The 99,718-nt window shown below is 72.6% G+C and carries 86 protein-coding genes, 5 tRNA genes and 2 pseudogenes; 76 read left to right on the forward strand and 17 right to left on the reverse strand.

The annotated features are described in order from the left end of the window. Positions 1-91, reverse strand: a pseudogene (locus tag ACFVTF_RS31995) (roadblock/LC7 domain-containing protein); the annotation flags it as partial. Between the two features lie 10 nt (positions 92-101). After that, positions 102-3,914, reverse strand: coding sequence for a nitrate- and nitrite sensing domain-containing protein (locus ACFVTF_RS32000; RefSeq protein ID WP_387817693.1), 3,813 nt, complete (start codon positions 3,912-3,914; stop codon positions 102-104). 590 nt (positions 3,915-4,504) lie between these two features. Between ACFVTF_RS32000 and ACFVTF_RS32005 the strand changes: the two genes are divergently transcribed. The 8 genes from ACFVTF_RS32005 to ACFVTF_RS32040 all read left to right on the forward strand — a co-directional run bounded on the left by ACFVTF_RS32005 (position 4,505) and on the right by ACFVTF_RS32040 (position 8,082). Beyond that, positions 4,505-4,777 carry a hypothetical protein gene (locus ACFVTF_RS32005; protein ID WP_387817694.1) on the forward strand — a complete coding sequence of 91 codons (273 nt, stop codon included), beginning with the start codon at positions 4,505-4,507 and terminating at the stop codon, positions 4,775-4,777. Positions 4,778-5,022: 245 nt separating this feature from the next. Next, positions 5,023-5,823 (forward strand): fumarylacetoacetate hydrolase family protein, encoded by an 801-nt coding sequence (locus ACFVTF_RS32010; protein ID WP_063347716.1) that lies wholly within the window; start codon positions 5,023-5,025, stop codon positions 5,821-5,823. Further along, positions 5,816-7,339 (forward strand): glutamate--tRNA ligase, encoded by a 1,524-nt coding sequence (gltX, locus tag ACFVTF_RS32015; RefSeq protein ID WP_371517047.1) that lies wholly within the window; start codon positions 5,816-5,818, stop codon positions 7,337-7,339. The genes ACFVTF_RS32010 and gltX overlap by 8 nt, the downstream gene beginning before the upstream one ends. Before the next feature lie 238 nt (positions 7,340-7,577). After that, a tRNA-Gln gene (locus ACFVTF_RS32020) sits at positions 7,578-7,649 on the forward strand. A 37-nt stretch (positions 7,650-7,686) separates the two neighbouring features. After that, a tRNA-Glu gene (locus tag ACFVTF_RS32025) sits at positions 7,687-7,759 on the forward strand. 27 nt (positions 7,760-7,786) lie between these two features. Continuing rightward, positions 7,787-7,859: transfer RNA gene (locus ACFVTF_RS32030), tRNA-Glu, on the forward strand. A gap of 26 nt (positions 7,860-7,885) precedes the next feature. After that, a tRNA-Glu gene (locus ACFVTF_RS32035) sits at positions 7,886-7,958 on the forward strand. 49 nt (positions 7,959-8,007) lie between these two features. Beyond that, positions 8,008-8,082 (forward strand) — tRNA-Gln (locus ACFVTF_RS32040). Between the two features lie 104 nt (positions 8,083-8,186). On the opposite strand, the gene ACFVTF_RS32045 is transcribed toward ACFVTF_RS32040, so the two are convergent. Continuing rightward, positions 8,187-8,900 carry an IclR family transcriptional regulator gene (locus ACFVTF_RS32045; RefSeq protein ID WP_063347714.1) on the reverse strand — a complete coding sequence of 238 codons (714 nt, stop codon included), beginning with the start codon at positions 8,898-8,900 and terminating at the stop codon, positions 8,187-8,189. Between the two features lie 232 nt (positions 8,901-9,132). On the opposite strand from ACFVTF_RS32045, the gene leuC reads away from it, so the two are divergent. The 4 genes from leuC to ACFVTF_RS32065 all read left to right on the forward strand — a co-directional run bounded on the left by leuC (position 9,133) and on the right by ACFVTF_RS32065 (position 12,547). After that, a complete protein-coding gene (leuC, locus tag ACFVTF_RS32050) occupies positions 9,133-10,569 on the forward strand; it encodes a 3-isopropylmalate dehydratase large subunit (protein WP_371517046.1) in 1,437 nt (478 codons plus the stop codon). A gap of 5 nt (positions 10,570-10,574) precedes the next feature. Beyond that, positions 10,575-11,171, forward strand: coding sequence for a 3-isopropylmalate dehydratase small subunit (leuD, locus tag ACFVTF_RS32055; protein ID WP_363585716.1), 597 nt, complete (start codon positions 10,575-10,577; stop codon positions 11,169-11,171). Positions 11,172-11,352: 181 nt separating this feature from the next. Further along, positions 11,353-11,700 (forward strand): hypothetical protein, encoded by a 348-nt coding sequence (locus ACFVTF_RS32060; RefSeq protein WP_371517045.1) that lies wholly within the window; start codon positions 11,353-11,355, stop codon positions 11,698-11,700. Between the two features lie 133 nt (positions 11,701-11,833). Continuing rightward, positions 11,834-12,547, forward strand: coding sequence for an HU family DNA-binding protein (locus ACFVTF_RS32065; RefSeq protein WP_350882962.1), 714 nt, complete (start codon positions 11,834-11,836; stop codon positions 12,545-12,547). A gap of 204 nt (positions 12,548-12,751) precedes the next feature. On the opposite strand, the gene ACFVTF_RS32070 is transcribed toward ACFVTF_RS32065, so the two are convergent. Together ACFVTF_RS32070 and cofC are read right to left on the reverse strand one after the other, a co-directional pair. Beyond that, the gene (locus tag ACFVTF_RS32070; protein ID WP_387817695.1) at positions 12,752-12,973 is read right to left on the reverse strand and encodes a hypothetical protein; all 222 of its coding nucleotides are present in this window, start codon (positions 12,971-12,973) and stop codon (positions 12,752-12,754) included. Positions 12,974-13,029: 56 nt separating this feature from the next. Then, on the reverse strand, positions 13,030-13,713 hold the full coding sequence (gene cofC / locus ACFVTF_RS32075) for a 2-phospho-L-lactate guanylyltransferase (RefSeq protein WP_387817696.1): 684 nt from the start codon (positions 13,711-13,713) through the stop codon (positions 13,030-13,032). A 232-nt stretch (positions 13,714-13,945) separates the two neighbouring features. Between cofC and ACFVTF_RS32080 the strand changes: the two genes are divergently transcribed. From ACFVTF_RS32080 to ACFVTF_RS32090, 3 genes are all read left to right on the forward strand, one after another. Then, positions 13,946-14,770, forward strand: a complete 825-nt coding sequence (locus ACFVTF_RS32080) for a lysophospholipid acyltransferase family protein (RefSeq protein WP_350882958.1) — start codon at positions 13,946-13,948, stop codon at positions 14,768-14,770. Positions 14,771-14,784: 14 nt separating this feature from the next. Beyond that, complete coding sequence (locus tag ACFVTF_RS32085; protein ID WP_079135606.1) at positions 14,785-15,768, forward strand: NAD(P)H-dependent glycerol-3-phosphate dehydrogenase; 984 nt, start codon at positions 14,785-14,787, stop codon at positions 15,766-15,768. A gap of 140 nt (positions 15,769-15,908) precedes the next feature. Further along, positions 15,909-17,054, forward strand: coding sequence for a D-alanine--D-alanine ligase family protein (locus ACFVTF_RS32090; protein ID WP_350882957.1), 1,146 nt, complete (start codon positions 15,909-15,911; stop codon positions 17,052-17,054). 67 nt (positions 17,055-17,121) lie between these two features. Here ACFVTF_RS32090 and ACFVTF_RS32095 read toward each other — a convergent pair whose 3' ends face one another. Both ACFVTF_RS32095 and ACFVTF_RS32100 read right to left on the reverse strand, forming a co-directional pair. After that, positions 17,122-17,640 (reverse strand): DUF3515 domain-containing protein, encoded by a 519-nt coding sequence (locus tag ACFVTF_RS32095; protein WP_387817697.1) that lies wholly within the window; start codon positions 17,638-17,640, stop codon positions 17,122-17,124. A 20-nt stretch (positions 17,641-17,660) separates the two neighbouring features. Next, complete coding sequence (locus ACFVTF_RS32100) at positions 17,661-17,894, reverse strand: Lrp/AsnC ligand binding domain-containing protein (protein ID WP_363375953.1); 234 nt, start codon at positions 17,892-17,894, stop codon at positions 17,661-17,663. A gap of 205 nt (positions 17,895-18,099) precedes the next feature. Here ACFVTF_RS32100 and ACFVTF_RS32105 point away from each other — a divergent pair, with 205 nt between their 5' ends. From ACFVTF_RS32105 to thiD, 3 genes are all read left to right on the forward strand, one after another. Further along, positions 18,100-19,065 (forward strand): thiamine-phosphate kinase, encoded by a 966-nt coding sequence (locus ACFVTF_RS32105; RefSeq protein WP_387817698.1) that lies wholly within the window; start codon positions 18,100-18,102, stop codon positions 19,063-19,065. Positions 19,066-19,261: 196 nt separating this feature from the next. After that, positions 19,262-20,287, forward strand: coding sequence for a 6-phosphofructokinase (locus tag ACFVTF_RS32110; protein ID WP_063347703.1), 1,026 nt, complete (start codon positions 19,262-19,264; stop codon positions 20,285-20,287). A gap of 23 nt (positions 20,288-20,310) precedes the next feature. Next, positions 20,311-21,108, forward strand: coding sequence for a bifunctional hydroxymethylpyrimidine kinase/phosphomethylpyrimidine kinase (gene thiD / locus ACFVTF_RS32115; RefSeq protein WP_387817699.1), 798 nt, complete (start codon positions 20,311-20,313; stop codon positions 21,106-21,108). A gap of 177 nt (positions 21,109-21,285) precedes the next feature. On the opposite strand, the gene rpmB is transcribed toward thiD, so the two are convergent. Beyond that, positions 21,286-21,471, reverse strand: coding sequence for a 50S ribosomal protein L28 (rpmB, locus tag ACFVTF_RS32120; RefSeq protein WP_014138233.1), 186 nt, complete (start codon positions 21,469-21,471; stop codon positions 21,286-21,288). A 299-nt stretch (positions 21,472-21,770) separates the two neighbouring features. Here rpmB and ACFVTF_RS32125 point away from each other — a divergent pair, with 299 nt between their 5' ends. The 10 genes from ACFVTF_RS32125 (at position 21,771) to mutM (ending at position 31,691) form a co-directional block, all read left to right on the forward strand. Beyond that, positions 21,771-23,402: a DAK2 domain-containing protein gene (locus ACFVTF_RS32125; RefSeq protein WP_380340661.1), complete on the forward strand. Its 1,632-nt coding sequence runs from the start codon at positions 21,771-21,773 to the stop codon at positions 23,400-23,402. A 51-nt stretch (positions 23,403-23,453) separates the two neighbouring features. Next, positions 23,454-25,670, forward strand: a complete 2,217-nt coding sequence (gene recG, locus ACFVTF_RS32130) for an ATP-dependent DNA helicase RecG (protein ID WP_387817700.1) — start codon at positions 23,454-23,456, stop codon at positions 25,668-25,670. 126 nt (positions 25,671-25,796) lie between these two features. Further along, positions 25,797-26,330 (forward strand): hypothetical protein, encoded by a 534-nt coding sequence (locus ACFVTF_RS32135; RefSeq protein ID WP_387817701.1) that lies wholly within the window; start codon positions 25,797-25,799, stop codon positions 26,328-26,330. Between the two features lie 88 nt (positions 26,331-26,418). Next, entirely contained in the window at positions 26,419-27,003 is a 585-nt protein-coding gene (gene rsmD / locus ACFVTF_RS32140) for a 16S rRNA (guanine(966)-N(2))-methyltransferase RsmD (RefSeq protein ID WP_387817702.1), read from the forward strand. Positions 27,004-27,052: 49 nt separating this feature from the next. Then, entirely contained in the window at positions 27,053-27,544 is a 492-nt protein-coding gene (gene coaD / locus ACFVTF_RS32145) for a pantetheine-phosphate adenylyltransferase (protein WP_371517034.1), read from the forward strand. A 206-nt stretch (positions 27,545-27,750) separates the two neighbouring features. Beyond that, the gene (locus tag ACFVTF_RS32150; protein WP_387817703.1) at positions 27,751-28,956 is read left to right on the forward strand and encodes a cell division initiation protein; all 1,206 of its coding nucleotides are present in this window, start codon (positions 27,751-27,753) and stop codon (positions 28,954-28,956) included. Between the two features lie 172 nt (positions 28,957-29,128). Then, positions 29,129-29,773, forward strand: a complete 645-nt coding sequence (locus ACFVTF_RS32155) for a DUF177 domain-containing protein (protein WP_063347695.1) — start codon at positions 29,129-29,131, stop codon at positions 29,771-29,773. Between the two features lie 2 nt (positions 29,774-29,775). Next, positions 29,776-29,949, forward strand: a complete 174-nt coding sequence (gene rpmF / locus ACFVTF_RS32160) for a 50S ribosomal protein L32 (RefSeq protein ID WP_030056747.1) — start codon at positions 29,776-29,778, stop codon at positions 29,947-29,949. Positions 29,950-29,969: 20 nt separating this feature from the next. After that, positions 29,970-30,761: a ribonuclease III gene (rnc, locus tag ACFVTF_RS32165; RefSeq protein ID WP_350882931.1), complete on the forward strand. Its 792-nt coding sequence runs from the start codon at positions 29,970-29,972 to the stop codon at positions 30,759-30,761. A gap of 51 nt (positions 30,762-30,812) precedes the next feature. Continuing rightward, positions 30,813-31,691: a bifunctional DNA-formamidopyrimidine glycosylase/DNA-(apurinic or apyrimidinic site) lyase gene (gene mutM / locus ACFVTF_RS32170; RefSeq protein WP_387817704.1), complete on the forward strand. Its 879-nt coding sequence runs from the start codon at positions 30,813-30,815 to the stop codon at positions 31,689-31,691. Between the two features lie 32 nt (positions 31,692-31,723). On the opposite strand, the gene ACFVTF_RS32175 is transcribed toward mutM, so the two are convergent. After that, positions 31,724-32,644, reverse strand: coding sequence for a hypothetical protein (locus tag ACFVTF_RS32175; RefSeq protein ID WP_350882927.1), 921 nt, complete (start codon positions 32,642-32,644; stop codon positions 31,724-31,726). A 293-nt stretch (positions 32,645-32,937) separates the two neighbouring features. On the opposite strand from ACFVTF_RS32175, the gene ACFVTF_RS32180 reads away from it, so the two are divergent. From ACFVTF_RS32180 to ftsY, 5 genes are all read left to right on the forward strand, one after another. Further along, positions 32,938-34,296, forward strand: a complete 1,359-nt coding sequence (locus ACFVTF_RS32180; protein ID WP_387817705.1) for a hypothetical protein — start codon at positions 32,938-32,940, stop codon at positions 34,294-34,296. 122 nt (positions 34,297-34,418) lie between these two features. Next, a complete protein-coding gene (locus ACFVTF_RS32185; RefSeq protein ID WP_350882923.1) occupies positions 34,419-34,718 on the forward strand; it encodes an acylphosphatase in 300 nt (99 codons plus the stop codon). A gap of 402 nt (positions 34,719-35,120) precedes the next feature. Next, the gene (locus ACFVTF_RS32190; RefSeq protein ID WP_063347689.1) at positions 35,121-35,324 is read left to right on the forward strand and encodes a hypothetical protein; all 204 of its coding nucleotides are present in this window, start codon (positions 35,121-35,123) and stop codon (positions 35,322-35,324) included. A gap of 190 nt (positions 35,325-35,514) precedes the next feature. After that, positions 35,515-39,192, forward strand: a complete 3,678-nt coding sequence (gene smc, locus ACFVTF_RS32195; protein WP_387817706.1) for a chromosome segregation protein SMC — start codon at positions 35,515-35,517, stop codon at positions 39,190-39,192. Between the two features lie 47 nt (positions 39,193-39,239). Continuing rightward, positions 39,240-40,490, forward strand: coding sequence for a signal recognition particle-docking protein FtsY (ftsY, locus tag ACFVTF_RS32200; protein ID WP_371517028.1), 1,251 nt, complete (start codon positions 39,240-39,242; stop codon positions 40,488-40,490). A gap of 159 nt (positions 40,491-40,649) precedes the next feature. Here the strand turns inward: ftsY and ACFVTF_RS32205 are convergent, their stop codons facing one another. Then, complete coding sequence (locus ACFVTF_RS32205; RefSeq protein WP_387817707.1) at positions 40,650-41,327, reverse strand: bifunctional DNA primase/polymerase; 678 nt, start codon at positions 41,325-41,327, stop codon at positions 40,650-40,652. Positions 41,328-41,931: 604 nt separating this feature from the next. Here ACFVTF_RS32205 and ACFVTF_RS32210 point away from each other — a divergent pair. From ACFVTF_RS32210 to ftsH, 7 genes are all read left to right on the forward strand, one after another. Further along, positions 41,932-43,386, forward strand: a complete 1,455-nt coding sequence (locus ACFVTF_RS32210; protein ID WP_350882914.1) for a hypothetical protein — start codon at positions 41,932-41,934, stop codon at positions 43,384-43,386. A 309-nt stretch (positions 43,387-43,695) separates the two neighbouring features. Further along, positions 43,696-45,105, forward strand: a complete 1,410-nt coding sequence (locus ACFVTF_RS32215; RefSeq protein WP_387817708.1) for an ammonium transporter — start codon at positions 43,696-43,698, stop codon at positions 45,103-45,105. After that, a complete protein-coding gene (locus ACFVTF_RS32220) occupies positions 45,102-45,440 on the forward strand; it encodes a P-II family nitrogen regulator (RefSeq protein WP_063347683.1) in 339 nt (112 codons plus the stop codon). The genes ACFVTF_RS32215 and ACFVTF_RS32220 overlap by 4 nt, the downstream gene beginning before the upstream one ends. Before the next feature lie 205 nt (positions 45,441-45,645). Next, the gene (locus ACFVTF_RS32225) at positions 45,646-48,069 is read left to right on the forward strand and encodes a [protein-PII] uridylyltransferase (protein ID WP_387817709.1); all 2,424 of its coding nucleotides are present in this window, start codon (positions 45,646-45,648) and stop codon (positions 48,067-48,069) included. A gap of 166 nt (positions 48,070-48,235) precedes the next feature. Next, the gene (gene ffh, locus ACFVTF_RS32230; protein WP_350882982.1) at positions 48,236-49,801 is read left to right on the forward strand and encodes a signal recognition particle protein; all 1,566 of its coding nucleotides are present in this window, start codon (positions 48,236-48,238) and stop codon (positions 49,799-49,801) included. 59 nt (positions 49,802-49,860) lie between these two features. Next, a complete protein-coding gene (locus ACFVTF_RS32235; RefSeq protein WP_363375916.1) occupies positions 49,861-50,403 on the forward strand; it encodes a GNAT family protein in 543 nt (180 codons plus the stop codon). A gap of 195 nt (positions 50,404-50,598) precedes the next feature. After that, complete coding sequence (gene ftsH, locus ACFVTF_RS32240) at positions 50,599-52,542, forward strand: ATP-dependent zinc metalloprotease FtsH (RefSeq protein ID WP_387817710.1); 1,944 nt, start codon at positions 50,599-50,601, stop codon at positions 52,540-52,542. A 188-nt stretch (positions 52,543-52,730) separates the two neighbouring features. On the opposite strand, the gene ACFVTF_RS32245 is transcribed toward ftsH, so the two are convergent. Further along, on the reverse strand, positions 52,731-53,555 hold the full coding sequence (locus tag ACFVTF_RS32245; RefSeq protein ID WP_387817711.1) for a class I SAM-dependent methyltransferase: 825 nt from the start codon (positions 53,553-53,555) through the stop codon (positions 52,731-52,733). A gap of 274 nt (positions 53,556-53,829) precedes the next feature. On the opposite strand from ACFVTF_RS32245, the gene proS reads away from it, so the two are divergent. The 18 genes and pseudogenes from proS (at position 53,830) to ACFVTF_RS32335 (ending at position 70,664) form a co-directional block, all read left to right on the forward strand. Beyond that, the gene (proS, locus tag ACFVTF_RS32250; RefSeq protein ID WP_371517022.1) at positions 53,830-55,242 is read left to right on the forward strand and encodes a proline--tRNA ligase; all 1,413 of its coding nucleotides are present in this window, start codon (positions 53,830-53,832) and stop codon (positions 55,240-55,242) included. A gap of 398 nt (positions 55,243-55,640) precedes the next feature. Continuing rightward, positions 55,641-56,219, forward strand: a complete 579-nt coding sequence (locus tag ACFVTF_RS32255) for a hypothetical protein (protein WP_063347677.1) — start codon at positions 55,641-55,643, stop codon at positions 56,217-56,219. A gap of 571 nt (positions 56,220-56,790) precedes the next feature. Further along, positions 56,791-57,219, forward strand: a complete 429-nt coding sequence (rpsP, locus tag ACFVTF_RS32260; RefSeq protein ID WP_063347676.1) for a 30S ribosomal protein S16 — start codon at positions 56,791-56,793, stop codon at positions 57,217-57,219. A 2-nt stretch (positions 57,220-57,221) separates the two neighbouring features. Further along, positions 57,222-57,461: an RNA-binding protein gene (locus tag ACFVTF_RS32265; protein WP_030056773.1), complete on the forward strand. Its 240-nt coding sequence runs from the start codon at positions 57,222-57,224 to the stop codon at positions 57,459-57,461. A gap of 130 nt (positions 57,462-57,591) precedes the next feature. Then, complete coding sequence (gene rimM, locus ACFVTF_RS32270; RefSeq protein ID WP_387817712.1) at positions 57,592-58,224, forward strand: ribosome maturation factor RimM; 633 nt, start codon at positions 57,592-57,594, stop codon at positions 58,222-58,224. 35 nt (positions 58,225-58,259) lie between these two features. After that, positions 58,260-59,078: a tRNA (guanosine(37)-N1)-methyltransferase TrmD gene (gene trmD / locus ACFVTF_RS32275; protein ID WP_063351119.1), complete on the forward strand. Its 819-nt coding sequence runs from the start codon at positions 58,260-58,262 to the stop codon at positions 59,076-59,078. 154 nt (positions 59,079-59,232) lie between these two features. Next, the gene (gene rplS, locus ACFVTF_RS32280) at positions 59,233-59,583 is read left to right on the forward strand and encodes a 50S ribosomal protein L19 (protein WP_063347674.1); all 351 of its coding nucleotides are present in this window, start codon (positions 59,233-59,235) and stop codon (positions 59,581-59,583) included. A 362-nt stretch (positions 59,584-59,945) separates the two neighbouring features. Next, positions 59,946-60,599, forward strand: coding sequence for a signal peptidase I (lepB, locus tag ACFVTF_RS32285; protein ID WP_371517020.1), 654 nt, complete (start codon positions 59,946-59,948; stop codon positions 60,597-60,599). A gap of 133 nt (positions 60,600-60,732) precedes the next feature. Next, the gene (gene lepB / locus ACFVTF_RS32290) at positions 60,733-61,590 is read left to right on the forward strand and encodes a signal peptidase I (protein WP_387817713.1); all 858 of its coding nucleotides are present in this window, start codon (positions 60,733-60,735) and stop codon (positions 61,588-61,590) included. A gap of 240 nt (positions 61,591-61,830) precedes the next feature. After that, positions 61,831-62,847 carry a signal peptidase I gene (gene lepB / locus ACFVTF_RS32295; protein WP_387817714.1) on the forward strand — a complete coding sequence of 339 codons (1,017 nt, stop codon included), beginning with the start codon at positions 61,831-61,833 and terminating at the stop codon, positions 62,845-62,847. Between the two features lie 145 nt (positions 62,848-62,992). Continuing rightward, positions 62,993-63,748, forward strand: a complete 756-nt coding sequence (gene lepB / locus ACFVTF_RS32300) for a signal peptidase I (protein WP_371517016.1) — start codon at positions 62,993-62,995, stop codon at positions 63,746-63,748. 112 nt (positions 63,749-63,860) lie between these two features. Next, positions 63,861-64,334, forward strand: a complete 474-nt coding sequence (locus tag ACFVTF_RS32305; protein WP_371517015.1) for an NUDIX hydrolase — start codon at positions 63,861-63,863, stop codon at positions 64,332-64,334. Between the two features lie 55 nt (positions 64,335-64,389). After that, positions 64,390-64,716 (forward strand): DUF2469 domain-containing protein, encoded by a 327-nt coding sequence (locus tag ACFVTF_RS32310; protein ID WP_030056781.1) that lies wholly within the window; start codon positions 64,390-64,392, stop codon positions 64,714-64,716. A 252-nt stretch (positions 64,717-64,968) separates the two neighbouring features. Continuing rightward, positions 64,969-65,463: a YraN family protein gene (locus ACFVTF_RS32315; protein ID WP_387817724.1), complete on the forward strand. Its 495-nt coding sequence runs from the start codon at positions 64,969-64,971 to the stop codon at positions 65,461-65,463. Between the two features lies 1 nt (position 65,464). Beyond that, a pseudogene (locus ACFVTF_RS32320) lies at positions 65,465-67,057 on the forward strand (YifB family Mg chelatase-like AAA ATPase); the annotation flags it as partial. Between the two features lie 296 nt (positions 67,058-67,353). Continuing rightward, positions 67,354-68,523, forward strand: coding sequence for a DNA-processing protein DprA (gene dprA / locus ACFVTF_RS32325; RefSeq protein WP_387817715.1), 1,170 nt, complete (start codon positions 67,354-67,356; stop codon positions 68,521-68,523). A gap of 339 nt (positions 68,524-68,862) precedes the next feature. Continuing rightward, complete coding sequence (whiG, locus tag ACFVTF_RS32330) at positions 68,863-69,807, forward strand: RNA polymerase sigma factor WhiG (protein ID WP_371522662.1); 945 nt, start codon at positions 68,863-68,865, stop codon at positions 69,805-69,807. Between the two features lie 272 nt (positions 69,808-70,079). Further along, entirely contained in the window at positions 70,080-70,664 is a 585-nt protein-coding gene (locus tag ACFVTF_RS32335) for a TetR/AcrR family transcriptional regulator (RefSeq protein ID WP_387817725.1), read from the forward strand. 48 nt (positions 70,665-70,712) lie between these two features. Here ACFVTF_RS32335 and ACFVTF_RS32340 read toward each other — a convergent pair whose 3' ends face one another. Continuing rightward, positions 70,713-71,426, reverse strand: a complete 714-nt coding sequence (locus tag ACFVTF_RS32340) for a murein hydrolase activator EnvC family protein (RefSeq protein ID WP_387817716.1) — start codon at positions 71,424-71,426, stop codon at positions 70,713-70,715. Positions 71,427-72,003: 577 nt separating this feature from the next. On the opposite strand from ACFVTF_RS32340, the gene rpsB reads away from it, so the two are divergent. From rpsB to rlmN, 6 genes are all read left to right on the forward strand, one after another. Then, entirely contained in the window at positions 72,004-72,906 is a 903-nt protein-coding gene (rpsB, locus tag ACFVTF_RS32345; protein ID WP_371517012.1) for a 30S ribosomal protein S2, read from the forward strand. A gap of 129 nt (positions 72,907-73,035) precedes the next feature. Further along, on the forward strand, positions 73,036-73,875 hold the full coding sequence (tsf, locus tag ACFVTF_RS32350; RefSeq protein WP_371517011.1) for a translation elongation factor Ts: 840 nt from the start codon (positions 73,036-73,038) through the stop codon (positions 73,873-73,875). A 261-nt stretch (positions 73,876-74,136) separates the two neighbouring features. Then, the gene (gene pyrH, locus ACFVTF_RS32355) at positions 74,137-74,901 is read left to right on the forward strand and encodes a UMP kinase (protein ID WP_030056790.1); all 765 of its coding nucleotides are present in this window, start codon (positions 74,137-74,139) and stop codon (positions 74,899-74,901) included. Positions 74,902-74,999: 98 nt separating this feature from the next. Continuing rightward, positions 75,000-75,557, forward strand: a complete 558-nt coding sequence (frr, locus tag ACFVTF_RS32360; RefSeq protein WP_063347665.1) for a ribosome recycling factor — start codon at positions 75,000-75,002, stop codon at positions 75,555-75,557. Continuing rightward, positions 75,557-77,032 carry a phosphatidate cytidylyltransferase gene (locus tag ACFVTF_RS32365; protein ID WP_387817717.1) on the forward strand — a complete coding sequence of 492 codons (1,476 nt, stop codon included), beginning with the start codon at positions 75,557-75,559 and terminating at the stop codon, positions 77,030-77,032. Before frr ends, ACFVTF_RS32365 begins: the two co-directional genes overlap by 1 nt. Before the next feature lie 133 nt (positions 77,033-77,165). Further along, positions 77,166-78,266 (forward strand): 23S rRNA (adenine(2503)-C(2))-methyltransferase RlmN, encoded by a 1,101-nt coding sequence (rlmN, locus tag ACFVTF_RS32370; protein ID WP_371517009.1) that lies wholly within the window; start codon positions 77,166-77,168, stop codon positions 78,264-78,266. A gap of 27 nt (positions 78,267-78,293) precedes the next feature. Here rlmN and ACFVTF_RS32375 read toward each other — a convergent pair whose 3' ends face one another. From ACFVTF_RS32375 to ACFVTF_RS32390, 4 genes are all read right to left on the reverse strand, one after another. Next, positions 78,294-79,445: a hypothetical protein gene (locus ACFVTF_RS32375; protein WP_387817718.1), complete on the reverse strand. Its 1,152-nt coding sequence runs from the start codon at positions 79,443-79,445 to the stop codon at positions 78,294-78,296. A 27-nt stretch (positions 79,446-79,472) separates the two neighbouring features. After that, positions 79,473-80,228 carry an ATP-binding cassette domain-containing protein gene (locus tag ACFVTF_RS32380; protein ID WP_363631467.1) on the reverse strand — a complete coding sequence of 252 codons (756 nt, stop codon included), beginning with the start codon at positions 80,226-80,228 and terminating at the stop codon, positions 79,473-79,475. A gap of 212 nt (positions 80,229-80,440) precedes the next feature. Beyond that, complete coding sequence (locus ACFVTF_RS32385) at positions 80,441-81,835, reverse strand: aspartate aminotransferase family protein (RefSeq protein ID WP_350882875.1); 1,395 nt, start codon at positions 81,833-81,835, stop codon at positions 80,441-80,443. Then, a complete protein-coding gene (locus tag ACFVTF_RS32390; RefSeq protein WP_030243538.1) occupies positions 81,832-82,305 on the reverse strand; it encodes an Lrp/AsnC family transcriptional regulator in 474 nt (157 codons plus the stop codon). The genes ACFVTF_RS32385 and ACFVTF_RS32390 overlap by 4 nt, the downstream gene beginning before the upstream one ends. A 301-nt stretch (positions 82,306-82,606) precedes the next feature. Here ACFVTF_RS32390 and ACFVTF_RS32395 point away from each other — a divergent pair, with 301 nt between their 5' ends. From ACFVTF_RS32395 to ACFVTF_RS32405, 3 genes are all read left to right on the forward strand, one after another. Beyond that, the gene (locus ACFVTF_RS32395; RefSeq protein WP_387817719.1) at positions 82,607-84,052 is read left to right on the forward strand and encodes a gamma-aminobutyraldehyde dehydrogenase; all 1,446 of its coding nucleotides are present in this window, start codon (positions 82,607-82,609) and stop codon (positions 84,050-84,052) included. Positions 84,053-84,234: 182 nt separating this feature from the next. Beyond that, positions 84,235-85,593, forward strand: coding sequence for an aspartate aminotransferase family protein (locus ACFVTF_RS32400; RefSeq protein WP_363585753.1), 1,359 nt, complete (start codon positions 84,235-84,237; stop codon positions 85,591-85,593). Between the two features lie 68 nt (positions 85,594-85,661). Further along, positions 85,662-86,861 carry a spermidine/putrescine ABC transporter substrate-binding protein gene (locus ACFVTF_RS32405; protein WP_063347658.1) on the forward strand — a complete coding sequence of 400 codons (1,200 nt, stop codon included), beginning with the start codon at positions 85,662-85,664 and terminating at the stop codon, positions 86,859-86,861. 18 nt (positions 86,862-86,879) lie between these two features. Here ACFVTF_RS32405 and ACFVTF_RS32410 read toward each other — a convergent pair whose 3' ends face one another. Continuing rightward, a complete protein-coding gene (locus ACFVTF_RS32410) occupies positions 86,880-88,535 on the reverse strand; it encodes a PucR family transcriptional regulator (protein WP_371517005.1) in 1,656 nt (551 codons plus the stop codon). Between the two features lie 356 nt (positions 88,536-88,891). On the opposite strand from ACFVTF_RS32410, the gene ACFVTF_RS32415 reads away from it, so the two are divergent. From ACFVTF_RS32415 to ACFVTF_RS32455, 9 genes are all read left to right on the forward strand, one after another. Beyond that, entirely contained in the window at positions 88,892-90,403 is a 1,512-nt protein-coding gene (locus ACFVTF_RS32415; RefSeq protein ID WP_387817720.1) for a gamma-aminobutyraldehyde dehydrogenase, read from the forward strand. Positions 90,404-90,470: 67 nt separating this feature from the next. Further along, on the forward strand, positions 90,471-91,721 hold the full coding sequence (locus tag ACFVTF_RS32420) for a PotD/PotF family extracellular solute-binding protein (protein ID WP_371517003.1): 1,251 nt from the start codon (positions 90,471-90,473) through the stop codon (positions 91,719-91,721). Between the two features lie 46 nt (positions 91,722-91,767). Next, the gene (locus ACFVTF_RS32425; protein WP_371517002.1) at positions 91,768-92,910 is read left to right on the forward strand and encodes an ABC transporter ATP-binding protein; all 1,143 of its coding nucleotides are present in this window, start codon (positions 91,768-91,770) and stop codon (positions 92,908-92,910) included. After that, a complete protein-coding gene (locus ACFVTF_RS32430) occupies positions 92,907-93,836 on the forward strand; it encodes an ABC transporter permease (RefSeq protein WP_350882859.1) in 930 nt (309 codons plus the stop codon). Before ACFVTF_RS32425 ends, ACFVTF_RS32430 begins: the two co-directional genes overlap by 4 nt. Further along, entirely contained in the window at positions 93,836-94,639 is an 804-nt protein-coding gene (locus tag ACFVTF_RS32435; RefSeq protein ID WP_387817721.1) for an ABC transporter permease, read from the forward strand. The genes ACFVTF_RS32430 and ACFVTF_RS32435 overlap by 1 nt, the downstream gene beginning before the upstream one ends. Positions 94,640-94,702: 63 nt before the next feature. Beyond that, positions 94,703-96,097: an NAD(P)/FAD-dependent oxidoreductase gene (locus ACFVTF_RS32440; RefSeq protein WP_371516999.1), complete on the forward strand. Its 1,395-nt coding sequence runs from the start codon at positions 94,703-94,705 to the stop codon at positions 96,095-96,097. A gap of 188 nt (positions 96,098-96,285) precedes the next feature. Next, positions 96,286-96,717 carry a hypothetical protein gene (locus ACFVTF_RS32445; protein ID WP_363585759.1) on the forward strand — a complete coding sequence of 144 codons (432 nt, stop codon included), beginning with the start codon at positions 96,286-96,288 and terminating at the stop codon, positions 96,715-96,717. 70 nt (positions 96,718-96,787) lie between these two features. Further along, a complete protein-coding gene (locus ACFVTF_RS32450; protein WP_387817723.1) occupies positions 96,788-97,612 on the forward strand; it encodes a nucleotidyl transferase AbiEii/AbiGii toxin family protein in 825 nt (274 codons plus the stop codon). 277 nt (positions 97,613-97,889) lie between these two features. Continuing rightward, positions 97,890-99,413, forward strand: coding sequence for a CoA-acylating methylmalonate-semialdehyde dehydrogenase (locus tag ACFVTF_RS32455; RefSeq protein WP_371516996.1), 1,524 nt, complete (start codon positions 97,890-97,892; stop codon positions 99,411-99,413). Positions 99,414-99,718 lie beyond the last annotated feature (305 nt).

A 99,718-nucleotide genomic window follows, 5' to 3' on the forward strand; every position in this document is an offset into this window, starting at 1 on the left:
CGGCGGAGACCACCACGGTGTGGGACACCCCGGGGGTGTTGTCCACGAAATTGGTGATCAGCCAGTTCAGGTTCTGTGCGGCCTGGCTCATCTGATTCAACTCAACGCTCCTGGTGATCTGCGCCGTTGCCGTCGGTCCGGCCACCGAAACTATCGAATCCGGGCTGCTGGGCACCATGCTGGGAGCCCGGCTGGTTGGCCTGTTCGGCTCCGGCCCGGCGGCCCTGCTGGATGCCGCGGCGCAGGTTGGTCAGCCGGCCGCGGACCTCCTCGGGGGCCCGGGAGACCTGCGGACCGGTCAGCGGCGAGGCCTCGGCGGTGCCGGAGACCAGGTTGGCCTGCGGGGTCCGCCGGGGGAGACCGGACATCGTGACGCCGTTGGTCGAGGGCTCGCGGACCTGCTCGGCACGGCGCCAGCGCTCGTCGTTCGCGGACGGGCGCCACGGGGCGTCCCCGGTGCCGGGCTGCGGCTGCTGGCCCTGCTGCGGCTGCTGCTGCGGCTGCTGCTGACCCTGCTGGGGGGCCTGGGGCTGAGGGGCCTGGGGGGCCTGAGCCTGCGCGGCCTGCTGCGGAGCCTGGGGCTGCGGGGCCTGGGCCGGTCGGCCCTGTCGGCCCTGCGGGTCGGACGGCTGGAACTCCGGCGCCGAAGTGCCGGGCCGGCGCGGCTGGTACGTCCGCGGCCGGGTCTCCTGCCCGCCCTCCTGCGGGTACCACGGCTGCTCGGCCGCACCCCCGGACGGGCCGGTCGGCAGCGCCATCGGCTCCGGCCGGGCCTGCTCCTGGCGCACCGGCTCGGGCCGGGCCTGCTCCTGACGGACCGGCTCCGGACGCGCCGGGTTCGGCACGCTCGGCAGCACCGGCTCCACCAGACCGAGGCCCAGCGGGTCACGCGGGTCGATCTGGCTGGCCTCGAAGCGCGGCCGGGCGAACTGCTGGGTGCTCTCCATCGGCGCCGGCTCGGCCGACGGCAGCGGCTGGGCCTGCTGCTGCGGCGGCAGTTGCGGCTGGCGGTCGCGCTGCGGCGCGTCCGGGCCGGGGCGCTGCGGACGGCGCTGGCCCTGCGGACCGGGCTGGCCCTGCGGGCCGCCCTGACCGGGGCCGCCCTGGCCCTGCGGGGCCGGCCGGCGCTGCGGCAGGCCCTCCTGCGGGCGGTTGCCCGGGCGGGCGCCGCCCTGCTGCTGCGGAGCGCCACCCGGCCGGCCCGGCCGACCGTGCTGCGGCTGCTCGCCGGTCCGGGGGCCCGGACCGCCGTCGAACTCGCCACCCGGGCGCGGCCGTTCCTGGCCGGGGCGGCCCTGAGCGGGCTGCTGCTGACCGGGGCGGCCCTGGTCGGGCTGCTGCTGGCCGCGGCGGGGCAGGCCACCGAGGCCGCCCTGCGCCGGGCCCGGCCGGTTCGGGGCGCGCTGCGGCAGGCCGCCCTGCGGCGACTGCTGGGGCTGCGGGGACTGCGGGGACTGCGGGGCCTGCTGGGCCGGCTTCTGGCCCTGGGGCTGGGGGGCCTGTCGGCCCGGTCCCTGGGGTCCCTGGGGCTGCTGGCCCGGCTGGACGGGGTTCTCGCGCAGCGACTTGCCGACCTGGCGGGTCGGCAGGCCGCCGGCCCGGCCGCCGGGCGCGGCAGGGGCACCCGGAGCGCCCGGAGCGTTCGGTCCGGCCGGAGCACCGGGGCCGGTCGGGCCGCCCTGGCCGAGCTGCGGGCGGCCGCCCTGCGGGGCACCGCCGGCCGGGCCCTGGCCGAGCGCGGCCGGGCCGCCCTGGCCGGGCGGCACCTGGCGCTGCTGGCGCGGCGTCGGGGCGACCCCGCGCTGCTGCTTGGCCTGGGCGGGGCCGGGCCGGGCCGGGCCGCGGCGGTCGGCGGAGTTGGTGACGTCCACCGGGAGCATGACCAGCGCGGTGGTGCCGCCGGAGTCGCTGGGGCGCAGCTGGATGCGGATGCCGTGTCGCAGGGACAGGCGGCCGACCACGAAGAGGCCCATGCGGCGGGAGACCGAGACGTCCACCGTCGGCGGGTTGGCGAGGCGCTCGTTGATCTCGGCGAGGTCGTCGGGGCTCAGGCCGATGCCGGTGTCGTGGATCTCGACCAGGACGCGGCCGTCGGGCAGCGCGTGGCCGGTGACCCGGACGCGGGTCTGCGGGCTGGAGAACGAGGTGGCGTTCTCCAGCAGCTCGGCGAGCAGGTGGACGAGGTCGTTGACGACGCGGCCGGCGACCTCGGCCGACGGCACGGCGGCGAGTTCGATGCGCTCGTACTGCTCCACCTCGGAGGCGGCGGCGCGGAGCACGTCGACCAGCGGGACGGGCCTGGTCCAGCGGCGGCCCGGGTCCTCACCGGCGAGGACGAGGAGGTTCTCGCCGTTGCGGCGCATGCGGGTCGCGAGGTGGTCCAGCTTGAAGAGGTTGGCCAGCTGGTCCGGGTCGGCCTCGCGGCTCTCCAGTTCGGAGATGAGCGACAGCTGGCGCTGGATGAGGCCCTGGCTGCGGCGCGAGAGGTTGGTGAACATCGCGTTGATGTTGCCGCGCAGGAGGGCCTGCTCGGCGGCGAGGCGGACGGCCTCGCTGTGCACCATGTCGAAGGCGTGCGCCACGTGGCCGATCTCGTCGGTGGAGTCGACGGCCACCGGTTCGACCGTCGTGTCGACGTCGTGCGGGTCGCTCTCGGAGAGGGTCTTGACCAGCTCGGGCAGGCGGCGCTCGGCGACGTCCTCGGCCGCGGCCTGCAGACGGGTCAGCGAGCGCACCATCGAGCGGGCGATCAGACCGGCGCCACCGAGGGCGACGAGCAGCACCAGGGCGATGGCGGCACCGATGATGATGGCCTCGGTGTCGGCCTGGGACTGGAGGTCCTGGGCCTTGCCGTCGAGGTCCTCGATGAGCTTGGACTCGATCCGGCGCTCGGCGGTGATCTTGGCGCTGGCCTTCTCGTACCAGTCCTTGTAGGTCACCGGGTCGGTCTGGTGGATGCCGCTCGGCTGGAGGATCGAGCGCGCGTACCGGTCGGCGTCGGCGATCACCGAGTTGTAGCTGAGCTGGCCGCGCAGGTTGTCCAGGTCGTGCGCGGTGTAGATGTTGTTGAAGCTGGTGAGCGAGTTGTCGTACGAGGTGCGCAGGCGGATGCCGAAGGACTCGTCGCTGGGGCTGAGGTCGGGGCCCTTGGGGTTGGCGAGTGCGGCGCCGATCAGGGCGCGCTGCTGCGAGGTGGCGTTCTTGGCCAGCGAGAACTGCTGCAGCGAGCGGGTCGCGACGAGCAGGTCCTTGTTGTTCGACGCGAGCGCGATGTCCTGGGTGATGGCCAGCAGGTCGCGGATGATCACGTCGTAGGCGGTGATCGTCGACTGGATGTTCTGGTTGTTCTGGTACGGCGTGTTGCGCGCGTCCGAGATCGAGTTCAGGTCCCTGCGGATCTGGAACAGCAGCGCCTTCCCGCCCGAGAGTTCGAGGTTCTCGAACTTGTCCGAGGACGCGGTGAAGGTGCGGCTCAGGTCGTCGGTGGCCCTGCGGGCGGTGACGATGTCGTCGTCGAGCGGGTCGTTGGGGCGCGCGGTGATGTAGCCGGCGCTGATGTCGCGCTCGGTCTGCAGGGCGTCCGCGAGGTTGGTCGCCTTCTTGGCCAGGTCGGACAGGTTGGCCATCTGGGAGAGCTGCTGCGAGTTCTGCATCGAGGCCTGGATCCGCAGGCCACCGAGGACCAGGGAGACCAGGACGGGCAGGGCGAGCAGGGCGATCAGTCGGGTCCGGATGCGCCAGTTGCGCATCGCGAGCCGGCTCAGACCGGTGGCCCGCCGCCTGGTCAGGGTGGTCCGGAGCTTGTCCCGGGTGGACTTCCGTTCCTGGCCGTCGTCCTCCGCGTGGCCGGGGGCCTCGGGGATCACCGGCTCGGGCGGGCCGCCGGGGGCCGCCGCCTGCTGGGGGGCTGCCACGGGCTCGTGCGACTCCGGGTTACCCGCGGCGCCGCTACCCCTTTTGAAACGTCCCTGCACTGGCGTCGCAACCTCTGGACCGGGCGTCCCGCCGCGTCGCCGCGGACCGGACGGTGTCGAGTTTCCTTCCGCTCCCCGGCTGGTCCGGGTGAGCGCGTCGCCGGGGTGGACTTCTCCCTACCCACGGTCCGTGGCATTCCAGCACAGCCGGGGAATCCCAACAAGGGCCGCCAGGACACGCCGCGCGGCGCTACCGAACGCGTGCGTGACTTCACTGACTGTGCCGTAACAGGACCGGAATACCGCATTTTTCGGACACTCGCCGGATACATGCCAACCCGGCCCGAGATCGAGAAGAGTCACAGACCTTCCGGAATGACCGTTATCGGAGATATGCCGGAAAATCCCGTTGCGGCGATATGTCGGATATCTGCAATTCGCTCATGAATTTGTGAGCAAAATCACAGTCTAATGTGTAGCTTTGGTCACGGTCCCTGTGGAATGAGATCTCGTAACCTGGCTGTCTCCGGAGCACGGCCCCGATCAGCCTGCCCAGAACCCCTCCGAATCATTCGGAATCACTCAGGTCGGTGACGATCCGCCGCGATCCGCCCGGCCGCGACCACGAGGTGCTCTCGATGTCCCAGGCGAAGAAGGCCGCCACCAAGTCCACGCTGCCCTGCCGCTCCACGGCGAACCCGCGCCGGACGACGCTGGCCTCGGTCGCGGACTTCAGCGCGATCCCGGGTGCCCGCAAGCCCGAGGAGGCCGTCACCTACGGCACCGAGCTGCCGGCCAGCACCGCCAACCCGCGCCGCACCCAGCTGATGGTCGCCCCGGTGCCCGTCGTCGTGCAGGACTGACCCGACCCCCGCTCCGACAGGGCGTCGCGGCCGCGCCACCGAGGGCGGCCGCGGCGCCCTGCGGCGTTCCCGGGCGGTTGCCGGGGCTCGCGGCCCAACCGCGCTGAACAGGGGCAAAGCGGTCAGCCGGGGCCCCACGCGATAGCCTGGACGACGATTGACGGGGCCGCGCCCACCGTGGGCGAGGCGCCCACCAGCGCCCGGGCGCGCCCCGGGCGGTCGACGAAGCGAGGGGTATCCCAGCCGTGCGCATTGCCAGGTTTTCCGTCCGGGAAGGGAGCCCTGCCGCCGGCAGCGTCTCCTTCGGCGTGGTGGAGGGCGACCCTTCCCAGCCCGACTCGCTGGTCGTCCACGCGCTGGCCGGCCACCCGTTCGGCCAGCCCCAGCCGACCGGCGAGAGTTACCGCTTCCAGGACGTCCGGCTGCTCAGCCCGATGCTCCCCAACAAGATCGTGGCGGTCGGCCGCAACTTCGCGGCGCACGCCGCCGAGCTGGGCAACGACGTCCCGGACGTGCCGCTCACCTTCTTCAAGCCGTCCACCTCGGTGATCGGCCCGACCGAGAACATCGCGTACCCGCCGTTCTCCTCGGACGTCCAGCACGAGGCCGAACTCGCCGTGGTGATCGGCCGGATGTGCCGCGAGGTGCCGCTGGACCGGGTGCCCGAGGTGATCCTCGGCTACACCTGCGCCAACGACGTCACCGCCCGGGACGTGCAGAAGCGCGAGGGCCAGTGGGCCCGGGCCAAGGGCTTCGACACCTCCTGCCCGCTGGGCCCGTGGATCGAGACCGACCTGGACCCGGCCGACCTCGCCGTCACCTGCACGGTCAACGGCGAGCTCCGGCAGGCCGGCCGCACCTCCCAGATGGTCCGCTCGGTCGCCGAGCTGATCGTCCACATCTCCGAGGCCATGACGCTGCTGCCCGGCGACGTCATCCTCACCGGCACGCCCGCAGGGGTGGGCCCGCTCAACGTCGGCGACGAGGTCGCCGTCTCCATCGAAGGCATCGGCACTCTCACCAACAAGGTGATCAAGCGTGGCTAGTGAAAAGCTCAGCGGCTCCGCCGCGGGCAACCCGGCCGTCCGGGTTCGTTTCTGTCCGTCCCCGACCGGGAACCCGCACGTGGGCCTGGTCCGCACGGCCCTCTTCAACTGGGCCTACGCCCGCCACAACGGCGGCACGCTGGTCTTCCGGATCGAGGACACCGACTCGGCCCGCGACTCCGAGGAGTCGTACGACCAGCTGCTCGACGCGATGCGCTGGCTCGGCTTCGACTGGGACGAGGGCCCGGAGGTCGGCGGCCCGCACGAGCCGTACCGCCAGTCCCAGCGGATGGACATCTACGCCGACGTCGCCCGCCGCCTGCACGAGGCCGGCCACGCCTACCACTGCTACTGCAGCACCGAGGAGCTGGACGCCCGCCGCGAGGCCGCCCGCGCGGCCGGCAAGCCCTCCGGCTACGACGGCCACTGCCGCGAGCTGACGGACGAGCAGGTCGCCGTCTACAAGCTGGAGAAGCGCGAGCCGATCCTGCGCTTCCGGATGCCCGACCGCACCCTCAGCTTCGACGACCTGGTGCGCGGCACGCTCACCTTCGAGCCGGAGAACGTGCCGGACTACGGCATCGTCCGGGCCAACGGCGCCCCGCTGTACACCCTGGTCAACCCGGTGGACGACGCCCTGATGGGCATCACCCACGTGCTGCGCGGCGAGGACCTGCTCTCCTCCACCCCGCGGCAGATCGCGCTGTACGCCGCGCTCGCCGAGATCGGCGTCGGCGACGGCACCACCCCGCGCTTCGGCCACCTGCCGTACGTGATGGGCGAGGGCAACAAGAAGCTCTCCAAGCGCGACCCGCAGGCCTCGCTCAACCTGTACCGCGAGCGCGGCTTCATCCCCGAGGGCCTGCTCAACTACCTGTCCCTGCTGGGCTGGTCGCTGGCCGACGACCGCGACCTGTTCGGCATCGACGAGATGGTCGCCGCCTTCGACATCGCGAAGGTGAACGCCAACCCGGCCCGCTTCGACCTGAAGAAGTGCGAGGCGATCAACGCCGAGCACGTCCGCAAGCTGGCCCCGGAGGACTTCGTCCGCCGCCTGGTGCCGTACCTCCAGGCCCCCGGGCTGCTGCCGGCCGAGCCGACCGCCGAGCAGCTGGACCTGCTCGCGAAGATCGCGCCGCTCACCCAGGAGCGGATGGTCGTGCTGAGCGAGATCGTGAACATGGCCGGCTTCCTGTTCGTCGACCCGGCCGACTTCACCGTCGACCCGGACGACGCCGCCAAGGCGCTGACCGCCGACTCCCGCCCGGTGCTGGAGGCCAGCGTCAAGGCGCTGGAGGCGCTCGCGGACTTCAGCCCGGAGCCGATCCAGGCCGCGCTGCGCGAGGCGCTGGTGGACGGTCTTGGCATCAAGCCCAAGTTCGCGTTCACGCCGCTGCGGGTGGCCGTCACCGGCCGCCGGGTCTCGCCGCCGCTGTTCGAGTCGATGGAGCTGCTCGGGCGCCCCGAGACGCTGCGCCGGCTGAACTCCGCCCTGGAGGCCCTGCCGGCCGCCTGAACGGGCCGCTGAGCGGACTGCGGGCCCGGCCTCGTGCCGGGCCCGCGGCGCGCCCGGACGTCACCGCCAGGTCGCCCGGCCGCTGCCTGGGGTTATCGATTTTGGAGCCGGGGCCGGCGTCGGGTAATGTTCTTTCTGCGCCGCCCGGGAGGGAACGGACGAGGGAGCGAAACCCTCCGCCCGGTCCCGAACGAGAGGCGCAACGCCTGAGAAGGCCCCGACAGGGGTTCAACTCTGGTGGGGTATGGTGTAATTGGCAGCACGAGTGATTCTGGTTCATTTAGTCTAGGTTCGAGTCCTGGTACCCCAGCGCAGTACGCAAGTCCAGCAGTACAAGTGAAGAACAAGCCCCCGTTGTGTAGCGGCCTAGCACGCTGCCCTCTCACGGCAGTAGCGCCGGTTCGAATCCGGTCGGGGGTACTGATCCCGCAAGGGATCACCTGGAAAGCCCCCGTTGTGTAGCGGCCTAGCACGCTGCCCTCTCACGGCAGTAGCGCCGGTTCGAATCCGGTCGGGGGTACTGATCCCGCAAGGGATCGCCAGGAAGCCCCCGTTGTGTAGCGGCCTAGCACGCTGCCCTCTCACGGCAGTAGCGCCGGTTCGAATCCGGTCGGGGGTACTCCAGAGCATGAAGCCGGTGGGTTATCCCACCGGCGCTTGCTTTGTGTTGGGGTATGGTGTAATTGGCAGCACGAGTGATTCTGGTTCATTTAGTCTAGGTTCGAGTCCTGGTACCCCAGCCAGAAATTCAAGGCCCCGGTTTCCGGGGTCTTTTTTTGCATTCCCGGAGCATTCCGAAGGGCCCCGCGCGGTGGTGCTGCGCGGGGCCCTTTCCGGATGGCGGCGGTCAGCCGCGGCGGAGTGCCTCGGTGAGCCGGTTCGCGGCCTCGATGATGGCCTGGGCGTGCAGGCGGCCCGGGTGGCGGGTCAGCCGCTCGATCGGGCCGGAGACGGAGACGGAGGCCACCACGCGGTTGGAGGGGCCGCGCACGGGAGCGGAGACGGACGCGACGCCCGGCTCGCGCTCGCCGATCGACTGGGCCCAGCCGCGGCGGCGGACGCCGCTGAGCGCGGTGGCGGTGAAACGGGCGCCCTGCAGGCCTCGGTGGAGCCGCTCGGGCTCCTCCCAGGCCAGTAGGACCTGGGCCGCCGAGCCGGCCTTCATCGGCAGGGTGCTGCCGACCGGGACGGTGTCCCGCAGACCGGAGAGCCGCTCGGCGGCGGCTACGCAGATCCGCATCTCGCCCTGGCGGCGGTAGAGCTGTGCGCTCTCGCCGGTGACGTCGCGCAGGTGGGTCAGGACCGGGCCCGCGGTGGCGAGCAGCCGGTCCTCGCCCGCCGCGGCGGAGAGTTCGGAGAGACGGGGGCCGAGGATGAATCGCCCCTGCATGTCCCTGGTGACCAGACGGTGGTGTTCGAGTGCGACGGCGAGCCGGTGGGCCGTGGGGCGCGCCAGACCGGTGGCGGCGACCAGCCCCGCCAACGTGGCGGGGCCCGACTCCAGTGCGCTCAGCACCAGAGCGGCCTTGTCGAGAACGCCGACGCCGCTAGAGTTGTCCATGCGCTAAGACTGCAGTCTCAGTCCGCGAGACGCAAGTTCAATCTTCCGGGAAAAGCGCCACTCTGGATGCAGCAGCCCGGGAGACATCCAGGATGCGACCTCACCAGAGTGTCCGCATCGTGGACAGCGATCCGGCGTGCAGGTCGCGCGAACGCGCCCGCCCCAGGGCGGCGGGAGCTCCGACCTCGACGACACGAGAAGGCCGGCAACGCGGCCGGCTGGAGGGAATCCGATGGGACGGACACTCGCAGAGAAGGTCTGGGACGACCACGTCGTGCGGCGCGCGGAGGGAGAGCCCGACCTGCTCTTCATCGACCTCCACCTGCTCCACGAGGTGACCAGCCCGCAGGCCTTCGACGGGCTGCGGCTGGCCGGCCGGACGGTCCGCCGCACCGATCTGACGATCGCCACCGAGGACCACAACACCCCCACCGTGGACATCGACAAGCCGATCGCCGACCCGGTGTCCAAGGTGCAGTTGGAGACGCTGCGCCGCAACGCCGCCGAGTTCGGCGTCCGGATCCACTCGCTCGGCGACATCGAGCAGGGCGTCGTGCACGTGGTCGGCCCGCAGCTGGGCCTGACCCAGCCCGGCATGACCGTGGTCTGCGGCGACTCCCACACCTCGACCCACGGCGCCTTCGGCGCACTGGCGTTCGGCATCGGCACCAGCCAGGTCGAGCACGTGCTGGCCACCCAGACGCTGCCGCTGGCGCCGTTCCGGACCATGGCCGTCACGGTCGAGGGCGAGCTGCCCGAGGGCGTCACCGCCAAGGACCTGATCCTGGCCGTGATCACCAAGATCGGCACCGGCGGCGGCCAGGGCTACGTCCTGGAGTACCGCGGTTCGGCGATCCGGGGCCTGTCCATGGAGGCCCGGATGACCATCTGCAACATGTCCATCGAGGCCGGCGCCCGGGCGGGCATGATCGCCCCGGACGAGACCACCTTCGACTACCTCAAGGGCCGTCCGCACGCCCCGCAGGGCGAGGACTGGGACGCCGCCGTCGCGTACTGGTCGACCCTGGGCACCGACGAGGACGCGGTCTTCGACCACGAGATCTTCATCGACGCGACCGCGCTGACCCCGTTCGTCACCTGGGGCACCAACCCCGGCCAGGGCGCCCCGCTGGGCTCCGACGTGCCGGACCCGGCCTCCTTCGCCGACCCGCAGGAGCGCGCGGCCGCCGAGAACGCCCTCGCCTACATGGGCCTGGAGGCCGGCACCCCGCTGCGCGAGGTCACCGTCGACGCCGTCTTCGTCGGCTCCTGCACCAACGGCCGGATCGAGGACCTGCGCGCGGCCGCCGCCGTCGTGGAGGGCCGCCGGATCGCCGACGGCGTACGGATGCTGGTCGTCCCCGGCTCCGTCCGGGTCGCCCTGCAGGCCGTGGAGGAGGGCCTGGACAAGGTGTTCACCGCGGCCGGCGCCGAGTGGCGCCACGCGGGCTGCTCGATGTGCCTGGGCATGAACCCCGACCAGCTCGCCCCCGGGGAGCGCTGCGCCTCCACCTCGAACCGCAACTTCGAGGGCCGGCAGGGCAAGGGTGGCCGGACCCACCTGGTGTCCCCGCAGGTCGCCGCCGCGACCGCCGTCCTGGGCCGTCTGGCCGCACCGTCCGATCTGCCCTCCGACCTGGCGGACACCAACGTGGCTGTGGAGGCCTGAGAACCATGGAGAAGTTCACCACCCACACCGGCCGGGCCGTTCCGCTGCGGCGCTCGAACGTGGACACCGACCAGATCATCCCGGCCCACTGGCTCAAGAAGGTCACCCGTTCCGGTTTCGAGGGCGGCCTTTTCGAGGCCTGGCGCAAGGACGAGTCGTTCATCCTCAACCAGCCCGAGCGGCAGGGTGCCACGGTCCTGGTGGCCGGCCCGGAGTTCGGCACCGGCTCCTCCCGCGAGCACGCCGTCTGGGCGCTGCAGAACTACGGCTTCCACGCGGTCATCTCGTCGCGCTTCGCGGACATCTTCCGTGGGAATTCCCTGAAGAACGGGCTGCTGACGGTCGTCCTGCCGCAAGAGACCGTGGAACAGCTCTGGGCGCTCACCGAGAGTAACCCTTCGGCCGAGATCACCGTTGATCTGGAAGCCCGCGAAGTCCGGGCCGAGGGCGTCACCGCGTCTTTCGAACTGGACGACAACGTCCGGTGGCGGCTGCTCAACGGGCTGGACGACATCAGCATCACCCTGCGGAACGAGGCCGACATCGCGGCCTTCGAAGCGACCCGTCCGACCTTCAAGCCCCGTACTCTGCCGGTTGCCTGAGATCCCCTCAGAACAAGCATTCTGGCGATCCACCGGATGGCCCGCCTCCCCTTCGGGGGGGCGGGCCATCCGCCGTTCCGGAGCACGAGTTAGCGCCGCGGCCCACCCCGGATTGCCCATTTGGCTTTGCCGGAGAGGGCCCCGCGCAAGTACAACTGCGGGTAGATGGCACAATCAGTACATGCACCGGCACCATGAACCTCCGTACGCGGGCGGCGAACCCGCGGCTCCGGAGTCCGTGGGCCGGGGATCCGAACGCCGAATTGACGATCGGCCGGACGTCGCCTCCGCACCAGCTGAGGGGCCGGACGACCAGGAAGTCGCAGCGCTCTACGCGCTTGTGGCCGAGCGGTTGAAGCAAGCTCACGCCCGCGTGCATGCGCTGAACGTGTCTGCCGATGCAAAGACCGCTCTCTCCCGTCAACTCCTCATCGTCACCGAGACCGCCAAGCGCGATCTTCCGGAGGCGGCAAGGCGGTTGAGTCGCTTTGTACATGACCTCGACGAGGGGCGCCCGCCCGTCGCCTGAGGTCGCCGACGCGCAAATCCATTGCGACACTAGGGTGATTCGCGCGTTTGGTAATTGAAAGTCCGCAGATACATACCTAACGTGCGAAAAGAACGGATGGAATCATCCGGCGCCCGTTTCCGAAGGGGAAGACGTGAACAAGGCTCAGCTTGTCGAAGCGGTGGCCGAGCAGCTGGGCGGTCGCAAGGCTGCCGCAGAGGCCGTCGACGCAGTGCTCGACACCATGGTCCGTGCCGTTGTGGCCGGTGACCGGGTTTCGGTCACTGGTTTCGGCACCTTCGAGAAGGTGGAGCGCTCCGCGCGCTTCGCCCGCAACCCGCAGACCGGCGAGAAGGTCAAGGTCAAGAAGACCTCGGTGCCCCGCTTCCGTCCCGGCCAGGGCTTCAAGGACCTGGTCAGCGGCAGCAAGAAGCTGCCGAAGGAAGGCCCCTCGGTGAAGAAGGCCCCCAAGGGCTCCCTCACCCCGGGCAAGAGCGGCGTCGCCGCCACCCCGGCCGCCAAGCGCGCCGCCACCAAGCGTGCCGCCACGGCCGCCGCCGCCGCTCCGGCCAAGAAGGCCGCCGCCAAGAAGACGGCGACCACGGCCGCGGCCAAGAAGGCGACCACCACCGCCGCCGCGAAGAAGGCGACCGCCACCAAGAAGGCGACCACCACCGCCGCCGCGAAGAAGACCACCGCGACCGCGACCAAGAAGACGGCCGCCGCCGCCAAGAAGGCGACCACCACCGCCGCCGCCAAGAAGACCACCGCGACCGCCAAGAAGGCGACCGCGACGGCCAAGAAGACGGCTCCGGCGAAGAAGACCGCCACCCGCAAGACCACCGCGCGCAAGACCTCTGCCAAGTAGTCCCGCGCAGCGGTCCTCGGACGGCCTTCGGCAGAGAGCCGCGGCACCCCCCTCCGTGAATTGCGGAGACCGGGTCGCCGCGGCTCTTTCGATTTCCGGGCGCTTAGTCAGGATTCCGCGACCGACGGTGACCAGGCACGGAACGCGGCGGCGGGCACGCCGACGGCGGGGGAGGACCGGCGGCGGGTGGTCGGCGCGGGGCGGTCAGCCCGCGGCCGGGTCGGGGAAGGTCTGCAGCGTCAGGAAGACCACCCGGCGGGCCTCGCCGGCGCCCTCGGTGCGGATCCGCACCCGCTGGCCCGGTCGCAGCAGCCGCAGGCCGCCGGCGTCGAAGGCGGCCGCGTCGAACGGCACCGGGGTCCCGTCGTCGAGCAGCACGGAGCCGGCCCGGGTGGCGGGGTCGAAGGTGAACGCGGTGGCCTGCATGGCAGCAGCATAGCGAGCGGCCCCGGTCGGCCGGGCGGCGTCCCGCTGGGCGCCGGTCAGGCCCGCGCCAGCCGGGCGAACAGGGCGCCGGTGTACGGGCCGAGGCCGAGCGCCGCGGCCTCGCCGAGGTCCGCGCCGGTGTCGACGTCCCGGCGCACCGACTCCACGTCCGCCAGGCGAAGTTCGAGTGCTCCGCCGGCCGCGTGCCGGGCCCGCGAGCCGTCCCCGAAGGCGGGCGAGAGCGGGCGGCCGGGGGTACAGGCGAGCAGTGTGGTGCCGAGGCCGGGGGAGTCCGGCAGGAAGGCCCGGCCGTCCGGTGGCACGGCGCCCAGCACCTGGGCCAGTTCGACCGGGCGCAGGGCCGGCAGGTCCGCCGAGAGGGCGGCCAGCGGCGAGCGCGGGGCGAGCGCCAGGGCGGCCGCCGCGCCGTGCACCAGCGCCTCGTTGAGGCCCTCCCCGGGTTCGTCGGCGACCACCACCGCGCCCAGTGCCGCCAGCCGGGCGCCGGCCGCCGCGTCCCGGGTGACCACCAGGACCCGGGCGACGCCCGGGGTGGCCAGTGCGGCGGTGGCGGTGTCGAGCGCGAAGGCCAGCGCGAGGTCCGCCCGGTGCGGCCCGGCGTACGGGGCCAGTCGGCTCTTCGCGAGGGCGAGCGGCTTGAGCGGGAGCACCAGCGACCAGTCGGTGGTGGGTGCGGGGGGCGCGACGGGCCCGTTGGGGCGTACGGTGTCCTGGGTCATCGGCGTCATTGTGACGCCGGTCCCGGAGCCCTCGCCAGGCCGTCCGATCTGTGCGGACGTGCGTTTGATCACGCCTGCCGGGCGGGTTGGCGCGGTCGCTCGACAGCCGGTGAGCAGCCGGGCGAGACTGTTCCGCGCCCGTCACCCGGGCACCGGTCCCGTACCGGTGCGCGGCACCGGGAGGTTATGACCGCGGCACCCCACGTGCCGCTTCGGATGAGGAGGACCTGGGGTGGCCCGCCGCTCGTACGCCAAGTTCGGCAACGCCGACTACGGCATCTGGTACCGCTTCGCGGCCGTGCTGGTGAAGCCGGTGACGACCGCGCTGGTGAAGCCCGACTGGCGGGGCTGGGAGCACCTTCCGAAGGAAGGCGGCTTCATCGCCGCGGTGAACCACAATTCGATCATCGACCCGGTGATCTACGCGCACTGGCAGTACAACAGCGGCCGTCCGCCGCGCATTCTCGGCAAGTCCTCGCTGTTCTCGATTCCCTTCATCGGATTCATGCTGCGCAAGACCGGCCAGATTCCGGTGTTCCGCGAGTCCACCGATGCCGCGCAGGCTTTCCGGGCCGCTATCGACGCCGTCAACGGCGGCCAGTGCGTGCAGTTCTACCCGGAGGGCACGCTCACCCGGGACCCGGACCTGTGGCCGATGACCGGCAAGAGCGGCGTCGCCCGGGTCGCGCTGATGACCGGCGCGCCGGTCATCCCGGTCGCGCACTGGGGAGCGCACGAGATCATCCCGCCGTACGGCCGTCCGGGCTTCGGGAAGGGCAAGTTCAACCTCTTCCCGCGCCACCGGGTCACCGTGGCGGCGGGGCCCGCGGTGGACCTCAGCAAGTACCGGGGCCAGGAGCTCACCGCCCAGGTGCTCAACGACGCCACCGAGGACATCATGACGGCGATCACCGCCGTGCTGGCCGACGTCCGCGGCGAGGAGCCGCCGGCCGAGCGCTACGACATGCGCAAGGCGGCCCGCAACCGCGCCGCCGCGGCCGCGGCCGAACGCCGGCGCGCCAAGGGCGGCAACGACGACGAGGAGGGCGGCCGGTGACCCGCTGCGCAGTGATGGGGACGGGCTCGTGGGGCACCGCCTTCGCGATGGTGCTGGCCGACGCGGGCAGTGACGTCGTCCTGTGGGCCCGCCGCCAGGAACTCGTCGACGCCATCAACACCACGCACGAGAACCCGGACTACCTGCCGGGCGTGCCGCTGCCGGGCTCCGTCCGGGCCACCACCGACGCCGCCGAGGCGCTGGCCGGCGCCGACTTCGCCGTCCTGGTGGTGCCCTCGCAGACGCTGCGCGACAACCTGGCCGCCTGGACGCCGCTGATCGAGCCGCAGACCGTGCTGGTGAGCCTGATGAAGGGCATCGAACTCGGCACCGCCAAGCGGATGAGCGAGGTGATCGACGAGGTCACCAAGGTCGGCCCGGAGCGCGTCGCGGTGGTCAGCGGGCCCAACCTGGCCCGGGAGATCGCCAACCGGCAGCCCGCCGCCAGCGTCGTCGCCTGCGCGGACGAGGCGGTCGCCAAGCGGCTCCAGGCGGCCTGCCACACGCCGTACTTCCGCCCGTACACCAACACCGACGTGCTGGGCTGCGAGCTCGGCGGCGCGGTCAAGAACGTGATCGGCCTGGCGGTCGGCATGGCGGCCGGCATGGGGCTCGGCGACAACACCAAGGCGACGCTGATCACCCGCGGGCTGGCCGAGACCACCCGGCTCGGCGAGGTGCTCGGCGCCGACCCGCACACCTTCGCCGGGCTCGCCGGGATGGGCGACCTGGTCGCCACCTGCTCCTCGCCGCTGTCGCGCAACAACACCTTCGGCATGAACCTGGGCCGGGGCATGTCGCTCGCGGAGACCATCGCGGCGACCCGGCAGACCGCGGAGGGCGTCAAGTCCTGCGAGTCGGTGCTCGACCTGGCCCGGCGCAACGGCGTCGACATGCCGATCGTCGAGGCGGTGGTGGACGTCGTGCACAACGGGCGGCCCACCCAGGAGGCGCTCCAGGCCCTGATGTCCCGTTCGGCGAAGGCCGAGCGGCGCTGAGCAGGCGCTGAGCGGTGCTGACGGCGGAGCGGCGGTCGGGGGCGGCGGTCAGGAGCGGTGGGCCGGGGCGGCGGTCAGGAGCGGTGGGCCGGGGCGGCTGACGCCCCGGAAACCCTTCGCACGGTAGTCTCAAACCCGATATGAGCATCGAACAGTCCTCCCCGAACCCGTCCGCTGCGAAGCCGCGCGTCGCGCTGGTCTTCGGCGGACGCAGCTCCGAGCACGGCGTCTCGGTGGTCACCGCCGGCAGCGTGCTCAAGGCGATCGACCGCGAGAAGTACGAGGTGCTCCCGATCGGGATCACCCCCGAGGGCCGCTGGGCGCTGGTCAGCGACGAGCCCGCCCGGATGGCCATCACCGACGGCCGGATGCCGGACGTCCCGGGCGTCGCCGAGTCCGTGGACGGGCAGGTCGCGCTGCCGATCGCCCCGGGCGACCGGGAGGTCGTCCTGAGCGAGCCGGGAAGCACCCCCAAGGCCCTCGGCGAGGTCGACGTGGTGTTCCCGCTGCTGCACGGCCCCTGGGGCGAGGACGGCACCCTGCAAGGCCTGCTGGAGCTGTCCGGCGTGCCCTACGTCGGCAACGGCGTGCTGTCCAGCGCGGTCGGCATGGACAAGGAGTTCACCAAGCGGATCCTGGCCTCGCACGGCCTGGGCGTCGGCCGGTACACCATCGTGCGGCCGCGCGACTGGGAGAGCGAGGCCGGCCGCGCCGCGGTGCGCGAGCGGGCCGCCGAGCTCGGCCTGCCGCTGTTCGTGAAGCCCTGCCGGGCCGGCTCCAGCATGGGCATCACCAAGGTCAAGGACCTCGCCGACCTCGACGCCGCGATCGAGGAGGCCCGCCGGCACGACCCCAAGCTGATCATCGAGGCCGGCGTGAGCGGCCGCGAGATCGAGTGCGGCGTGCTGGAGACCGAGGACGGCCCGAAGGCCAGCCTCCCGGCCGAGGTGCTGGTCGGCGACGGCTTCGACTTCTACGACTTCGAGGCCAAGTACATCGACTCGTCCGAGGTGCAGATCCCGGCGAAGCTCGACGACGAGCAGACCGCCGAGATCCGCCGCCAGGCGGTGGCCGCGTTCGACGCGCTCGGCTGCGAGGGCCTGGCCCGGGTGGACTTCTTCCTGCTGGAGGACGGCACCTGGATGGTCAACGAGATCAACACCATGCCCGGCTTCACCCCGATCTCGGCCTACCCGAAGATGTGGGAGGCCACCGGGCTGTCCTACCCGGAGCTGATCGACCGGCTGCTCCAGGCGGCGCTGCGCCGCTCGACCGGCCTGCGGTAGCCGCACGCGAACGACGGAGGGCGGGCCGGGAAGCTCCCGGCCCGCCCTCCTCGACGCCCTCGCGGGCTCAGCCCGGGATGGTGGCCTTCACCGCGCCGGTGAGGGCGGCGGCCGGGTCCAGCGGGCTCGCGTAGACGCCGGCCGGGGAGGTCACCTCGACGTACGCCGCACGCATGGTCGCGACGAAGCGGTAGCCGCCGTCGTCCAGCTTCTGCGACCACCACGTGAGGTCGTCGACCGTCGGCGACATGTCCGCGGCGTGCGGGCCGTTCAGCTCCTCCGGGCGGTCGATCCCGCAGCGCAGCACCGTCCGGGGTTTGGTGTCCCACGCGGCCACGTACGGCGAGGCGGGCGACGGGTCCTTGCGGGCGTGGCCGAGCAGCTCCTGCGGCAGGGCCGCGGCCAGCGCGCGGCAGTACTCGGCCGCCTTGCCGCCCGGTCGGGGGGCCGCCACCGATTCCTCGGCGGAGCCCCAACTGCCGAGCAGCACGACGACCGTGCAGGTCAGGGCGAGCGGCAGGGCGAGCCAGCGGACGGGCGCCGGCAGTGCCGTCAGCGCCCGGGGGATTCGGAGTTCTCTGGCCACCCGCCGATGGTAGCCGGGTCTTACAGGTGCACCACGGGACAGGTGAGGGTGCGGGTGATGCCCTCGACCTGTTGGACCTTGGCCACCACCAGGCGGCCCAGGTCGTCCACGGTGTCGGCCTCGGCCCGGACGATGACGTCGTACGGGCCGGTGACGTCCTCGGCCTGGAGGACGCCGGGAATCTCGGAGATCGACTGGGCCACGGCGGTGGCCTTGCCGACCTCGGTCTGGATCAGGATGTATGCCTGTACCACGGGGACCTCCGGCGGCCGGTTACGGGGATCGCCGCCGTGATCGCCCGGACGGTCGTCGGGGTGGGAACGGGCTCACCGGCAGTCTGATCACCACGCTACCGCGCGGTGGGCCGGGGAGGGGAGACCCCGACACCCCGGAAGGGCGTACGCTGCGCGCGGGGGCGCGACGGGGACGAGTTCAGATGGACATGCGAGAGGACGGCAGATGCAGGGGACCGTGGGCGAGCTCGGCGAGTTCGGTCTCATCAGGGAGCTGACCGCCCGGGTGCCGCTCACCGACGTGGTGGACCTCGGCCCCGGTGACGACGCCGCGGTGGTGAAGGCCCCGGACGGCCGGGTGGTGGCCACCACGGACGTCCTGATCGAGAACCGGCACTTCCGCCGGGACTGGTCCACCGCCTACGACGTGGGCCGCAAGGCCGCCGCCCAGAACCTCGCCGACGTGGCCGCCATGGGAGCGGTGCCCACCGCGATACTGCTCGGCCTGGTCGCCCCCGCCGACCTGCCCACCACCTGGGCCACCGAGCTGATGGACGGGCTGCGCGACGAGTGCCAGGTGGCCGGGGCGACGGTGGTCGGCGGCGACGTGGTGCGCGGCGACACCGTCACGCTGGCCATCACGGCGCTCGGGGACCTCCAGGGGCGCGCACCGGTGACGCGCGCCGGTGCGCAGGTCGGCGACGTGGTCGCGGTGACCGGCTGGCTCGGCTGGTCGGCCGCCGGACTCACCGTGCTGCAACGCGGCTTCCGCTCCCCGCGCGCCTTCGTCGAGGCGCACCGCCGGCCCGAGCCGCCGTACCACGCGGGCCCGGCCGGCGCCGAGTTGGGCGCGACCTCGATGATCGACGTGAGCGACGGCCTGGTCGCCGACCTCGGCCACGTGGCCCGGGCCAGCGCGGTGGACATCGACCTCAAGGCCGCCGACTTCGACGTCCCGGCGCAGATGGCCGACATCGGACAGGCGGTCGGGGTGGACCCGTTGGTCTGGGTGCTGTCCGGCGGCGAGGACCACGCGATCGTGGCGACCTTCCCGCGCGGTGTCCAACTCCCGGCCCGCTGGCGGGTGGTGGGCGAGGTGGCCGGCCGCCCCCGGGGCAGTCGCAGCGGCCGGGTGACGGTGGACGGCGCGCCCTGGGACCGGGTCGGCGGCTGGGACCACTTCGCCGAGTGACGGGCGGCCGCGCCGATTGTCGTACGGCACACGGCGGGTGACCCCCGGACACCGGCGCGCGGCGGACGGCGCGTGACCCCAGGACTCGCGGCGCACGGGCTTCGCGGGTCCGTTTTGCGTAGGCTGGCGACAACCGAGCCCGCCCGCCGTCTGGTGTGGGTGGTCTGAACCACTGCGAGCGGGAGCGCACCCAGTCATGCGTATCGGTGTACTGACCAGCGGCGGCGACTGCCCCGGCCTCAACGCGGTGATCCGCTCCGTCGTGCACCGGGGCACGGACGTGCACGGCGACGAGATCGTCGGCATCCTGGACGGCTTCCTCGGCCTGATCGAGGGCCGCACCAGGCCGGTCTCGCACGACGACGTCACCGGCCTGCTCACCCTCGGCGGCACCGTCCTGGGCTCCGCCCGGGTGCAGCGCGAGCGGATCTCCTGGGCGGTGGAGAACGCGAAGACGCTGGCCCGGGACATCGGCATCGACGCGCTCATCGCGATCGGCGGCGAGGGCACGCTGACCGCCGCCAGGCTGTTCAGCGACGCCGGACTGCCGGTCGTCGGGGTGCCCAAGACCATCGACAACGACATCAACGCCACCGACGCCACCTTCGGCTTCGACACCGCGGTGCACGTCGCGACCGAGGCGATCGACCGGCTCAAGACCACCGCGGAATCCCACCAGCGCGTCATGGTCGTCGAGTTGATGGGCCGTCACACCGGCTGGATCACGCTCACCGCGGGCATGGCCGGCGGCGCGCACGGCATCCTCATCCCGGAGAAGCCCTTCGACATCGAGGCGGTGGCCCGGATGGTCGACGACCGCTTCGACCGCGGCAAGAAGTTCGCCATCATCGCCGTCGCGGAGGGCGCCGCCCCGATGCCCGGCACCATGCGCTTCGACCACGGCGAGGTCGACCAGTACGGCCACCGGACCTTCGGCGGGATCGGCAACCGGCTCGCCCACGAACTGGAGAACCTGCTCGGCAAGGAGGCCCGTCCGGTCATCCTCGGGCACACCCAGCGCGGCGGCACCCCGACCGCCCGGGACCGGGTGCTCGCCACCCGCTTCGGCTGGCACGCCGTCGAGGCCGTCCACCAGGGCGCGTTCGGCCACTTCACCGCGCTGCGCCGGACCGGGATCGAGCTGGTGCCGATCGCCGACGCGGTGACCAGGCTGAAGACGGTGCCGGAGGACCGCTGGGTGGAGTCCGAGGCCGTGCTCTGAACGCACGCGGGTAGGTTGACCTCATGGTTTCGACTGCCCCCCCTCGCGTGCTCACCGTCGCCGGCTCCGACTCCGGCGGTGGCGCCGGCATCCAGGCCGACCTCAAGGCGATGCTCGCCCTCGGCGTCCACGGCATGAGCGTGATCACCGCCGTCACCGCGCAGAACTCGCTCGGCGTCCAGGGCTACTGGGAACTGCCCGCCGAGGCCGTCCGGGCGCAGTTCCGCAGCGTGGTCGACGACATCGGGGTGCAGGCCGTGAAGACCGGCATGCTCGCCTCGATCGAACTGGTCGAGACCGTCTCCGAACTGCTGGCCGGGGTGGACGCCCCGGTGGTCGTCGACCCGGTCGGCGTCTCCAAGCACGGGGACGCCCTGCTGGCCGCCGAGGCCGTCGCCACCGTCCGTGAGCGGCTGCTGCCGGTCGCCACCCTGGCCACCCCCAACCTGCACGAAGTGACCCAGCTCACCGGCCGGACGGTCGAGGGCGAGGGGCAGATGCTGGACGCCGCCAAGGCGTTGGTCGACCTCGGGCCGCGCTGGGCGCTGGTCAAGGGCGGCCACCTGGAGGGCGAGGCCGCGGACCTGCTCTACGGCGGGCCCGGCGAGGTGCACTGGTACCGGGCGCCGCGCTACGACAACCGGCACACCCACGGCACCGGTTGCACCCTGGCCAGCGCGATCGCGGCCGGGCTGGCCAAGGGCGAGTCGCTGCCGGAGGCGGTCGGCTCGGCCAAGGAGTACATCACCGGCGCGATCGCCGGCGGATTCGCGCTCGGCTCCGGGATCGGCCCGGTCGACCACGCCTGGCGCTGGCGCTGACCCGGCCGGTGGGCGGGCCCCCGGGCCCGCCCACCACCTCGGGTGTGGCGGGGAACACGGGTGCGGCGGGCGGTCGGCGGGAAACCAGCGGCCGGAAAGCGCGGTGGAAAAACAGTGAAGCCGGTTCATCCGAGGATGAACCGGCTTCACTGGAGGACCGGCATGCCGGTCTGCGCGTCAGCGCGAGACCTTACCGGCCTTGATGCACGAGGTGCAGACGTTGAGCCGCTTCGGCGTCCGCCCAATCACAGCGCGCACCGTCTGAATGTTGGGGTTCCAACGACGGGGGGTACGGCGGTGCGAGTGGGAGATGCTGTTGCCGAAGCCCGGCCCCTTGCCGCAGACGTCGCAGTTGGCAGCCACAGGAGTCACTCCAAGACTTCAGATCATTTACGTTCGAAAACCCCGCTGGACCAGCGGAGCACTCGCGTGAACCTGACCGGACCGAGGGGTGAGCCTGGATTGTTCCAGGCAACCGGAAGAGCATACAACGCCTCTCCCGGTTCAACGAAACTACCATGTCCGGCAGGGTGATCGCTCCGGTCGCCGGTCCGGGCGACCCTCCCCGGCCCCCGATAACCTGCCGGTATCACCCCTCGCCGCGGCCTTGGCCGTGCTGCTGCCCCGCAGGCCGTCGCGGCGTCCCACCCGGAGGAGACCTGGTGCTGCACACGCTCGACGCCCCGGCCGTGCGCACCTGGTGCCAGCTCGCCCTGCGTGCGCTCGGCCAGGCCCGCGAGGAGATCGACGCGCTCAACGTCTATCCCGTCCCGGACGGCGACACCGGCACCAACCTCTACCTGACCGTCGAGTCCGCCGCCGCCGAGGTGGAGAGCCGCTTCGCCGACCCCGCCGCCGACCCGGCCCCCGGCCTGGCCGACACCGCGCGGGCGATGGCCCGCGGCGCGCTGGTCGGCGCCCGCGGCAACTCCGGGGTGATCCTCGCCCAGTGGCTGCGCGGCACCGCCGAGACGCTCGCCGAGGGCGGCGGCGCCGACCAGCTGCGGGCCGCCCTGCAACGGGCCGCCGACTCCGCCTACCAGGCCGTAGCGGAGCCCGTCGAGGGCACTCTGCTGACGGTCGCCCGGGTCGCCGCCCGGGAGGCCGTCCGGGCCGGGGACGGGCTCGCGCAGGTCGCCGACACCGCCTACCGGGCCGCCCGGGACGCGCTGCGGCACACTCCCGAACAGCTCGCCGTGCTGGCCGAGAACGGGGTCGTGGACGCCGGCGGGCGCGGCCTGGTCGCCGTGCTCGGGGCGCTCGCCGACGCCGTCGCCGGGCAGCAGCCGATGGGCCCGGTCGCGCTGCGCGGGGACGTCCGGGAGGTCGAGAGCTGCGCGGTGCACCTGAGGCCGCCGGGCCCCGGCCACCCCGCGTTCGAGGTGATCTACCTGCTCGACGCGCCCGACGAGGCCCTGCCCGCGCTGCGCGAGCGGCTCGGCGCGCTCGGCGACTCCCTGGTGGTCGGCGGCGGCGACGGCCTGTGGAACGTGCACGTCCACGTGGACGACGCGGGCGCCGCCGTCGAGGCCGGGGTCGAGGCCGGGCGGCCGCACCAGATCCGGATCACGCACTTCGCCGAGGCCGCCGCCCGGGCCGGCAGTGCCGCCGAGCGCGGCGAACGCCGGGAACGGGCCCGCGCGGTGCTCTGCGTGGTGTCCGGCGGGGGGCTGGCCGAGTTGTGCGAGCAGGCCGGCGCCGTCGCCCTGCACGCCGACCCGGACCGCCCGCCGGCCAGTGCCGAACTCGCCGCCGCCGTGCGCCGCTCGGCCGCCCGCGAGGTGGTCCTGCTGCTCAACGACCCCGAACTGCGCGCCGCCGCCGGGGCCGCCGCCGACCAGCTGCGCGAGGAGGGCGTGCGGATCGCCGTGCTGCCGACCCGCTCGCCGGTGCAGGGCCTGGCGGCGCTCGCGGTGCACGAGGGCGGCCGCCGCTTCGACGAGGACGTGGTCGCCATGACCTCCGCGGCCGGCGCCACCCGGTACGCCGAACTCGCCGTGGCCGAGGGGGAGTCCTGGACGATGGCCGGGGTCTGCCAGGCCGGGGACGTGCTCGGCCTGATCGACGGCGACGTCGCGGTGATCGGCACCGGGCTGGCCGAGGTCGGGGCGAGCGTGCTGGACCGGATGCTCGGCGCGGGCGGCGAACTCGTCACCCTGGTCCTCGGCGAGGGCGCCGACGAGGCGCTCGCCGACCGCCTGGTGGCGCACGCCCGGCACCGGCGGCCCGAGGTCGACGCGGTGGTCTTCCACGGCGGCCAGGAGTCCGCGCCGCTGCTCATCGGGGTGGAGTAGGGCACGCCGCGGAGCCCGGAATGTCGGCCCCGTGGTGTAAACAGGGGCCTGATGGGCGCTCTCGATGAACCACTGACCAAACTCGTCGGCGACCGCACCGCGAAGGTGCTCGCCGACAGCCTCAAGCTGCGCACGGTCGGGGACCTGCTGCACCACTATCCGCGCCGCTACGTCGAACGCGGCCAGCTCACCAGCCTGGACGAGCTGGAGATCGACGAGCACGTCACCGTGCTGGCGCGGATCGAGAAGGTCACCCTGATCCCGTTCCGCGGCCGCAAGGGCGACCGGCTGGAGGTCGTCGTCACCGACGGCCGCAGCCGGCTCTCGCTGGTCTTCTTCAACCAGGGCTGGCGGCAGAAGGAGCTCAAGTCCGGCGCCCAGGGCCTGTTCGCGGGCAAGGTCGGCGTCTTCAACCGCAGCCGCCAGCTGGTCTCGCCGGACTACCAGCTGCTCGACGAGGAGGCCGGGACGGACGCCGCCCGGCAGTTCGCCGGCCGGCTGATCCCGGTCTACGGCGCCAGCGCGCAGATGCCCAGCTGGAAGCTGTCGATCTGCATCGAGACGGCCCTCACCAAGCACCTGGGCGACGTCGGCGAGCCACTGCCCGCCGAACTGCGCGAGCGGCACGGGCTGATCCCGCTGCCCGAGGCGCTGGAGCTGATCCACCGCCCGCGCGGCCAGGCCGACCGCGAGCTCGCCCAGAGCCGGCTGCGCTGGGACGAGGCCTTCGTCCTCCAGGTCGCCCTGGCCCAGCGCCGGGCCGCCGAGTCCGCGCTGCCCGCCGTCCCGCGCAGGGCCCGCGCGGGCGGCCTGCTGGACGCCTTCGACGCCCGGCTGCCGTTCACCCTCACCGAGGGCCAGCAGAAGGTGTCCGCCGAGATCGCCGCCGACCTCGCGAGCGAGCACCCGATGCACCGGCTGCTCCAGGGCGAGGTCGGCTCCGGCAAGACCCTGGTCGCGCTGCGCGCCATGCTCGCCGTGGTCGACGCGGGCGGCCAGGCCGTGCTGCTCGCGCCCACCGAGGTGCTGGCCCAGCAGCACCACCGCTCGATCGTCGAGATGATGGGCGACCTGGCGCAGGGCGGCATGCTCGGCGGCTCCGACCTCGGCACCCGGGTGGTGCTGCTGACCGGCTCCATGGGCGTCCCGGCCCGCCGCCAGGCGCTGCTCGACATGGCCTGCGGCGACGCGGGCATCGCCATCGGCACCCACGCGCTGATCGAGGACAAGGTCCAGTTCCAGGACCTCGGCCTGGTTGTGGTCGACGAGCAGCACCGCTTCGGCGTCGAACAGCGGGACGCCCTGCGCGCCAAGGGCGAACAGCCGCCGCACCTGCTGGTGATGACCGCCACCCCGATCCCGCGCACCGTCGCGATGACCGTCTTCGGGGACTTGGAGACCTCCGTCCTCGACCAGCTGCCGGCCGGCCGCTCGCCGATCTCCACCCACGTCGTCCCCGCGCTGGAGAAGCCCAACTTCCTCACCCGGGCCTGGGAGCGCGTGCGCGAGGAGGTCGCCAAGGGCCACCAGGCGTACGTGGTCTGCCCCCGGATCGGGGACGAGGAGCCCGCCGCGGAGCCGAAGAAGAAGCGGAAGGCGGCCGAGGAGGACCTGGAGGACGTCGCCGACGCCGGTGCCGGGAGCGACGAACGGCGGCCCCCGCTCTCGGTGGTGGAGACCGCCGGGAAGCTGGTCGGGGGGCCGTTGCAGGGCCTGCGGGTGGAGATCCTGCACGGCCGGCTGGCCCCGGAGGCCAAGGACGAGGTGATGCGCCGGTTCACGGCCGGCGAGGTGGACGTGCTGGTCGCCACCACCGTCATCGAGGTCGGCGTCAACGTCCCCAACTCCACCGCGATGGTCATCATGGACGCCGACCGCTTCGGCGTCTCCCAGCTGCACCAGTTGCGCGGCCGGGTCGGCCGGGGCAGCGCCGCGGGCCTGTGCCTGCTGGTCAGCGACATGCCCGCGGGCAGCGCCGCCCGGGCCCGGCTGGACGCGGTGGCCGGCACCCTGGACGGCTTCGAGCTGTCCCGGATCGACCTCGAACAGCGCCGCGAGGGCGACGTGCTGGGCCAGGCGCAGTCCGGGGTGAAGTCCTCGCTCAAGGTGCTCTCGGTACTGGAGGACGAGGAGGTCATCCTCACCGCCCGGACGGAGGCGACCAGGCTGGTCGCCGAGGACCGCGAGCTGGCGGCCCACCCGGAGCTGCGCACCGCGCTGGAGAGCCTGCTCGACGAGGACCGCGCGGCCTACATGGAGAAGGGCTGAGCGACATGGAGAAGGGGCTGAGCGGCCGCCGCCGGCCCCGGAATTGTCAGACCCCCGCGAGAGAATGAAGGTGTTCAGGGCGCACCCCCAAGGTGCGCACCTGGCACGACATTTGGGGGTCCTGCCATGGCATTCCGTCATCTCAACGAGCTCCCGCTGGGCGACAAGGTCTTCCGGATCGAACTCGCCAGCGACGACGACCGCGAGGTCACCCTCACCCTGACCGGCTGGCGCGAGGGGGCGGCCGCCCAGCCGCTCGCCTCGGGCAAGCTCCGCCTGCCGGTCGAGGACGTCGCCTCGCTGCGGATCGCGCTCAACCGCGCGCTGCGGGCGCTGGCGATCGTCGCCGACGTCTCCGAGCCCATCCCCGACCGCGACGTGCTGCGCGAGCTGTACCCCGGCCACGGCGCCCCCTGGGTCCCGCAGCACGAGGAGGAGCTGGTCCGGCGCTTCCACGACGGCGAGACCGTCGCCCGGATCGCCGCCCGCTTCGGCCGCACCCCCGACTCCGTCCGCACCAAGCTGCGCGAGCTCGGGCACGACCCGCGCCGCCCCGAGTTCTGCCCGCCCGACGGCTGCCTGTCCTGGTCCCGTTACGCCTCGCCGGCGCTGCTCGGCGCGGCCGCCCCGGCCCCGCCGGCGGGCTCCGGGGCGGTCTGAGCCGTGACCCGGAGGCCCCACCGATCCGTCGGTGGGGCCTCGACCCGTATAGCGTGGTCGGGCAGCGACGAAAGGACCTTTCCCCACCATGACCCGCGTGATCGCCGGGCTGGCCGGCGGCCGCCGGCTGGCCGTACCGCCAGGCCGGGGCACCCGCCCGACCTCCGACAAGGCCCGTGAGGCGATGTTCTCCACCCTGGAGGCGCTGCGCGGCACCCTGCACGGGGCCCGGATGCTCGACCTGTTCGGCGGATCGGGCGCGGTCGGCCTGGAGGCGCTGTCGCGCGGCGCCGAGCACGTCCTGCTGGTCGAGTCGGACGGCCAGGCGGCCCGGGTGATCCGGGAGAACGTCCGCACGATCGGCCTGCCGGGCGTGGAGGTGAAGGCCGCCAGGGCCGAGCAGGTGCTCGCGGGCCCGCCCCCGCAGACCCCGTACGACCTGGTCTTCCTCGACCCGCCGTACGCCGTGACGGACGACGAGCTGCGCGAGATGCTGATCACACTCCTGGCTGGGGGCTGGCTCGGGGAGGACGCACTCGTCACCGTGGAGCGCAGCACCCGTGGCGGCGAGTTCGGCTGGCCCGAGGGCTTCGAGGTGCTGCGCTCGCGCCGCTACGGCGAGGGCACGCTCTGGTACGGTCGCGCCGCCGCCGAGACCAGCCAGCACGAGTAGCGGGCCGAGGCCCGCAGCAGCCGTCACCCCACGAGGGAGCACCCACGCCATGCGCCGCGCCGTCTGTCCCGGTTCGTTCGACCCGATCACCAACGGTCATCTCGACATCATCGGGCGGGCCTCGAAGCTGTACGACGTCGTGCACGTCACGGTCCTGATCAACCGCAACAAGCAGGGCATGTTCAGCGTCGAGGAGCGGATGGCCCTGATCGAGGAGGTCACCGCGGACTTCGGGAACGTGGTGGTCGAGTCGTACCACGGCCTGCTGGTGGACTTCTGCCGGGAGCGCGGGATCCCCGCGATCATCAAGGGCCTGCGCGCGGTCAGCGACTTCGACTACGAGTTGCAGATGGCCCAGATGAACCACGGCCTGTCCGGGGTGGAGACGCTGTTCGTGCCGACCTCGCCGACGTACAGCTTCCTCTCCTCGACGCTGGTCAAGGAGGTCGCCTCGTACGGCGGGGACGTCTCCCACCTGCTGCCGGAGACGGTGCACCGGCGGCTGGTCGAGCGGATCGCGGAGCGCAGGGCCCAGCAGTAGGCGGGAGCGTCGGCGTCGCGGGGCGGGCGTCCTTTTCTGCCGGTTCGTCATGACTTGTCCGATGCCCGGTCGACCGGTTCGGCTCGGGCGTTGTGACCTCGCCGTGCGGTGGCCGTACAGTCTGTATTCCTGCCCCTGCGGTGAGGTTCACCGCGTCGGGCCTGCCTCCGCCGGACCGTCGGCGGCACACGGAAAGACGAAGCCCCGTGGACGTGCAGAACAAGGTCGACGAGATCGTCGCGGCGGTCGAGAACGCCCGCTCGATGCCGATGTCGGCCTCCTGCGTGGTGAACCGGGCCGAACTGATCGGCCTGCTCAACGCCCTCAAGGCGGAGCTGCCCGCCGAACTCGCCCAGGCCCAGTCGATGATGGCCGACCACGAGCAGGTGGTCGCCGGGGCCCAGGCCGAGGCCGACCGGATCATCCAGGGAGCGCACGCCGAGCGCGGCTCGCTGATCTCGGACACCGAGGTGGTCCGCCGGGCCCAGGCCGAGGCCGACCGGATCCTCGCCGAAGCCCGTGGCGAGATCGAGGCCAAGCGTGCCGAGGCCGACGACTACGTGGACAGCAAGCTCGCCAACTTCGAGGTCGTGCTGACCAAGACGCTCGGCGCCGTCGGCCGCGGCCGGACCAAGCTGCGCGGTGACTCCAGCGTCTTCGAGACCGAGTTCGACGGCGAGACGGACGGCGAGGAGTTCCAGCCGCAGCGGATCACCCCCAGCCCCGAGGTCGACGAGTACGTCGACGTGAAGCTCGCCACGCTGGAGAACGTCCTCAGCGCCACCCTGGAGGCCGTCGGCAAGGGCCGCGACAAGCTGCTCGGCAAGCGGCCGATCGACGAGCTGGGCGCCTACCTGGCCGCCGCCGACGAGGCGCAGCAGGCCAAGGAGCGTGCCGAGGCGGTGGCCGCCGGCTTCGCCACCGACGGTGAGGCCAACGGCGACGACATCGCCTGGTACCGCGAGGACGTCCCGCAGCAGCAGACCTGGCCGGAGCAGACCCCGGCCGCGGCGGGCTGGCAGGCCCCCGGCGTCGACCAGTACGCGGCCGCCCAGCACCAGGGCGGGCAGCAGCAGGGGCAGTACGCCGAGGTGTACGCCGGCGGCTACGACCCGGCCGGCCAGGGCGACCCGTACGGTGCCCAGTGGGGGCACCAGCAGCAGGGCGCCGCGGACGGCTACCCGCAGCAGCACCAGGACTACGCGGCCCAGCAGCAGCACGGGGACTACGGCTATCCGCAGCAGCAGCAGCCGGGTTACGGCGCGCAGCAGTACGACGCCTACACCTACCCGCAGCAGCCCGCCGCCCCGCCGGCCGTGCCGCAACAGCAGCAGCCGGGCCTGGACGAGACCAGCTTCTTCGACACCAGCATGATCGACATGACCCGGCTCCGGGAGCTGGGCGGCCGCTGAGCCGGCCCCGCGCGGGCCCGGCGGAAGCTCCTGACGGGAGCGAAGTTGGGCCTGGCGGGAGACTCCGGTAGGCTGACCACTCCGGCCTTTTCGTGTCGGACTGTCGGCTTGCCCGCGCACCGTTGGTGCGGTGGCACCGCGATCGAAGATTCCCCATGGAAGTCAGGACACCTTGAACCGCCTCGACCACCGCGACCCCCTCGTGTTCGACACGCACGAGCTGGGACGTCGCCCGGGCTCGCTGCGCAAGGTGTCCCGCACCCTGGAGGCCCCCGCGGGCCTGGGGATCATCGACGTGATCGGCGTCCCCGAGAAGAGCGAGCTCCGGCTGGAGCTCCGCCTGGAGTCCGTGGTCGAGGGCGTGCTGGTCACCGGCACCGCCGAGGCCCAGGTCGAGGGCGAGTGCGCCCGGTGCCTGGAGCCCGTCGAGGACGACCTCGACGTCGACTTCCAGGAGCTGTACTACTACCCGGAGTCCGACGAGCGTCACCGCGCCCGGACCGCCGGGGCCGAGGACCTCGACGAGGACTCGGAAGAAGATACTTACCGCCTGGAGGGCGACTTCTTCGACCTCCAGCCGGTGCTGCGTGACGCGGTGGTGCTCGCACTGCCGCTGCAGCCGGTGTGCCAGGAAGACTGCCTGGGTCTGTGCTCCGAGTGCGGAGCGCGCCTGAGCGACGACCCGACGCACCACCACGACGCCGCCGACCCCCGGTGGGCGGCTCTGCAGGGACTCTCCGCCGCCCCCGGCGACGAGGGTGACGGGATCAAGAACAGCGACACCCGTGAGGGTCTCGCCGAGAACCAGGAGAAGTAGCCGTGGCTGTTCCGAAGCGGAAGATGTCGCGCAGCAACACGCGCCACCGTCGGTCCAACTGGAAGGCCGTTGTTCCGGCCCTCGTGGCGTGCGACCGCTGCCACGAGCCGAAGCTGGGTCACATCGCGTGCCCGAGCTGCGGCACGTACAACCGTCGCCAGGTCCTCTCGGTCTGATCGGCGGGGTGCACGGATCGATGTCGGACGGTAACTCCACCCGCAAGGCGTCCTCCGCCCCGAAGGGTTCCTCTTCGGGCGGTGGCAAGGCCGGTGGGCCGGCTTCGACCGAATACGACGTCCTGGAAGGGCGCCTCGGGTACACGCTCGAGCGCGCCCTTCTGGTGCGTGCCCTGACCCACCGCTCGTACGCGTACGAGAACGGGGGTCTGCCCACCAACGAGCGCCTGGAGTTCCTCGGCGACTCGGTGCTGGGCCTCGTGGTGACCGACACCCTCTACCGCGTCCACCCGGACGTGCCCGAGGGCACGCTCGCCAAGCTGCGCGCCGCGGTGGTGAACTCCCGCGCGCTCGCGGACGTCGGCCGGGGCCTGGAACTCGGCACGTTCATCCGGCTCGGCAAGGGCGAGGAGGGCACCGGCGGCCGCGACAAGTCGTCGATCCTCGCCGACACGGTCGAGGCCGTGATCGGAGCCGTCTACCTGGACCAGGGTCTGGACGCGGCCACCGAGTTCGTCCACCGGCTGTTCGACCCGCTGATCGAGGAGTCCTCGCAGCTGGGCGCCGGCCTGGACTGGAAGACCAGCCTCCAGGAGCTCACCGCCTCGGTGGGCATCGGGGTGCCCGAGTACGTGGTCATGGAGTCCGGTCCGGACCACGAGAAGACCTTCACCGCGGCGGCCCGGGTGGCCGGCGAGGACTTCGGCAGCGGCGTCGGCCGCTCGAAGAAGGAGGCCGAGCAGAAGGCCGCCGAGAGCGCCTGGCGGGCGATCAAGGAGAAGTACGCCGACCGGCTGCCCGCCGGGGCGTGAGGGAGCAGTAGCCTTCCTCCTGCTGATCCCTTCCGCAGGAGGCGTGTTCCCGTGCCCGAACTTCCCGAGGTCGAGGTCGTCCGCCGCGGTCTGGCGAACTGGGTCGCCGGGCGGACTGTCGCCGACGTCCAGGTGCTGCACCCGCGCGCGGTGCGCCGCCAGACCGCCGGCGCCGCCGACTTCGCCGCCCGGCTGACCGGCACCACCCTCGGCACCGCGCAGCGGCGCGGCAAGTACCTGTGGGTGCCGCTGGCCGGGTCCGGCGCGGGCTTCTCGCTGATCGGCCACCTCGGCATGAGCGGCCAACTCCTCGTCCAGGACCCGTCCGTGCCCGACGAGACGCACCTGCGGGTGCGGCTGCGGTTCACCGACGGCGGGCGCGAACTGCGCTTCGTCGACCAGCGGACCTTCGGCGGCCTCGCGGTCGAGGAGGCCGAGGACGGCGACCCGGAGGGCACGCCGCTCTCCATCGCGCACATCGCCCGCGACCCGCTCGACCCGCGCTTCGACGACGCCGCCTTCGCGGCCGCGCTGCGGGCCAAGCGCACCACCGTGAAGCGGGCGCTGCTCGACCAGACGCTGATCAGCGGGGTCGGCAACATCTACGCCGACGAGGCGCTCTGGCGCTCCCGGCTGCACTACGACCGCCCGACCGCGACGCTCACCCGCCCGCAGGCCGCCGAACTGCTGGCGAACGCCCGCGAGGTGATGACGGCGGCGCTCGCCGTCGGCGGCACCAGCTTCGACAGCCTGTACGTCAACGTGAACGGCGAGAGCGGCTACTTCTCCCGCGACCTCGACGCGTACGGCCGCGAGCACGAGCCCTGCCGCCGCTGCGGCACCCCGATCCGGCGGGCCGCCTGGATGAACCGCTCCAGCTACTTCTGCCCCCGCTGTCAGCGCGTGCCGCGGGCCCGCGGCGCGGGCTGACGGCGAGGGCCGGGAGCGGGGGCAGAAGTAGCTCAGTGCTTGGCGAGTTCCGGCTGGTCGGCGGCCGCCTCGCCCGGGGAGCCGTGGGTGTCCTGGCCGAAGTAGGCGACCCCGACCGCGGACACCACCGCGAGCAGGAAGCCGACCACGCCGAGCCAGCCCAGGCCGGACTTGGAGGAGTCGCCGAGCCAGAGCACGCCGATCGCGCCGGGCAGCACCGTCTCGCCGACCACCAGCGCCGCCGTCGCACCGTTCACCGAGCCGATCTGCAGCGCCACGGTGTGCACGTACATGCCGCCGAGGCCGCCGACCAGGATCGCGTACAGCGCCGGGTCGGAGAGCAGCTTGGCGACGTCGAACGGGTCGATGCCGTTCAGGATGCGCACGCCGACGCCCAGCGCGCCGAAGCCCAGGCCGGAGAGCAGACCGGCGACGATCGCGCCCTTGGAGCCCATCCGCCGCACCAGCAGGCTGCCGCCGACCAGCAGCACGGTGGTGACCAGCAGCAGGCCCCAGTGGAAGGACATCGACGCGTGGTGGCCGCCCTCAGGGCCGGCCGAGACGGCCAGCAGCACCAGCGCCGAGCAGAGCACGCCGATCGAGGCCCACTCCAGCTGCTTGAGCCGGATGCCGAGCAGCTTGATGCTCAGCACCGCGGTGATCACCAGGTTGGCGCTGATGATGGTCTGCGAGAGGAACAGCGGCAGCAGCCGCGCGGCCAGCGCGCCGAGCCCGAAGCCGATCAGGTCGAGCACCGTGCCGACGATGAACTCCCAGGTGACGGCAGCCTTCGCGGTGGAGGACAGGCTCGGCCCGCCGTGCTCGGTGGTGGCACCGGCGGCGCCCTTGGCGGCCTCCTCGCGCGCGGAACGGCGGGATCCGACGGCCTGCAGGACTGAGCCGGTGCCGTAGCAGGCGGATGCCGCCACGGCGGTGACGAGGCCGATGATCACCGGGTGCTCCGATCGGGAGATGGGTCAAGAACAGGTAATGGGACCAGTGGTCCGGGACCACTATGCCCGTCCGCGCGGTACGGTCGGCACACCGCCCGGAACACCCTGGGCCCGCCGGGACGTACGTCCGGGCGTCGGCCGCAGTTCCCGCGCACCGCCCGCATCAGGGGCGAGTGGGGGAAACATCATCCCCGAGGAGGGGTGCGGCCCCGGCGGTCGGCGGGGAATCTTGTCACCACCAGTATGCGAAGGGTATGCCGTGCCTTGACGCCCGTCGGGGTAGCGTCGAGGGCATGAGAACCCTTGCACGACGTTCCCGGGGCGCCGGGCCGCTTGCCCTGGTGGCGGCGCTGCTGGGGCTGCTGCTCCTGCTCGCACCGGCGGCCTCGGCCGCGGGCGGGCTGGACGACGCGGCCTCCACCCTGAAGCAGGGTCGGGTCTACGTCGACCCGGCGATGACCAGCCGATTCAGCCAGAGCCAGGCCGACGCCCTGACCGAGAAGATCAAGAAGGCCGACAAGCCGATCTTCGTCGCGGTCGTCCCGGCCAGCGCCCCCTACGGCGAGCGGACCGTCTTCAACGACCTGCGCACCAAGGTCGGCATCGACGGCGCCTACGCGATCTGGCGCGGTGACCAGTTCGCGGCCAGGGCCGACCGCGGCGCGATGTCGCAGGGCAGCGCCGAGCGGATCGCCGGCGCCGCCTTCCGCTCCCACAACGGCGACATCGACGCCACCCTGAACGAGTTCGTCGACAGCGCCGCCCCGCAGGCCAAGGGCACCGGGGTGAACCACAGCACCTCGATCGCCTGGGTGGTCATCCCGGTCGTGCTGCTCGCGCTGGCCGGCGCCGGCGTCTTCCTCCTCTTCCGCCGCGCCAAGACGCGCAAGGAGGAGCAGGCCCGGGCCGAGCTGGAGCAGCTGCGCCGGGTGGTCGACGAGGACATCACCGCCTTCGGCGAGGAACTGGACCGGCTCGACTTCAACCCGGCCGCGACCGACGCCGACGACACCCAGCGCACCGACTACACCCACGCCCTGGACTCGTACGAGAAGGCCAAGCGGCTGATGGACGAGGCCAAGCGGCCGGACGACGTCAAGCCGGTCACCGAGGCGCTGGAGGACGGCCGCTTCGCGCTGGCCACCCTGGCCGCCCGGCGGGAGAAGCGCCCGGTGCCCGAGCGCCGTCCCCCGTGCTTCTTCGACCCGCGCCACGGCCCCTCGGTCAAGGACGTCGACTGGGCCCCGGCCGACGGCGCCGCCCGCACCGTCCCGGTCTGCCGGTCCGACGCGGACCGGCTGGCCTCCGGCCTCGACCCGGCCATCCGCACCGTCGAGACCGAGCACGGCCCGCAGCCGTACTGGAACGCCGGCCCGGCCTACGCCCCCTGGGCGGGCGGCTACTTCGGCGGGTTCGGCGGCGGCCTGCTGCCGGGCCTGCTGGTCGGCACCATGCTCGGCTCGATGATCAGCAGCCCGGCCTACGCCGCGGCGCCGATGATGGACCAGGGCTACCAGGACCAGCACGAGGGCGGCGACTTCACCGGCGCCGACTTCAACTCCTCCGACTTCAGCGGCGGCTTCGGCGACGGCGGCGGATTCGGTGGCGGGGACTTCGGTGGCGGCGGCGACTTCGGCGGCGGCGACTGGTGACCCGCTGAGCCCCACCGCGACACCCCTTGCGGCCCCGCCGGACCTCCTCCGGCGGGGCCGCTCCGCGTGGTCGACGGCCCCGTGGAGCTGTGACCGTCCGCCGCGTTCGTTAGGGTCGGGGCATGCACGGTCGCGACGCCCACAGTGAGGAACCGGTCCGGGTGACCGCCTGGGTCCGGGGAAAGGTCCAGCAGGTCGGGTTCCGCTGGTGGACCAGGGCACGGGCGCTGGAGACCGGCCTGACCGGCTACGCGAGCAACCTCGGGGACGGCCGGGTGCAGGTGGTCGCCGAGGGCCTGGCCGCCGACTGCGAACTGCTGCTGGACCTGCTGCGCGGCCCGGACACCCCGGGCGAGGTCAGCGGCGTCACCGAGATCTGGACGGCCGTGGGCCCCGGCTACGAGGGCTTCGAGATCCGCTGAGCCCGGCCACACCCGTACGGGCCGGAACTGATCCGCAACTGCCGGTGTCATGCGGTTGCCATTCGGGCAGACTCGTGGTTGACTCCGCATCGAACGATGATCCACGAGCAGCTGGTGGACCCGGCCCGAAGCCCCCAGGCGTGACGACACCGCCAGGCAGGTGACAGGGTCGCGGTAGCGTGCGGTGATCGTGTTGACCCTTTCCGTCTTTGGTGAGACGCTGGAAACCCGCGCACACGACCGCGTTTTCCCGGCAGGCGCCTGCCCTCGTGAGCCCAGCTCACGATGGTTGTGCCGTAAGTGCCCAGCCAGCACTACCGGTGACGCGCCGCGCGTGCGTCCCCCTTCCCCCTAGACCTGTACCGTTCCGGTTCGGTCACTCAGCGTGGAGGACCATTCATCATGGCAAAGGCGCTTCTCGGGTACGTCGGCGGCCCCGACCCGCGAATGCTCTCCGAGATGCGACGGCTTCAGCAGCGCGTCCAGGACCTTGAATCCGAGCTCCTTCGGATGCAGGCCGAGAACGACGCGCTCGCCGCTGTCGCTGACGGGCACTCGCTGCTCAACAGCATCGATCTGGATCAGCGGGAGCCGGCTCTCACCTGAGTCCCGCCCGGTCCTCGCAGATCGACGCCGCTGTGCACTGAGCCGCTCCGAAAGGGACGCAGCTTGCAAGGGACGCCCGGTTGTGGCGTCCCTTCGTCGTGTCCGGGCCCGGGACGCATGGCCCGCCGGGGATACAGTCGCCGTTGACGACAGGCCCCGGGCCCTGGCGAGCGACGAGGAGACCGGCCGCGTGCACCTGAAGAGTCTGACGCTGCGCGGGTTCAAGTCCTTCGCCTCCAGCACCACCCTGCGCTTCGAGCCCGGCATCACCTGCGTGGTCGGCCCCAACGGCTCCGGCAAGTCGAACGTCGTCGACGCGCTGTCCTGGGTGATGGGGGAGCAGGGCGCCAAGTCGCTGCGCGGCGGCAAGATGGAGGACGTCATCTTCGCCGGGACCAGCGGGCGCGCCCCGCTCGGCCGGGCCGAGGTCAGCCTCACCATCGACAACGCCGACGGCGCCCTGCCGATCGACTACTCCGAGGTGACCATCACCCGGACCATGTTCCGCAACGGCGGCAGCGAGTACGCGCTCAACGGCGAGACCTGCCGCCTGCTGGACATCCAGGAGCTCCTCTCCGACTCCGGCATCGGCCGCGAGATGCACGTCATCGTCGGCCAGGGCCAGCTGGACTCCGTCCTGCACGCCGACCCGATGGGCCGCCGCGCCTTCATCGAGGAGGCGGCCGGCGTCCTCAAGCACCGCAAGCGCAAGGAGAAGGCGCTGCGGAAACTGGACGCGATGCAGGTCAACCTCAACCGCGTCCAGGACCTGGTGGCCGAACTGCGCCGCCAGCTGGGACCGCTCGGCCGACAGGCCAGGATCGCCCGCCGCGCCGCCGGCATCCAGGCCGACCTGCGCGACGCCCGGCTGCGGCTGCTCGCCGACGACCTGCTGACCCTCCGGCAGGCCGTCGAGGCCGAGATTGCCGACGAGCTGGCACTGCGGCTGCGCCGCACCACCGTCGAGCAGGAACTGGCCGGTGTCCTCCAGCGCGAGGCCGTGCTGGAGGCCCAGGTCCAGCAGCTCGGCCCGAGCCTGGAGGCCGCCCGGCAGACCTGGTACCGGCTCTCCGCACTCGCCGAACGCACCCGCGGCACCATCGGGCTGGCCGAGGCCCGCGCCCGGCACGCCGCCGCGGGCGGCCAGACCGAGGAGCGGCGCGGCCGCGATCCCGAGGAACTGGAGCGGGAGGCCGCGCGGGTCCGCGAGGACGAGGCCGCGCTGGCCGAGGCACTGGAGGAGGCGCAGTACGCGCTGGCCGAGGCGGTCGAACGCAGGAGTGAACTGGAGCGCGGGCTGGCCACCGAGGAGCGTCGGCTGCGGGATGCCGCCCGGGCCATCGCGGACCGCCGGGAGGGCCTGGCCCGGTTGCAGGGGCAGGCCGCCGCCGCCCGCTCCAAGGCGGCCTCCGCCGAAGCCGAGATCGGCCGGCTGACCGAGGCCGGCGGGGAGGCGCTGCTGCGGGCCGAGGCCGCCCAGGCCGAGTACGAGGAGCTCCAGCGGCAGGTCGGCGGCCCCGCCGGGGACGACGAGCGGGCCGAGGTCGCCCACCAGGAGGCCCGGGAGCGGCTCGCCGCCGTCGAACGCGACCTCGCCGCCGCCCGGGAGGCGGCCGGCGCCGCCGAGCGCGAACGCGCCGGGCTCGTCGCGCGGCACGAGGCGCTCTCCCTCGGACTGCGCCGCAAGGACGGCACCGGCGCCCTGCTCGACGCGGGGGAGCGGCTGAGCGGACTGCGCGGCCCCGCGGCCGCGCTGTTGCGGATCGCCCCCGGGTACGAGGTGCCGGTGGCGGCGGCGCTCGGTGCGGCCGCCGACGCGGTCGCCGTCGACTCGCCCGGCACCGCCGCCGAGGCGCTGCGGCTGCTGCGCGCCGAGGACGCCGGCCGGGCCGCGCTGCTGATCGAGGGTGCCGGCGGGGCCGTGTTGCCGGCCGGGGGTGTCGGCGGGGCCGCGCTGTCGGCCGGGGGTGCCGCCGAACCGCTCGCCGGCGTCGGGGAGTTGCCGGACGGAGCCCGCTGGGCCGCCGAACTCGTCGACGGGCCGGCCGGATTGGTCGGCGCCGTGCGGCGCCTGCTGGCCCGGGTGGCGGTCGTCGACACCCTCGACGAGGCGTTGCGGCTGGTCGCCGACCACCCCGGGCTGACCGCCGTCACCGCCGCCGGGGACCGGCTCGGCGCCGACTTCGCGCAGGGCGGTTCCGACGGTGTGCCGAGCCTGCTGGAGACCCGGGCGGCGGTCGAGGAGACCGCCCGGGCGATCGCCGAACTCGACCTCCGTTGCGCCGAGTCGGCCGGACGCCTGGCCGAACTCGCCGACCAGCGGCGGGAGTCGGCCGCCGCGGTGGAGCAACTCGCCGAACAGCGAAGGCGGCAGGAGAAGGAGCGCGCCCAGGTGGCGGGCGCGCTCGGCCGCCTCGGCGGGCAGGCCAGGGCCGCCGCCGGCGAGGCCGAGCGGCTGTCCGCCGCCGCCGCGCGGGCCGACCAGGGCCTGGTGGAACTCCTCGCCACCGCGGAGGAGTTGGCCGAACGCCTGGCGGCGGCCGAGGACTCGCAGGACGCCGGAGAGGACGAGCCGGACACCGCCGAGCAGCAGCGGCTGGCCGAGGCCGCCACCGGATCCCGGCAGGCCGAGCTGGAGGCCAGGCTCGCGGTGCGCACCCACGAGGAGCGGGTCCGCGCGCTCGCCGGCCGGGCGGACCAGCTGGACCGGGCCGCCCGCGCCGAGCGCGAGGCGCGCGCCCGGGCCGCCGAGCGCCGCCGACGCGCCGAGCACGACGCCGGCGTGGCGAACGCCGTCGCGGCGGGCGCCCGGCAGCTGCTCGCCTGTCTGGAGGTGTCGCTGTCCCGCGCGGACGCCGGGCGGGCGGCGGTCGAGCAGGCGCGCGCCGAGCGCGAGACCGAACTGCGGGCGCACCGCGAGCACGGCCGCGGCCTCAAGGAGGAACTGGACAAGCTGGTCGACGCGGGCCACCGGGACGAGGTGCTGCGGGCCGAGAAGCGGCTGCGGATCGAGCAGCTGGAGGCCCGGGCGCTGGAGGAGTTCGGCATCGACGGCGGCGAACTGCTCGCCGCCTACGGGCCGGACCAGCCCGTCCCGCCGTCGGCCCCGGAAGAAGGACAGGAGCCGGGCGAGCCGCGCCCGTACGACCGGGCCGAGCAGGAGAAGCGGCTGAGGGCGGCCGAGAAGGCGTACCAGCAACTGGGCAAGGTCAACCCGCTGGCGCTGGAGGAGTTCGCGGCACTGGAGGAGCGCCACCAGTTCCTCGGGGAGCAACTGGACGACCTCAAGCGCAGCCGGCGCGACCTGCTGGACATCGTCCGGGAGGTGGACGAGCGGGTCGAGCAGCTGTTCGCCTCGGCGTACCACGACACCGCCGCCCAGTTCGAGGGCGTCTTCGCCCGGCTGTTCCCCGGCGGCGAGGGGCGGCTGGTGCTGACCGACCCCGACCACATGCTCACCACCGGCGTCGAGGTGGAGGCCCGCCCGCCGGGCAAGAAGGTCAAGCGGCTGTCGCTGCTGTCCGGCGGCGAGCGCTCGCTGACCGCCGTGGCCCTGCTGGTGGCGATCTTCAAGGCCAGACCCAGCCCGTTCTACGTGATGGACGAGGTGGAGGCGGCGCTCGACGAGACCAACCTGCGCCGGCTGGTCGGGATCATGGAGGAGCTGCGGGAGAGCTCCCAGCTGATCGTGATCACCCACCAGAAGCTGACCATGGAGTCCGCGGACGCGCTCTACGGCGTGACCATGAAGGGCGACGGCATCTCGCAGGTGATCAGCCAGCGGCTGCGCGAGGGGGCACCTCCCGGCCGCCGGGCCGGGGGAGGGCACCGGGAGCGGCCGGGGGCCGTCCGTACCGCATCGGCGTAGGGCGGCTGCGGTCCATCCGGGCTCCGGTCGCGGATACTGGAGCGGTTATGGAATACGTGATCCTTGCCGTAGTCATCGCCGTGGTCGCCATCGGCGCGATCGCCGGCCTCGTCGTTTCCGGCAGACGACGCCAGCAACTGCCCCCGAAGTCGCAGTCGCCGGTCATCACGGCGCCGCCGACCACCCCGCGGGAGCCCCAGGTCGGCGAGGAGGCCGCGCCGCCGACCGAGGAGCCCCGCCGCACCGTCGAGGAGGTGCAGCTCCCCGAGACCGAGGCACCGACCGAAGCCTCGACCGGAGCCCCGGCCACGGCTCCGACCGAGGTCGAGGTCGAGGCCGCCGAGGCCGAGACGGCACCCGCCGTCGAGGTCCCCGAGCCCACCGCGGGCCGGCTGGTCCGGCTGCGCTCCCGGCTCTCCCGCTCGCAGAACTCGCTCGGCAAGGGCCTGCTCTCGCTGCTCTCCCGCGAGCACCTGGACGAGGACACCTGGGAGGAGATCGAGGAGACCCTGCTGACCGCCGACGTCGGCGTGGCCCCCACCCAGGAGCTGGTCGAGCGGCTGCGCACCCGGGTGAAGGTGCTCGGCACCCGGACGCCCGACGAACTGCGCGCGCTGCTGCGCGAGGAGCTCGTCGAGCTGATCGGCAAGGACACCGACCGCACCGTCCGCTCCACCAAGCACGCGGAGGGGCCGGCCGTGGTCCTGGTGGTCGGCGTCAACGGCGTCGGCAAGACCACCACCACCGGCAAGCTCGCCCGCGTCCTGGTCGCCGACGGCCGCAAGGTGGTGCTCGGCGCCGCCGACACCTTCCGCGCCGCCGCCGCCGACCAGCTGCAGACCTGGGGCGAGCGGGTCGGTGCGCGCACCGTGCGCGGCCCGGAGGGCGGTGACCCGGCCTCGATCGCGTTCGACGCGGTCAAGGAGGGCATCGCCGAGGGCGCCGACACCGTGCTGGTGGACACCGCCGGCCGGCTGCACACCAAGACCGGCCTGATGGACGAGCTGGGCAAGGTCAAGCGGGTCGTCGAGAAGCACGGCCCGGTGGACGAGGTGCTGCTGGTGCTGGACGCCACCACCGGGCAGAACGGCCTGATCCAGGCCCGGGTGTTCGCCGAGGTTGTCGACATCACCGGCATCGTGCTGACCAAGCTGGACGGCACCGCCAAGGGCGGCATCGTGGTCGCAGTCCAGCGCGACCTGGGCGTACCGGTCAAGCTCGTCGGCCTGGGCGAGGGTGCGGACGACCTGGCGCCGTTCGAGCCGGGCGCGTTCGTGGACGCGCTGATCGGGGACTGAGGCCCCGTACGCAGGAAGGGTCCGCTCCGCGAGGGGCGGGCCCTTTCGCGTTGCCGCCCGGGAGCCGACGGGGTGCCCGAGGCCGGAAGGGTGCCCGGGACCGGAGGGGCGTGCCGAGGCGGAGGGGCGCACGCCGAGGCGTGCGGGGCGCGCGGAGGCCTACGAGGCGAGCCAGGCCGGTTCGGCGGTGCGCTCGCGGCCGCGGTGGCAGGCGTAGGCGAGGGTGCCGAGCAGCAGCCGGGCCTCGGGCGGGCAGCCGGCGTTGTCGCGGGTGGGGCGGCGCAGCCAGCGGACCGGGCCGAGCGCGCCGAGCGCGGTGGGCGGGGCGGCGACGTAGCTGCCCTCGCCGTGGCAGGTGAGGTCGAGCGCGGCGTCGTCCCAGCCCATCCGGTAGAGCAGGTCGGGCAGTCGGCGGGCGGCGCCGGCGGCGACCAGGAACTGCAGCCGGCCGGTGGGCGGGGCGAGCACCGGGCCGACCTGGGTGCCCATCCGCTCCAGCCGGACCAGCGCCTGCAGTCCGGCCTGCTCGGGGACGTCCAGGACGTCGAAGGCGCGGCCGGTGGGGAACAGCACCGAGCCCCCGGCACCCGTTTCCCGGGACCGGTCCTCGCCGCCCGGTACGGGATGCAGGCCGGGCGCGGCGCAGCGGTCGGAGCCGCAGGGACAGCGGGTCGGGGCGGTGGCGGAGCCGGCCGGGGCGCCGGTGGCGACCGTCCAGCCCCAGCGGCCGGTGTACTCCGCGGCGGCTTGGGACGCGGTGACCTTGGTGCGGCGGCGCGCGCCCAGCGGTGTCAACCGCAGGTGTCCCAGTCGAAGTTCGCCGAACAGGTTGTCCATGCCTCCCCCAACAGGTTCCCGTCGCCGATGGTTACGGGATGGTGACTGTGTGTTGATTGTCCGTTGCGTGGTGCGTTGTGCGGTGGCGGCGTGCAGCGCCCGGTGTGCGCCTGTCGTGGTGGTGCGCCTCGTGCGCCGCCTTGTGGCTGGCGGCACCGGTGCCGGATGGTGGGGTGGGCGAGGCGGCCGCCGATCAGGGTGGGCGTCGAACTCGCCTGTGACTGCGGTGGGTTGCCGGGGCTGCCGGGTTTCGCCGGAGGCCTTGGCGGCCCGCATATGCCGGGCCGTCGGACTTCCTAGTGAAGCGCGTGGGCCGTGGCTTCGGTTCACTCGTGGGGGTGGCGAAAGGTGGCGTTTCGCCAGGGCCGCTCCCGTGGGCGCCGCGCGGGGCATTACGTTCAGCACACGGACGTCATCGTGGAATCGACTCCGGTCCGCCGGGGCGCGGGAGTTGGGAATCTGACGGTCCGTCCGTAACGATGGCACACCAGTGCGAGAGCGTGGTACCGCAACACCTCAGGCACGGTACGTCTGGCAAGGGCCCGAAACCGTCGGGCGTCACGATCGGGGCCCCGAGGGGGCCGGGCGGGATGGGGACGTTCCCATGGCAGAGAAGCAACCCAACGAGAAGCTGACCACCTGGTTCGCCCGCAGCGGCTGGTCCAAGGGCGAGCTGGCCCGTCAGGTCAACCGCCGGGCCCGCCAGATCGGCGCCCACCACGTGTCCACCGACACCTCGCGGGTGCGCCGATGGCTCGACGGCGAACAGCCCCGCGAGCCGATTCCCAAGATCATGTCGGAGCTCTTCTCCGAGCGCTTCGGCTCGGTGGTCTCGATCGAGGACCTCGGCCTGCGCGCCGCGATCCCGGTCTCCACCGTGGGCGGCGGCGTCGACCTGCCGTGGAGCGCGCCGCAGACCGTCCAGCTGATCAGTGACTACTCCCGCAGCGACCTGATGCTCAACCGCCGGGGCTTCCTCGGCACCTCGCTCGCGCTGACCGCCGGCGCCGCGCTGATCGAGCCGATGCAGCGCTGGCTCACCCCCGGTCCGACCGGCGCCCCCACCCCGATCCTCGCCGCGGCCAACGGCGGCGACCCGTTCACCGGCCGGCTGTCCGAGCCCGAGCTCGAACTGCTGGAGCAGACCACGGTCATGTTCCGGCAGTGGGACGCGCAGAACGGCGGCGGGCTGCGCCGCAAGGCCGTCGTCGGCCAGCTCCACGAGGTCACCGACCTGCTCCAGGAGACGTACAACGAGAACACCACCCGGCGGCTGTTCCGGCTGACCGCCGAACTCGCCCACCTGGCCGGGTGGATGTCGTACGACGTCGGGATGCACCCGAGCGCGCAGAAGTACTACGTGCTGGCCCTGCACGCCGCCAAGGAGGCCGGGGACCGCCCGTTCGGCGCACTCATCCTCACCGACATGAGCCGCCAGATGATCCACCTCAACCGGGGCGAGGACGCCCTGGAGCTGATCCACCTGGCGCAGTACGGCAGCCGGGACACCGCCAGCGCGCGCCAGCAGTCCCTGCTGTACGCGATGGAGGCGCGCGCCTACGCCACCATCGGCGAGGTGAACCGCTGCGCCCGGGCCGTCCGGCTGGCCGAGGACACCTTCACCGACATCCGCGAGGGGGAGGAGGAGCCGGACTGGCTGAAGTTCTTCTCGCCGGCCGAGCTGAACGCCGAGAACGCGCACTCCTTCCGCGACCTCGCGTACCACTCCGACAACGCCCAGCTGTACGCCTCGATGTCCGCGCCGGTGATGGAGCGCGCGGTCGACCTGTTCCGCCAGGACGGCGACCACGTGCGCTCGTACGCCTTCAACCTGATCGGCATGGCCAGCGTCCACCTGTTGCAGCGGGAGGCCGAGCAGGCCGCGGTGATGGCCGAGCAGGCGGTGGACATCGCCACCAAGGTGCGTTCGGAGCGGCTGAACTCCCGGGTCCGCAAGACCACCGAGGCCGCGGCCGCCCGGTTCAAGGGCGTGGACGCGGTGAGCCGGCTCAAGGAGCGCGTCGTCCAGGACATCCCCGAGTACGTCTCGGTGGTCTGAGCACCCCGAGACCGTGGGCCGCGGACCCGGCCCGAGGACCCCGCCGACCGTGACGGCCGCCGCCGCCACGGTCGGTGGCCGTCGTGCCACCGACCGTCCCGTTCGGCGGCACGGTAACCCGTTCGGCCCTGCGGCACGGCCGTCGTTCACGCAGGTGTAACCCGTGCGTCGTACGCGTCACGGCCGCGAAACAACGGGCCGCACCGGCCGAAACCAGCCTTCGGCACTCTCCTCTTCATCGCCGACACCCCGGGTGGCACGGGACGGGTAATCCGGGTTTGGATCGGCTTCCACGCAGAGGAGACGCCGATGCCGGACGGCTTCAGCGCGGGCGACACCGCCTTCGTGCTCATCAGTGCGGCCCTGGTCATGGTGATGACCCCGGGCCTGGCCTTCTTCTACGGGGGCATGGTCAGGGCCAAGAGCACCCTGAACATGCTGGCGATGAGCTTCCTCTCGCTCGGCATCGTCAGCGTGCTCTGGGTCCTCTACGGGTACTCGCTCAGCTTCGGACCAGACTCCTTCGCCGGCCTCATCGGCAACCTGGACTTCCTCGGGATGCGCGGCATCGGCCTGAACGACCTCACCGGGACCATCCCGGTCACCGCGTTCGCCACCTTCCAGCTGATGTTCGCGATCATCACCCCGGCGCTGATCAGCGGCGCGATCGCGGACCGGGCCAAGTTCGGCGCCTGGGGCCTGTTCATCGCGCTCTGGGTGACCGTCGTCTACTTCCCGGTCGCGCACTGGGTGTTCTTCTTCGACGGCGGCCACGGCGGCTGGCTGGGCGACCGCAACGGCGTGATCGACTTCGCCGGCGGCACGGCCGTGCACATCAACGCGGGCGTGGCCGGCCTCGCGCTCTGCCTGGTGCTGGGCAAGCGGGTCGGCTTCAAGAAGGACCCGATGCGCCCGCACAGCCTGCCGCTGGTGATGCTCGGCTCCGGGCTGCTGTGGTTCGGCTGGTTCGGCTTCAACGCGGGCTCGGCGCTGGCCGCCAACGGCGTCGCCGCGATGGCGATGGTCAACACCCAGGTCGCCACCGGTGCGGCGCTGGTCGGCTGGCTGGTCTACGAGAAGCTCAGGCACGGCGCGTTCACCACGCTGGGCGCCGCCTCCGGCGCGGTGGCCGGCCTGGTCGCGATCACCCCGGCCTGCGGCTCGGTCAGCCCGCTGGGCGCGGTGGCGATCGGCCTGATCGCCGGCGCGGTCTGCTCCGCCGCGGTCAGCCTCAAGTACCGCCTCGGCTTCGACGACTCGCTCGACGTGGTCGGCGTGCACGCGGTGGGCGGCGCGATCGGCTCGCTGCTGATCGGCCTGTTCGCCACCGGCGGGGTCGGCCAGACCGCCAAGGGCCTGTTCTACGGCGGCGGGCCTGCGCAGCTCGGCAAGCAGGCGATGGGCGTGGCCGTGGTCGCCGCGTACTCCTTCGTCCTCTCCTGGCTGCTGGCGAAGGCGATCGACAGGACGGTCGGCTTCCGGGTCGCCGAGGAGGTCGAGGTGGCCGGCATCGACCAGGCCGAACACGCCGAGTCCGCCTACGATTTCAGCGCGGTGGGCGCGGGCCTGGCGCGGGCCCTGCCGGGCCTGGTCGGCGCCGCGGCGGCCGCGAAGTCCGCGGAGCGGCCCGCCGCCGAGCCCGCTGCCACGGCTGCCGGGAAGGCCGCCGACAGGACCACCGCCGAGCCCGCCGAGAAGACCGAGGTCGACGCCCGATGAAGCTCATCACCGCAGTGATCAAGCCGTACCGCCTGGACGAGGTGAAGGCCGCCCTACAGGCCTTCGGGGTGCACGGCCTGACCGTCACCGAGGCCAGCGGCTACGGCCGCCAGCGCGGCCACACCGAGGTCTACCGGGGCGCCGAGTACACCGTGGACCTGGTCCCCAAGGTCAGGATCGAGGTGCTGGTCGAGGACGAGGACGCCGACGAGCTGATCGAGGTCCTGGTGAAGGCCGCCCGGACCGGCAAGATCGGCGACGGCAAGGTCTGGAGCGTCCCGGTCGACACCGCCGTCCGGGTCCGCACCGGAGAGCGCGGGCCGGACGCCCTCTGAGGGCCCTCCTCCGAGGACCCTTCTTCGAGGGACCTTCGTCGAGGCCCCCGAACCGTAGGACGCGCCGCAGGCGGGCCCGCCGTCCCCGAGGGGTCGCGGGTCCGCCGACGGCGCATCGGTGCCGGGCCGCCCGCGGACCTTCCAGTGGCCGCCCGCAGGCCGTCCGGCGCCGCCCGCTCAACCGCACGACGGACGGGACCACGCCATGACCACCGAGACCAGCCCTCCCGACTACGGCGCCGCCCGGGCCGCGCTGCTCGCCGGCCCCGGCCCGGCCGGGCGGCCCCGCCGCGCGGCTCTCGCCCGGCTCACCGACGACTGGCTGGCCGGTCTGCTCGCCGCCGCCGGCGGCCCGCCAGGCGTCGCGCTGGTCGCGGTCGGCGGCTACGGGCGCGGCGAGCTGTCCCCGCGCAGCGACCTCGACGTCCTGCTGCTGCACGACGGCCGGCTCGACCCCGACCTGCCCGAGCGGATCTGGTACCCGGTCTGGGACGCGGGCGCCGCGCTCGACCACTCGGTGCGCACCGTCGCCGAGGCCCGGTCCGTCGCCGCCGCCGACCTCAAGGCCCAGCTCGGCCTGCTGGACGCCCGCCACCTCGCCGGGGACCAGGCGCTCACCGCCGCCCTGCGCTCCGTCGTGCTCACCGACTGGCGCGCGAGCGCCCCCGCGCGCCTGCCGGAACTGCGCGACCTCGGGCGGGAGCGGGCCGAGCGGCACGGCGAGCTGTCGTTCCTGCTGGAGCCCGACCTCAAGGAGGCCCGCGGCGGCCTGCGCGACGCCGTCGCGCTCAACGCCGTCGCCGCCACCTGGCTCGCCGACGCCCCCCGGGACGGCCTGGACGCCGCCGCCCTGCGGCTCGCCGACGTCCGCGACGCGCTGCACCTGACCACCGGCCGGGCCACCGAGCGGCTCGGCCTCCAGGACCAGGACCAGGTCGCCGAACGGCTCGGCGTGCTGGACGCCGACACCCTGCTGCGCCAGGTCTACGAGGCCGCCCGCACCGTCGCCTACGCGAGCGACGTCACCTGGCGGGCGGTGGAGCGGGTGCTCGCCGCCCGGTCCGGCCGGGGCCGCCGGTCCGCCCGGCTGGCCTTCCCGTTCACCGGCGCCGGGCGCGGCGCGGGCGCGGTGGCCCGGGGCACGGTCGCGCGCCGGCCGCTCGCCGAGGGCGTGGTCGAGCAGGACGGCGAGGCGGTGCTCGCCCAGGGCGCCCGCCCGGCCGCCGACCCGGTGCTGCCGCTGCGCGCCGCGGCCGCCGCAGCGCAGAACGGGCTCACCGTCTCGTACGCGACGGTGCGCCGGCTGGCCGCCGAGTGCCGCCCGCTGCCGGTGCCCTGGCCGGACGAGGCGCGCGAGCAACTGGTCACCCTGCTGGGCGCGGGCGAGGCGGCCGTCCCGGTGTGGGAGGCGCTGGAGGCGGAGGGACTGGTCACCCGGCTGCTGCCGGACTGGGAGCGGGTGCGCTGCCGTCCGCAGCGCAACGCCGTGCACCGCTGGACGGTCGACCGGCACCTGGTGGAGACGGCGGTGCGGGCCGCGGCGATGACCCGCCGGGTGGCCCGGCCGGACCTCCTGCTGGTCGCCGCGCTGCTGCACGACATCGGCAAGGGCTGGCCCGGCGACCACAGCGAGGCCGGCGAGGTCATCGTCCGGGACGTCGCCGCCCGGATGGGCTTCGGCCCCGAGGACACCGAGACCCTGGCGGTGCTGGTGCGCCACCACCTGACCCTGGTCGACACCGCGACCCGACGGGACCCGGACGACCCGGCCACCGTCGAGGCGATCACCAAGGTGGTCGGCACCGCGGCGCAGCTGGAGCTGCTGCACGTGCTCACCGAGGCGGACGCGCTGGCCACCGGCCCGGCCGCGTGGAGCGGCTGGCGGGCCTCGCTGGTGGACGGCCTGGCGGACCGGGTCGCCGCCCGGCTGGCCGGCGCCTGGGCCGCGCCCGTGGAGGCCGCGCCGACCGCCGCGCAGGAGCGGCTCGCGGTGGAGGCCGCCCGGACCGGCGGGCCCGCCCTGTCGCTGCTGGCGCAGTCCGAGGGGGCGGAGCCGGGCGCCGAGCCGATGGGCGTCGAGCTGACCCTGGCCGTCCCGGACCGGCCCGGACTGCTCGGCACCGTCGCCGGGGTGCTCGCGCTGCACCGGCTGGCCGTCCGCTCGGCCGGTCTGCGCGAGCTGGACCCGATCGGCGCGGGCCCGGTGCTGCTGCTGTCCTGGCGGGTGGCCGCCGAGTTCGGCGAACTGCCGGAGGCCGCCCGGCTGCGGGCCGACCTGCGCCGGGCGCTGGACGGCTCGCTGGACGTCGCGCGCCGGCTGGCCGAGCGGGACGCCGCCGCCCCGCGCCGCCGCGGCATCCCCACCCCGCCGCCGGTGGTCGCGGTGGCGCCCGCGGTGGCCTCGGCGACCGCGACCGTCCTGGAGGTCCGCGCGCACGACGCGCCGGGGCTGCTGCACCGGATCGGCCGGGCGCTGGACGGGGCGGGCGTGCGGGTGCGGACGGCGCACGTCTCGACGCTGGGCGCGGAGGCCGTCGACTCCTTCTACCTGACCGACGGGGAGGGGCGGCCGCTCGCCGCCGGGCGGGCGGGGGAGGTGGCGGAGGCGGTCCGGGCGGCGCTGGGCTGAGCCGCGCCGGGGGCCTTCGGGGGGTCGGTCGGCCGGGGCCGCCGGGGCCTGCCGAGGTCCGTTCCGAGGTCGTGGCAACCCGGGTGGAGACCGTACCCGGGGCGGCCGGATACCCTGGGGGGCGACGACCGTACCGATACCGATGCCGCAGAGGACCCGCGACGACGTGTTCGACACTCTTTCCGATCGCCTCGCAGCGACGTTCAAGAACCTCCGGGGCAAGGGCCGCCTGAGCGAGGCGGACATCGACGCCACCGCCCGCGAGATCCGCATCGCGCTGCTGGAGGCGGACGTCGCGCTGCCGGTCGTGCGGGCCTTCATCAAGCAGGTCAAGGAGCGGGCGGCCGGCGCCGAGGTCTCGGGCGCGCTCAACCCCGCGCAGCAGATCATCAAGATCGTCAACGAGGAGCTCATCGCGATCCTCGGTGGCGAGACCCGCCGGGTCCGGTTCGCCAAGAACGGCCCGACGGTGATCATGCTCGCCGGTCTGCAGGGTGCCGGTAAGACCACCCTCGCGGGCAAGCTCGGCCACTGGCTGAAGAGCCAGAAGCACACCCCGCTGCTGGTCGCCTGCGACCTCCAGCGGCCCAACGCCGTCAACCAGCTCCAGGTGGTCGCCGACCGCGCCGGCGTGGCCTTCTACGGCCCGCAGCCGGGCAACGGCGTCGGCGACCCGGTGCAGGTGGCCAAGGACTCGATCGAGTACGCCAAGCAGAAGCAGTACGACGTCGTCGTCGTCGACACCGCCGGACGCCTGGGCATCGACGCCGAGCTGATGCAGCAGGCCGCGGACATCCGCGCCGCGGTCAACCCGGACGAGGTCCTGTTCGTCGTCGACGCGATGATCGGCCAGGACGCGGTCACCACCGCGCAGGCCTTCCTCGACGGTGTCGACTTCACCGGTGTCGTGCTCTCCAAGCTCGACGGCGACGCCCGCGGCGGTGCCGCCCTGTCGGTCGCCCACGTCACCGGCCGGCAGATCATGTTCGCCTCCAACGGCGAGAAGGTCGACGACTTCGACGCCTTCCACCCCGACCGGATGGCCTCGCGCATCCTCGGCATGGGTGACGTCCTCTCGCTGATCGAGAAGGCCGAGCAGACCTTCTCGCAGGAGGAGGCCGAGAAGATCGCCGCCAAGCTGCGCGGCGGTCCGAAGGCGTTCACCCTGGACGACTTCCTGTCGCAGCTGGAGCAGGTCCAGAAGATGGGCTCGATCTCCAAGCTGCTGGGGATGCTGCCCGGGATGGGCCAGATCCGCGACCAGATCAACAACATCGACGACAAGGACGTCAACCGGGTCGGCGCGATCATCAAGTCGATGACCCCGGCCGAGCGCGCCGAGCCGGAGCTGATCAACGGCTCCCGCCGGGCCCGCATCGCCAAGGGCTCGGGTGTCCAGGTCGGCGAGGTGAAGAACCTGGTCGAGCGGTTCTTCGACGCCCGCAAGATGATGTCCGCGATGGCCTCCGGCAAGGGCGTGCCCGGCATGCCGGGGATCCCGGGCATGGGCGGCGGCGCCAAGAAGTCCGGCAAGAAGGCCCCGCAGGCCAAGGGCAAGCGCAAGAGCGGCAACCCGCTCAAGCGGGCGCAGGAGGAGGCCGCGGCCGCCCAGCGCCGCGCGCTCGGCCCGGGCGGCGACCAGGACCCGGCCGGCGGCGGCGCGTTCGGCCTCGGCGCGGGCAAGGGCCCGGCCGACTTCGAGCTGCCCAAGGAGTTCAAGGACCTGCTGTAGAGCGGTCCGTCGTTCGAGCGGCCCGCCGTCCGGGATCCTCCGGGCGGCGGGCCGCTCGCATGCCCGATGATGGTGGTGTGCGAGTGACGATCAGGGCCCCGCGGGCCGAGGACAAGGACGTGTACGCCGAGGCGGTCCGACGGTCCGCCGACCACATCGGGCGGTGGAACCCGGTCGAGCCGGACGGCCTGGCCGAACTGCTGGACCGCCAGGGGCCGGGCCTGCGCACCTTCCTGATCGTCGACCGGGACACCGGTGGGCTGGTCGGCAAGGTGAACGTCGCCAACATCGTGATGGGCCGGTTCTGCAACGGCGCGCTGGGCTACGACGCGTACCTGCCGTTCGCCGGCACCGGGCGGATGACGGAGGGGCTGCGGCTGGTCCTGGACCGCTGCTTCGCCCCGCAGTCGGCCGGCGGGCTGGGCCTGCACCGGCTGGAGATCAACGTGCAGCCGGACAACGAGCGGTCGGTCGCGATGGCCAAGCGGCTGGGCTTCCGGCACGAGGGCTTCACCCCCCGGATGCTGTTCCTCCAGGGCGACTGGCGGGACCACGAGCGGTTCGCGCTGACCGCCGAGGAGTGGCCGGGCGCGGAGGCGTAGCCACGGGCGGGGCTCGGCCGCAGCCGCTGACGGGGCGGCGGGGCCTCTGAGTCACGGGTGGGGCTCCGGGCGGCACGGCCACTGACGGGGCACCGGCGCTCAGCCCCGGGCGGGCCCCGTCGCGGCTGGTCAGGGGCGTGCTCGGCGCGGCGTTTCGGGTGGCTCGCCCGAGCCCGCGTCCGTATCGTCCGATGGGTGACCGAACCCGTGCCGCCGCGCCAGACCCCCGACCAGCCCTGGCGGTCCGAGGGCGCCCCGCCCCCGCCGCCGGCCCGCCGCCGGATGCCCGGCGGCTGGATGGGACTCGCCCTCACCGCGCTCGTGGTGTTCCTGATCTCCGACCTGCTGCTGTCCTTCTTCGGCAACGCCGGCGCCACCACGATCTCCTACACCGAGTTCAACAACCAGCTGAACAAGGGCAACATCACCAAGATCTACTCCAAGGGCGACGCGATCGAGGGCACCCTCAAGAGCGCCCAGCCCAAACCGGACGGCGGCAAGGGCGACTACACCGACTTCGCCACCCAGCGGCCGTCCTTCGCCAACGACAACCTGTGGACCACGCTGCAGCAGCAGGGCGTCGAGGTCACCGCCACCTCCCCGGTGGTCCAGCAGCGCAGCTTCCTCGCCAACCTGCTGATCTCGCTGGCCCCCATGGTGCTGCTGATCCTGATCTGGGTGCTGCTCGCCCGCCGGATGGCCGGCGGGATGGGCGCCGGCGCGCTCGGCCGCAAGGCCCCGCCCAAGCCGGTCACCGCCGACCAGGGCAAGCGCACCACCTTCGCCGACGTCGCCGGCATCGACGAGGTCGAGGCCGAACTCACCGAGGTGGTCGACTTCCTGAAGAACCCGCAGCAGTACCGCAGGCTCGGCGCCAAGATGCCGCGCGGCGTGCTGCTGAGCGGCCCGCCCGGGACGGGCAAGACCCTGCTCGCCCGGGCCGTCGCCGGCGAGGCGGACGTGCCGTTCTTCTCCGCCTCCGCCTCCGAGTTCATCGAGATGATCGTCGGCGTCGGCGCCAGCCGGGTGCGCGAACTGTTCGCCGAGGCCCGCAAGGTCGCCCCGGCGATCATCTTCATCGACGAGATCGACACCATCGGCCGCCAGCGCGGCGCGGGCGGCGGCATGGGCGGGCACGACGAGCGCGAGCAGACGCTCAACCAGATCCTCACCGAGATGGACGGCTTCACCGGCTCCGAGGGCGTCATCGTGATCGCCGCGACCAACCGCGCGGACGTGCTCGACCCGGCGCTGCTGCGCCCCGGCCGGTTCGACCGGCGGATCACCGTCAGCCCGCCCGACCGGGACGGCCGCGCCGCCATCCTGCGCATCCACACCCGGACCGTCCCGCTGGCCGGCGACGCCGACCTCACCCGGCTGGCCAAGGTCACCCCCGGGATGACCGGCGCCGAACTCGCCAACCTGGTCAACGAGGCCGCCCTGCTGGCCGTCAAGCGCAAGCAGGACGCGGTGAACGAGCGGGACCTCTCGGACGCCCTGGAGAAGGTCCAGCTCGGCGCCGTCCGGCCGCTGGTGATGCCGCAGGAGGAGCGCGAGCGCACGGCCTACCACGAGAGCGGGCACGCGCTGCTGGGCATGCTGCAGCCCGGCGCCGACCCCGTCCGCAAGATCACCATCGTGCCGCGCGGCCGGGCGCTCGGCGTCACCCTGTCCACCCCGGAGAACGACCGCTACTCGTACACCGAGCCCTACCTGCGCGGCCGGATCATCGGCGCGCTCGGTGGGATGGCGGCCGAGCAGGTGGTCTACGGGGTGATCACCACCGGGGCGGAGAGCGACCTGGAGCAGGTCACCAACATCGCCCGCGGGATGGCCGGCCGGTGGGGGATGAGCGAGCGGGTCGGGCGGCTGACCGCGGTGCCCGCCGACCCGCAGGGCGCCTACGGGCTCTCCGCCGCGCCGACCACCCTCGACGCGGTGGACGAGGAGGCCCGGCGGATCGTTGCCGAGTGCTACGAGGACGCGGTGCGGCTGCTGACCGAGCAGCGGGCCCGGCTGGACGCGCTGGCGGCGGCGCTGCTGGAGGCGGAGACGCTGGACGAGGAGCAGGCGTACCGGGCGGCCGGGGTGCCGCGGAAGGGCTCCGGCTCCGACGAGAAGTCGCTCGACCAGGCGTGAACCGGCGGGCCGGGGGCGCTCGCCGCGTTGGCGGGCGCTCCCGGTTTCGTCGCTGCCGGATCTGTCTGTCGCCCGGGGCCCGTCCGGATCGCTGCCGGGGGCTCGTTCCCACTGCCGCCGGGGGGCTCGTGCCGGGCGTCGCCGTGGGCCCCGTTCCCGGCGCCGTCGGGGTCGGCCGCCGCCGGCCGCTACCGGGGCCGTTCGGCGATCAGGTAGCGGAAGACGTTCTCCATCCGGACCGAGCCGTCCGCGCGCAGGTACGGCTGCAGCGCCTCCTCCAGCTCCTTGGCCACCAGCGACGCGCCGGAGAACTCCTCGGCCGCCTCGAACAGACCGGTGGAGAGCAGGCCGCGCACCGCGCTGTCCAGGTCCGCGTAGGCGAACGGGCAGCTCACCCGCCCGCTGCCGGCCGGGCGCAGGCCGGCCGGGGCGAGCAGGTCCTCCAGCGTGCCGGGCGTGCTCAGCTCGAACGGGTCGCGCGCGGTGGTCCGGCCCGCCCGCCGACGCGCCACGTCCAGCACCGGGGCGCTCTGGCAGCGCTCCGGGGGGCCCCAGGCGGCCAGCACCACGTGCCCGCCCGGGAGGGTCAGCCGGGCGGCCTCGACGACCACCGCGCCCGGCTCGACGCAACCGGGCAACTGCTCGAACACCGTCACCAGCGAATGGGCCGAGCGGGGGACGGCAGCGGTCGGCCGGGCCCCCGCGCACACCCGCAGCCGGCGGCCACGGGCCAGCTCGCGCAGCTCGTCCCGCGGCTCCTGGCCGGTGACCTGGGCACCGCGCCCGGCGGCGAGCAGCAGCGCCAGCCCGGACCGGCAGCCCAGGCCCAGCACGCTGGTCGCCGGGCCGACCTCCAGCCGGTCGTGGACCGCCTCGTAGAGCGGCACGAGCATGCGCTCCTGGATCTCCGCCCAGTCGCGCGCCCGCGCGGGCCGCGCAGCCCCGGGCTGCGGGTGGTGCGGTCGTGCGCCTGTCGGTCGTACGGTCGTGCCGGTCGTCCGAGCTGAAGCCATCGCGGCCTCCCATCCGGTCCTTCGGTGTGCTGCTACGGCTCCCCCAAAGTCCCGCCCCACTCCAGCGAACAGCGGGTCGGGCCCGGCGTCCAGAGGGGTGCAGGGTGGTGCGCGCGTGTCGCGGTCGTGCGCCCCCTGCGGTCGGCGGGTGCCGCCTCCTGCCGCCGGCGGGTGCGCGGTCGTCCGTCCGGCGGGTGCGGCGGTCGTCCGTCCGGCGGCCGCGGGCGCGTTACCGATTCGAAGTCAGGGGGCCGCGCCCCGTACCATTCGGGCCATGGCTAAGGCACCCGTTCTCACCCCTCAGGCGGAAGACTTCCCGCGCTGGTACCAGGACCTCATCAACAAGGCCGAGCTGGCCGACAACGGTCCGGTGCGCGGCACCATGGTCATCCGACCGTACGGCTACGGCCTGTGGGAGCGGATGCAGCAGGAGATGGACGCGCGGATCAAGAAGGCCGGCGCGCAGAACGCCTACTTCCCGATGTTCATCCCGCAGTCCTACCTGACCAGGGAGGCCGAGCACGTCGAGGGCTTCGCCCCCGAGCTCGCGGTGGTCACCCACGGCGGCGGCAAGCAGCTCGACGAGCCGGTCGTCGTCCGGCCCACCTCCGAGACGATCATCAACGAGTACTTCTCGAAGTGGGTGCAGAGCCACCGCGACCTGCCCCTGCTGATCAACCAGTGGGCCAACGTGGTCCGTTGGGAGCTGCGCCCGCGCGTCTTCCTGCGCACCACCGAGTTCCTCTGGCAGGAGGGCCACACCGCCCACGCCACCTATGAGGACGCCCGCGCGTACGCGTCGATGATCCACACCCAGGTCTACGGCGACTTCATGACGAACGTGCTCGGCATCGACGTCGTGCTCGGCCGCAAGACGGCCAAGGAGCGGTTCGCCGGCGCCATCAACACCCTCACCCTGGAGGGCATGATGGGCGACGGCAAGGCGCTGCAGATGGGCACCAGCCACGAGCTGGGCCAGAACTTCGCCAAGGCGTTCAACACGACCTACCAGCTCCAGGGCGCCGAGCGCGAGCACGTCTGGCAGACCTCGTGGGGCGTCTCGACCCGCATGGTCGGCGGCCTGATCATGTCCCACGGCGACGACAACGGCCTGCGGGTGCCCCCGCGACTGGCCGCCGTCCAGGCCGTCGTGCTCGCCATCAAGGGCGACGACGCGGTCATCGCCAAGGTGCGCGAGATCGGCGCCACGCTGGAGGCCGCCGGTGTCCGGGTGGTCGTCGACGACCGCACCGACACCCCGTTCGGCCGCCGCGCGGTGGACTGGGAGCTCAAGGGCGTGCCGCTGCGCATCGAGGTCGGCCCGCGCGACCTCGAGAACGGCACCGCGATGCTGGCCCGCCGGATCCCCGGTGGCAAGGAGCCCGTCTCCATCGACTCCCTGGCCGCGCTGGTCCCGGGCATCCTGGAGGAGGACCAGGCGCTGCTGCTGCGCCAGTCCCGCGAGCGCCGCGAGGCCCGTACCGTCGACGTCAAGACCATCGAGGAGGCCGCCGAGGCCGCCGCGACCGGCTGGGGCCGGATCTCCTGGGCCGACCTCGGCCCGGCGGGCGAGGCCAAGCTGGCCGAGCAGGGCGTTTCGGTGCGCTGCATTGTCGCGGCCGACGGCTCGGTGCCGCTGGCGGACGACCAGGACGGCAATATCGCGATCGTCGCCCGCGCGTACTGATGCCTGTTACCGGCAGGTAATGACCGTTGTCGGCGACATTTGCCCGGAATGCGGATGAGTAAGAATCCGGTAACTGTCCGAGAGGCACCCCGACCGCGGACATCCCTACTGGCCGGTCAACTGCCGGTATTAACGCAATAGCGGTACGGTGTACGGCCCGTGGCCCTGTCAACTCGACGGGTCCACGGGCCGTACGTCCAGGGGGCGACAGCCCGCTCCCGGACGGAATTCACGAGGCCCGCCGAGCTGCGGCGAGCCGAACCCGGCAGGGGGTTGGTCTTGCGTCAGATCCGGAACGCGCAATTCGCGCGCGACCATGCATTCCTGGGAGTTTCCTGGGAATTCCCGAAGAACGAGAACATGCGGAACATCGGCTCGCACTCCATCGTTGGTCTAGCGTGAGCACGACACAGCCCCTCGTCCTCGCGGCCGAACTGGCCGCCGCCTGGAGTGACATCCAGGCCCACCACCAGGACCTCCCCGACCTGGCCTCGCCCGAGGCCCTGATCGGCGAATCCTCCTCGGCCTGTGGCACCCGGCTCGGTTTCGAGCGGCTCCTCCACGAGGCTGCCCACGGTCTGGCCGCGGCCCGGGACATCCGGGACACCTCGCGAGCCGGCCGCTACCACAACCGGCGCTTCCTGCTGCTCGCCTCCGAGCTCGGCTTGGCGCACCCGGTCGAACCGCACGCGAGCAGCGGCTTCTCCCAGGTGACCATGCTCAAGGAGACCCAGGAGCGCTACGCGGAGACCATCGAGCGACTGGACCGCGCCCTCGGCGCGCACCAGGAGGCGGTGGCCGGCGACGGTACGACGCGGGCCTTCCGCGGCCCGGCCGCCCGGCACGGCTCCTCTGGGGGCGGCGTCCGGGTCAAGGCGGTGTGCGGCTGCGGACGGAACGTCCGGGTCGTGCCGTCGGTGCTCGCCCAGGCGTCCATCGTCTGCGGCGCGTGCCAGCAGCCGTTCAAGATCTCGTGACCGACCGGTCCACCGGACCGGGAGATCGTTAGACCGGAACACCAGAAGACGGGGAAGGGCCGGCGGACGGCTGTGCGGGCAGCGGATCCGGCCGGAGCGAGCGGTACATCGGTGAGTTTGTGGGCGGACCGGGAGCGAGGGCTCCCGGTCGCGCCTTGTGGACGGGCCTGCGGAGGCGGTCGGGGGGCGGCCTCCGGAGGTTCGTGCGCGGTCTGCGGTCTGCGGTCTGCGGTCTGAGGTCTGAGGTCTGCGGTCTGCGGCCTGGGGTCGGGGGACGGCCGGGCGCGGGGCCGGGATGCGGCTGGGATGCGGCTGGGATGCGGCTGGGTGCGCGGCTCGGGTACGGCTGGGTGCGAGGCCGGTGCGCGGCCGGGACGCAGCCGGAATGCCTCCTGCAGATGGCCGAGCGAAGGCGGTTCGCGCCGGTATGGCAGAATGGACAGCTGAGTACTCGGCAGCCGAGCAGGACCCCTCTCTCCTACGGCTGGCGTGTCCCTTGAACGGCCCACGGCGCAACCCCACGCGACGGCGAGGCCGCTCACCCACGTCAACACCAGGAGAATCCACTCCCGTGGCAGTCAAGATCAAGCTCAAGCGTCTCGGCAAGATTCGCTCCCCGCACTACCGCATCGTCGTCGCCGACTCGCGCACCAAGCGTGACGGCCGCGCGATCGAGGAGATCGGCATCTACCAGCCGACCTACAACCCCTCGAAGATCGAGGTCGACACCGACCGCGCCCAGTACTGGCTGTCCGTCGGCGCCCAGCCGACCGAGCCGGTGCTCGCCATCCTCAAGCTGACCGGCGACTGGCAGAAGTTCAAGGGCCTCCCGGCCCCGGCGCCGCTGCTGGTTGCCGAGCCCAAGGTCGAGGACTTCTCGCACCTGTTCGCGAAGGCCGTCGCCGGCTTCGAGGACGCCACCACCGGTGTTGCCATCACCCCGAAGGCCAAGAAGTCGGACAAGGTCGAGGCTGAGGCCGACGCCGCCGCCGAGGCCTGAGCGTGATCGAGGACGCCCTCGACCACTTGGTGAAGGGCATCGTCGAGCACCCCGACGAGGTGCAGGTGCGCTCGCGCAACCTGCGTCGGGGCAACACCATCGAGGTGCGAGTGCACCCCGATGACCTCGGCAAGGTGATCGGCCGGGGTGGCCGCACGGCGCGCGCACTGCGCACCGTGGTCGGCGCCCTCGGCGGTCGCAACGTCCGGGTCGACCTGGTCGACGTGGACAACATTCGCTGACGCAGCTGCTCGTTCAGCCGTCAGGGCTTGTGAGGCCGACCGGGACGCATGTCGTCCCGGTCGGCCTTTTCGCGTTTCTCGCGCTTCCCGCATTCCGTCCCGCTCTAGGAACTCCAGGAGAACGATCACCGTGCAGCTCGTCGTCGGCAAGATCGGCCGCGCCCACGGCATCAGGGGGGACGTCAGTGTCGAGGTCCGCACCGACGAGCCGGAGCTCCGGCTCGGCCCCGGTGCCGTCCTGTTCACCGACCCCGCGTCGGTGGGCCCGCTGACCATCGAGTCCGGCAAGGTGCACAGCGGCCGGCTGCTGCTGCGCTTCGTCGGCGTCAAGGACCGCAACGCGGCGGAGGCGCTGCGGGGCACGCTGCTCATCGCCGAGGTCGACCCGGAGGAGAGCCCCGAGGACCCGGAGGAGTACTACGACCACCAGCTGATCGGCCTGGACGTGGTGCTGCTCGACGGCACCCTCGTCGGTGAGCTGACCGAGGTCGTCCACCTGCCGTACCAGGACCTGCTCACGGTGGAGAAGGCCGACGGGACGGAGGTGCTGGTGCCCTTCGTCCGTCAGATCGTGCCGACCATCGACCTGGAGAACCAGCGTGCCGTGATCACCCCGCCGGTCGGTCTGATCGAGCCCGAGCAGGCCGAGATCGCCCGTGGTGCCTCCGCCGAGGGCGAGGATGCTGAGGACGCCGAGGGCGTCGAGGGTGTCGACGGTGCCGAGGGTGCGGCCGGTGCCAAGGGCTCGGAGGGGTCGAAGTGACGGTGGAGGAGGGCGTCGCGCAGGTCCAGGACGGGATGCGGATCGACGTCGTCTCGATCTTCCCCGAGTACCTGGAACCGCTGAACATCTCGCTGGTCGGCAAGGCCCGCTCCCGCGGCCAGCTGGACGTGCACGTCCACGACCTGCGCGAGTGGACCCACGACGTGCACCGGACCGTGGACGACAGCCCGTACGGCGGCGGCCCCGGCATGGTGATGAAGCCCGAGCCGTGGGGCGAGGCACTGGACGCGGTGGTCGCCGGCGGGCCCGAGGGCCAGCTGCCGACGCTCGTCGTGCCCACCCCCAGCGGGCGGCCGTTCACGCAGGAACTCGCCCAGGAGCTGGCGAGCCGCCCGTGGCTGGCGTTCACCCCCGCCCGGTACGAGGGCATCGACCGGCGGGTCATCGAGGAGGCGGCCACCCGGATGCCGGTGGTCGAGGCCTCGATCGGCGACTACGTGCTGGCCGGCGGCGAGGTCGCCGTGCTGGTGATGGTCGAGGCGATCGCCCGGCTGCTGCCCGGAGTGCTCGGCAACGCCGAGTCCCACCGGGACGACTCCTTCGCGCCCGGCGCGATGGCCGACCTGCTGGAGGGCCCGGTCTACACCAAGCCCGCCGAGTGGCGCGGCCGGACCGTGCCGGACGTGCTGCTCAGCGGAAACCACGGTCGGATCGCCCGCTGGCGGCGGGAACAGGCCTTCGCCCGGACCCTGGCGAACCGCACCGACCTGGTCGAGCGCTGGCGCTACGGCGCCTTCGACAAGAAGGACCGGGAGGCGCTCAGCATCCTCGGCCTGGCCTGGGACGAGGAGCTCGGCCGATTTCGGTCCGTGGCCGTCGGTGTGGAAGAATAGGCCGCTGCTGTCTGTTGCTGGGCCCCCTTCGTAGGGGCCACGTGGACCGGCGCCCTCGCCACGGGGGGATCGTCGTCAGCCGATGCGGCCCGCAGCAAACCCCATTGTGACGAACTTCCGTGGGCGGCCCGTGGCGCCTGCGATGGAGAGCAACATGAGCAACAAGCTCGCTGCTGTCGACGCGGCCTCGCTGCGTAGCGACATCCCGGCCTTCCGCGCCGGTGACACCCTGAAGGTCCACGTCCGGGTCATCGAGGGCAACCGCTCCCGTGTCCAGGTCTTCCAGGGCGTCGTCATCCGCCGCCACGGCGCCGGCGTCGGTGAGACCTTCACCGTTCGCAAGGTCAGCTTCAACGTCGGCGTGGAGCGCACCTTCCCGGTGCACACCCCGGTCGTCGAGAAGATCGAGGTCGTGACCCGCGGTGCGGTTCGCCGCGCCAAGCTGTACTACCTGCGTGACCTCCGCGGCAAGGCCGCGAAGATCAAGGAGAAGCGCGACCGCTGATCCACCGTCCCCCGGCCTCGCCGGGGGATCGGATCGCTCTGAGGGGCTGGGCCACCGCACGGTAAGCTCAGCCCCCGATGAGCACGCACGAACCACCCGCGGACCGCGACGGCAGTCCCGCACCCACCGGTGCGGACTCGCTGTCGCGGTCCGCGGTCGTTTCCGGGGTTGTCCCGGGAGTCGTCTCGGGGCCTGGTGGGGAGGGGTCCGACCCCGGTGGGGATCCGCGGGCGGACGCCGGGGGTGCGCGGGAGGACGAGGACGCACCAGAGGGTGAGAACGCGCCGGAGGGTGAGCGCGCACCGGAAGGTGGGAGTGCGCCGGGGGACGAGGAGTCGGGCCACTCGCGTTCGCGGGACCTGTTGCTGCTCGTGGGGATCTGCCTGCTGGCCCTGCTGCTGGTGAACGCCTTCGTCGCGCGCCCGTTCTCGGTGCCCTCCGGTTCGATGGAGGAGACCCTGCGACCGGGCGACCGGCTGATCGCGAACCAGCTCGCCTACGCCTTCGGCGGCCACCCCCAGCGGGGCGACGTCGTGGTCTTCGACGGGACGGGCTCCTTCCTGCCGGGGTCGGCCGGGCCGACCGGCTTCTGGGACGGGCTGAGCTCGCTCGGCCGGGACCTCGGGCTGGCCCCGGCCGGGAACACGGTCTACGTCAAACGGGTGATCGGCGTCGGTGGGGACCGGGTGACCAGCACCGGCCCGGGCGGGCCGATCACCGTCAACGGGGTGCCGATCGACGAGTCCTCCTACCTGGCCCCGGGGGACCAGCCGTCGAGCGTGGCCTTCGACGTGGTGGTGCCGACCGGCAAGCTCTGGGTGATGGGGGACCACCGCAGTGCCTCCCGTGACTCCCGCGACCACCTCGGCGAGCCCGGCGGCGGCTTCGTGCCCGAGAGCAGGGTGATCGGCCGGGCGGACTGGGTGGTCTACCCGTTCTCGCGCTTGACCGGCCTGGACCGGCCCGCGGCCTTCGCTGCGACTGCGGGGACAGGCGGTCATGGGGAGCAGGGGTAGCAGGGGCAGGGACCGGCTGGCGGACCGCCCGGCTCCGGAGCCGGGCGCTGGACTTGCGGGTGCTGCCCCCGCGAGTGGCGGATCTGACGGCGCCGGACCAGGCGACGCCTCCCCCGGGGGTGCGGGCCCAACCGTGGTGCTGCCGGTCCGGGGCCGGGCCGATCGCCGCCGCAGCGCTCGACGCGCGGCCCGGTGGCGCAAGCGGTCGCTGCTGCGGGAGTTCCCGCTGATCATCGTGGTGGCGTTGCTGGTCGCGCTGGTGATGAAGACCTTCCTGCTCCAGGTGTTCGTGATCCCCTCCGGCTCGATGGAGCAGACCATCCAGGTGGGGGACCGGGTGCTGGTGGACAAGCTGACCCCCTGGTTCGGCAGCGAGCCGCAGCGCGGCGACGTGGTGGTGTTCAAGGATCCGGGCGGCTGGCTGGAGGGCGACCACAAGCCGTCCGACGACGGTCCGGTGCTGGGGGCGGCCAAGCAGGTCCTCACCTTCGTCGGGCTGCTGCCGTCGGACAGCGAGCAGGACTTGATCAAACGGGTCATCGGCGTCGGCGGGGACACCGTGGAGTGCTGCGACGCGCAGGGTCGGCTGAGCGTCAACGGCACGCCGGTGGACGAGCCGTACCTCGCGCCCGCCAACCCGCCGTCCCGGCAGCCCTTCAAGGTGCGGGTGCCGCAGGGCCGGCTCTGGGTCATGGGCGACCACCGGGACGTGTCCGCCGACTCCCGCTTCCACATGGGGAACCCGGGGCAGGGGACCATCCCGCTGAGCGGTGTGGTCGGCCGGGCCTTCATGAACGTCTGGCCGCTGGACCGCCTCCATCAACTTGACGTGCCGAGTTCACTCTCCTCGTTGGCGCGGGCTCCGCAGGCGCGCGGAACTGCGCCGGAATCCGTGGGCGTTGGGCCGGTTCCGATGGAACCTCCGCTCGTTATGGGTGTGTTGGGCATCCTTCCGGCCGTCGTTCGCCGGTCAGGGCGGCCGCCCGAGTGAGCCGGGCCGGGCGTCTCGCGGGCGGGCCGCGCGCGTGGGACCGCGAGCCGGATGCCTTGGAGTGATAGAGAAGTGCAGGTGCGGCCGGGAGGTCCCGGTCGTGCGTCGAGGCTGTGCTGGTGTCAGGGGAGCCCGCGATGGGCAGTCCCGAAGCGTCCATGGTCGTGGTGAGCGTGGTGCCCGCTGTGCGGCACTGTGAGCGCGGGCGCGCGGGCGTCCGCACAGCAGGGAGGAGACGTTGTGGGGGATGTGGTGATCGGCGCCCGCTCAGGTGCCGGCGAGCCCGAGGGCTCTGGCGGTCGAGCGGCCCGGTCCGCCGAGTCCGGTGCGCCCTCGGCCTCGGTCGAGGACACGGCGGCCCAGACCGCCGACGAGCATGGCGACGGGACGGAGGGCCCGACCGGGGGTTCCTCGGAGTCCCACCGGCCCGACGCCGAGTCGGCGGACCGGTCGGAGTCGCAGGCCCCCGGCAAGCAGCGCAAGCAGCGTTCCTTCTGGAAGGAACTGCCGATCCTGGTCGGCATCGCGCTGGTCCTGGCGCTGGTGATCAAGACCTTCTTCGTCCAGGCCTTCTCCATTCCGTCGGAGTCGATGCAGAACACGCTGCAGGTCGGTGACCGTGTCCTGGTGGACAAGCTGACCCCCTGGTTCGGAGCGGAGCCCGAGCGCGGCGAGGTCGTGGTGTTCCACGACCCGGGCGGCTGGCTGAACGACGAGCCGACCCCGCAGAGCAGCAACTCCTTCGTCCGGGGCGTCCAGGACGTGCTCAGCTTCGTCGGCCTGATGCCGTCGGCCAACGAGAAGGACCTGATCAAGCGGGTCATCGCGGTCGGCGGGGACACCGTCGAGTGCGAGGGCACCGGGCCGGTGAAGGTCAACGGCGTCGCGCTCAACGAGCCGTACGTCTACCAGGGCAACACCCCCTGCGGTGACCACCCGTTCGACCCGGTGAAGGTGCCCAACGGCCGGATCTGGGTGATGGGCGACCACCGCGCCGACTCGCTGGACTCCCGCTTCCACATGGACCAGCCGGGCGGTGGCACCGTTCCGGTGGGCAACGTGATCGGGCGGGCCTTCGTCGTGGCCTGGCCGGTCGGCCACTGGTCGACGCTCTCGGTGCCGAACACCTTCGACCAGAAGGGTCTGGCGGCGGCCGCGCCTCTGGCGCCTCCCGTGGCCGGCGCGGTGGGCGCGGTCGCGCTGCTTCCGCTGGTGCGTCGGGTGCGGGAGCGGAGGGACGGCCGGAAGGACTCCTGAGCTCCACCGGGTTCTCCCCAGCCCTTGCGCGGGCCGTGGTACCGACGAGTAATCTGCTCGGACGTGCCACGGCCCGTCGGCTTTTCCGCCGGTGCCCCCGGCGTGCCAGTGGTGTTCTCCGGTCGGCCAGAGGTGGACGGATTCGATGAGCGGTGTCGTTGAGCAGACGGCCGATCACCCGGCTTCGCCCGCCCGTCCGGCCCGTCGGCCCGCGGCGGTGCTGCAGGGCGTCGCGATCGCGCTCGGGCTGGTGCTGATGATCGGCGGCTTCGCCCTGATCGCGATCGACTACCGGCCCTACAGCATCCCGACCGCCTCGATGTCCCCCACGCTTCGTATCGGGGACACCGTGCTCGCCCGGAAGATCGGCGGCGGGGCCGTCGGCCGGGGGGACGTCGTGGTCTTCCGGGACCAGGACTGGGGTGGCGAGCTCATGGTCAAGCGCGTGGTCGCGGTCGGCGGGGACACCGTCGCGGCCACCGGCAACGACCACCGGCTGACGGTCGACGGACAGGCGGTGGAGGAGCCGTACCTCGCGGCGCAGGGCCCGCAGGGTTCCCCGTTCAGCGTCACGGTGCCGCCGGGGCGGCTGTTCCTGCTCGGCGACAACCGGTTGGGCTCGCTCGACTCCCGCACCCACCTGGATGTCGACGGCGGGACCGTCCCGGCCGGCGCGGTGGAGGCCAGGGTCGAGGCCACCCTGATGCCGTTCGGCCGGACGGGCGACCTCGGCCGGACCGCGGCCTTCGACGGGCTTCCCGGACCGAAGGCCGGTGCGCCCGGGCCGCTGCAACCGGCCGCCTTCGCGACCGTTGCGGGTGCGGCGCTGATCCTCGTGACTTCGGCGGTGGGCGGGGTGGCGGGCCTGGCCCGCCGGCTCAGCCGGGGGCGCAGTTCCTGATCGCGGTCGTCGCGGCCAGGGCCGCTCTGCCGAACATCGCCCCGGACGGCGGTGCCGGGTGGCAGGATCGGTAGCGCCACCGACGCGAACGGAAGGAGCGTGGAGCGCTGCCATGACGGCACAACGGCGCAGGGCGGCACGGATCCTGCTGCTGGACGGGCAGGACCGCATCCTTCTCTTCCTGGGCTCCGACCCGGCCACGCCGGGGGAGGCGTGGTGGTTTACGCCCGGCGGCGGCTTGGAGCCAGGGGAGGACGTGCGGGAGGCCGCCACGCGGGAACTCGTGGAGGAGACCGGCCTGCGGGGTGTGGACCTCGGGCCCTTGGTGGCGTACGGCACGGTGTCGTTCTCCTTTCAGGGACGGCGTTACGAGCAGGATCAGTGGTTCCATCTGGCCCGGACCACGGAGACGGGTCTCGACCACTCGGGGATGGGCGAGGAGGAACACGCCCAACTGCTCGCGGCGCGCTGGTGGACGGTCGAGGAGCTGAGGGGGACCGCCGAGACGGTCTACCCGGTCGGATTGGCGGACTTCCTGGAGCGACTGCTGGCCGAGGGCCCGCCGGTCGCCCCGGTACGGCTCTGAGCGTGGGTGCGGTGGTCCACAATGGGTGGACGTGACAAGTTGAGGGGACGCCTGGATGAGTGCCGAAGATCTCGAGAAGTACGAGACCGAGATGGAGCTCAAGCTCTACCGGGAGTACCGGGACGTCGTCGGCCTGTTCAAGTACGTGATCGAGACCGAGCGACGGTTCTACCTCACCAATGACTACGAGTTGCAGGTGCACTCGGTGCAGGGCGAGGTCTTCTTCGAGGTGTCGATGGCGGATGCGTGGGTCTGGGACATGTACCGGCCGGCCCGGTTCGTCCGTAAGGTCCGGGTGCTGACCTTCAAGGACGTGAACATCGAGGAACTCGCGAAGAGCGATCTGGAGCTGCCCTCGGACGAGTCCGGCTTCGGGAACTGACGTTGGACTGCTCGGACCGGCGTTGTCCAGCGGAATTTCGCGCGATCGGGGCGTCTCACTCCTGCGGGTGACAAAAGTTATCCACAGGCCCGAGTTATCCACAGGGAACCGGAAATCCCCAGCCCCGCCGTGCGCGACGGTGCAACCTCCACGGCGGAGGTGGTCACCGTGCAGAACACGATCACGCAGGACCAGGCCGTACCGGGTGCGGCCGTACCGGACCAGGCCGGAGAGGCCACAGCGGCCGCAGCCGTGCGCGACGGCACGAAAGACGACACGAGGGACGGCACCGGGTCGGGCCCGGGCCGCAGTACCGGCGGTCGCAGTACCAACAACGGGCTCGGCCGCTACGGCGAGCGGGTCGCCGCCCGCCGTCTCACGGAGGCCGGGCTCCGCATCCTGGACCGCAACTGGCGCTGTGTCGAGGGTGAGTTGGACATCGTCGCCCTCGACGGCGACACCGTGGCGGTCTGCGAGGTGAAGACCCGCTCCGAGCGGGGCTTCCAACAACCCAGCGAGGCCATCGGCCAGGCCAAGGCCGCCCGGTTGCAGCGCTTGGCGGAGCGCTGGATGGCCGAACGCTGGCCGGGCCACTTCGCACGGCTGGCCGGTCCCGGGTACGACCCCGGGCCCACGGACCCGCACTGGCCGCCCGCTCCGCCCGGGGGCGTGCGGATCGACCTGGTGGCCGTAATCAACCGGGCCCGGGGTGCGGCCCTGGTCGACCACCTGCGGGGGGTGGTCTGAGATGGCCTTCGCCCGTACCTGTTCCGTCGCGCTGGTCGGCGTCGACGGAGTGATCGTCGAGGTCCAGGCCGATCTGGAGCCCGGGGTGGCCGCGTTCACCCTGGTCGGCCTGCCCGACAAGGCGCTGTCCGAGGCCCGCGACCGGGTGCGCGCGGCCGTGGTCAACAGCGGTGAGGCCTGGCCGCAGCGCAAGCTGACCGTCGGGCTCAGTCCGGCCTCGGTGCCCAAGAGCGGCAGTGGCTTCGACCTCGCGGTGGCCTGCGCCGTCCTGGCCGCGGCCGAGCGGCTCGACCCCTCCTCCATCGCCGAACTGCTGATCATCGGCGAACTGGGGCTGGACGGCCGGGTGCGGCCGGTCCGCGGGGTGCTGCCGTCGGTGCTAGCCGCGGCCGACGCGGGATACCAGCGGGTCGTGGTCGCCGAGCAGACCGCGCCCGAGGCCTCGCTCGTCCCGGGCGTGACCGTGATCGGCGTCCGCAGCCTGCGGCAGCTGATCGCCGTCCTGACCGGCGCGCCCGCGCCGGAGGAGCCGCCCGACCCGATCAGCGGGCGGCCGGATCCGCTGATGGCCGGCCTGATGCTGCCCAGCGCCGGCGTCCGGGGACTGGCCGACGACAAGTCGGCGCGTCTCGACCTGGCCGACGTGGCCGGACAGTACGAGGCCCGGCGCGCCCTGGAGATCGCCGCCGCCGGCGGTCACCACCTTTACCTCAAGGGCCCACCTGGCGCGGGCAAGACGATGCTGGCGGAGCGGCTGCCCGCGCTGCTTCCGCCACTGACCCAGAAGGAGGCTCTGGAGGTCACCGCCGTGCACTCGGTGGCCGGGCTGCTCCCGGCCGGGCGCCCGCTCATCGACACGGCGCCGTACTGCGCCCCGCACCACTCCACGACGATGCCGGCGATCGTCGGCGGCGGCAGCGGCCTGCCGAGACCGGGGGCGGTCTCGCTGGCCCACCGGGGTGTGCTGTTCCTGGACGAGGCACCGGAGTTTCCGGTGCGGGTGCTCGACTCACTGCGCCAGCCGCTGGAGTCGGGCGAGGTGGTGATCGCCCGCTCGGCCGGCTCACTCCGGCTCCCGGCCAGGTTCCTGCTCTGTCTGGCTGCCAACCCCTGCCCGTGCGGTCGGCATTCACGGCGGGGCGAGGGCTGCGAGTGCACTCCTGCGATGGTCAGCCGCTACCAGGGGCGGCTCTCCGGGCCGCTGCTGGACCGGGTCGACCTCCAGGTCCAGGTCGCCCCGGTGACGAGGATCGAACTCATGGAACGGGACGCCACGGCGGAGAACACCGAGACCGTCGCGGCCCGGGTGCTGGCCGCGCGGGAACGGGCGGCGGCCCGGCTGGCGAACACCCCGTGGCGGACCAACGCGGAAGTCCCGGGCCACGAACTGCGGACCCGCTGGCAGCTCGTCCCCGGCGCACTGAACGACGTCGCCCGTCAGTTGGAGCGCGGGCTGCTGACCGCCCGGGGCCTGGACCGGGTGCTCCGGGTCGCCTGGACGGTCGCCGACCTCGCCGGTCGGGACCGGCCGGACCAGCGGGACGTCCGCACCGCACTGGTCCTGCGCACCGGCGTCGAGCAGGGGCTGCCGCTGGCCGAGCGGGTCTACGGCCGACTCGGTGGCATCCCGGCCCAGCGCAGCGGGCCGGTCGACGAGCCGCCCGAAGGGCACAGCCGGTCGGGCCGGTTCGAGAAGCCCGATCGTCCCGACTGCCCCGACCCGGAGAGGCCTGACCCGGCGAGTCCTGGTTCGGAGAGGCCTGGTCTGGAAGGTCCTGGTCCGTCGGGCCGCCCCGATGCCCCTGGCCGATCCATCCGGTCCGGCTCCGCCAAGCGGTCCGGGAAACGCGACCAGAATCCGGCGAACGAGGGCGGTGAAGCGTGAACCCGATGATGACGCACTTTCAGCCGCCCGGCCGGGCAGAGCCCGGGTCCGGTCCCGATCCGGAGCGCCTCGCCCGCGCCGTACTCAGCCGGCTGAGCGAGCCCGGGGACGCGGTGGTCGGCCGGTGGCTCGGCCGGCTCTCCGCAGCCGACGTCGTCCGGGCGATCCGCGACGGGACGGTGCCCGCGCACCCCGGACTGGACGGGCCCCGGCTGGCCGGCTACCAGGCGAGACTCCCCGGCCTGGACCCGGCCGAGGACCTGGAACGGGTACGAGCCGTCGGTGGGCGCTTCATCATTCCGGGGGACACGGAATGGCCCAGTCAACTGGACGATCTGGGCGACGGGCGCCCGATCGGGCTCTGGACGACCGGCACGGGTTCGTTGCGGCTGCTCGCGCTCCGCTCGGTGGCGATGGTCGGCTCCCGGGCCTGCACGGCCTACGGCGCCCACGTCGCCGGGGAGCTGTCGGCCCAACTGGCCGAGCGAGGTTGGGTCGTGGTGTCCGGAGCCGCCTACGGGATCGACGCGGCCGCCCACCGAGGGGCGCTCTCCGTCGGCGGGATGACCATCGCGGTGCTCGCCTGCGGGGTCGACGTGGCCTACCCGAAGGGGAACGCCGAACTGATCCGGCGGATCGGCGTCCAGGGGCTGCTGGTCAGCGAACTCCCGCCCGGGGAGCACCCGAACCGGTTCCGCTTCGTGCTCCGTAACCGGGTCATCGCGGCGCTCACCCGGGGCACGGTGGTGGTCGAGGCGGCGATGCGCAGCGGCGCGCTGAGCACGGCCAGACGGGCGCGGGACCTCAACCGCCACACCATGGGCGTCGCCGGCCCGGTGACCTCGGAGCTCTCGGCCGGGGTGCACGCCCTGATCCGCAGCGGCGGCGCCACGCTGGTCACCGACTCCGCCGAGATCGCCGAACTGATCGGGGCGATCGGGGACGACCTGGCGCCGCAGCGCAGCGGCCCGGTCCTGCCCAGGGACCTGCTGGAGCCGGCGGTGGCCCGGGTGCTGGAGGCCGTCCCGGCGACGGCGGAGGGCGCGCCGATCGAGCGGTTGGCCCGGCAGTCCGGACTCCCGCCGGACGAAGTGCTGCAGCGGCTCTACGAGTTGGGCTCGCTCGGTTACGTCGAGCGGCACGGCGCGCACTGGCGCCTGGTGCGGAGGAGGTGACGGTCGGAACGGAGCGCACATCCGTGTCGTGGGGGAGGGGGTGTCGGAATCGCCCGGCTGACCTGCTGATCCGGTTCGTCCGTTCGCGTGCCCGGATCCGGTGACGCGAACGCCACCGGATCGGGGGACGACCGAGTGGCGGTAGCGCATTGCAGCGAGTCGGTCACGCTACGCTCCACATGCCTTCCCTATCAGCACATGACTCGGCAGAACGGCGCAGACCAACGCATGCCCACACACATTCCCGGACACAGAGTGACCGGTGGCGCCCGGTCCTCGGGAGGGCCGCGGACCGAGCGGCGCCCCGTGACTGAGTTCCCGCCCAAGGCGGCGGGGACGATGGGGGGCCTGTCGCGCCAGGGCGGCCGGCCGACGGCGGTGCCGGGCCAGCCCGCCGACGCGGTCGCCGCCGCCACCGGAGACGGCTCGGCCCGTCCGATCGCTGCCGGTGCCCTGCAGCCGGACGGCACCCCCCTGCCAGGCCCGGAGCGGGGGCCGTCCGGTCCGGGCCCCGGAGCCCAGGGGCGCACCGCGCTCGAAGAGCTCTGGCGCTCCTACAAGGAGACCGGCGACCAGCGGCTGCGCGAGCAGCTGATCCTGCACTACTCACCGCTCGTCAAGTACGTGGCGGGGCGGGTCGGGGTCGGCCTGCCCTCCAACGTCGAGCAGGCCGACTTCGTCTCCTCGGGGGTTTTCGGGCTGATCGACGCGATCGAGAAGTTCGACGTCGACCGCGCCATCAAGTTCGAGACCTACGCGATCAGCCGGATCCGCGGCGCGATCATCGACGAACTGCGGGCCCTGGACTGGATCCCGCGCTCGGTGCGGCAGAAGGCGAAGGCCGTCGAGCGGACGTACGCGACGCTGGAGGCCCGGCTGCGCCGTACGCCGCACGAGCCCGAGGTCGCGGCCGAGATGGGCATCGCGATCGAGGATCTGCACGCGATCTTCAGCCAGTTGTCCCTGGCCAACGTGGTGGCCCTGGACGAACTGCTGCACCCGGTGGGGGAGGGCGGCGACCGGCTGAGCCTGATGGACACCCTGGTGGACCACGGTGCCGACAACCCGGTCGAGGTGGCCGAGGACCGCGAGCTGCGCAGGCTGCTGGCGCAGGCGGTCAACACCCTCCCCGAGCGGGAGAAGACCGTGGTGACGCTCTACTACTACGAGGGCCTCACCCTCGCCGAGATCGGCCAGGTGCTGGGAGTGACGGAGAGTCGGGTGAGTCAGATCCACACCAAGTCCGTCCTCCAACTGCGCGCCAAGCTGTCGGACATCCGGTAGCGCGGGCCGGGACCGTCCCGTCCCGGCCGACCTCCGGGTCGCGACCCCGACCACGTCGCCGGTCCGCACCCGCCCGGCCGCAATCCTGGGCCGCACTCGCCCGGCCGAAACCCTGGGCCGTTACACCGGGCAGGATCCCCGGGTCACGCGCCCACTCGCACGCCTCGCCGCGCGCCTGCGCGCCCTCGCTCCCCGCCCAGATGCGCGGCGCCGTACCGGCCGCAGGTAGGGCTCCGTACAGTGGGAGCGTGCCGAAGATCCGAGCGGCCACGGTGGCCGAGCATCGCCAGCTGCAGCGCGCAGCCCTCCTTGACGCTGCCCGCACCCTGCTCACGGAGGGCGGCATGGAGGCGCTGACCTTCCCCGCGCTCGCTGCGCGCACCGCCCTGGCGCGCTCCTCGGTCTACGAGTACTTCCGCTCCCGGGCCGCCGTGGTCGAGGCGCTCTGCGAGGTGGACTTCCCGCTCTGGGCGGCCGAGATCGAGGCCGGGATGGAGAGCTGTGACAGCGCGGCCGACCGGATCGAGGCGTATGTCCGCGGCCAGCTGGCGTTGGCCGCGGACCCGCGCCACCGGGCGGTGGTGGCGATCTCCGCGCTCGAACTCGACGAGGCCGCGCGCGAGCGCATCCGGGCGGCGCACGGCAAGCTGGTCGGCCTGGTCGTCCGGGCCCTGGAGGATCTCGGTCACGCGCAGCCCCGGCTTGCTGCGGCGCTGCTCCAAGGGGTCGTGGAGGCGGCCGTGCGCCGGGCCGAGCAAGTGGCGGCGGGGGGCCGCGCCGGGTGTGCGGCCGAGCGCCCCGAGCTGATCGCGGACGCCGCGGTGGCCATGGCCTTGCACGGCCTCGGTCGGGCCTGAGCCGCTATCCGGCCCGGTGTGTCCGGTTCATTCGGTTCAGCTGATTCATCAGGTGCGCCCGGCGCCGCCCAGCGGCAGCAGCCGCGCGGCTCCCGCGCCGAACAGGGCCAGCGGGTCGAGGTAGCGCCCGCCGCGCAGCAGCCCCCAGTGCAGGCAGTCCCGCGCTGGGCAGTGCCGTCCGTCGGGGGCGAGCCGCCCGATCACCTGCCCGGCGGGTACCTCGGTGCCGACCGGGGCGGTGCCGGCGACGGGCAGGTAGGTGGTCCGCAAGGGGGGTGACCCCGAGCCGGGGTGGGTGACGGTCACCACCGGGCGCCCTGCCACCAGCCCGGAGAAGGTGACCACCCCGGCGGCAGCCGCCCGTACCTCCGCCCCGGGCGCGGCGGCGAGGTCGACTCCCCGGTGTCCGGCGGCCCACGGCGTGGCCGGTGGTTCGAACCGCCCGAGCACCCCGTCGGGCCCGCCCACCGGCCAGGCCCGCGCACGGTCCGAACCGGTCCGGCCGGTCTCGCGGCCCCCGCCAGTACCTCCAGCGCCCTCACCCGGACCTGGGCCGATGCCCCCGCTGAGAGCGGCGCCCCGCACCGCGCCGCCCGAGACCAGCAGCACCAGTGCCGCCAGCACGGCGACCAGCCCCCGCAGTACACCGAACGAGCGGGGCCCCAACCCGTCCGGCCCCAACCAACCCAGCCCCAACCGGCCCAGCCCCGAGCGGGCCGAATCGACGGCGGACGGAAGCGGGCACCCAGCGCGAGCAGTCATGCCCCGAGGCTTGCTGCGCCGCCGCCCCGGTGCCACCCACTTCCGGACTCCTGTGGACAAACCGCCCTCGTGGCCGGATCCCGTCCCTCCAGAGGGTGTACGGATGCCGCCATCCGGTGTACAAGCACCGCGGCGGCCGCGTTCCCAAGGCCGGGCCGGCCCGCCTCCGCCCCGTCTCCGGCCCGTCTCCGCCCAGCTCCCGCCAGCGCGGATCCGCCCGCCCAGGGCCTCCGCCGGTCGCGGAGTCGCCCGCCCCGCAGCGCTTCCCGTACACTTCACACGCGACCCGGTCCGCCGGGTCGACTTCGCACGCCCCGCCACCGGTGGACGGACGCGGCCCGGCCGCTGCCCCCGCCAGGTGCGAGTGCCGCTCGGTCCGCCGAGCCCGCCTGGTCCCCGGACCGTGCGGGTTCAAGCGGCTCGGCACGTTCGGGGCGTCAGGCGTGGCTGTCACCTGGCTGCCACGGACAAACCGAGCCTGACCCGGCCGGACGCACCGCGCGAGCGGGGAGCGCCACCGCGCGAACCCGCCGTCCGTTGCGCGACCGCCGGGCCGTAACACCTGAGGAGCACGGCTATGGCCGTCGTCACGATGCGGGAGCTGCTGGAGAGCGGCGTCCACTTCGGTCACCAGACCCGCCGTTGGAACCCGAAGATGAAGCGCTTCATCATCACGGAGCGCAACGGCATCTACATCATCGACCTCCTGCAGTCGCTGAACTACATCGACCGCGCCTTCGAGTTCATCAAGGAGACCGTTGCCCACGGCGGCAGCGTCCTCTTCGTCGGCACGAAGAAGCAGGCCCAGGAGGCCATCGCCGAGCAGGCCACCCGCGTGGGCATGCCCTACGTGAACCAGCGCTGGCTCGGCGGCATGCTGACCAACTTCTCGACCGTCTACAAGCGCCTGCAGCGCCTGAAGGAGCTCGGCGAGCTGGACTTCTCGGACGTGGCCGGTTCCGGCCTCACCAAGAAGGAGCTCCTGGTCCTCCAGCGCGAGCACGACAAGCTGGAGAAGACCCTCGGCGGTATCCGCGACATGCAGCGCGTCCCCAGCGCCGTGTGGATCGTGGACACCAAGAAGGAGCACATCGCGGTCGGCGAGGCCCGGAAGCTCAACATCCCGGTCGTCGCCATCCTCGACACCAACTGTGACCCCGACGAGGTCGACTACAAGATCCCGGGCAACGACGACGCGATCCGCTCCGTCACCCTGCTGACCCGCGTGATCGCCGACGCCGTGGCCGAGGGTCTGAAGGCCCGCGCCGGTGTCGCCAAGGGCGACGTCAAGGCCGAGCCGGGCGCCGACCAGCCGCTGGCCGACTGGGAGAAGGACCTCATCGAGGGCGAGAAGAAGGCCGAGGAGGCCCCCGCCGCCGCCGAGGCTCCGGCCGCTGAGGCCCCCGCCGCCGAGGCTCCGGCCGTCGAGGCCCCCGCCGCCGAGGCTGCGGCCACCGAGGCGCCGGCCGAGCAGGCCTGACGTACCAAGGGTGAGGGGCACCCGCCGGTACGACACCGGTAGGTGCCCCTCTCTCCCGCGCCGGGACCGAACCATCGGTCCCGGCGTCTCCCCACGCAGACACGCGAGACGCGAGAAGAGATTCACACCATGGCGAACTTCACCGCCGCGGACGTCAAGAAGCTCCGTGAGCTCACCGGCGCCGGCATGATGGACTGCAAGAAGGCTCTGGACGAGGCTGAGGGCAACGTCGAGAAGGCCGTCGAGCTCCTGCGCATCAAGGGCCAGAAGGGCGTTGCCAAGCGCGAGGGCCGTGACGCCTCCAACGGCGCCGTCGCCGCGCTGATCGCCGAGGACAAGAAGTCCGGCGTTCTGGTCGAGCTGAACTGCGAGACCGACTTCGTCGCCAAGGGTGACAACTTCGTCCAGGTCGCCGACGCGATCGCCGCTCACGTGGCCAAGACCGCCCCGGCCGACCTGGACGCCGCCCTGGCGTCCGAGATCGAGGCCGGCAAGACCGTCCAGCAGTTCGTCGACGAGGCCAACGCGACCCTGGGCGAGAAGATCGTCTTCCGTCGCTTCGCCCAGTTCGACGGTGACGGCTTCGTCGCGGTCTACCTGCACAAGACCAGCCCCGACCTGCCGCCGGCCGTCGGCGTCCTGGTCGAGCTGGACAAGGAGAACGCCGAGGTCGCGAAGGACGTCGCGCAGCACATCGCCGCGTTCGCGCCGAAGTTCCTGTCCCGCGAGGAGATCCCGGCCGAGGACCTCGAGAACGAGCGTCGCGTCGCCGAGGCCACCGCGCGCGAGGAGGGCAAGCCCGAGGCTGCCCTGCCGAAGATCGTCGAGGGTCGCGTCACCGGCTTCGTCAAGGAGAACTCCGTCCTGGAGCAGGCCTTCGCGAAGGACAACAAGAAGACCGTCGCCAAGGTCCTCGAGGAGAACGGCGTCGCCCTCAAGCGCTTCGCCCGCTTCCGCGTCGGCGCCTGAGCCACGTTCCACCTGGTCCCCGGCACCCTTACGCTGGGAACCGCCCCCGCCCGGTGACCGGGGCGGGCGGAACGCCGAACGGGCTCACCCAGTGCCAACCGTCCACGGGCGGGCCGCGTCGGCACCATGAACGACGAGGAGGCCATTGCCGTGCAGGACACCGAACCGGTTCCCGCGGCAGTGGCCTCCTCTCGCGTACGCGCAGGCCGGGCATCCGCACACCCGCGCCTGTGAGCCAGTAGGTGCAAAAAGGAGAAGTCCATGCAGGAGACGCAGGAGACCGCGCAGGACCCCAAGGCCGGCTCGCGCCGCCGGGTGCTGCTCAAGCTGTCCGGTGAAGCCTTTGCCGGTGGTGGCGGACTCGGCGTCGACCCGGACGTCGTGCACGCGATCGCCCGGGAGATCGCCACCGTCGTCCGTGCCGGTACCGAGGTCGCGGTGGTCATCGGCGGCGGCAACTTCTTCCGGGGCGCCGAGCTGCAGGTCCGTGGCATGGACCGGGCGCGCTCCGACTACATGGGCATGCTCGGCACCGTGATGAACTGCCTGGCGCTGCAGGACTTCCTGGTGAAGGAAGGCATCGAGACCCGGGTCCAGACCGCGATCACCATGGGCCAGGTCGCCGAGCCGTACCTGCCGCTGCGGGCCGTCCGGCACCTGGAGAAGGGCCGTGTGGTGATCTTCGGCGCCGGTATGGGCATGCCGTACTTCTCGACCGACACCACCGCCGTCCAGCGGGCCCTGGAGATCCACGCCGACGTCCTGCTGATGGGCAAGAACGGTGTGGACGGCGTCTACGACTCGGACCCCCGGACCAACCCGGACGCGGTGAAGTTCGACGCGCTGGAGTACTCCGAGGTCATCGCGCGCGACCTCAAGGTCGCCGACCTCACCGCGATCACGCTGTGCAAGGACAACAACCTCCCGATGCTGGTCTTCGAGCTGCTGGCGGAGGGCAATATCGCGCGCGCGGTGAAGAGTGAGAAGATCGGCACACTCATCAGCCAGGATTCTGTCCGGGCCTGAGCAGCAATCAGCCGTACGGGACGGCGTCGTCGCCGTGACCGGCCTCGACGCCGACACCGGTCGGGACAATCGCAGATGAACCGGACAGGGAGATCACAGTGATCGAAGAGACCCTCCTCGAAGCCGAGGAGAAGATGGAGAAGGCCGTCGCCGTCGCCAAGGACGACTTCGCCGCCATCCGCACCGGCCGTGCCCACCCGGCGATGTTCGCCAAGATCGTCGCCGAGTACTACGGCACCGTGACACCGATCAACCAGCTGGCCTCGTTCTCGGTGCCGGAGCCCCGGATGGCGGTCGTCTCGCCGTTCGACAAGACCGCGCTGAAGGCGATCGAGCAGGCGATCCGCGACTCCGACCTGGGCGTCAACCCGTCCAACGACGGCTCCCTCATCCGGGTGGTGCTGCCCGAGCTGACCGAGGAGCGCCGCCGGGAGTTCATCAAGGTGGCCCGGGGCAAGGGCGAGGACGCGAAGGTCTCGATCCGCGCGGTGCGCCGCAAGGCCAAGGACGCCATCGACAAGCTGGTCAAGGACGGCGAGGTCGGCGAGGACGACGGCCGCCGCGCCGAGAAGGAGCTCGACGACACCACGGCCAAGTACGTGGCCGCCGTCGACGAGCTGCTGAAGCACAAGGAAGCCGAGCTGCTCGAAGTCTGATGAACGACGCCCCTGACGCCCCTGGCTACTGGGGCCCGTCCGACCAGCAGTTCCAGCCCTACCGCCCGGCGCCGCAGCCCCGGCCGCAGGCTCCTCTGCAGCAGGCGCACCCGGCGCCGGGGTACGGCGAGTACCCGGCGCCGCCGCAGGCCCAGGGCTACCCCGGTCACCCGGGCGGCGGGGCCGCCCACCCGGGTGCGCCGGGCGGCGCGCCGGGTGACCCCGGCCACCGTTCGGATCACTCGCAGCAGCCTCCGGTGTACTGGGGCGGCGACGCGGAGGAGACTCAGGTCATGCCTCCCGTACCGGCGGGCCCCGGCCCGTTCCCCGGCGTGCCGGACCAGGGCGCGCCGGCGGGCTCCGGCCGACCGGGTGACCCCGCCGCCGGTCAGTCCCGGGAGGCCGGTCGGCTGAGCGGCCCGCTGTTCCGGGACGACCGGTCCGAGGCGGCGGTGCCGGGTGTGACGGAGACGGTCGTGCTGCGCGCGATAACCGATGACGCCACCCCCGGCCGCGGCGCCCCGCCGCGCCCCGGGGCCCCGGTGCCTCCCGCGCCGCCGAGTTACCCGGCGGCCGGGCAGCCCCACTTCGTGCCGTCGTCCCATCCAGGGCAGGAGACACCCGTGGCCGCCCAGTCCGCCCCGCAGCCGCAGCCGCGCAAGCAGCGCGGTGGCCGTAACCTCCAGGCCGCGATAGGTGTGGGGGTCGGTCTCGGTGCGGTGATCATCGCCTCGCTGTTCGTGGTGAAGGCGCTGTTCCTGTTCGTCGTGATGGCCGCGGTGTCGGTCGGCGTCTGGGAGCTGACCAGCCGGCTCGCCGAGCGCAAGCAGATCAAGGCGCCGCTGGTGCCGCTGGTCGCGGGCGGCATCGCCATGATCTCCACCGGCTACTGGGCCGGGGTGCAGTGGGCCGCGGCCTCGCTGGCGCTGACCGGGCTGGCGGTGATGGTCTGGCGGATGGCCGAGCCGCCGGAGGACTACCTGCGGGACATAACGGCCGGGGTGTTCACCGCCTTCTACGTGCCGTTCCTGGCGACCTTCGTGGCGTTGATGCTGGCGGCCGACGACGGCCCCCAGCGGATCGTGCTGTTCCTGATCGTCACGATCTGCAGCGACACGGGCGCCTACGCCGTGGGCTACAAGTTCGGCAAGACCAAGCTCGCCCCGACGATCAGCCCCGGCAAGACCCGTGAGGGCCTGGCCGGCGGCATCGGCCTGTCGATGCTGGCGGGCGCCGTGCTGATGGAGCTGATCATCGACGGCGGCAGCTGGTGGCAGGGCCTGATCCTGGGCGGCTGCGCGGCGGTCACCGCGACCCTGGGCGACCTGGGCGAGTCGATGATCAAGCGCGACCTCGGCATCAAGGACATGGGCACGCTACTGCCCGGCCACGGCGGCATCATGGACCGGCTGGACTCGCTCCTGCCGACCGCTCCGGTGGTCTGGCTGCTGCTGGCGGCCTTCGTCGGCAGTTAGGGCCTGACCGGCCCTCGGAGAGGCCCTCGACCCGGCCTCCGGCCGCGAGCGGCGGAAGGGCCCCGGACGCCTGTGCGTCCGGGGCCCTCGCACGTCCCGGCCCGCTCCCGGCGTCTGCGACACTGGATGAACCATGCCTAAGCCCGGAGAACTCACCTTTGTCGCGCCGCGCGGCGCCAAGCCCCCGCGACACCTCGCCGACCTGAGCCCCGCCGAGCGCAAGGAGGCCGTCGCCGAGCTGGGCGAGCAGCCGTTCCGCGCCAAGCAGCTCTCCAACCACTACTTCGGCCGGATGTCGAACGACCCGGAGGGCTGGACGGACATCCCCGCCGCCAGCCGGGAGAAGCTGACCGGGAGCCTGCTGCCGGACCTGATGTCGGTCGTGCGGCACGTGTCCTGCGACGACGACACCACCCGCAAGACGCTCTGGAAGCTCTTCGACGGCACGCTCGTCGAGTCGGTGCTGATGCGCTACCCGGACCGGGTCACCATGTGCATCAGCTCGCAGGCGGGCTGCGGCATGAACTGCCCCTTCTGCGCGACCGGCCAGGCCGGACTGACCCGCAACCTGTCCACCGCCGAGATCGTCGAGCAGATCGCCGCCGGGATGCGCGCGCTCAAGGCCGGCGAGATCCCCGGTGGCGAGGCGCGGCTGTCGAACGTGGTCTTCATGGGCATGGGCGAGCCGCTGGCCAACTACAACCGGGTGCTGGCCGCGATCCGCCGGCTGACCGACCCGGCGCCGGACGGTTTCGGCCTGTCCCAGCGAGGTGTCACGGTCTCCACCGTCGGCCTGGTCCCGGCGATGAACCGGCTGGCCGACGAGGGCCTCAGCTGCCGCCTGGCGCTGTCGCTGCACGCCCCGGACGACGAGCTGCGCGACGAGCTGGTGCCGGTGAACACCCGCTGGAAGGTCTCCGAGGTGCTGGACGCCGCGTGGAACTACGCGGAGAAGTCCGGCCGACGGATCTCCATCGAGTACGCGCTGATCAAGGACATCAACGACCAGGCGTGGCGGGCGGACCTGCTCGGCCGACTGATCAAGAACCACCGGGTGCACGTCAACCTGATCCCGCTGAACCCGACGCCGGGCTCCAAGTGGACCGCCTCCCGGCCCGAGGACGAGCGCGAGTTCGTCCGCCGGCTCCAGTCGCACGGGGTGCCGACGACCGTCCGCGACACCCGTGGCCAGGAGATCGACGGCGCCTGCGGCCAGCTCGCCGCGGCGGGCTGAGCCGGCGGGTCACCGCAGGCCGGGAAGTCAGCGCAGGCCGGCGGCCGCCAGTGCGGCGGTCGCCCCGCCGGTCACCAGCAGCGTGGTGCCCACCGCCAGGGTGCGCAGCGCGACCGCGCCGAACAGCAGCCGGGGCGAGGTGCCGAGGCGCAGCAGCACGTCGGTGACGTCCCGGCGGTCGGTGCGGACCTCGGCCAGCCGGGCGGCCACGGCGGCGGCCGCGCAGCCGAGCACCAGGCAGGCCTCGACGGCGGGCAGCACGTCGGCGCTGTCGGGCGTGCCGATCCAGTAGCGGATGGTGGTGAGCACCAGCGCGAGGGCGAGGGTGAGCACGGCCAGCGGCGGGCCGAGGCGTCGGGCCTGGGCGGTGAGTCCGCGGCCGGCCAGCAGCCGCAGCGGGGTGGGCCGACCGAGCGCGAGCAGCCGCCCCGTCCAGGACAGCAACGGGCCGGTGAGCAGGGCGAGCCCGACCGCGCTGGCGGCCCAGCCGCCGAGTGCGGCGGTGCTGGTGCTGCCGAGCCCGGCGGGCAGGTGGATCGGCCGGCCGTCGGCGGCGGCGCCGGGCCGCAGGGCGATGAGTTCGAGGGCGAGGCCGGTCACGGTGAGCCCGACCGGCAGGGCGACCCGCAGCGCGCCGAAGCCGGTGCCGCGGTGGGTGCGGCTGCCGGGCAGGTACTCGGTGGGCGGGACGGCGCAGGCGGCGGCGATCCCGGCGGTGAGCGGGACCAGGGCGAGCAGGGCGACCGGCGCGACGGCCGGCAGCGGCACGCCCATGCCGAGGTCGGCGGCGAGCGCGGGCCCGGCGATGTCGTTGCGCAGGACCAGGAAGACCAGCAGGGTGAGCGCGCTGCCGAGGGTGCAGGCGAGCACGACCTCACCGGCGATCAGGGCGCGGATCCGGCCGGAGCCGGCTCCGGCGGCGCGCAGGCCGGTGATCCGTTCGGGCCGCTGGGCGGGTACGGCGCGGGCGGCGACGGCCGCGAACCAGGCGACGGCGGCGAGCGGGGGCAGGCACCAGAGCAGGCGCACCAGCGCGTCCTCGCCGCCGAGCGGGTCGCTCATCGCCCGGCCGAGGGAGCGCAGCAGGAAGGCGGAGACCACGGCGGCGGCCAGCACGGTGAGCAGCCAGCGGCCGAGGTCGGGCACCCGGTAGCCCCGGGCCAGACGGAGATAGAACACGTCGACTCTTTCAGCGGCTCGGCGTCGTCAGCGGCGGGTGGCCGAGACGGCGGACGCGCCGGCCGCCCCCGGGACGGCGGGGCCGCGCGGGACGGGGGCGGCGGGGGCGGTGAGCCGTCCGTCGACGAGGGCGACGGCGCGGTCCGCGAACCGGACGAGCTCGGGGTCGTGAGTGGCCAGGACGAGGGTGAGCTGGTGCGACCGGGCCGCGCTGGTCAGTATCCGCAGGACCTGGTCGGCGGCCTCGCGGTGGAGCGGGGCGGTGGGGTCGTCGGCGAACACGACGGGCGGCAGCGGGGCGAGGGCGCGGGCGACGGCGATCCGCTGGCGCTGGCTCTGGAGCAGCCGGTCGGGGCGCTGCCGGGCGACCTCGCCGACGTCGAGGCGTTCCAGCCATTCGTCGGCGGCGGTGTAGGCGGCCTTGTTGCCGGCGCCGGCGAGCAGCAGCGGCAGGGCGACGTTCTCCCGGGCGGTCAGCTCGGGCACCAGGTGGGGTTCGGAGCCGACGAAGCCGAAGCGGTCGCGGCGCAGCCGTTCGCGCCCGGCCCGGCCGAGGGTGTGGACGGGCGCGCTGTTGAACCAGACCTCGCCCTCGTCGACGGTGAGGAGGGCGGAGAGGCAGCCGAGGAGGGTGCTCTTGCCGGAGCCGCGGGGGCCGGTGACGGCGAGCACTTCGCCCTCGCGGACGCCGATCGAGATGCCCCGGAGGGCGGGGGTGCCGTGATGGGACTTGACGATCCCCCGGGCCCACAGCACGTCGTTGTCAGGCGGTGCCGCTGACATGAGGTTCCATCCTGGGTGGCCGCAGGGATATGACAGTCGTCAGATTAGAACGACTGGGGCCTGGTGCGGTTGCGGCGCTCTGGTCCATCGCGGGCAAATCACCCGCAATCAGGCATGTTTGATCGGTCGGCAGCGCCGGAAAAACGCCGAAGGGCGGTCCCGGGGGAGTGGGACCGCCCTTCGGCGGAGGGTGGGGAAGGAGGATCAGGGGGTCAGATCTTCGCCCACGCGTCGGTGAGGCTGGTCCGCAGGATCTGCTCGATCTCGTCGAAGGTCGACTGGTTGGAGATCAGCGGCGGGGCCAGCTGGATGACCGGGTCGCCACGGTCGTCGGCGCGGCAGTACAGGCCGTTGTCGAAGAGGGCCTTCGACAGGAAGCCGTAGAGGACGCGCTCGACCTCGTCGTCGTTGAACGACTCCTTGGTGACCTTGTCCTTCACGAGCTCGATGCCGTAGAAGTACCCGTTGCCGCGGACGTCGCCGACGATCGGCAGGTCGCGCAGCTTGTTCAGGGTGCCCAGGAACGCGGCCTCGTTGTCGAGGACGTTCTGGTTCAGGCCCTCGCGCTCGAAGATGTCGAGGTTGGCCAGCGCCACCGCGGAGGAGACCGGGTGGCCGCCGAAGGTGTAGCCGTGCAGGAAGGTGTTGTCGCCCTTGTAGAACGGCTCGGCGAGGCGGTCCGAGATGATCGTGGCGCCGATCGGGGAGTAGCCCGAGGTCATGCCCTTGGCGCAGGTGATCATGTCGGGCTGGTAGCCGAACTTGTCGGCGCCGAACATGGTGCCCAGGCGGCCGAAGGCGCAGATGACCTCGTCCGAGACCAGCAGCACGTCGTGGCGGTCGCAGATCTCGCGCAGGCGCTGGAAGTACCCGGGCGGCGGCGGGAAGCAGCCACCGGCGTTCTGCACCGGCTCGACGAAGACGGCCGCGACGGTCTCGGCGCCCTCGTTGAGGATGGCCACCTCGATCTCGTCGGCGCACCAGCGGCCGTAGGCCTCGGGGTCGACCGTGCCGTCCGGGCCTTCGAGGAAGGCGGGGGCGCGGTAGATGTTGGTGTTCGGGGCCTTGTGGGTGCCCGGCACCAGCGGCTCGAACGGGGCCTTCAGGCCCGGCAGGCCGGTGATCGACAGGGCGCCCTGCGGGGTGCCGTGGTAGGCGACGGCGCGCGAGATGACCTTGTACTTGGTCGGCTTGCCGGTCAGCTTGAAGTACTGCTTGGCGAGCTTCCAGGCGGTCTCGACGGCCTCGCCGCCACCGGTGGAGAAGAAGACCTTGTTCAGGTCGCCCGGGGCGTAGTTGGCCAGGCGCTCGGCCAGCTCGACGGCCTTCGGGTGGGCGTAGCTCCACACCGGGAAGAAGGCGAGCTCCTTGGCCTGCTTGGCGGCGGCCTCGGCCAGCTCCTCGCGGCCGTGGCCGGCCTGGACGACGAACAGGCCGGCGAGGCCGTCGAGGTACTTGCGGCCCTTGTCGTCCCAGACGTAGGTGCCTTCGCCCTTGACGATCGTCGGCACGGGGGAGTTCTCGTACGACGACATGCGGGTGAAGTGCATCCACAGGTGGTCGTAGGCGGTCTTGGAAAGGTCCTTCTGCGCCGGGTCGGCTGTCATCGGGTGCCCCAGGTGTAGGTCTGTTTCCGGAGCTTCAGGTAGACGAAGCTCTCGGTGCTCCGCACGCCGGGAAGCGCGCGGATGCGCTTGTTGATCAGTTCGAGCAGGTGCTCGTCGTCCTCGCAGACCAGTTCGGCCAGGAGATCGAACGAGCCTGCGGTGCAGACGACGTAGTCGACCTCGTCGAGGGCGGCCAGCGCGTCGGCGACGGGCTCGATGTCGCCCTCGACCCGGATGCCGACCATCGCCTGGCGGGTGAAGCCGACGGTGAGCGGGTCCGTGACGGCGACGATCTGCATCACGCCCTGGTCGAGCAGCTTCTGGACGCGCTGGCGCACGGCCGCTTCGGACAGGCCGACGGCCTTGCCGATGGCGGCGTACGGGCGGCGTCCGTCCTCCTGGAGCTGCTCGATGATCGCCTTGGAGGCGGCATCGAGGGGAACGCTCGCGTTCCGGTCGCGGTTGGCCACGCCGCCACTGTGCCTGATCGTTCTCCTGTTCGCAAGCGAGGAATCTGCTGATTTCGTCGCGATCTTGGAATCCGCGTACGGATTTCATCGCCTACATGCACTGCACCTGTCGATACCGGCAGTCATGCGGCTACCCTGGCACGGTACGCGCGCAGCCCCGCAGCGCAGCGCGCGTTCCCCCAAACCAGTGGACCGCGCCGTCCAGGGCCCGGCCACCCGACACCCTTCGTGCGCCGGACCCGCCGACGTACCATGGCGCCGGAAACTGCAACGCCGCAGGCCCAGACCGAGGAGAGACCCCGTGAGCGACCTTCGCACGCTGCGCAACTACATCAACGGTGAGTTCGTCGACGCGGCGGACGGCCGCACGCTCGACATCGTCGACCCCACCACCGGTGAGGTCTACGCGACGTCCCCGCTGTCCGGTGCCTCCGATGTGGACGCCGCCATGGCCTCGGCCGCCGCCGCCTTCCCGGTCTGGCGCGACGCCACCCCGAGCACCCGCCAGAAGCTGCTGCTCAAGATCGCCGACGCGGTCGAGGCCCGGGCCGAGGAGCTCGTCGAGGCGGAGGTCCGCAACACGGGCAAGCCGCGCGGGCTGACCCTCTCGGAGGAGATCGGTCCGATGGTGGACCAGATCCGCTTCTTCGCCGGTGCCGCCCGCATGCTGGAGGGCAAGGCCGCCGGGGAGTACATGGACGGGATGACCTCGATCGTCCGCCGCGAGCCGGTCGGCGTCTGTGCCCAGGTCGCGCCGTGGAACTACCCGATGATGATGGCCGTCTGGAAGTTCGCCCCGGCCATCGCCGCGGGCAACACCGTCGTCCTGAAGCCCTCGGACACCACCCCGGCCTCCACCGTCCTGCTCGCCGAGATCATCGGCGGCGTCCTCAAGGACCTGGAGCTGCCGGCCGGCGTCTTCAACGTGATCTGCGGCGACCGCGAGTCCGGCCGGCTGATGGTCGAGCACAAGACCCCGGCGATGGCCTCCATCACCGGTTCGGTCCGGGCCGGCATCCAGGTCGCCGAGTCCGCCTCCAAGGACGTCAAGCGCGTCCACCTGGAGCTGGGCGGCAAGGCCCCGGTCGTGGTCTTCGAGGACGCCGACATCGCCGAGGCCGTCGAGGGCATCTCGGTCGCGGGCTACTTCAACGCCGGCCAGGACTGCACCGCGGCCACCCGCGTGCTGGTGCACGAGTCGATCCACGACGCCTTCGTCGAGGCGCTGGCCAAGGCCGCGGCCGAGACCAAGACCGGCGGCGTGGACGACGAGGACGTGCTGTACGGCCCGCTGAACAACGCCAACCAGCTGAAGCAGGTGGCCGGCTTCATCGAGCGGCTGCCCGCCCACGCCAAGGTCGAGGCCGGTGGCCACCAGGTCGGCGAGAAGGGCTACTTCTACGCCCCGACCGTCGTCTCCGGCCTGCAGCAGGACGACGAGATCATCCAGAACGAGGTCTTCGGCCCGGTCATCACCGTGCAGAAGTTCACCGACGAGGACCAGGCCGTCGACTACGCCAACGGCGTCGAGTTCGCGCTGGCCTCCTCGGTGTGGACCAAGGACCACGCCCGCGCCATGCGGATGTCGCGCCGCCTGGACTTCGGCTGCGTCTGGATCAACACCCACATCCCGCTGGTCGCCGAGATGCCGCACGGTGGCTTCAAGAAGTCCGGCTACGGCAAGGACCTCTCCGCGTACGGCTTCGAGGACTACACCCGGGTGAAGCACGTCATGACCGCGATCTAGCGGGTCGTGGCGGTCGGGCGCCGTATGACCGCGATCTGATCGCACGTCCATCGTGTGAACGGACAATGGGCCCGGGTCCTTTCGACCCGGGCCCGGTGTCTTTGCATCCTGTCGGCCGTTCGCGTGACCGGCTGACAAGATGAAACTGCACTTCGGGGCCGCGACTCCCTAGCCTTACCGGCATGAGCATCCCCACCGCTGACTCAGCCGCCGGCCAGGCGGTCAAGGCCGCCGACCGCGCGCACGTCTTCCACTCGTGGTCCGCCCAGGCGCTGATCGACCCCCTCGCGGTGGCCGGCGCCGAGGGCTCGTACTTCTGGGACTACGACGGCAACCGCTACCTCGACTTCTCCTCGCAACTGGTCAACACCAACATCGGTCACCAGCACCCGAAGGTGGTCGCCGCGATCCAGGAGCAGGCGGCGAAGCTCTGCACCATCGCCCCCGGTTTCGCGGTCGAGGCGCGCAGCGAGGCCGCCCGGCTGATCGCCGAGCGCACCCCCGGCGACCTCGACAAGATCTTCTTCACCAACGGCGGCGCCGAGGCGGTCGAGAACGCCGTCCGGCTGGCCCGGCTGCACACCGGCCGGCAGAAGGTCATGTCCGCCTACCGCTCGTACCACGGCGCCACCGCCAACGCGATCGCCCTCACCGGCGACCCGCGCCGCTGGGCCAACGAGACCGGCGTCTCCGGCGTGGTGCACTTCTGGGGCCCGTACGCCTACCGCTCGAACTTCCACGCCGAGAACGAGGCGCAGGAGTGCGAGCGCGCGCTGGAGCACCTGGAGCAGGTGATCGCCTTCGAGGGCCCCGGGACGATCGCGGCGATCATCCTGGAGACCGTGGTCGGCACCGCGGGCATCCTGATCCCGCCGGCGGGCTACCTGGCCGGGGTGCGGGAGATCTGCGACCGCTTCGGCATCGTGTTCATCCTCGACGAGGTGATGGCGGGCTTCGGCCGGACCGGCGAGTGGTTCGCCGCCGACCACTGGGGTGTCACCCCGGACCTGCTGACCTTCGCCAAGGGCGTCAACTCGGGCTACGTCCCGCTGGGCGGCGTGGCGATCAGCGCCGAGATCGCCGCCACCTTCGCCGAGCGGGCGTTCCCGGGCGGGCTCACCTACTCCGGCCACCCGCTGGCCTGCGCCTCGGCCGTCGCCACCATCACGGCCATGGCGGAGGAGGGCATCGTCGAGAACGCCAAGCACATCGGCGAGACCGTGCTCGGCCCCGGCCTGCGGGAGCTGGCCGAGCGGCACCCCTCGATCGGCGAGGTCCGCGGCCTCGGCGTGTTCTGGGCGCTCGACCTGGTGAAGGACCGCGGGACCCGCGAGCCGCTGGTCCCGTACAACGCGGCCGGCGCCGCCAACGCGCCGATGGCCGAGCTGGCCGCCGCCTGCAAGCAGCGCGGGCTCTGGCCGTTCGTCAACATGAACCGCCTCCACGTCGTCCCGCCGTGCACCGTCACCGAGGAGGAGGCCAAGACCGGTCTCGCGGTGCTCGACGAGGTGCTGTCGCTCGCCGACGCGCACACCGTCTGACGTACCGACCGGACGGCCCCGGGCGTCGCGCACGCCCGGGGCCGTCCCACGCTCCGGAGGCCTCCCCCATGCCCAGCAGCACCACCCCGACCCGCCCCCACAACTCCCGTACGATCCGCCGGCGTTCGGTGCTCGGCGGGGCCGCGCTGCTCGGCGCCGGCACGCTGACCGGCTGCGGCATCCCGTCCGCGTACGTCGCCGAGGACCGCCGCTCGGTCCAGGACCGCTCGGACCGCGAGCAGCGGCTCGCCTTCTCCAACTGGACCCAGTACATCGACACCGACGACCAGGGTCACCGGCCGACCCTGGACGCCTTCACCGAGCGGACCGGCATCGCGGTCACCTACACCGAGGACATCAACGACAACGACGAGTTCTTCGGCAAGATCAGCCCGGTGCTCACCCAGGGCGCCGACCCCGGCCGGGACCTCATGGTGGTCAGCGACTGGATGGCCGGCCGGTACGTCTCGCTCGGCTGGGTGCAGGCCATGGACCGGGCCAACCTGCCCAACGTCACCGCCAACCTGGACCCGCAGCTCGCCGACCCGGCCTTCGACCCCGGGCGCCGGCGCAGCGTGCCCTGGCAGTCCGGGATCACCGGCATCGCGTACAACCGCAAGGCGCTCGGCCGGGAGCTGAAGTCGACCGCCGACCTCTGGGCGCCCGACCTCAAGGGCCGGGTCACCCTGTTCGCCGGGCTGGACGAGGCGCTCGGGCTGCTGATGCTCGCCCAGGGCGCGGACGTCTCCCGGTTCGGCGAGGACGACGCGCACCGGGCGATGGACACCGTGCAGAAGATGGTCGACACCGGCCACATCCGCCGCTTCACCGGCAACGACTACACCAGCGACCTCGCCTCCGGCGCCGCCGTCGCCTGCCAGGCCTACTCCGGCGACGCCGTCCAACTGACCGCCCAGAACCCGGACATCGAGTTCGTGGTCCCGCAGGAGGGTGGCGAGCTGTGGGCGGAGAGCCTGATGATCCCCAACCGGGCCCGGCACAAGCGCAACGCCGAGCTGTTGATCGACCACTACTACCAGCCCGAGGTGGCCGCCGAACTCGCCGCGTTCGTCCAGTACATCTGCCCGGTGCCGGCCGCCCGCGAGGTGCTGGCGGCCAGCGGCGACAAGGACAAGGCCGAACTGGCGGAGAACCCGCTGCTCTTCCCGACCGACGAGATGCGCGCCCGGCTGCACACCATGCGCGACGTCACCTCGGCGGAGCGGCCCGAACTGCACAAGGTCTGGGGGCGCATCACCGGCGTGTAGGCCGCCGGCGCGCGGCGGTCAGCGGCGGACGGCGTCCAGGGCGAGCAGTGCCACGTGCAGGGAGAGGCAGGACTCCACCTGGTCGAGGTCGACGCCGAGGATCCGCTCGACCTTGTGCAGGCGGTCGTAGAAGGACGGCCGGGACAGGTGCGCGGCGTCGGCCGCCGCCGACTTGTTCCGGCCCTGCTCCAGGTAGATCCGCAGCATCTGCACCAACTGGCCGTTGTGCTCGGCGTCGTGGGCCAGCAGCGGGCCGAGCTCCCGTTCCACGTAGGTCTGCAGCCGGGCGTCGTCGCGCAGCAGGTGGAGCAGGCCGCGCAGCCGGACGTCCGGCAGCCGGTAGTACGAGGCGGCCCGGCCGCCGGGCGCGTCGTGCAGGGCCGCGTCGGCGACCTGGGTGGCCTCCAGCAGGGTGCGCCGGGCGTCCCGGACGGAGCCGACCGAGGAGCCGACCGCGACCACGGGGGCCGGTGCGGCGGCGGCGTCGTCCCGGCCGGCCTCGGCCGACATCCGGCGCAGCGTGGCCGAGAAGGCGTCCAGGGCGGCGTGTTCGTCCTGCTGGGTGCCGAGCGTGATCAGCACGCCGACGCCCTCGTCGTCCAGCGCGCCGACCAGGGCGGAGAGCCGGCAGGCCCGGACGGCCCCCGCGGCGAGCTCGGTGAAGTCGCGCAGCCGGGCCTGCGCCTCCAGGGCGGCCGGGATCGGGCCGCGCCGCTGCCGCAGCACCACCCCGACCAGCCGGCGGCCCTCCAGCGGGACGCCGAGCGCCTGGGCGCGCAGGGCCACCTCGGAGACGGTCAGCGCGTGGGTGAGGATGCCGGACAGCAGGGTGCGGTGGGTCTGCCGCTCCAGGCTCTCCCGGTCGCGCACCACCAGCCGGTTGAGCGCCAGCGCGGAGGCGCCGCGCTCCAGCAGCATGGTGTGCGGATGGGCCTCGTTCTCGGGCAGCGGGCCCGGATCCTGCACCAGCACCAGCCGGCCCCAGTCCTGGCCGCGGGCGCCGACCGTGGTCACCAGCCAGCCGCTGCGCGGGTCGTGCCCGGTGCGGCCGGGCGGGCGGACCCCGCGGGAGCGGCGCTCCCAGTCCTCCAGCAGTTCGACCTCCGGGCGGCCGGCGGTGTCGTGGGCGAGCACCTGGTGCGCGAGGTTCTCCAGGACGACCGGCGCGCCCGCCATCCGGGCCACCTGGCGGATCACCTCGGGCGGCTCGGCGCCCTCCACCACCAGCTCGTTGAACACCTGGTGGACGGCCTCGGAGGTGCGCAGCTGCTCCAGCTGGGCGTTGACCACCAGCGCGTGCACGGCCTCGGTGACGGCGACGAAGCGCAGCTCGCGGCGGAGCGTGATCAGCGGCAGGCCGCGCTGTTCGGCGGCGTGCACCAGGGCGCGGGGCAGCGAGTCGAAGTAGCGCCTGCCGTACTCGACGACCAGGCCGGCGACCCCCACCTCGTCCAGTTCGCGGACGTAGCGGGCCAGGCCCTCGCGGTCGTCGGGCAGCGCGATGCCGGTGGTGAGCACCAGTTCGCCGCCCTGGAGCATCCCGGCGACGTCGGGCAGTTCGCTCACGTGGACCCAGCGGACGGGCCGCTCCAGGTGGTCGGCGCCGGCGACGACCTGGGGCAGGCCGCGCCGCATCACCTCCAGGTCGAGCACGCGGGCGACGGTGGGGAGCATCGCGGGCCTCCAGGGCCTTGAGGGACCAGAGTGTCAGGTAAATCATCCATCGTGGCGACGACCTGTCGCCCTCGGTGAACCCTTGCACCCTGTAAGGCCCTACCCGCCGAGGTTGTCGCAGTGACCCTTGTCACGCCGGGGCGGCAGCGGGCATGGTCAGCGGGTCGGCTGTGGCGAAAAACAGACCTCACGCCGGAATCCATCGCGTTGCCGGAATGCAACAGCGGAATCCCTTGTCCGGAGTCCGCCGGACTGCCAGGATCGCGCAACCCCGGTGATCAGCCGGTCGGATTTCCCCACCGCACAACCGTGAGAATCGCGGTGGCAGTCGACCCACCGGCACTTGGAGGAACCAGATGGACCTGACCGACTTCGGCGCGGGCGCGCAGTACATCGCGGGCCGTCAGACCCGGGGGAGCGGCGAGCCCTTCCAGGTCGTCAACCCCGCGGACGGCAGCGTGGTCGAGCAGGTCGCCCTGGCCACCACCGGCGACGTCGACGCGGCCGTGGCCGCCGCGAAGGCGGCCCTGCCCGGCTGGTCCCGCGCCACCCCCGGTGCCCGCTCCGAGGCGCTGACCGCACTGGCCGCCGTCCTGGCCTCGGCGAGCGCCGACCTCGCCCGGGTGGAGACCGCGCAGACCGGCAAGCCGGTCAAGCTGGCCACCGAGTTCGACGTCCCCGGCACCATCGACAACGTGGCGTTCTTCGCCGGCGCCGCCCGCAACCTGGAGGGCAAGGCGGCCGGCGAGTACTCCGGCGACCACACCTCCTACGTGCGCCGCGAGGCGATCGGCGTGGTCGGCTCGATCTCGCCGTGGAACTACCCGCTGCAGATGGCCGCCTGGAAGGTCCTGCCGGCGATCGCGGCGGGCAACACCATCGTGCTCAAGCCGTCCGAGCTGACCCCGCTCACCTCGCTGATGTTCGCCCGGGCCTGCACCGAGGCGGGCATCCCGGACGGCGTGGTCAACGTGGTCACCGGCGCCGGACGCACCACCGGCGAGCACCTGGTCGGGCACCCGGACGTCGCCATGGTGTCCTTCACCGGCTCCACCCCGGTCGGCCGCAGGGTCGCCGAACTCGCCACCGCGAGCGTCAAGCGCACCCACCTGGAGCTCGGCGGCAAGGCCCCGTTCGTGGTCTTCGACGACGCCGACCTCGACGCCGCCGTGCACGGCGCGGTCGCCGCCTCGCTGATCAACGGCGGCCAGGACTGCACCGCCGCCACCCGCGCGTACGTCCAGCGCCCGCTGTACGACGCGTTCGTGGCCGGCGTGGCCGAACTGTACGCCGCGATCCGGATCGGCGACCCGCTCAACCCGCACACCGACCTCGGCCCGCTGGTCTCGTACACCCACCGGGACCGGGTGGCCGGCTTCGTCGAACGCGCCCGCTCGTACGCCACCGTGGTCACCGGCGGCCGCGCGCCGGAGAAGGGCCACGACGGCACCGACCTCACCCGCGGCGCGTACTACGCGCCCACCCTGATCACCGGCGCCGCCCAGGACAGCGAGGTGGTCCAGGGCGAGATCTTCGGCCCGGTGCTGGTCGTGCTGCCCTTCGACACCGACGACGAGGGCCTGCGGCTGGCCAACGACACCCCCTACGGCCTGGCCGCCTCCGCCTGGACGGGCAACGTGCACCGCTCGCTGCGCGCCACCCGGGAGATCGCGGCCGGGTGCGTCTGGGTCAACGACCACATCCCGATCATCAGCGAGATGCCGCACGGCGGCTACAAGGCGTCCGGCTACGGCAAGGACATGTCCCAGTACTCGCTGGACGAGTACACCCAGGTCAAGCACGTCATGTTCGACACCACCGCGGTCGCCCGCAAGGACTGGCACCGCACCGTCTTCGGAGACAGATAACCCCTGCCCAGGGGCGCCGCCCCCAGGGCGCCCCGATTCGACCTCTTACCCCCAGGAGGCCCGTTCCATGGCGTTCAACGAGTTCACCGACGGTCTGCCCGAACCGGTCCGCAAGGCCTGGGAACGCAGCCTGACCAGCGGCCGGGCCGCGATCGGCCGCCGCACCCTGCTGCGGGCCGCCGCGCTGAGCGCCGGTGCGGGCACGCTGGCCGCCTGCGGGATCCCGGCGGCCAGGACCGCCGGCGGCGACTCGACCGCCAACGCCGCCAAGGACCTCTCGGACACCGAGAAGGTGGTCAACTTCTCCAACTGGCCGCTGTACATCGACACCGACGAGAAGGACAAGCAGAAGCACGGGACCCTGGACGCCTTCACCGCGGCCACCGGCGTCAAGGTCAGGTACAACGAGGACGTCAACGACAACGTCGAGTTCTTCGGCAAGGTCAAGCCGCAGCTCGCGGCCGGCCAGGACACCGGCCGCGACCTGATGGTTCTCACCGACTGGATGGCCGCCCGGCTGATCCGGCTCGGCTGGGCGCAGAAGCTCAACCCGGCGAACGTCACCACCGCGATCACCACCATCGACTCCCGCTTCCGCGCCCCCGACTGGGACCCGGGCCGGCTGTACTCCTACCCGTGGGCCGGCATCCAGGTCGTCATCGCCTACAACAAGAAGGCGACCAAGGGGAAGGAGGTCACCAGCGTCTCCCAACTGCTGGACGACCCCGACCTCAAGGGCCGGGTCACCTTCCTCTCCGAGATGCGCGACAGCATCGGGATCACCCTGCTGGACCTGGGCAAGGACCCGGCGAAGTTCACCGCCGACGACTACGACGCCGCCGTCGCCCGGCTGCAGAAGGGCGTCGACAGCAAGCAGATCCGCCGCTTCACCGGCAACGACTACGGCCAGGAGCTGTCCTCCGGCGACATCGCGGCCTGCGTCGCCTGGGGCGGCGACCTGATCCAACTGCGCGCCGACAACCCGGACATCGAGTTCGTCATCCCGGAGAAGGGCTACGTCTCCTCGACGGACAACATGCTGGTCCCGGCCCGGGCGCAGCACAAGGCGAACGCGGAAAAGCTGATCGACTTCTACTATCAGCCGAAGATCGCGGCGCAGCTGGTCGCGGGCATCGGCTTCGTCTCCGCCGTGACCGGGATGAAGGACGAGCTCGCCACCCTCGCCCCGGACAGCGCGGCCAACCCGCTGGTCGTACCCACCCCCGAGATGGCGGCCAAGTCGCACGTGTTCCGCACCCTCACCGAGACCGAGGAGAGCGACTTCGAGCAGAAGTTCTCCAAGCTCATCGGCGCCTGACCCCCACGCGCGGCCCACTCCCGGCAGAGAACCCAGGAAGACACCCATGACAGACCAGCAGCGCGACGCGGCCGCCGGCGGCGACGTCCGCCTCAGCGGCATCGGCAAGACCTACGGCGCCTTCACCGCCGTCCACCCGCTCGACCTCACCGTCCCGCAGGGCTCCTTCTTCGCCCTGCTCGGCGCCTCCGGCTGCGGCAAGACCACCACCCTGCGCATGATCGCGGGCCTGGAGGAGCCCACCAGCGGCACCGTCCTGATCGGCGGCCAGGACGTCACCGCCCTGCCCCCGTACAAGCGGCCGGTGAACACCGTCTTCCAGAGCTACGCGCTCTTCCCGCACCTCGACATCTTCGAGAACGTCGCCTTCGGCCTGCGCCGCCGCGGCCGCAAGGACGTCAAGAAGCAGGTCGAGGAGATGCTGGAGCTGGTCGAACTCGGCCAGTACGCCCGGCGCAAGCCGCACCAGCTCTCCGGCGGCCAGCAGCAGCGCGTCGCCGTCGCCCGCGCCCTGATCAACCACCCCCAGGTGCTGCTCCTCGACGAGCCGCTCGGCGCGCTCGACCTCAAGCTCCGCCGCCAGATGCAGCTGGAGCTCAAGCGGATCCAGACCGAGGTCGGCATCACCTTCGTGCACGTCACCCACGACCAGGAGGAGGCCATGACGATGGCCGACACCATCGCGGTGATGAACGGCGGCCGGGTCGAGCAACTGGGCGCCCCCGCCGAGCTGTACGAGAACCCCGCCACCACCTTCGTGGCCAACTTCCTCGGCCAGTCCAACCTGCTGCCCGCCGAGGTCACCGGCAGCGACGGCGGCGACCTGCTGCTCAGCGCGGCCGGCGTCCGCCTCGCCGTGCCCAAGGCGCGCTGCGCCACCGAGGCCAGGCAGGTCCACCTGGGCGTGCGCCCGGAGAAGATCACCATCGCGCACGCCTCCGCCGAGGTCGCCGACGGCCGCAACCGGCTGGCCGGCACCGTCCTCGACTCCAGCTTCATCGGCGTCTCCACCCAGTACGTGGTGCGCACCGACGGCGGCCAGGAGGTCACCGTCTTCGAGCAGAACATGGAGCGCGACGCCCGGATCGTCCCCGGCGCGCCCGTCCTGCTGCACTGGAACCCGGCGCACTCCTTCGCCCTGGACGCCGCGCAGGCGATCGACGCGGGCACCGCGGAGGAGGCCGCATGACCACCACCACCCCGGCCGCCCCGTCACAGGTCATACCGCTCGCGGAACCGGCGCGGAAGCCGAAGCGCAAGCTCACCGCGTACTGGCTGCTGCTGCCCGGCATCGCCTGGCTCGTCGTCTTCTTCGCCGTCCCGATGGTCTACCAGGCGTCCACCTCGCTGCAGACCGGCTCGCTCGAGGCGGGCTTCAAGGTCACCTGGCACCTCGCGACCTACTGGGACGCCCTGGTCGAGTACAAGTGGCACTTCGTCCGCTCGTTCTCCTACGCGGGCATCGCCACCGTGCTCTGCCTGGCCGTCGGCTACCCGCTCGCGTACACGATCGCCTTCAAGGCCAGCAAGCGCTGGCGCAACGTCATCCTGATCCTGGTCATCGCGCCGTTCTTCACCAGCTTCCTGATCCGCACGCTGGCCTGGAAGACCATCCTGTCCGACGGCGGGCCGGTGGTCGGGGTGCTCAACACCCTGCACGTCCTGGACGTCACCAACGCGCTCGGCCTCACCTCCGGCGACCGGGTGCTCGCCACGCCGCTCGCCGTGGTCTGCGGTCTCACCTACAACTTCCTGCCGTTCATGATCCTGCCGCTGTACACCTCGCTGGAGCGGATCGACCCCCGCCTGCACGAGGCGGCCGGCGACCTGTACGCCCGGCCGTTCACCACCTTCCGCAAGGTCACCTTCCCGATCTCGCTGCCCGGGGTGGTCGCCGGCACCCTGCTCACCTTCATCCCGGCCTCCGGCGACTACATCAACGCCCAGCTGCTGGGCTCGCCGAGCGAGCAGATGGTCGGCAACGGCATCCAGAAGCAGTTCCTGAACGTGCTCGACTACCCCACGGCTGCCGCACTGAGCTTCATCCTGATGGCCCTGATCCTGGGCATGGTGACGGTCTACATGCGCAAGGCCGGGACGGAGGAACTGGTCTGATGTCCCGGATTACCAAGTGGATACGCGCCCACCTGGTGGTGCTGGCCGGCCTGCTGGCCCTCGCCTACCTGGTGCTGCCCAACCTGGTCGTGCTCGCCTTCTCGTTCAACAAGCCGGTCGGCAAGTTCAACTACGAGTGGAACGAGTTCTCCACCGACGCCTGGACCAACCCCTGCGGCGTGGCCGACATGTGCCAGTCGCTCTCGCTCAGCCTGCAGATCGCGGTGCTCGCCACCATCGGCGCCACCGTGCTCGGCACCATGGTCGCCTTCGCGCTGGCCCGCTACCGCTTCCGCGGCCGCTCGGCCACCACCGCGATGATCTTCCTGCCGATGGCCATGCCCGAGGTGGTCATGGCCGCCTCGCTCGGGACGCTGTTCCTCAACATGCGCATCCCGTTCGGCTTCACCACCATCCTCATCGCGCACATCATGTTCTGCCTCAGCTTCGTGGTGACGGCCGTCAAGGCCCGCGTGATGAGCATGGACCCGAGGCTCGAACAGGCCGCCCAGGACCTCTACGCGACCCCCACCCAGACCTTCCTGCGGGTCACCCTGCCGCTGGCCGCCCCCGGCATCGCGGCGGGAGCGCTGCTCAGCTTCGCGCTCTCCTTCGACGACTTCATCATCACCCAGTTCAACTCGGGCCCGACCACGGTCACCTTCCCGATGTTCGTCTGGGGCGCGTCGCAGCGCGGCATCCCGGTGCAGGTGAACGTCATCGGCACCGCGATGTTCATCGCCGCCGTCGCGCTGACCGTCGGCGGCCAGTGGCTGGGCAACCGCCGGAAGGCCACCGCCTGACGTACGGTCGGGTGTGGTGGCCGAACAAACCATCGCCTAAGTACAGAAAGTGGCTGATAATGCATGGACTCCGCCCGCGCACTCAGTGACGCCAGGCCCACCCCCTTCTGGCTGGAGGACCCGGGCCGGCCGGCGGCGCTGCCCGCCCTGGTCGGCGACACCACCTGCGACCTGCTGGTCGTCGGCGGCGGCTACTCCGGCCTCTGGACCGCCCTCATCGCCAAGGAACGCGACCCCTCGCTGGACGTCGTGCTGGTCGAGGGCAACGAGGTCGGGTGGGCCGCGTCCGGGCGTAACGGCGGATTCTGCGCGGCCAGCCTCACCCACGGCTTCGGCAACGGCCTGCAACGCTGGCCCGCCGAACTCGCCCAGCTGGAACGCCTCGGTGCCGCCAACCTGGACGGCATCGAGGCCACCCTCAAGCGCTACGGCATCGACGCCGAGTGGGAGCGCACCGGCGAGATCGACGTCGCCACCCAGCCGCACCAGGTCGAGGAACTCCACGAGATCGCCGAGGCCGTCGCCCGGTACGGCTTCGACATCACCGTCCTGGACGCCGACGAGCTGCGCGCCGAGGTCGACTCGCCGACCTTCCTCGGCGGCCTCTGGGACAAGGAGGGCGTGGCGATGGTCCACCCCGCCAAGCTCGCCTGGGGCCTGCGGGACGCCTGCCTCGGCCAGGGCGTGCGGATCTTCGAGCACACCCGGGCCACCGACCTGCGGGAGTACGGCAGCGGCATGGCCGTCCGCACCCCGTACGGACGGGTCTTCGCCCGGCGCGTCGCACTCGGTACCAACGTGTTCCCGTCGCTGGTCAAGAGGGTCCGGCCGTTCGTCGTGCCGGTGTACGACTACGCGCTGATGACCGAGCCGCTCAGCGACGAGCAGCTTGCCGCGATCGGCTGGCGCGGCCGGCAGGGACTCGGCGACAGCGCCAACAAGTTCCACTACTTCCGGCTCTCCGCCGACAACCGGATCCTGTGGGGCGGCTACGACGCCGTCTACCACTACGGCGGCCACGTCCGGCACGAGTACGACCAGCGGCCGGAGACCTTCCGCACCCTGGCGAACCACTTCTTCCGCTGCTTCCCGCAGCTGGAGGGCCTGCGCTTCACCAACGCCTGGGGCGGCGCCATCGACACCTGCAGCCGGTTCTCGGCGTTCTTCGACACCGCCTACCGGGGCAAGGTCGCGTACGCGGCCGGGTACACCGGGCTCGGCGTCGGCGCGACGCGCTTCGGCGCCGAGGTGATGCTCGACCTGCTGTCCGGCGAGCGCACCGAGCGCACCTCGCTGGACATGGTGCGCAGCAAGCCGCTGCCGTTCCCGCCCGAGCCGGTGCGCTGGGCCGGGATCGAGATCACCACCCGCTCGCTGGAGCGCGCGGACCGCAACGGCGGCCACCGCAACCTCTGGCTGCGCACGCTCGACCGCATGGGGCTCGGCTTCGACAGCTGACCTCGTTGTCCGCGGTATCCGCGGTATCCGCGGTATCCGCGGTATCCGTGCCATCAGTGTCATCCGTGTTATCCGTGTAAGAGAGACCCGCCGTCCGCCTCTCCTTGGTGACGGCGGGTCTCGGTCTTCCCGCCGCGTCCCGACCAGGACGACCCGACCGGAACCAGCGGCGAGAAGCGGGGACAGACATGGAGAGCACCGGACTGCACTGGCTCGCCCAGGTGGCACCGGACCCGGAGGCCTTCCGGGAGCAATGGGAGCGCACCGGGCTGGGGCTGATGCTGCTACCGGCCGGCCGCCGCTGGGACGTCCTCTCCGTCCCCGGACGGCTCGGGCGCCCGGCCCTGGAGATCCTGGACACCGGCTCCTGCGGCCCCGTCCTCACCGACTTCGGGGACGAGCACGTCAGCTTCCTGGTCCCCGTCGGCACCGCCGCCCGCTGGATCGGCACCGGCGTGCGCAGCGCGGGGGAGGGCACCTGGATCGTCGTCCCGCACCCCGAGCGCCGCAGCCGCGGGGTGCGCTGGCTGGTCCCGCCCGACGGCTCCGGACGGCTCAACGACCCGGTGCTGCTGGAACTCGCCCTGCACGAGGCCGCGGCCGGGCTCAGCGGCTGGTGACCCCCCGGTCCGGGCCCCGGCCCCGGCCGGCGGTGGCGCGCGGGGCGGGCGGTCGCGTCAGACTGGAAACGTGACCACCGCCCCGGACGCCGTCGACGCGCCCCTCCGACCGGGCCCGGCCCAGCTGCGCCTCGCCGCACTGGCGGCCCCCGTCTGCGACCGGTACGGGCTCGCCCTGGCCGGCGGGCACGCGCTGCGCGCCCACGGCGTCGCGGCCTGCCCGCAGGACGGACTCACCCTGGTGACCGGCGGGGCCGACCTGCCGGAGGTGGCCGCCGCGCTGGGCGAGGCCTACCGCGCGGCCGGCGGCGGAGTCGCCGAACGCCCGGGCACGCCGCGACTGGAGCAGCTCACCGTCCGGCTCGCGCTCGGCGGGCGGTCGCACTCGGTGGAGCTGCGGAAGGAGCCGCTGGCCCACCGGCCGGTGCGCTTCGACCTCGCCGCGCCCCCGCCCGGCGAGCCGGCGGCGGAGCTGTCGGCGGTCCTGCCGGTGGCGCCGTCGGTCGTCCTGCCGGTGGTCCTGCCGGTGGTCCTGCCGGTCGTCGCCCTGGAGGACGCCGCCGCGCTCACCACCGCGCTGCTGGTGGACCGCGGCATGCCACGGGACCTGGTCGACGTGCACGCCCTCACCGACTGCTACCGCGAGGGCGAACTCCTCGCGCTGGCAGCCGAATTGGACGCGGACTTCCAGACCGCGGCGCTCGCCGACCGGCTGGAGACGCTGGCCGAGGCGGCGGACGGCCGGTTCCGGGCCCGGGGTGTCGCGGCACGAGCGGTCGGCGGGCTGAAGCGGTGGGCGCTCGCCTGGGCCCAGGACCTGCGGCTGGACCTGCTGGAGACCCAGGAAGCGGCCGACGGTCTGCACGACCCGTACCTGGAGGACGAGGAGTCCTGAACGCGGGGTGGCGGTGGTTCGCCTTGCGGGTCCGGCTTCACACGTTCGTGGTCTCTCGCACGTTCGTGTTCTCTCACGCGTTCGGCCGAGCAACCGGACGACCTGTAAGGCTGAATCCGTGATCCCCGTCAGCCTGTTCGTTGAGGCCTGGCGCGGCGGCCACCAGACTGGAGACGAACGCGGTAGCCCCGTGAATCCCGTCGCCCGGCCCACTCGCGGGCGGCGCCAGACAGGACCGGCGGCAGGACGCCGCCCGGGACTTCGGAGGCAGACGGACTTGAGCAAGCACATCACCCACTGGATCGGCGGCGAGCCCGTCGCCACCGCCGGCGCGGCGCCCCGCCGCGGTGACATCTTCGACCCGGCCACCGGCCAGGTCGCCGGCCAGGTCGACTTCGCCGGGATCGCCGAGGTCGACCAGGCCGTGGCCGCCGCCGCCTCGGCCTTCGCCGAGTGGCGCACCGCCTCGGTCGCCAAGCGCACCACCGTGCTGTTCGCCTTCCGCGAGCTGCTGAACGCCCGCCGCGACGAGCTGGCCGCGATCATCGTGTCCGAGCACGGCAAGGTCCACTCCGACGCGCTCGGCGAGATCGCCCGCGGCCTGGAGGTCGTCGAGTACGCCTGTGGCATCCCGCAGCTCGTCAAGGGCGGCTTCACCGAGCAGGCGTCCACCGGCGTCGACGTCTACTCGATCCGCCAGCCGCTCGGCCCGGTCGCGATCATCTCGCCGTTCAACTTCCCGGCCATGGTGCCGATGTGGTTCTTCCCGATCGCCATCGCGGCCGGCAACACCGTCGTCCTGAAGCCCTCGGAGAAGGACCCGTCCGCCGCCAACTTCCTCGCCGGGCTGTGGAAGGAGGCCGGCCTGCCGGACGGCGTCTTCAACGTCGTGCACGGCGACAAGGCCGCCGTGGACCGCCTGCTGGAGCACCCGGACGTCAAGTCCGTCAGCTTCGTCGGCTCCACCCCGATCGCCCGCTACGTCTACGAGACCGGTACGCGCTACGGCAAGCGCGTGCAGGCCCTGGGCGGCGCCAAGAACCACATGCTGGTCCTGCCCGACGCCGACCTCGACCTGGCCGCCGACGCCGCCGTCAACGCGGGCTTCGGCGCGGCCGGCGAGCGCTGCATGGCCGTGTCCGTCCTGGTCGCGGTCGACCCGATCGGCGACGAGCTGGTCGACAAGATCAAGCAGCGGATCGCCACCCTGAAGGTCGGCCCCGGCTGCAACGGCGACTCAGAGATGGGCCCGCTGGTCACCGGCCAGCACCGCGACAAGGTCACCTCCTATGTCGAGTCCGGAGTCGCCGACGGCGCCGAGCTCGCCGTGGACGGCCGCAAGCACCCGGTCACCGCCGAGGACGAGAACGGCGCCCCGACCTCGGACGGCTTCTGGCTCGGCCCCACCCTGTTCGACCATGTGAAGCCGGGCATGTCCGTCTACAACGACGAGATCTTCGGCCCGATCCTCTCCGTCGTGCGCGTCGCCTCCTACGACGAGGGCCTGGCGCTGATCAACGCCAACCCGTACGGCAACGGCACCGCCCTCTTCACCAACGACGGCGGCGCGGCCCGGCGCTTCCAGTTCGAGGTGGAGGTCGGCATGGTCGGCATCAACGTGCCGATCCCGGTCCCGGTCGCCTACTACTCCTTCGGCGGCTGGAAGGCCTCCCTGTTCGGCGACGCCCACGCGTACGGTCCGGACGGCGTGCAGTTCTTCACCCGCGGCAAGGCCGTGACCCAGCGCTGGCTGGACCCCTCGCACGGCGGCATCAACCTCGGCTTCCCCACCAACAGCTGATCCCCCGCCCCGCGGTCGTGCCGGCCGGACCCCTCTCCCCGGGGTCCGGCTGGCTCTTTTGCACCCCGTTTGCATCCGGTCGCGATCACGCGTAGAGTTCTTCGAGCTGCCTGGCTGGGAGCACCGGACACGCATCTCCGCGCGGACGGTCCCGGGGTAGCCAATCCTTTTGAAACACCATTTCCTGGTTCGGGCTGGGTCGCGTCTTGCCGCGGCTTGGTTCTTATTCGGCGTGTTCGTTTTATTGGATTGCGGCCGATTCGCTTTTCGGAGCGGGGATCGGCTAGAGTTTGAAACGTCGGACG

Origin of the sequence: Kitasatospora sp. NPDC057940, assembly GCF_042887425.1 — a bacterium.
Classification (GTDB): Bacteria; Actinomycetota; Actinomycetes; order Streptomycetales; family Streptomycetaceae; genus Kitasatospora.

Coding starts and splice junctions, on each gene's coding strand:
- ACFVTF_RS32045 (WP_063347714.1), bottom strand. CDS start 8,900: ATGGACAACTCTAGCGGCGTCGGCGTTCTCGACAAGGCCGCTCTGGTG.
- leuC (WP_371517046.1), top strand. CDS start 9,133: ATGGGACGGACACTCGCAGAGAAGGTCTGGGACGACCACGTCGTGCGG.
- leuD (WP_363585716.1), top strand. CDS start 10,575: ATGGAGAAGTTCACCACCCACACCGGCCGGGCCGTTCCGCTGCGGCGC.
- ACFVTF_RS32060 (WP_371517045.1), top strand. CDS start 11,353: ATGCACCGGCACCATGAACCTCCGTACGCGGGCGGCGAACCCGCGGCT.
- ACFVTF_RS32070 (WP_387817695.1), bottom strand. CDS start 12,973: ATGCAGGCCACCGCGTTCACCTTCGACCCCGCCACCCGGGCCGGCTCC.
- cofC (WP_387817696.1), bottom strand. CDS start 13,713: ATGACCCAGGACACCGTACGCCCCAACGGGCCCGTCGCGCCCCCCGCA.
- ACFVTF_RS32085 (WP_079135606.1), top strand. CDS start 14,785: ATGGGGACGGGCTCGTGGGGCACCGCCTTCGCGATGGTGCTGGCCGAC.
- ACFVTF_RS32090 (WP_350882957.1), top strand. CDS start 15,909: ATGAGCATCGAACAGTCCTCCCCGAACCCGTCCGCTGCGAAGCCGCGC.
- ACFVTF_RS32105 (WP_387817698.1), top strand. CDS start 18,100: ATGCAGGGGACCGTGGGCGAGCTCGGCGAGTTCGGTCTCATCAGGGAG.
- ACFVTF_RS32110 (WP_063347703.1), top strand. CDS start 19,262: ATGCGTATCGGTGTACTGACCAGCGGCGGCGACTGCCCCGGCCTCAAC.
- thiD (WP_387817699.1), top strand. CDS start 20,311: ATGGTTTCGACTGCCCCCCCTCGCGTGCTCACCGTCGCCGGCTCCGAC.
- recG (WP_387817700.1), top strand. CDS start 23,454: ATGGGCGCTCTCGATGAACCACTGACCAAACTCGTCGGCGACCGCACC.
- ACFVTF_RS32135 (WP_387817701.1), top strand. CDS start 25,797: ATGGCATTCCGTCATCTCAACGAGCTCCCGCTGGGCGACAAGGTCTTC.
- rsmD (WP_387817702.1), top strand. CDS start 26,419: ATGACCCGCGTGATCGCCGGGCTGGCCGGCGGCCGCCGGCTGGCCGTA.
- coaD (WP_371517034.1), top strand. CDS start 27,053: ATGCGCCGCGCCGTCTGTCCCGGTTCGTTCGACCCGATCACCAACGGT.
- rnc (WP_350882931.1), top strand. CDS start 29,970: ATGTCGGACGGTAACTCCACCCGCAAGGCGTCCTCCGCCCCGAAGGGT.
- ACFVTF_RS32180 (WP_387817705.1), top strand. CDS start 32,938: ATGAGAACCCTTGCACGACGTTCCCGGGGCGCCGGGCCGCTTGCCCTG.
- ACFVTF_RS32185 (WP_350882923.1), top strand. CDS start 34,419: ATGCACGGTCGCGACGCCCACAGTGAGGAACCGGTCCGGGTGACCGCC.
- ACFVTF_RS32190 (WP_063347689.1), top strand. CDS start 35,121: ATGGCAAAGGCGCTTCTCGGGTACGTCGGCGGCCCCGACCCGCGAATG.
- ftsY (WP_371517028.1), top strand. CDS start 39,240: ATGGAATACGTGATCCTTGCCGTAGTCATCGCCGTGGTCGCCATCGGC.
- ACFVTF_RS32205 (WP_387817707.1), bottom strand. CDS start 41,327: ATGGACAACCTGTTCGGCGAACTTCGACTGGGACACCTGCGGTTGACA.
- ACFVTF_RS32210 (WP_350882914.1), top strand. CDS start 41,932: ATGGCAGAGAAGCAACCCAACGAGAAGCTGACCACCTGGTTCGCCCGC.
- ACFVTF_RS32215 (WP_387817708.1), top strand. CDS start 43,696: ATGCCGGACGGCTTCAGCGCGGGCGACACCGCCTTCGTGCTCATCAGT.
- ACFVTF_RS32220 (WP_063347683.1), top strand. CDS start 45,102: ATGAAGCTCATCACCGCAGTGATCAAGCCGTACCGCCTGGACGAGGTG.
- ACFVTF_RS32225 (WP_387817709.1), top strand. CDS start 45,646: ATGACCACCGAGACCAGCCCTCCCGACTACGGCGCCGCCCGGGCCGCG.
- ACFVTF_RS32235 (WP_363375916.1), top strand. CDS start 49,861: ATGCCCGATGATGGTGGTGTGCGAGTGACGATCAGGGCCCCGCGGGCC.
- ACFVTF_RS32245 (WP_387817711.1), bottom strand. CDS start 53,555: ATGGCTTCAGCTCGGACGACCGGCACGACCGTACGACCGACAGGCGCA.
- proS (WP_371517022.1), top strand. CDS start 53,830: ATGGCTAAGGCACCCGTTCTCACCCCTCAGGCGGAAGACTTCCCGCGC.
- trmD (WP_063351119.1), top strand. CDS start 58,260: ATGCGGATCGACGTCGTCTCGATCTTCCCCGAGTACCTGGAACCGCTG.
- rplS (WP_063347674.1), top strand. CDS start 59,233: ATGAGCAACAAGCTCGCTGCTGTCGACGCGGCCTCGCTGCGTAGCGAC.
- lepB (WP_371517016.1), top strand. CDS start 62,993: ATGAGCGGTGTCGTTGAGCAGACGGCCGATCACCCGGCTTCGCCCGCC.
- ACFVTF_RS32305 (WP_371517015.1), top strand. CDS start 63,861: ATGACGGCACAACGGCGCAGGGCGGCACGGATCCTGCTGCTGGACGGG.
- ACFVTF_RS32310 (WP_030056781.1), top strand. CDS start 64,390: ATGAGTGCCGAAGATCTCGAGAAGTACGAGACCGAGATGGAGCTCAAG.
- dprA (WP_387817715.1), top strand. CDS start 67,354: ATGATGACGCACTTTCAGCCGCCCGGCCGGGCAGAGCCCGGGTCCGGT.
- whiG (WP_371522662.1), top strand. CDS start 68,863: ATGGGGGGCCTGTCGCGCCAGGGCGGCCGGCCGACGGCGGTGCCGGGC.
- ACFVTF_RS32340 (WP_387817716.1), bottom strand. CDS start 71,426: ATGACTGCTCGCGCTGGGTGCCCGCTTCCGTCCGCCGTCGATTCGGCC.
- rpsB (WP_371517012.1), top strand. CDS start 72,004: ATGGCCGTCGTCACGATGCGGGAGCTGCTGGAGAGCGGCGTCCACTTC.
- tsf (WP_371517011.1), top strand. CDS start 73,036: ATGGCGAACTTCACCGCCGCGGACGTCAAGAAGCTCCGTGAGCTCACC.
- pyrH (WP_030056790.1), top strand. CDS start 74,137: ATGCAGGAGACGCAGGAGACCGCGCAGGACCCCAAGGCCGGCTCGCGC.
- ACFVTF_RS32365 (WP_387817717.1), top strand. CDS start 75,557: ATGAACGACGCCCCTGACGCCCCTGGCTACTGGGGCCCGTCCGACCAG.
- rlmN (WP_371517009.1), top strand. CDS start 77,166: ATGCCTAAGCCCGGAGAACTCACCTTTGTCGCGCCGCGCGGCGCCAAG.
- ACFVTF_RS32380 (WP_363631467.1), bottom strand. CDS start 80,228: ATGTCAGCGGCACCGCCTGACAACGACGTGCTGTGGGCCCGGGGGATC.
- ACFVTF_RS32385 (WP_350882875.1), bottom strand. CDS start 81,835: ATGACAGCCGACCCGGCGCAGAAGGACCTTTCCAAGACCGCCTACGAC.
- ACFVTF_RS32400 (WP_363585753.1), top strand. CDS start 84,235: ATGAGCATCCCCACCGCTGACTCAGCCGCCGGCCAGGCGGTCAAGGCC.
- ACFVTF_RS32405 (WP_063347658.1), top strand. CDS start 85,662: ATGCCCAGCAGCACCACCCCGACCCGCCCCCACAACTCCCGTACGATC.
- ACFVTF_RS32410 (WP_371517005.1), bottom strand. CDS start 88,535: ATGCTCCCCACCGTCGCCCGCGTGCTCGACCTGGAGGTGATGCGGCGC.
- ACFVTF_RS32415 (WP_387817720.1), top strand. CDS start 88,892: ATGGACCTGACCGACTTCGGCGCGGGCGCGCAGTACATCGCGGGCCGT.
- ACFVTF_RS32420 (WP_371517003.1), top strand. CDS start 90,471: ATGGCGTTCAACGAGTTCACCGACGGTCTGCCCGAACCGGTCCGCAAG.
- ACFVTF_RS32425 (WP_371517002.1), top strand. CDS start 91,768: ATGACAGACCAGCAGCGCGACGCGGCCGCCGGCGGCGACGTCCGCCTC.
- ACFVTF_RS32430 (WP_350882859.1), top strand. CDS start 92,907: ATGACCACCACCACCCCGGCCGCCCCGTCACAGGTCATACCGCTCGCG.
- ACFVTF_RS32435 (WP_387817721.1), top strand. CDS start 93,836: ATGTCCCGGATTACCAAGTGGATACGCGCCCACCTGGTGGTGCTGGCC.
- ACFVTF_RS32440 (WP_371516999.1), top strand. CDS start 94,703: ATGGACTCCGCCCGCGCACTCAGTGACGCCAGGCCCACCCCCTTCTGG.
- ACFVTF_RS32445 (WP_363585759.1), top strand. CDS start 96,286: ATGGAGAGCACCGGACTGCACTGGCTCGCCCAGGTGGCACCGGACCCG.